The organism is Methylicorpusculum oleiharenae (genome assembly GCF_009828925.2).
Classification (GTDB): Bacteria; Pseudomonadota; Gammaproteobacteria; order Methylococcales; family Methylomonadaceae; genus Methylicorpusculum; species Methylicorpusculum oleiharenae.
Genome location: NZ_WUTY02000001.1, coordinates 4,669,906 through 4,785,248, shown reverse-complemented (window position 1 = coordinate 4,785,248; position 115,343 = coordinate 4,669,906). Strand labels below are relative to the sequence as shown.

Annotated in this window: 112 protein-coding genes, 7 pseudogenes and 1 riboswitch (2 of these 120 only partly in view); of the genes and pseudogenes, 75 read left to right on the top strand and 44 right to left on the bottom strand. The window is 49.7% G+C overall.

Annotated elements, in window-relative coordinates; translation table 11 throughout:
- A protein-coding gene (locus tag GO003_RS21315) for a helix-turn-helix transcriptional regulator (protein ID WP_159658442.1) crosses the window boundary here: on the bottom strand, positions 1 to 263 show its 5' portion. Its footprint begins 31 nt before the window's first position; the window shows 263 of its 294 coding nt (coding positions 1–263); its start codon is at positions 261 to 263; its stop codon lies off the left edge, out of view.
- 506 nt (positions 264 to 769) lie between these two features.
- On the opposite strand from GO003_RS21315, the gene GO003_RS21310 reads away from it, so the two are divergent.
- From GO003_RS21310 to GO003_RS21300, 3 genes are read left to right on the top strand one after another with little or no spacing between them, the layout of a single operon-like run.
- Complete coding sequence (locus tag GO003_RS21310) at positions 770 to 2,830, top strand: TonB-dependent receptor plug domain-containing protein (RefSeq protein ID WP_159658443.1); 2,061 nt, start codon at positions 770 to 772, stop codon at positions 2,828 to 2,830.
- Positions 2,827 to 4,170, top strand: a complete 1,344-nt coding sequence (locus tag GO003_RS21305; RefSeq protein ID WP_159658444.1) for a cytochrome P450 — start codon at positions 2,827 to 2,829, stop codon at positions 4,168 to 4,170. The genes GO003_RS21310 and GO003_RS21305 overlap by 4 nt, the downstream gene beginning before the upstream one ends.
- Before the next feature lie 2 nt (positions 4,171 to 4,172).
- Positions 4,173 to 5,096, top strand: a complete 924-nt coding sequence (locus tag GO003_RS21300; protein WP_159658445.1) for a response regulator — start codon at positions 4,173 to 4,175, stop codon at positions 5,094 to 5,096.
- On the opposite strand, the gene GO003_RS21295 is transcribed toward GO003_RS21300, so the two are convergent.
- Genes GO003_RS21295 through GO003_RS21285 form a run of 3 tightly spaced genes read right to left on the bottom strand, consistent with a single transcriptional unit; the run spans position 5,065 to position 8,379 of the window.
- Positions 5,065 to 6,576, bottom strand: coding sequence for a sensor histidine kinase (locus GO003_RS21295; RefSeq protein WP_159658446.1), 1,512 nt, complete (start codon positions 6,574 to 6,576; stop codon positions 5,065 to 5,067). The two genes, GO003_RS21300 and GO003_RS21295, sit on opposite strands and share 32 nt — an antisense overlap.
- Positions 6,577 to 6,578: 2 nt before the next feature.
- Complete coding sequence (locus GO003_RS21290) at positions 6,579 to 7,448, bottom strand: type 1 periplasmic-binding domain-containing protein (RefSeq protein WP_159658447.1); 870 nt, start codon at positions 7,446 to 7,448, stop codon at positions 6,579 to 6,581.
- A complete protein-coding gene (locus GO003_RS21285; RefSeq protein WP_159658448.1) occupies positions 7,438 to 8,379 on the bottom strand; it encodes a hypothetical protein in 942 nt (313 codons plus the stop codon). The genes GO003_RS21290 and GO003_RS21285 overlap by 11 nt, the downstream gene beginning before the upstream one ends.
- A 93-nt stretch (positions 8,380 to 8,472) precedes the next feature.
- Here GO003_RS21285 and GO003_RS21280 point away from each other — a divergent pair, with 93 nt between their 5' ends.
- From GO003_RS21280 to GO003_RS26290, 18 genes are all read left to right on the top strand, one after another.
- On the top strand, positions 8,473 to 9,306 hold the full coding sequence (locus tag GO003_RS21280; RefSeq protein ID WP_206444752.1) for a ParA family protein: 834 nt from the start codon (positions 8,473 to 8,475) through the stop codon (positions 9,304 to 9,306).
- Positions 9,303 to 10,790, top strand: coding sequence for a ParB family protein (locus tag GO003_RS21275; RefSeq protein WP_159658449.1), 1,488 nt, complete (start codon positions 9,303 to 9,305; stop codon positions 10,788 to 10,790). The genes GO003_RS21280 and GO003_RS21275 overlap by 4 nt, the downstream gene beginning before the upstream one ends.
- 13 nt (positions 10,791 to 10,803) lie before the next feature.
- Entirely contained in the window at positions 10,804 to 11,361 is a 558-nt protein-coding gene (locus tag GO003_RS21270) for a DUF2857 domain-containing protein (protein ID WP_159658450.1), read from the top strand.
- 38 nt (positions 11,362 to 11,399) lie between these two features.
- On the top strand, positions 11,400 to 12,758 hold the full coding sequence (locus GO003_RS21265) for an STY4528 family pathogenicity island replication protein (protein ID WP_159658451.1): 1,359 nt from the start codon (positions 11,400 to 11,402) through the stop codon (positions 12,756 to 12,758).
- A 48-nt stretch (positions 12,759 to 12,806) separates the two neighbouring features.
- The gene (locus tag GO003_RS21260; protein ID WP_159658452.1) at positions 12,807 to 13,163 is read left to right on the top strand and encodes a hypothetical protein; all 357 of its coding nucleotides are present in this window, start codon (positions 12,807 to 12,809) and stop codon (positions 13,161 to 13,163) included.
- A gap of 30 nt (positions 13,164 to 13,193) precedes the next feature.
- Positions 13,194 to 14,111, top strand: a complete 918-nt coding sequence (locus GO003_RS21255; RefSeq protein WP_159658453.1) for a PAT1 family protein — start codon at positions 13,194 to 13,196, stop codon at positions 14,109 to 14,111.
- Positions 14,108 to 14,938 (top strand): PFL_4669 family integrating conjugative element protein, encoded by an 831-nt coding sequence (locus GO003_RS21250; RefSeq protein WP_159658454.1) that lies wholly within the window; start codon positions 14,108 to 14,110, stop codon positions 14,936 to 14,938. Before GO003_RS21255 ends, GO003_RS21250 begins: the two co-directional genes overlap by 4 nt.
- On the top strand, positions 14,919 to 15,125 hold the full coding sequence (locus tag GO003_RS21245) for a hypothetical protein (RefSeq protein ID WP_159658455.1): 207 nt from the start codon (positions 14,919 to 14,921) through the stop codon (positions 15,123 to 15,125). Before GO003_RS21250 ends, GO003_RS21245 begins: the two co-directional genes overlap by 20 nt.
- Positions 15,126 to 15,249: 124 nt before the next feature.
- Entirely contained in the window at positions 15,250 to 15,666 is a 417-nt protein-coding gene (locus GO003_RS21240) for a hypothetical protein (RefSeq protein ID WP_159658456.1), read from the top strand.
- Between the two features lie 468 nt (positions 15,667 to 16,134).
- Entirely contained in the window at positions 16,135 to 16,659 is a 525-nt protein-coding gene (locus tag GO003_RS26470; protein WP_159658457.1) for a DNA topoisomerase family protein, read from the top strand.
- A gap of 243 nt (positions 16,660 to 16,902) precedes the next feature.
- Complete coding sequence (locus GO003_RS21230) at positions 16,903 to 17,385, top strand: STY4534 family ICE replication protein (RefSeq protein ID WP_159658458.1); 483 nt, start codon at positions 16,903 to 16,905, stop codon at positions 17,383 to 17,385.
- Positions 17,386 to 17,406: 21 nt separating this feature from the next.
- Positions 17,407 to 17,589 carry a hypothetical protein gene (locus GO003_RS21225; RefSeq protein WP_159658459.1) on the top strand — a complete coding sequence of 61 codons (183 nt, stop codon included), beginning with the start codon at positions 17,407 to 17,409 and terminating at the stop codon, positions 17,587 to 17,589.
- Between the two features lie 675 nt (positions 17,590 to 18,264).
- Positions 18,265 to 18,717 carry a hypothetical protein gene (locus GO003_RS21220; protein WP_159658460.1) on the top strand — a complete coding sequence of 151 codons (453 nt, stop codon included), beginning with the start codon at positions 18,265 to 18,267 and terminating at the stop codon, positions 18,715 to 18,717.
- A 156-nt stretch (positions 18,718 to 18,873) separates the two neighbouring features.
- Positions 18,874 to 19,347, top strand: coding sequence for a RadC family protein (radC, locus tag GO003_RS21215; protein ID WP_159658461.1), 474 nt, complete (start codon positions 18,874 to 18,876; stop codon positions 19,345 to 19,347).
- A gap of 94 nt (positions 19,348 to 19,441) precedes the next feature.
- Complete coding sequence (locus GO003_RS21210) at positions 19,442 to 20,260, top strand: DUF932 domain-containing protein (protein WP_159658462.1); 819 nt, start codon at positions 19,442 to 19,444, stop codon at positions 20,258 to 20,260.
- 83 nt (positions 20,261 to 20,343) lie between these two features.
- Positions 20,344 to 20,766, top strand: coding sequence for a DUF6876 family protein (locus tag GO003_RS21205; RefSeq protein WP_159658463.1), 423 nt, complete (start codon positions 20,344 to 20,346; stop codon positions 20,764 to 20,766).
- 25 nt (positions 20,767 to 20,791) lie between these two features.
- Entirely contained in the window at positions 20,792 to 20,980 is a 189-nt protein-coding gene (locus GO003_RS21200) for a DUF7706 family protein (protein WP_206444753.1), read from the top strand.
- 492 nt (positions 20,981 to 21,472) lie between these two features.
- On the top strand, positions 21,473 to 21,598 hold the full coding sequence (locus tag GO003_RS26290) for a hypothetical protein (RefSeq protein ID WP_269144436.1): 126 nt from the start codon (positions 21,473 to 21,475) through the stop codon (positions 21,596 to 21,598).
- A 452-nt stretch (positions 21,599 to 22,050) separates the two neighbouring features.
- Here GO003_RS26290 and GO003_RS21195 read toward each other — a convergent pair whose 3' ends face one another.
- On the bottom strand, positions 22,051 to 22,356 hold the full coding sequence (locus GO003_RS21195; RefSeq protein ID WP_159658464.1) for an integration host factor subunit beta: 306 nt from the start codon (positions 22,354 to 22,356) through the stop codon (positions 22,051 to 22,053).
- 504 nt (positions 22,357 to 22,860) lie between these two features.
- On the opposite strand from GO003_RS21195, the gene GO003_RS21190 reads away from it, so the two are divergent.
- Genes GO003_RS21190 through GO003_RS21180 form a run of 3 tightly spaced genes read left to right on the top strand, consistent with a single transcriptional unit; the run spans position 22,861 to position 26,085 of the window.
- Positions 22,861 to 24,102 carry a site-specific integrase gene (locus tag GO003_RS21190; protein ID WP_159657607.1) on the top strand — a complete coding sequence of 414 codons (1,242 nt, stop codon included), beginning with the start codon at positions 22,861 to 22,863 and terminating at the stop codon, positions 24,100 to 24,102.
- A complete protein-coding gene (locus GO003_RS21185; protein ID WP_159657609.1) occupies positions 24,099 to 25,076 on the top strand; it encodes a tyrosine-type recombinase/integrase in 978 nt (325 codons plus the stop codon). The genes GO003_RS21190 and GO003_RS21185 overlap by 4 nt, the downstream gene beginning before the upstream one ends.
- The gene (locus GO003_RS21180) at positions 25,069 to 26,085 is read left to right on the top strand and encodes a tyrosine-type recombinase/integrase (protein ID WP_231089133.1); all 1,017 of its coding nucleotides are present in this window, start codon (positions 25,069 to 25,071) and stop codon (positions 26,083 to 26,085) included. The genes GO003_RS21185 and GO003_RS21180 overlap by 8 nt, the downstream gene beginning before the upstream one ends.
- An 800-nt stretch (positions 26,086 to 26,885) precedes the next feature.
- Here GO003_RS21180 and GO003_RS21175 read toward each other — a convergent pair.
- Positions 26,886 to 27,632, bottom strand: coding sequence for a hypothetical protein (locus GO003_RS21175; RefSeq protein WP_159658045.1), 747 nt, complete (start codon positions 27,630 to 27,632; stop codon positions 26,886 to 26,888).
- Positions 27,633 to 27,900: 268 nt separating this feature from the next.
- Between GO003_RS21175 and GO003_RS26710 the strand changes: the two are divergent.
- The 4 genes and pseudogenes from GO003_RS26710 (at position 27,901) to GO003_RS26285 (ending at position 30,912) form a co-directional block, all read left to right on the top strand.
- Positions 27,901 to 28,730: pseudogene (locus GO003_RS26710) on the top strand (transposase).
- 166 nt (positions 28,731 to 28,896) lie between these two features.
- Complete coding sequence (locus GO003_RS21165; RefSeq protein ID WP_159658043.1) at positions 28,897 to 29,268, top strand: hypothetical protein; 372 nt, start codon at positions 28,897 to 28,899, stop codon at positions 29,266 to 29,268.
- Positions 29,265 to 30,374 carry a hypothetical protein gene (locus tag GO003_RS21160; protein ID WP_159658042.1) on the top strand — a complete coding sequence of 370 codons (1,110 nt, stop codon included), beginning with the start codon at positions 29,265 to 29,267 and terminating at the stop codon, positions 30,372 to 30,374. The genes GO003_RS21165 and GO003_RS21160 overlap by 4 nt, the downstream gene beginning before the upstream one ends.
- Positions 30,375 to 30,783: 409 nt before the next feature.
- Positions 30,784 to 30,912, top strand: coding sequence for a hypothetical protein (locus GO003_RS26285; protein ID WP_269144435.1), 129 nt, complete (start codon positions 30,784 to 30,786; stop codon positions 30,910 to 30,912).
- Positions 30,913 to 31,119: 207 nt separating this feature from the next.
- Here GO003_RS26285 and GO003_RS21155 read toward each other — a convergent pair whose 3' ends face one another.
- Positions 31,120 to 31,392: a hypothetical protein gene (locus tag GO003_RS21155; protein ID WP_159658041.1), complete on the bottom strand. Its 273-nt coding sequence runs from the start codon at positions 31,390 to 31,392 to the stop codon at positions 31,120 to 31,122.
- Positions 31,393 to 31,728: 336 nt separating this feature from the next.
- On the opposite strand from GO003_RS21155, the gene GO003_RS21150 reads away from it, so the two are divergent.
- The 5 genes from GO003_RS21150 (at position 31,729) to GO003_RS21130 (ending at position 38,623) form a co-directional block, all read left to right on the top strand.
- Entirely contained in the window at positions 31,729 to 32,331 is a 603-nt protein-coding gene (locus GO003_RS21150) for a DUF502 domain-containing protein (RefSeq protein ID WP_159658040.1), read from the top strand.
- Positions 32,332 to 32,419: 88 nt separating this feature from the next.
- Positions 32,420 to 32,878 carry a hypothetical protein gene (locus tag GO003_RS21145; RefSeq protein ID WP_159658039.1) on the top strand — a complete coding sequence of 153 codons (459 nt, stop codon included), beginning with the start codon at positions 32,420 to 32,422 and terminating at the stop codon, positions 32,876 to 32,878.
- 133 nt (positions 32,879 to 33,011) lie between these two features.
- Positions 33,012 to 36,815 (top strand): HAD-IC family P-type ATPase, encoded by a 3,804-nt coding sequence (locus GO003_RS21140; RefSeq protein ID WP_159658038.1) that lies wholly within the window; start codon positions 33,012 to 33,014, stop codon positions 36,813 to 36,815.
- Between the two features lie 247 nt (positions 36,816 to 37,062).
- Entirely contained in the window at positions 37,063 to 37,248 is a 186-nt protein-coding gene (locus GO003_RS21135) for a hypothetical protein (RefSeq protein WP_159658037.1), read from the top strand.
- Between the two features lie 46 nt (positions 37,249 to 37,294).
- Positions 37,295 to 38,623, top strand: coding sequence for a hemolysin family protein (locus GO003_RS21130; protein ID WP_159658036.1), 1,329 nt, complete (start codon positions 37,295 to 37,297; stop codon positions 38,621 to 38,623).
- Between the two features lie 315 nt (positions 38,624 to 38,938).
- Here GO003_RS21130 and GO003_RS26705 read toward each other — a convergent pair.
- Positions 38,939 to 39,040, bottom strand: a pseudogene (locus GO003_RS26705) (efflux RND transporter permease subunit); the annotation flags it as partial.
- 33 nt (positions 39,041 to 39,073) lie between these two features.
- On the opposite strand from GO003_RS26705, the pseudogene GO003_RS26785 reads away from it, so the two are divergent.
- Positions 39,074 to 39,288 (top strand): annotated as a pseudogene (locus GO003_RS26785) (IS982 family transposase); the annotation flags it as partial.
- A gap of 24 nt (positions 39,289 to 39,312) precedes the next feature.
- Here GO003_RS26785 and tatC read toward each other — a convergent pair.
- Genes tatC through hisI form a run of 5 tightly spaced genes read right to left on the bottom strand, consistent with a single transcriptional unit; the run spans position 39,313 to position 41,365 of the window.
- On the bottom strand, positions 39,313 to 40,086 hold the full coding sequence (tatC, locus tag GO003_RS21120; RefSeq protein ID WP_231089132.1) for a twin-arginine translocase subunit TatC: 774 nt from the start codon (positions 40,084 to 40,086) through the stop codon (positions 39,313 to 39,315).
- Positions 40,079 to 40,399 carry a Sec-independent protein translocase protein TatB gene (gene tatB / locus GO003_RS21115; RefSeq protein ID WP_159658645.1) on the bottom strand — a complete coding sequence of 107 codons (321 nt, stop codon included), beginning with the start codon at positions 40,397 to 40,399 and terminating at the stop codon, positions 40,079 to 40,081. The genes tatC and tatB overlap by 8 nt, the downstream gene beginning before the upstream one ends.
- Positions 40,400 to 40,407: 8 nt before the next feature.
- A complete protein-coding gene (gene tatA / locus GO003_RS21110; protein WP_159658646.1) occupies positions 40,408 to 40,626 on the bottom strand; it encodes a Sec-independent protein translocase subunit TatA in 219 nt (72 codons plus the stop codon).
- A 33-nt stretch (positions 40,627 to 40,659) separates the two neighbouring features.
- Complete coding sequence (locus tag GO003_RS21105) at positions 40,660 to 40,980, bottom strand: phosphoribosyl-ATP diphosphatase (protein WP_159658647.1); 321 nt, start codon at positions 40,978 to 40,980, stop codon at positions 40,660 to 40,662.
- A complete protein-coding gene (gene hisI, locus GO003_RS21100; RefSeq protein WP_159658648.1) occupies positions 40,973 to 41,365 on the bottom strand; it encodes a phosphoribosyl-AMP cyclohydrolase in 393 nt (130 codons plus the stop codon). Before hisI ends, GO003_RS21105 begins: the two co-directional genes overlap by 8 nt.
- A gap of 184 nt (positions 41,366 to 41,549) precedes the next feature.
- Here hisI and GO003_RS26700 point away from each other — a divergent pair.
- The 3 genes and pseudogenes from GO003_RS26700 to GO003_RS21090 form a co-directional block, all read left to right on the top strand.
- Positions 41,550 to 41,744: pseudogene (locus GO003_RS26700) on the top strand (transposase); the annotation flags it as partial.
- Positions 41,745 to 41,800: 56 nt separating this feature from the next.
- Positions 41,801 to 41,989, top strand: a pseudogene (locus tag GO003_RS21095) (transposase domain-containing protein); the annotation flags it as partial.
- Between the two features lie 722 nt (positions 41,990 to 42,711).
- Positions 42,712 to 43,743, top strand: a complete 1,032-nt coding sequence (locus tag GO003_RS21090; RefSeq protein WP_159658276.1) for an AI-2E family transporter — start codon at positions 42,712 to 42,714, stop codon at positions 43,741 to 43,743.
- Positions 43,744 to 43,884: 141 nt separating this feature from the next.
- Here the strand turns inward: GO003_RS21090 and GO003_RS21085 are convergent, their stop codons facing one another.
- The 5 genes from GO003_RS21085 to GO003_RS21065 form a co-directional block, all read right to left on the bottom strand.
- Positions 43,885 to 45,168, bottom strand: a complete 1,284-nt coding sequence (locus tag GO003_RS21085; RefSeq protein WP_231089131.1) for an IS1634 family transposase — start codon at positions 45,166 to 45,168, stop codon at positions 43,885 to 43,887.
- On the bottom strand, positions 45,086 to 45,826 hold the full coding sequence (locus GO003_RS21080; RefSeq protein WP_231089130.1) for a hypothetical protein: 741 nt from the start codon (positions 45,824 to 45,826) through the stop codon (positions 45,086 to 45,088). Before GO003_RS21080 ends, GO003_RS21085 begins: the two co-directional genes overlap by 83 nt.
- A gap of 157 nt (positions 45,827 to 45,983) precedes the next feature.
- Positions 45,984 to 47,411, bottom strand: coding sequence for an efflux transporter outer membrane subunit (locus GO003_RS21075; RefSeq protein WP_159658766.1), 1,428 nt, complete (start codon positions 47,409 to 47,411; stop codon positions 45,984 to 45,986).
- Between the two features lie 7 nt (positions 47,412 to 47,418).
- Positions 47,419 to 50,574 (bottom strand): efflux RND transporter permease subunit, encoded by a 3,156-nt coding sequence (locus GO003_RS21070; RefSeq protein WP_159658768.1) that lies wholly within the window; start codon positions 50,572 to 50,574, stop codon positions 47,419 to 47,421.
- 20 nt (positions 50,575 to 50,594) lie between these two features.
- Positions 50,595 to 51,704 carry an efflux RND transporter periplasmic adaptor subunit gene (locus GO003_RS21065; protein WP_159658767.1) on the bottom strand — a complete coding sequence of 370 codons (1,110 nt, stop codon included), beginning with the start codon at positions 51,702 to 51,704 and terminating at the stop codon, positions 50,595 to 50,597.
- Between the two features lie 825 nt (positions 51,705 to 52,529).
- Between GO003_RS21065 and tnpA (GO003_RS21060) the strand changes: the two are divergent.
- Positions 52,530 to 52,700: pseudogene (tnpA, locus tag GO003_RS21060) on the top strand (IS200/IS605 family transposase); the annotation flags it as partial.
- Here tnpA (GO003_RS21060) and GO003_RS21055 read toward each other — a convergent pair.
- On the bottom strand, positions 52,696 to 53,310 hold the full coding sequence (locus tag GO003_RS21055) for a hypothetical protein (RefSeq protein WP_164505742.1): 615 nt from the start codon (positions 53,308 to 53,310) through the stop codon (positions 52,696 to 52,698). The pseudogene tnpA (GO003_RS21060) and the gene GO003_RS21055 sit on opposite strands and share 5 nt — an antisense overlap.
- Positions 53,311 to 53,768: 458 nt before the next feature.
- Here GO003_RS21055 and tnpA (GO003_RS21050) point away from each other — a divergent pair.
- Positions 53,769 to 54,095 (top strand): annotated as a pseudogene (gene tnpA, locus GO003_RS21050) (IS200/IS605 family transposase); the annotation flags it as partial.
- Positions 54,096 to 54,473: 378 nt separating this feature from the next.
- Here the strand turns inward: tnpA (GO003_RS21050) and GO003_RS21045 are convergent.
- The 18 genes from GO003_RS21045 to GO003_RS20960 all read right to left on the bottom strand — a co-directional run bounded on the left by GO003_RS21045 (position 54,474) and on the right by GO003_RS20960 (position 69,518).
- Positions 54,474 to 54,881, bottom strand: a complete 408-nt coding sequence (locus GO003_RS21045; protein WP_159659112.1) for a hypothetical protein — start codon at positions 54,879 to 54,881, stop codon at positions 54,474 to 54,476.
- Between the two features lie 6 nt (positions 54,882 to 54,887).
- Positions 54,888 to 55,754 carry a flagellar biosynthesis protein FlhF gene (locus GO003_RS21040; RefSeq protein ID WP_231089128.1) on the bottom strand — a complete coding sequence of 289 codons (867 nt, stop codon included), beginning with the start codon at positions 55,752 to 55,754 and terminating at the stop codon, positions 54,888 to 54,890.
- Positions 55,755 to 55,947: 193 nt separating this feature from the next.
- Positions 55,948 to 56,403, bottom strand: coding sequence for a tellurite resistance TerB family protein (locus GO003_RS21035; RefSeq protein ID WP_159656082.1), 456 nt, complete (start codon positions 56,401 to 56,403; stop codon positions 55,948 to 55,950).
- A gap of 513 nt (positions 56,404 to 56,916) precedes the next feature.
- On the bottom strand, positions 56,917 to 58,119 hold the full coding sequence (locus tag GO003_RS21030; protein ID WP_159656080.1) for a TerD family protein: 1,203 nt from the start codon (positions 58,117 to 58,119) through the stop codon (positions 56,917 to 56,919).
- A gap of 28 nt (positions 58,120 to 58,147) precedes the next feature.
- Positions 58,148 to 59,110, bottom strand: a complete 963-nt coding sequence (locus GO003_RS21025) for an HpcH/HpaI aldolase/citrate lyase family protein (RefSeq protein ID WP_159656078.1) — start codon at positions 59,108 to 59,110, stop codon at positions 58,148 to 58,150.
- Positions 59,110 to 60,213, bottom strand: coding sequence for a cysteine protease StiP domain-containing protein (locus tag GO003_RS21020; protein WP_159656076.1), 1,104 nt, complete (start codon positions 60,211 to 60,213; stop codon positions 59,110 to 59,112). The genes GO003_RS21025 and GO003_RS21020 overlap by 1 nt, the downstream gene beginning before the upstream one ends.
- The gene (locus tag GO003_RS21015; protein ID WP_231089127.1) at positions 60,203 to 60,973 is read right to left on the bottom strand and encodes an HAD family hydrolase; all 771 of its coding nucleotides are present in this window, start codon (positions 60,971 to 60,973) and stop codon (positions 60,203 to 60,205) included. Before GO003_RS21015 ends, GO003_RS21020 begins: the two co-directional genes overlap by 11 nt.
- On the bottom strand, positions 60,939 to 62,162 hold the full coding sequence (locus GO003_RS21010; protein ID WP_159656072.1) for a phosphoribosyltransferase domain-containing protein: 1,224 nt from the start codon (positions 62,160 to 62,162) through the stop codon (positions 60,939 to 60,941). Before GO003_RS21010 ends, GO003_RS21015 begins: the two co-directional genes overlap by 35 nt.
- On the bottom strand, positions 62,159 to 63,190 hold the full coding sequence (locus tag GO003_RS21005) for an ATP-grasp domain-containing protein (RefSeq protein WP_159656070.1): 1,032 nt from the start codon (positions 63,188 to 63,190) through the stop codon (positions 62,159 to 62,161). The genes GO003_RS21010 and GO003_RS21005 overlap by 4 nt, the downstream gene beginning before the upstream one ends.
- A 10-nt stretch (positions 63,191 to 63,200) precedes the next feature.
- Positions 63,201 to 63,788, bottom strand: coding sequence for a TerD family protein (locus GO003_RS21000; protein WP_159656068.1), 588 nt, complete (start codon positions 63,786 to 63,788; stop codon positions 63,201 to 63,203).
- A gap of 24 nt (positions 63,789 to 63,812) precedes the next feature.
- A complete protein-coding gene (locus GO003_RS20995) occupies positions 63,813 to 65,084 on the bottom strand; it encodes a VWA domain-containing protein (RefSeq protein ID WP_159656066.1) in 1,272 nt (423 codons plus the stop codon).
- Positions 65,085 to 65,099: 15 nt separating this feature from the next.
- The gene (locus GO003_RS20990; protein ID WP_159656064.1) at positions 65,100 to 65,675 is read right to left on the bottom strand and encodes a TerD family protein; all 576 of its coding nucleotides are present in this window, start codon (positions 65,673 to 65,675) and stop codon (positions 65,100 to 65,102) included.
- Positions 65,676 to 65,709: 34 nt separating this feature from the next.
- On the bottom strand, positions 65,710 to 66,285 hold the full coding sequence (locus GO003_RS20985; RefSeq protein ID WP_159656062.1) for a TerD family protein: 576 nt from the start codon (positions 66,283 to 66,285) through the stop codon (positions 65,710 to 65,712).
- A 23-nt stretch (positions 66,286 to 66,308) separates the two neighbouring features.
- Positions 66,309 to 67,331, bottom strand: coding sequence for a DUF475 domain-containing protein (locus GO003_RS20980; protein WP_159656060.1), 1,023 nt, complete (start codon positions 67,329 to 67,331; stop codon positions 66,309 to 66,311).
- 16 nt (positions 67,332 to 67,347) lie between these two features.
- On the bottom strand, positions 67,348 to 67,842 hold the full coding sequence (locus GO003_RS20975; RefSeq protein ID WP_206444665.1) for a phosphatidylglycerophosphatase A family protein: 495 nt from the start codon (positions 67,840 to 67,842) through the stop codon (positions 67,348 to 67,350).
- Positions 67,832 to 68,170, bottom strand: a complete 339-nt coding sequence (locus GO003_RS20970) for a hypothetical protein (RefSeq protein WP_159656058.1) — start codon at positions 68,168 to 68,170, stop codon at positions 67,832 to 67,834. The genes GO003_RS20975 and GO003_RS20970 overlap by 11 nt, the downstream gene beginning before the upstream one ends.
- A 95-nt stretch (positions 68,171 to 68,265) precedes the next feature.
- Positions 68,266 to 69,204 carry an ISNCY family transposase gene (locus GO003_RS20965; protein WP_231089126.1) on the bottom strand — a complete coding sequence of 313 codons (939 nt, stop codon included), beginning with the start codon at positions 69,202 to 69,204 and terminating at the stop codon, positions 68,266 to 68,268.
- 173 nt (positions 69,205 to 69,377) lie between these two features.
- Positions 69,378 to 69,518 carry a hypothetical protein gene (locus GO003_RS20960; protein ID WP_231089125.1) on the bottom strand — a complete coding sequence of 47 codons (141 nt, stop codon included), beginning with the start codon at positions 69,516 to 69,518 and terminating at the stop codon, positions 69,378 to 69,380.
- 1,060 nt (positions 69,519 to 70,578) lie between these two features.
- Between GO003_RS20960 and pilL2 the strand changes: the two genes are divergently transcribed.
- The 4 genes from pilL2 to GO003_RS20940 are packed head-to-tail and all read left to right on the top strand — an operon-like array spanning position 70,579 to position 73,587.
- Positions 70,579 to 71,358, top strand: coding sequence for a PFGI-1 class ICE element type IV pilus protein PilL2 (gene pilL2 / locus GO003_RS20955; protein WP_206444664.1), 780 nt, complete (start codon positions 70,579 to 70,581; stop codon positions 71,356 to 71,358).
- Complete coding sequence (locus tag GO003_RS20950; protein WP_159656056.1) at positions 71,348 to 72,154, top strand: hypothetical protein; 807 nt, start codon at positions 71,348 to 71,350, stop codon at positions 72,152 to 72,154. Before pilL2 ends, GO003_RS20950 begins: the two co-directional genes overlap by 11 nt.
- A 52-nt stretch (positions 72,155 to 72,206) precedes the next feature.
- A complete protein-coding gene (locus tag GO003_RS20945) occupies positions 72,207 to 72,941 on the top strand; it encodes a TIGR03759 family integrating conjugative element protein (protein WP_159656055.1) in 735 nt (244 codons plus the stop codon).
- Positions 72,942 to 72,999: 58 nt separating this feature from the next.
- Positions 73,000 to 73,587 (top strand): transglycosylase SLT domain-containing protein, encoded by a 588-nt coding sequence (locus GO003_RS20940; protein ID WP_206444663.1) that lies wholly within the window; start codon positions 73,000 to 73,002, stop codon positions 73,585 to 73,587.
- Between the two features lie 110 nt (positions 73,588 to 73,697).
- Here GO003_RS20940 and GO003_RS20935 read toward each other — a convergent pair whose 3' ends face one another.
- On the bottom strand, positions 73,698 to 74,327 hold the full coding sequence (locus GO003_RS20935; RefSeq protein ID WP_231089124.1) for a DsbA family protein: 630 nt from the start codon (positions 74,325 to 74,327) through the stop codon (positions 73,698 to 73,700).
- Positions 74,328 to 74,486: 159 nt separating this feature from the next.
- Between GO003_RS20935 and GO003_RS20930 the strand changes: the two genes are divergently transcribed.
- The 8 genes from GO003_RS20930 (at position 74,487) to GO003_RS20895 (ending at position 85,865) form a co-directional block, all read left to right on the top strand.
- Positions 74,487 to 75,125: an excalibur calcium-binding domain-containing protein gene (locus tag GO003_RS20930; protein ID WP_159656054.1), complete on the top strand. Its 639-nt coding sequence runs from the start codon at positions 74,487 to 74,489 to the stop codon at positions 75,123 to 75,125.
- 47 nt (positions 75,126 to 75,172) lie between these two features.
- Entirely contained in the window at positions 75,173 to 75,478 is a 306-nt protein-coding gene (locus tag GO003_RS20925; RefSeq protein WP_159656053.1) for a hypothetical protein, read from the top strand.
- A 122-nt stretch (positions 75,479 to 75,600) separates the two neighbouring features.
- Positions 75,601 to 76,194: a winged helix-turn-helix domain-containing protein gene (locus GO003_RS20920; RefSeq protein WP_159656052.1), complete on the top strand. Its 594-nt coding sequence runs from the start codon at positions 75,601 to 75,603 to the stop codon at positions 76,192 to 76,194.
- Positions 76,195 to 76,459: 265 nt separating this feature from the next.
- Entirely contained in the window at positions 76,460 to 76,735 is a 276-nt protein-coding gene (locus GO003_RS20915) for an HU family DNA-binding protein (RefSeq protein ID WP_159656051.1), read from the top strand.
- Between the two features lie 183 nt (positions 76,736 to 76,918).
- The gene (locus GO003_RS20910; RefSeq protein WP_206444662.1) at positions 76,919 to 77,446 is read left to right on the top strand and encodes a PFL_4695 family integrating conjugative element protein; all 528 of its coding nucleotides are present in this window, start codon (positions 76,919 to 76,921) and stop codon (positions 77,444 to 77,446) included.
- A complete protein-coding gene (traD, locus tag GO003_RS20905) occupies positions 77,443 to 79,497 on the top strand; it encodes a type IV conjugative transfer system coupling protein TraD (protein WP_159656050.1) in 2,055 nt (684 codons plus the stop codon). The genes GO003_RS20910 and traD overlap by 4 nt, the downstream gene beginning before the upstream one ends.
- Positions 79,498 to 80,244 (top strand): TIGR03747 family integrating conjugative element membrane protein, encoded by a 747-nt coding sequence (locus GO003_RS20900; RefSeq protein ID WP_159656049.1) that lies wholly within the window; start codon positions 79,498 to 79,500, stop codon positions 80,242 to 80,244.
- A 404-nt stretch (positions 80,245 to 80,648) separates the two neighbouring features.
- Positions 80,649 to 85,865, top strand: coding sequence for a DUF4011 domain-containing protein (locus tag GO003_RS20895; RefSeq protein WP_159656048.1), 5,217 nt, complete (start codon positions 80,649 to 80,651; stop codon positions 85,863 to 85,865).
- Between the two features lie 33 nt (positions 85,866 to 85,898).
- Here GO003_RS20895 and GO003_RS20890 read toward each other — a convergent pair whose 3' ends face one another.
- From GO003_RS20890 to GO003_RS20875, 4 genes are all read right to left on the bottom strand, one after another.
- Positions 85,899 to 86,621, bottom strand: a complete 723-nt coding sequence (locus GO003_RS20890) for a transposase (protein WP_269144433.1) — start codon at positions 86,619 to 86,621, stop codon at positions 85,899 to 85,901.
- Positions 86,611 to 87,126 carry a helix-turn-helix domain-containing protein gene (locus GO003_RS20885; protein WP_231089123.1) on the bottom strand — a complete coding sequence of 172 codons (516 nt, stop codon included), beginning with the start codon at positions 87,124 to 87,126 and terminating at the stop codon, positions 86,611 to 86,613. The genes GO003_RS20890 and GO003_RS20885 overlap by 11 nt, the downstream gene beginning before the upstream one ends.
- A gap of 88 nt (positions 87,127 to 87,214) precedes the next feature.
- Positions 87,215 to 88,567 carry an ISNCY family transposase gene (locus GO003_RS20880; RefSeq protein ID WP_231089122.1) on the bottom strand — a complete coding sequence of 451 codons (1,353 nt, stop codon included), beginning with the start codon at positions 88,565 to 88,567 and terminating at the stop codon, positions 87,215 to 87,217.
- A 315-nt stretch (positions 88,568 to 88,882) separates the two neighbouring features.
- Positions 88,883 to 89,221 (bottom strand): hypothetical protein, encoded by a 339-nt coding sequence (locus tag GO003_RS20875; protein WP_159657746.1) that lies wholly within the window; start codon positions 89,219 to 89,221, stop codon positions 88,883 to 88,885.
- A 597-nt stretch (positions 89,222 to 89,818) separates the two neighbouring features.
- Between GO003_RS20875 and GO003_RS20870 the strand changes: the two genes are divergently transcribed.
- The 16 genes from GO003_RS20870 to GO003_RS20795 are packed head-to-tail and all read left to right on the top strand — an operon-like array spanning position 89,819 to position 103,354.
- Entirely contained in the window at positions 89,819 to 90,109 is a 291-nt protein-coding gene (locus GO003_RS20870) for an integrative conjugative element protein, RAQPRD family (RefSeq protein WP_206444710.1), read from the top strand.
- Positions 90,110 to 90,117: 8 nt separating this feature from the next.
- Complete coding sequence (locus tag GO003_RS20865; protein WP_159657750.1) at positions 90,118 to 90,351, top strand: TIGR03758 family integrating conjugative element protein; 234 nt, start codon at positions 90,118 to 90,120, stop codon at positions 90,349 to 90,351.
- 26 nt (positions 90,352 to 90,377) lie between these two features.
- Positions 90,378 to 90,737 carry a TIGR03745 family integrating conjugative element membrane protein gene (locus GO003_RS20860; RefSeq protein ID WP_159657752.1) on the top strand — a complete coding sequence of 120 codons (360 nt, stop codon included), beginning with the start codon at positions 90,378 to 90,380 and terminating at the stop codon, positions 90,735 to 90,737.
- 2 nt (positions 90,738 to 90,739) lie between these two features.
- Positions 90,740 to 91,111, top strand: coding sequence for a TIGR03750 family conjugal transfer protein (locus tag GO003_RS20855; RefSeq protein WP_159657754.1), 372 nt, complete (start codon positions 90,740 to 90,742; stop codon positions 91,109 to 91,111).
- Between the two features lie 5 nt (positions 91,112 to 91,116).
- Positions 91,117 to 91,785 (top strand): PFL_4703 family integrating conjugative element protein, encoded by a 669-nt coding sequence (locus tag GO003_RS20850; RefSeq protein ID WP_159657756.1) that lies wholly within the window; start codon positions 91,117 to 91,119, stop codon positions 91,783 to 91,785.
- Positions 91,769 to 92,611, top strand: coding sequence for a TIGR03749 family integrating conjugative element protein (locus GO003_RS20845; protein WP_159657758.1), 843 nt, complete (start codon positions 91,769 to 91,771; stop codon positions 92,609 to 92,611). The genes GO003_RS20850 and GO003_RS20845 overlap by 17 nt, the downstream gene beginning before the upstream one ends.
- 1 nt (position 92,612) lies before the next feature.
- The gene (locus GO003_RS20840; RefSeq protein WP_159657760.1) at positions 92,613 to 94,013 is read left to right on the top strand and encodes a TIGR03752 family integrating conjugative element protein; all 1,401 of its coding nucleotides are present in this window, start codon (positions 92,613 to 92,615) and stop codon (positions 94,011 to 94,013) included.
- Positions 93,997 to 94,488 (top strand): TIGR03751 family conjugal transfer lipoprotein, encoded by a 492-nt coding sequence (locus GO003_RS20835; RefSeq protein WP_159657762.1) that lies wholly within the window; start codon positions 93,997 to 93,999, stop codon positions 94,486 to 94,488. The genes GO003_RS20840 and GO003_RS20835 overlap by 17 nt, the downstream gene beginning before the upstream one ends.
- A complete protein-coding gene (locus GO003_RS20830) occupies positions 94,488 to 97,493 on the top strand; it encodes a conjugative transfer ATPase (protein ID WP_206444711.1) in 3,006 nt (1,001 codons plus the stop codon). Before GO003_RS20835 ends, GO003_RS20830 begins: the two co-directional genes overlap by 1 nt.
- Complete coding sequence (locus GO003_RS20825; RefSeq protein WP_231089228.1) at positions 97,432 to 97,806, top strand: TIGR03757 family integrating conjugative element protein; 375 nt, start codon at positions 97,432 to 97,434, stop codon at positions 97,804 to 97,806. Before GO003_RS20830 ends, GO003_RS20825 begins: the two co-directional genes overlap by 62 nt.
- Complete coding sequence (locus GO003_RS20820; protein ID WP_159657766.1) at positions 97,806 to 98,702, top strand: TraU family protein; 897 nt, start codon at positions 97,806 to 97,808, stop codon at positions 98,700 to 98,702. Before GO003_RS20825 ends, GO003_RS20820 begins: the two co-directional genes overlap by 1 nt.
- Positions 98,699 to 100,084 (top strand): integrating conjugative element protein, encoded by a 1,386-nt coding sequence (locus GO003_RS20815; protein WP_231089121.1) that lies wholly within the window; start codon positions 98,699 to 98,701, stop codon positions 100,082 to 100,084. The genes GO003_RS20820 and GO003_RS20815 overlap by 4 nt, the downstream gene beginning before the upstream one ends.
- Positions 100,081 to 100,473: a hypothetical protein gene (locus tag GO003_RS20810; RefSeq protein ID WP_159657770.1), complete on the top strand. Its 393-nt coding sequence runs from the start codon at positions 100,081 to 100,083 to the stop codon at positions 100,471 to 100,473. Before GO003_RS20815 ends, GO003_RS20810 begins: the two co-directional genes overlap by 4 nt.
- Entirely contained in the window at positions 100,470 to 101,990 is a 1,521-nt protein-coding gene (locus tag GO003_RS20805) for a conjugal transfer protein TraG N-terminal domain-containing protein (RefSeq protein WP_159657772.1), read from the top strand. The genes GO003_RS20810 and GO003_RS20805 overlap by 4 nt, the downstream gene beginning before the upstream one ends.
- Before the next feature lie 20 nt (positions 101,991 to 102,010).
- On the top strand, positions 102,011 to 102,466 hold the full coding sequence (locus GO003_RS20800; protein ID WP_159657774.1) for a hypothetical protein: 456 nt from the start codon (positions 102,011 to 102,013) through the stop codon (positions 102,464 to 102,466).
- 6 nt (positions 102,467 to 102,472) lie between these two features.
- On the top strand, positions 102,473 to 103,354 hold the full coding sequence (locus GO003_RS20795) for a TIGR03758 family integrating conjugative element protein (RefSeq protein WP_159657776.1): 882 nt from the start codon (positions 102,473 to 102,475) through the stop codon (positions 103,352 to 103,354).
- A 33-nt stretch (positions 103,355 to 103,387) separates the two neighbouring features.
- Here GO003_RS20795 and GO003_RS20790 read toward each other — a convergent pair whose 3' ends face one another.
- Entirely contained in the window at positions 103,388 to 104,017 is a 630-nt protein-coding gene (locus tag GO003_RS20790; protein ID WP_159657778.1) for a hypothetical protein, read from the bottom strand.
- Between the two features lie 600 nt (positions 104,018 to 104,617).
- The gene (locus GO003_RS20785; protein WP_231088875.1) at positions 104,618 to 105,166 is read right to left on the bottom strand and encodes an MFS transporter; all 549 of its coding nucleotides are present in this window, start codon (positions 105,164 to 105,166) and stop codon (positions 104,618 to 104,620) included.
- On the opposite strand from GO003_RS20785, the gene GO003_RS20780 reads away from it, so the two are divergent.
- The 8 genes from GO003_RS20780 to moeA all read left to right on the top strand — a co-directional run.
- Positions 105,086 to 105,817, top strand: coding sequence for a transposase (locus GO003_RS20780; RefSeq protein ID WP_231089120.1), 732 nt, complete (start codon positions 105,086 to 105,088; stop codon positions 105,815 to 105,817). The genes GO003_RS20785 and GO003_RS20780 overlap by 81 nt on opposite strands.
- A gap of 375 nt (positions 105,818 to 106,192) precedes the next feature.
- Positions 106,193 to 108,424 (top strand): molybdopterin-containing oxidoreductase family protein, encoded by a 2,232-nt coding sequence (locus GO003_RS20775; protein ID WP_159657131.1) that lies wholly within the window; start codon positions 106,193 to 106,195, stop codon positions 108,422 to 108,424.
- Between the two features lie 429 nt (positions 108,425 to 108,853).
- Positions 108,854 to 108,972, top strand: a riboswitch (molybdenum cofactor riboswitch).
- Positions 108,961 to 110,001, top strand: coding sequence for a GTP 3',8-cyclase MoaA (moaA, locus tag GO003_RS20770; RefSeq protein WP_159657129.1), 1,041 nt, complete (start codon positions 108,961 to 108,963; stop codon positions 109,999 to 110,001). (Overlaps the previous riboswitch by 12 nt.)
- The gene (locus GO003_RS20765; protein WP_159657127.1) at positions 109,998 to 110,180 is read left to right on the top strand and encodes a hypothetical protein; all 183 of its coding nucleotides are present in this window, start codon (positions 109,998 to 110,000) and stop codon (positions 110,178 to 110,180) included. The genes moaA and GO003_RS20765 overlap by 4 nt, the downstream gene beginning before the upstream one ends.
- A gap of 44 nt (positions 110,181 to 110,224) precedes the next feature.
- Positions 110,225 to 110,458, top strand: coding sequence for a MoaD/ThiS family protein (locus tag GO003_RS20760; protein WP_159657125.1), 234 nt, complete (start codon positions 110,225 to 110,227; stop codon positions 110,456 to 110,458).
- 16 nt (positions 110,459 to 110,474) lie between these two features.
- On the top strand, positions 110,475 to 112,040 hold the full coding sequence (gene moeB, locus GO003_RS20755; RefSeq protein WP_159657123.1) for a molybdopterin-synthase adenylyltransferase MoeB: 1,566 nt from the start codon (positions 110,475 to 110,477) through the stop codon (positions 112,038 to 112,040).
- Positions 112,041 to 112,149: 109 nt separating this feature from the next.
- A complete protein-coding gene (gene moaCB, locus GO003_RS20750; protein WP_159657121.1) occupies positions 112,150 to 113,082 on the top strand; it encodes a bifunctional molybdenum cofactor biosynthesis protein MoaC/MoaB in 933 nt (310 codons plus the stop codon).
- A gap of 1,073 nt (positions 113,083 to 114,155) precedes the next feature.
- Positions 114,156 to 115,343: the 5' portion of a molybdopterin molybdotransferase MoeA gene (gene moeA, locus GO003_RS20745; RefSeq protein WP_159657119.1), read on the top strand. Its footprint extends 105 nt past the window's final position; the window shows 1,188 of its 1,293 coding nt (coding positions 1–1,188); its start codon is at positions 114,156 to 114,158; its stop codon lies off the right edge, out of view.

The window sequence follows — 115,343 nt, the reverse complement described above, 5'->3', positions numbered from 1 at the left end:
TAGCTTTCAACTTGAGATTTTTTCCAGCGAAGTGGATTTTTTATGGCGGGTTCAGGTACATCCCCGCGTTTCCTCATTCGCCAGAAAGTAGTAGTTGATTTAACTTTCAGAGTTTCCATAAGCTCATTAGCGGTTAAAAAATAATCTGTCATAACGGTTCCCAACTTATCATTAAATGATAAAAATGTAAAAAACGACAATAGTCGATGCCTTGCTCCCAATCGAAAATTACGCACTTTACTTGGTTCGATTCTAGTCATCATGATGCAGGTGTATTCATGGCCAAAAGGAGTAAACTCATACAAAACAAAGATTGATGGAGCTGAAAGACCCCTATTAACGTCAGGTTAAACGCCTTGATGAACGTATAGGATCATTTTAAGTAAAGTCGGATTCATCATTTCAAACGTGTTCATTTCATTCCATAAATAACCGTTATTAAACCTTGGTGGGTTTTATAATGAAAAAGTGCTAATGGTCAGTAGACTATTTTATTAAAAGTCGCATGTTTTCCTTCAAAAATATGAAAGATAGCAACTTCTAGAGATCAATTTTCCATGTATAAATCCAGATAGGTCTGAAAACTTTGTCGGGTAAGCATCAATATTAAAAATTAATCTCTTTATCCTGATAAATTAGGCCCCTTATAAAATGTGGTAAGCAAATTTTAAGAAATGCGCGCTACATTTTATGACAAAAGAATTCCAGTGGAGTCAGATTACGATGTGTAACGTTACAGTTTAGAGAGCCACATTAACCAGAACTTAAAATGGCTAAACACCCATTTAATGTTTTATGGATGATGTTGATGATTAACTGGAGTGCCCGTTCAGACGATCTGGATGACTTTCGCTATGTCTATGGCGATGAGCAAACGGTGGGGATTGCAACCGGTTACAGTCGCCCCTTAGCCGAATCGCCGTCCGTGGTCACCGTTATCACAGCCGAAGACATTAAAAATATAGGGGCTGTTGCAATTGAAGACGTGCTGGAAACCATTCCGGGCTTTCATGTCTCCTCCGCTAATGGCTTTGTGCCTGCTTATGTGATTCGAGGCATTTTTTCGCCGCTGAGTTCACACGTTCTGATCATGCAGGATGGTATTCCCATCAACGACCCGGTTAACTCGGGAAAAGTATTCTCTTATACACATCTGCCCCAGAATATCTCAAAAATTGAAGTGATCCGAGGACCTGGCTCCGCCTTGTATGGTGCCGACGCTTTTGCCGGTGTGATCAATATCATCACCAAACGGGGTCAGGAAATAGACGGCGGAAGACTGGGGGCTCTAGCGGGCAGCTTTGACAGCTACGGTGGCTGGGCGCAATGGGGCAAAAAAATCGCCGATTTTGATCTGGCTTTTTCAGCCCAGGGGAGAACGATGCAGGGTCAACAGGAAACTGTAAGCGCCGATGCGCAGACGGCACTGGACCAGTTGTTCAATACGCGGGCATCGTTGGCGCCCGGCCCGATCAATGTCGCCCGGGAGGATATCGATGCAGGCTTGTCGGTGCGTTATAAAGACAATGTCAAACTTCATCTGCGCTATCAGGACTCAACCACCGCCAATGGCGTGGGGACTACCTTAGCGTTGGATCCTGACGGTCAGGTTCGGTATCAATCGTGGACGTCAGGACTCGATTTAAACCAGCGCTCGGGCGACTTTGAACATCAATTCAAGCTAAATTACTTTTTCTACGAAGCCAATATTCTCAACCATCATTTTCCTGCCGGTGCTTTTGGCGGAGCCTTCAACGATCCGGTCACTTCTCAAATCAATTATTTTTCCCATACCGTCGATGTTGCCCTTAAAAGCCTCTATGACGGTTTCAAACATCATCGGGTTTATGTGGGGGCAGGCTACAAATATGCGATCGCGAATGATCTGGATGAACGCCGGAATTTTTTGATCGCCCCGAATAACATCATCGTGCCGGCTGGGCCCTTGCTCAGCACCGATAGCCTCGGTGTCAAGGCCTTTGCCGATACCACTGACCGTCATATTGTGTTCGGTTTTGTTCAGGATGAATGGAATTTCACCAATGACTGGACGTTGACCACCGGAGTTCGCTTGGATCATTACTCGGATTTTGGTGCGACTGTTAACCCAAGAGGCAGCCTGGTTTGGCAGATCGATCCGTCCTTATCCGCCAAACTGATGTACGGGCGTGCCTTCAGAGCGCCCTCCTTTATTGAGTTAAGGAGTAATCAAGGCCTGCAATTACAAGGCAATCCAGACTTGAGCCCCGAGACCATCGATACTTTGGAGCTCTCTATTGCCAAAAAATGGAAATACGACGTGTCTACCGGGGTCAATTTATTTTGGTATGCCAGTGACGATTTGATATCTGAAACCACTGATCCGCTGCGGACCTTTGAAAATTCTGCCGGGGCCAACGGCTATGGCTTCGAACTGATCACCGCCTATCGTTTCAATGAGCAGCTCTCTTTTGACGTTAACTATACTTTTTTACAGCTTGATCCCAGAAGCGATAGCAACGACAGTTTTGTCGTCGGTGCGCCGCAACACGATATTTTTACCCAGATCAACTGGGCCTTTGTTAAAGACTGGCATGTCAATCTGAGTTCCGACTGGATTTTGGGACGACAACGCGCGACTTCTGACCGCCGGGCGGCAATTGATGATTATGTGCTGGTTAACCTGGCGTTAAGACGGGACAACCTTTTGGATGGTTTGGGATTGACCTTTAAAGTCAATAATCTGTTCGATGTCGAAGCCAGCCACCCGAGTATCAACGGCACGGCTGTCCCCTACGATTACCCGATAGCCGGCATAGCCTTTATGGGACAAGTGGAGATGAGTTTTTGAAGCCAAACGCGCCTCACCCGGCTGGGCAAGAAGCGCCGGGTCCTAAAGGTTGTCCGTTTGCCGGTTCTTTACCGGCATTGGCCTGGCATATTTTGAGATTTTTTGAAGCCATCACGGCAACCTATGGCGATATCGTCTTATTTAAACTGGGCCGTAAAAAAGTCTACCTGATCAGTCATCCAAACGATCTGGCGACGCTGTATGCCGAAGAAAGAAAGGGACACTTCAGCCGGGAGTTTTTTCATGAACCTTATCAGGCTTCATTTGGCAACGGGATTTTCAACAGCTACGGTGAAACCTGGAAAAAACAGCGCAGCATCCTGCAGCCGTATTTCCAGAAACGGGAAAGCGAAGCCTGGTTTCCGATCATCCACGCGGAAACGCAGCGCGTGCTTCAAGCGCTGGTAGACTCGCAGAGCAAGACTGTCCAGGTAGAACAGCTCACGCTGCCGTTAATTCAAGCCATCATGAGCCGGATCCTGTTTGGACAGCCGCTGGAGGATGACGATTCCCGGCAGGCGATAGCGGCCATTAATACCGTGAGTCAACATAACGTGGTGCGGTTGATCCGCGCCTTTATCTTTAATGGCGTCCTGAATCGCCTGCCAACGCCCGGCAATCGAAAATTTAACCAAGCGTTAGTGACCATAAATCAGGCGATGACTAACTTGAGACTTAAGGCCGAAGCGGCGGGTGATGACGCCTGCTTAATCTCAAAACTTGCGCCCCATTTCAATCCTCAGGAACTGCGAGATCATCTGTTTACTTTGTTTTTTGGCGGTCAGGACACCACCGTCAATGCCATCACCTTCACGTTGTATTATTTAGCTCAGCATCCGGCCATTCAACAGCGGGCCAGGGGCGAAATTCAGGGGGTTCTGGCGACAAGCGGTCAACTGACCTACGCCGACTTAAATCAGCTGCCCTTTATCGACAGCGTTATCAATGAATCGATGCGGCTCTCACCGCCGGCCTATGCTTCTTATCGCGATGTCGTCGGAGCTCAGCAGATGCGGGGCTTCAGTATCGATGATCAGGCCCTGCTGGTCTTCTCGCCTTACCTGACGCATCGTCATCAAGAGGTATGGCCGGATCCTGAACGGTTCGACCCGGAGCGGTTTATGAGCGGTACCGGCGTGGATAAATTTGCCTTCATGCCTTACGGGGGCGGGCAACGCATTTGTCTGGGCTTGCATCTGGCCCGGGTCGAGATCCTGACCGTGGTGGCCCTGTTTCTGAATCAGTTTCAATGGACGCTGCCGGCGAACTTTAAGGCAACGTTTATCCCGCACATGACCCTAAAAGCCCGCAAAGGCATCACGTTAACCTTGTTGGACTGAACATGAAACTCCTGGTGGCCTCTTGTTTTAACGACCTTTCAGACCGTATTGATGCCTGTTTGCGTGGCGCCGGACTTGTTGCCGAATTGACGCCGGTCCACTCGGCTGATGAGGTCTTGCAGGCGTTAGCGGGCGATCGGTATGACGGCCTGTGTTCGACTTATGCGTTGGATGATATCGATATTTGGCAGCTGTCGGTATTGGTTCAGTCGAACCGTTTTGCTGATTATACAGTGCCGGTCTATCTGATTCAGGAGGGCTATGAAACGGAGATTCCGCTGATCCTGGCCAATGACTATCATTTTAAAGTGTGTGCGGTGGAACAATTAGCGCAGGTGCTCTCAAGTCCCGCAAGCCCCAATGATTTCAAACCCACGTTGTTGATCATCGAAGACGAGCCGGATGCTGCGTCTATTGCCCTTAACACCTTGGCCGATCACTATCGCATCGACGTAGCCTATGACGGTCAGGTGGGTTATGAGCGCTGGCTGCAGCACAGGCACGACCTCATCCTGCTGGATCTGATGCTGCCCGGACTGTCGGGTGATGAGGTGCTCGCTAACATACTGGCGATCGACAGTGATCAGCCGGTTATCATCGTGACGGCTTTTGCCGGACTTGAAAACCATAAAAACCTGGTGCTCAACGGTGCCAGTGAGTTTCTGGGTAAGCCTTATCGCTTGACCGATTTACGCCGTCTGTGCCGAATCGTCTCTAACCGGGCGCGATTGGTTTCAGAAATTCATTACCGGGAAGATAAGTTCAAACAGCTGAATGCTCAGCTCTGGCTCCTGGATCACTGTCTGGCCACAAACGATCTGGTTCACAGTCGCGCGGTCATGCAACGTATCCAGGCCATGCTGCCGGCAGCGCCGCCCAGCGATGACGAACGGTTCACGCTGTTACAATCGGTAGCACCAGAGTAAACACGCTACCCTGGGTACTGCTTTCGACGCTCAACTTGCCTGATAGCAGGTCGGTATACAGTTTACAAATCGCCAAGCCCAGCCCTGTGCCGCCCACCGGTCGACTGAGACTCATATCGGCCTGCCAAAACGGTTCAAAGATTTTGGCTTGATCGCTTGCAGCAATGCCGCAACCGGTATCGCTGACTGTTATCAGTAAGTGGCCGGGCTGCATCGACCAAGCAATGTCAATAAACCCATCGCGGGTAAATTTATTGGCATTGCCGATCAGGTTCATCAGAATATGCATCAGTTTGTCTTGATCGGTTTCAATTTCCAGCGGAGCACCGTTTATCCGGATACGGTTACCGGTGTGTTCGGTGAGCGGTTCAATTCTATCAACGCATTGATGAATCACGTGGCGAAGCGCGAACCGGGTCATTTGAAGCTGGGCTTTGCCCGCTTCCAGGCGGGCATAATCAAGGATTTGATTGATCTGATGTTCGAGGTTTTTAGCGTTGTTCAGGCCCTTGGTCAAAAACTGTTTAAGTGCGGGATCGGCGCTTGCCTCGGTCGCTTCCAGAGCCAGTTGGGTATAGCCCATGACCGCGTGCAAAGGTGACTTCATTTCATGCGATACCATCGACATGATGTTGGATTTATAACGTGACGCCGACAAGGCGCCCTCCAAGGCTAATTGTAAAGCCGAAGTCCGCGTGGCGACCTTCAGTTCGAGTTCCTCTTCCTGAGCTTCAATTTGGTCGAGCATCTGGTTTAACCGGTGTTTCAACGCTTCGATGTCGCTTGGCCCTTCGAACGTGGCTCTGATCCCGCGTTTTCCCAGGCTGGTTTGTTTCATGACGCGGGCTAATTCCAGAAGGGCACGGGTCAAGGTATCGGAAAGGTGCCGAACTGAGACAAAGATGACCAGCTCAAAGACTATGACGCTGAGCACACTGAGCCAGAGGATTCGATCAATCATCCGGTTCAAGGGCTGTTTAGAGACCGCCAATTCAACAAAGCCAATAAAGGCGTGCGCATGCGTCGCCGATTGCTCGGCCTCCAAATAGTCCGCAGCAGCCGGTTTATAGTAGATGGGTGCATAAAGACACCAGGTGTTTGACAATTCGATCTTGAAGTCGCTGGTAAAGCGCCCCTGAGTAACAGGCTCATTGGCGGCTATGCCGGTGCAGGGATTCGCCTCTCCCGTTGTGGCTAAACGTTCACCGTTGCTCGAATAAATACCGGCCAGCTCAATGGCGCGCTCTTTTTTAAAATGCCGGGCAATTTCACTGGCTTTGTCGGGTGATGCCAGGGTGACACTGAATTTGGCAGAATTCGCAAAGGTCTGTGCGAAGGACTGCCAATAGTGCAGGGTGTATTCGCGGGTATAGGTTGAAACTGCCCAATAGATAGTGAGGATCATAATGGTCGAGGCCAGCGTGATAGCCAACAGCACTGTCAAGCTGAAACGCTGACGAAGATTTAATGTGCAAGCCATCGTTATTTGACCTGGAGTTGGATGCACCTCAAATCCTTAGGCGTAATGTCAATCCGCAAATGCGTGGCTACCGAAGTATTCACGGCTATCTGTATCTGCGTCAGACTTTCATAGCGTTGCGCTTTAGGGTTGGCAGCCAGGGTGCCAATTTGCCGGCCCATACCGGCATTGTCAGGATAAAAAACCATTAAAACCCCCTCTTTCAGATGGGCAAGGTTGGTGGATAACAAGATGATTCTTTTTTCCCACGCCAGCTGGACCAACTCGAACAGAATATCGCGGTCCAGTTGGCTGGGCAGCAGGATGGCGTCGGTTGTCGAAGCCTCATGGGCTAACAGTTGCCATAACGCTCGCGTATTGATCAGCGGATCTTCATGGTGCCGGGAAATCATCAAGGGCTGGCCGATTAAACTTTCCGGATGCACGAAAATACTTGATCGGGTGGGGGCGCCGAACACAAACACGCGCTTGATCGAAGGCAGCAGGGTCTTGAGCTCGCTCACTAAGACGCGGCTGTCGATGGCCAGGCTGACGCCCTCGAATTCCGAGGCATCAAACAATGTTCCGGCAACCAGCAACTGCTCGCGGTAACGGCTCTGCGCCACTTTCTCGGCAGGCATCCGGCCCAAGGCAATGATCTTGGTTGGTTGGATTGAATTGAGCGTTGCTTCGAGTTGGCTAACAGGCATGCTGTCATCAATCACCAAGGTGTCGCTCAGCGGCATGACGGTTTTGACGCCTTCGATAATGGCGGAGTAAACCTGTTGGATCGGGGCGTTGACTTTGGGGTGGAGGATAAGGGGGCGCTCGGTTTGAGCCAGGCAAATCGAGCTGAGCAGAGACAAAGCCAGAATCACTAAGCTATAAATCATTGGCCTCATGAATGCCCTTTTTTCGCTTCATTTCCCTGATGTAGGGCAAGTAGTCGATGAGTCTTAAGGTATTTTTAGTCCAGTATTTAGTGGAATCACGCCCCTGATTCCATAACAGCACGGCTTTCACCGTTTTACCGCACAGTTCCAGTTGCAGGCGGACCTGAGTTATGCGTTTGCCTTTATAGCTATCAAGCACGGAGAGCAGGGCTTCTAGTGGATCTAATAAGCCCTCATCGGAAACCTGGCCATCAAGATTATTCAATCGTCTGAAAAAGCCAATGTTGTCTTTATCCAGCGCCACCATCAAGAGGGCTGCGGCGAGAACGCCGGTGACGAAGATATCCGGCTTTAGATTAAGCCCATCCAGAGCCAAGAGTTCTTCTTGTAAGGCGCCGATCGCCTTTGTGATGTTGATATCCTGCTTTTCTCGTATCGAGCGCTTATCTTGTTGGGCTCTCGGTTTGCCGCGTAAGGCGATATTGAGGGCTTCGGTAATGAAGCCCTTATTTAAACGCTCCGAGCTTAAGTTGAGGCCTAATTCTTTATAAACGGCAACGACCATCTCATGGGGCGGTAAATTTTCAAGTTGTTCGGTGTACAGTCTTTTACTCAACGTGGCAAATTCATCAGGGGTTAGGGTGTAGACATCGGCCGCAATGAACAACGGCGGTTCAAGTGCGCCGGATGTCCACAGTTGCTTGCGCCGTCCACCATTCAATTTAATCAGCTGATCAGGTCCCAGTCGAATCAAGCTAACTGTGTTCAGGTAAGCGTTGAGAGCGCTGGATGCCTGAACGGCACGCCAATGAGCTTCGCTCGATGAATCTGTTTGAGCAAAGTAGTCAGGCTCCGTAATGGTTAACCACTGCTCATAAGGCAGGATTAATCGCTCAGGTGGCAACGCTGGGGCAGATTTTTCAGGTTTCATTCTCTCTATTTATTGTTTTTTTAAAAAATGTAATATATGATCATAATCAACTGTTATTAAATCATTTATTCATATTTATTTACACTAAATATTATGATTAAAATCACCATTGTCAGTACTAAAGGGGGCGTCGGTAAAACCACGCTAACGGCCAATATAGGCGGAATTTTAGCCGATTTCGGCTACCGTGTGCTGCTGATCGACGCCGATCCTCAACCGACTTTATCCAGCTACTACCCGCTGAAAGTCAGGGCTCAACACGGACTGACCCAGCTGATGATCAGTGCCTCGGCGGCTCAGGTCATCAGTCAAACCCGCATCGACAACCTCGATATTGTACTTTCCGATGACCCCCAGGGAAAACTGCGTGATTGGATCCGCGATACGGTCGATGGCCGGGTCCGGCTCAAATACAGTTTGACGCAGGTGGCGGCGCAATACGACTTTGTCCTGCTGGATACCCAAGGCGCAGTCGGGCCCTTGCAAGATGCCGCTGTCGCCGCTGCCGATTTCATGGTGTCACCCATTCCCCCGGAAATTTTATCGGCCCGCGAATTCGTGCGCGGTACCGTCGCCATGATTCAACGCCTGGAACCCATGGCCCGCTTAGGTGCCCCGATCGGACCGTTACGCGGCGTCATTTACCGCCAGGACCGGACCGTTGATGCCCGCCGCATAGCCGATGAATTACGCAAAGAAGCCTTTTTACCGAGCAAGGGCGCCATCACCATTTTGAACACCGTCATTCCCAATGCCGTCGCGTACCGGGAAGCCGCCACGCATAAAATGCCGGTGCACCGCTTTGACCGCAGCCGCAAAGGCCAGGCCCCCAGCGCCTTAGAGACCATGCAGGCGCTGGCCCAGGAACTGATTCCCCATTTACCGAACCTGGCGGCCTCGGCACTGGCGCACGAGGCCCGGCCATGACCACCCGCTTCAAACGGCCTGATCCGGACGATCTCAAAGCCTTATTGTTAGAAGGGCCGTTTAACACGGCTACCGAAGACCCAGGCCGCCTCGCGCCCTCAGAACCCGTCACGCCGGTGCAACTGGTGCTGACCTTAGCCCAAATCAAAGCCTATGACCATAACCCCAGACGGGAAAGAAATCCTGCCTACGACGCAATCAAAGCTTCGGTTCACGAACAGCGCGGCTTGAACAACCCCTTCACCGTGACGCGCCGTCCCGGGGAAACCCTGTTCATGGTTCAGGCCGGCGGCAATACCCGGCTGGCCATCCTCAAGGAACTCTTCGCCGAGACCGGCGATGCCGCTTTCAACAGCGTCCAGTGCCTGTATCGACCCTGGCAATCGGAAACCTCGCTTCTCACCGCCCACCTCATCGAAAACGAGCTGCGTGGCGAGATGACCCTGATTGACAAAGCCTATGCGCTCAGAGAGTTGCACCAGCAACTGGAAACAGAACACGAGATGAAGTTGACCCGCACGGCCTTCTGTCAACGCCTTAAAGCCATGGGTTACAGCCTATCCCGGCGGCAATTGATCCGTTTTGATTATGCCATGACACTGGACCAGCTGATCCCCCATACCCTCCGGAACGGCTTAGGCGCCACGGGCATCGATCAGATCAAAGCCACCGAAAAAGCCTACCAACGGCTCTGCCAGGATAAAACCCCGCAATTTGCCGCCTTGTTTGCCCATACCCTGGCCAGTTGTGATGACGAACCCTGGGACCTTGAGGTCGTGCGCCGGGAACTGGACAAGCAACTGGCACCGCTGCTCGACATCCCCGTCACACGGCTGCGTCAGACTATCGACGCGTCACTGTTCAACGCCCCCGATGACGAGGACTGGCCGGATGATCCCGGCCAACCGACAGCGACTGACCATCAAGCCTCAACGACACTGGACCAGAGCTCGGCGCACGCCAGCCCAACCGATCCGTGCCCCGCCAGTACCGATGTCGACACCGTCACGCCCCGTTATCCGGCAGAACCCGACACCCCAGCCGATATTCACGCCCTGTATGAGCGAACCTACGGGCTCGCCCACCGCATTGCCCGTTCGATTCACCTGGAACAGGTCGTGGTACCGGTCTCCCAAGGCCTGGGTTTTATCATCGAAAAACCGCAAGCCGCTTTCACCGCTCACGCCACCTGGGGGCTGTGGTGGTTATTGCTGGGCATCGCCGAACAAAGCGTCAGTCCCGAACGCGACCCCTTGTGGCAACACACGGACTTGTACCAGCTCCAGCAAGACCCCGAGGGCACGGCACTTCAGCAGTTAGTCGGACCGGCACCCAGTGTCTCCCATTATCCCCACGAAGTTCTGCAAAATAAAGCGATTGTTCCCGATCCGGTGTTCACGGATATCTGCCAACTCATCGAAACCTGCCGGCACATTCGTCAGCACTACCCCTCTACCCAGTTATGGCCCTCAGGCCCACCTTAACAGCGAGGTCACCATGAACTATCACGCCGAATTTGCCTTGCACACCTTGATGTTTGTATCGCGCATGGCCGCCGAAGGGGACTTTGACACGCCCCACCAACTGGGTCTGCGCACCGATCAAATCGAAAAAATCATGACCCTCAGCACCCAGGAAATCCATGAGATGGCCGCAACCACCAAAGCCCGCTATCTGCGCATCCTGTTTGATGCCGACGCCCTCGATACCGCCATGCAGGTCTGTGCGCAGCGGATCCGGCAGCGGCAATTGATCCTGCAACTGTTGACTGCAGGGGCCTCCTTACCGGTCATGCGCACCTTGTTCGGCTTCACCAGCGCCGACACCGCCCAATACCGCAAATACCTGAATCTTCCCAAAGCCGACGGCCGTCCGGCCCTGCCCACCGATGCCCAGCAAGTCAACATCTGGGAGCTTTGGAAAGCCACCGACTCCGAACCGCTCGGCATCGCCGAACGCCTGCTCTATGTCCATCACCACACCGGCATCAAAATCAGCGCCATCTGGCCGCTGATTCAGGACTGGTTTGCCGGCAACCTCGATGGCCACGCCTAGTCGGCAGCGCTTACCGTGACCCGCAAAGACCGGCAGCCATGACCCCGCCAACCGCAACGCCCATCTCCGCCGCGATCGTGCAGCTCGGCGAGCGGATTGCCCAGGCCCTGGGGCCCGAGACTACCGGTCCAGTTGCCCAGCGCGAAGCCCTGCTGTATATCGGCCACTGGCAAGATGCCATTCCTCGAGCCATTTGGAGCGATCCGGATCTGGAAGCCATCGATGTCCGCTGTTGGGGACTGATGCGCACCCAGACCCTGACCGGTTCCGCCGTGCTGCTGTCTTTGCACCGGTTATTACACAGCCACTTAGGGATCGCCAAGCCCACCGTTTCAAAAGTGTTGTATGTGCTGCGCTTAACCCGCTGGCTGTCCCTGTGTTCCGCGCTCCGCACGCCAACCGGCCAATTCAAAGGCCATGTCTATGCCGTTCATGATCACCGCCTCGCCCTGGCCGATGCCCTCTACCTGGACCCCGAGTACCTCGAATTCGTCAACCACCAACGCCGGCATCACCAAGCCCAAATCCGAACCCTGGCCCGGCAGATCTGGCAAGCGATCGACCGCCGGGAAGAACCACCCCCCTGTGCGGCGGTGAGTGACTTCTTTCAGCAAGTGAACGGCCAACGCCAGGTTCATTTTTTTAACGGACCCCACCGGGTTCAAATAGTTAACCTGGCTGATGACCGAGTTCAAAAAGTGAACTTGGCTAAAATCAACCAGGTTCAAAAAATGAACCTGGCTGAAACCGACCAGGTTCAAAAATTGAACCTGGCTAATCCAAAACAAGAACCAAAAGAAAAACCAAAAGAAAAACAATCACTTAGCGATGAAGTTCAAAAATTGAACCGCAGCACCTATATAACAACTACTACAAGTAGTAGTTGTAGTAGTAGTTTTTTAAATAAATTTAAAATAACTACTACTACGCCTGTTTCAGCTAACAGGGAAAAAAATTTAACCGATGCGGCCCGCGCACCGCTCAGCTATCCGCCCAGCTTCAATGCCAGCGAGCAAGCACTCGCCCAGCGCTACCTGAACCCGATCGACCCCGAGCTACACCAAGCCTTTCTCGATGAAACCGCCGCGCAAATAGACGCTAAACGCACGAGCCATCGACCGATTCGAAATCCGTTGGCGTATCTCAGCTGGTTATGTCAAGAACACGCCAAAGGCCACCCGGTGTTGACGAGTTTGAGTATTCGCTACCGGGACAACCGTGAACGCCAGCAACGCACAGAACAGCAGGTGCGCAACCATCAGCAAGAACTGGCCGCCCTGAGTGGGCGCAACGCTCCGGCTGAAAACCCGAATAAGCGCCACGACAAGCCACAGAAATCAACGAAACCCACCCAACAACTGCGGGAGGCACTGAACAATGCGCATTCAGACAACTAATCGTCCCCTGTGCGGGCTGCACACCCCTCTAAGCAGGAGTAATCAACTGTGCAGGCTGCACACCGCTCCGGCCAAGAGCAATCAACTGTGCGGGCTGCACACTTCTCGGGGCAAGAGCAATCTGCTGTGCAGGCTGCACACCGCTCGGGCCAAGAGCCATCAGCTGTGCAGGCTGCACACCGCTCGGGCCAAGAGCCATCAGCTGTGCAGGCTGCACACCGCTCGGGTCAAGAGCCATCAACTGTGCGGGCTGCACACCGCTCGGGGCAAGAGCCATCAGCTGTGCAGGCTGCACACTGCTCAGGGCAGGAGCCATCAACTGTGCAGGCTGCACACTGCTCAGGGCAAGAACAATCAACTGTGCTGGCTGCACACTGCTCGGGCCAAGAGCAATCAGCTGTGTAGGCTGCACAGCCTGAAACGCAGGAGAGAACAATGACGAAAATACCACTGTATCGGGTTCTGACTGCCATCGACCAGCATGGTGCCCAAATTCAACGCTGGACAATTGAGGGATTTGCTCCTGTGCGAGCTGCACACTGCTCGGGGCAATGGCAATCAACTGTGCTGGCTGCACACCGCTCCGGCCAAGAATTACCAACTGTGCGGGCTGCACACCGCTCCGGACAAGAGCCATCAGCTGTGCAGGCTGCACAACGCTCCGGACAAGAGCAATCTGCTGTGCAGGCTGCACACTTCTCGGGTCAAGAGCAATCTGCTGTGCAGGCTGCACACTTCTCAGGGCAGGAGCCATCAGCTGTGCAGGCCGCACACCCCTCGGGGCAGGAGCCATCAGCTGTGCAGGCTGCACACCGCTCCGGCCAAGAATTACCAACTGTGCGGGCTGCACACCGCTCCGGACAAGAGCAATCTGCTGTGCAGGCTGCACACTTCTCGGGTCAAGAGCAATCTGCTGTGCAGGCTGCACACCTCTCGGGGCAGGAGCCATCAGCTGTGCAGGCTGCACACTGCTCGGGTCAAGAGCAATCTGCTGTGCAGGCTGCACACCTCTCGGGGCAGGAGCAATCAGCTGTGCAGGCTGCACACTGCTCGGGTCAAGAGCAATCTGCTGTGCAGGCTGCACACCTCTCGGGGCAGGAGCAATCAGCTGTGCAGGCTGCACACTTCTCAGGTCAAGAGCAATCTGCTGTGCAGGCTGCACACCCCTCGGGGCAGGAGCAATCAACTGTGCAGGCTGCACACCGCTCCGGACAAGAGCCATCAACTGTGCAGGCTGCACACTTCTCAGGTCAAGAGCCATCAGCTGTGCGGGCAGCACACCGCTCCGGCCAAGAATTACAAACTGTGCGGGCTGCACACCCTGAAATTCAACTCAAGAGGATTAACGCATGAATGCTTTCTTTGACCCTGAGCCTCAACCCGCAAGGATTCAACCGGAGCGGACCTTCATCGAACAGCCGGGCGATCTGCGCAGTGAGACGCGGATGACGATACAAACCCGGCAAGCCCAAAAGCTAGTGGTTGGCCGCAAAAGCAGCGAGCATGTCGAAGCGATTATCGGTTTGCTGGATTTTGGTCGGCGCATGAAGTTGATTTGGTTATCCGCCGAAGCCGATGATCCTTTTGCCGACTGGTTTTTAGTCAAAATCGAGCAGTCGCTGGCTGACAGTCAAGCGCTGATCCAGGCCAAGACCACTTGGTTGACGACCCGCCTGGACGAAATCGAAGGCTTTGACATTCAGGTGGCCCAATCACTGCAGCCCTTGCAGGTGCCGATCTATTTTCAGAACCCGTTTGGTTACATGGGTGCCTATTTGATTGCCGATTATGATGCTTTGGCGCGCAGTGTCTTTACTGCCCGGCACATCGCCCTGATTGATCGCGCAGTGGCCGAACAGCTGTTGCAGGTGACCGGTAAAGCTATCCGTCGCACCTTCAATTTGGCCAGTCAATGGAAATTCACCGGTGTCATCCGCGACGATGTGCTGGCTCAAAATCCTAATGCGCTGCGAGCACAAGGGCTGTTGGGCGAATGTCCGGGGGCCATTGTCGCCAAAACCCAGCGGGCCAAGATCGCGCCGGTCATTAAAGCCAAGCCCAAGCCTTCTGCCGTGGTAGTCAGCAACACCAGCGGCCTTAGCGGCAGGGAAAATCCGGATGAAACGCAACGTGGAGAACCTGTCGCAACGGCCATCAGCAATGAGCTGTCTTCAGACTGAAGATCTGCGCGGGTTTGCCCCTGTGCGGGCTGCACACCCCTTCGGACAAGAGCAATCAGCTGTGCAGGCTGCACACTTCTCAGGGCAAGAGCAATCAGCTGTGCGGGCTGCACACCGCTCTGAGCAGGAGCAATCAACTGTGCAGGCTGCACACCCCCTGGTCGCGTTTAGCCATTTTGACCATTGATCCAGCCCGGCTGAATCCGGTGCGGGGTAGCTAACAGCACTTACAAAAGGTTTTAACCCTTTAAGGGTAAGGGGAAGCCTTTTGATGAGCTAGCCCTTTTTATTCCTTTTCGTTGACTTTCGCTATGGCCAGTGATTTCGAAAAACGTCTTCATGTCGTGTTACCGTTCAGCTCCCGGCAGGGGGTCTGGCGCAGAATTGCGGTACTTGAATCAGAAATGACCCAGGTGGTCAGGTTGATGAACGACTGTGCCGGGGCGTTCCGGCAGGTGCTGGCCGAACCTCGGGAGCTGTATCTGAACGTTCAACAGGTACGTTCGTTGACGGTGTATATCCGTTGGCGTCGGCGAGGCGTTCGCGGCCAGCAAGCTTATTGCTTACTCAACAGCCCGGCAGGTCAGGCCGTGTTGCTGCGTCAGGCTCCGGAACTTCAGCAGTGCTACCGGCAGTTCGATCACTGGGCTCTGGCGTTGAATCTGGCCCATTCACTGCGCTTGAATGAAATCAGGCGCTTGAAAAAATACCTCAAAGACCTGGGTTAAGCCAGGCATCGTGTCACTCAAAAACCGAGCACAACGGGATTAGGGTTTTCACTTCATATTGCCGCCAAAATCAGTACTGTATCGGCAACAGGGGAGCTGTGCCATTCTTGCCGGCTGTTTCAGTTAGGCGACCCCGGCCCATTATGTGAGCAGGTCTTTCATGACAGCACGTTGTTTATGCGAAAAACCCAGCCAGGCAAACGCTATCGTACGTGTTTTGGGCGCCTGGCTCCGCCAAGACAGTTCGTTTAGCGGCGTTCAGGTCTTCGTGATCGGCTGTTTTGGCCATTGGCTGGGCTTGGCGGTACCGGACGCTGAGGGCCGCTGTTTCAGTCAAGCCGAGGCCCCGATTGCGGCAGACCAGAACCGGACTCAGACTGCAGCTGTTTCGAACATCGCCCCGATCAGGGTCCTTGTTTCACCGTTCTTACTGTTCTCGGTAGCGAGGTTCCGGCAGGCGGTCTACTTGTGCGGCTATGGCTTGGTTACGCAAATGGGCGTGGCAGGCTCGATGCGCTGTGGGAGTCCGGCCCAGACCCTGCGACAACGGGCGTCAGGATACAGATCCTGGACGCGAATGCCCAAGGCCGCGGCGAGGCCGATCAGTTTGTTAAAATCCAGGGCGGCAGCGTGTCGCAGTTAACGGCTCAGGTGAAACAGCAACAGCAACAGCAACAGCCTGCCGAGTTTGACGGGCTGAGCGGCCAGATGCAGGTTAACTGTCCCCGCTGTCAGTATCCGCTGGTCCGGCGCAAGAACCAATACGGTTATTTTTGGGGCTGCCGCAATTATCCGGACTGTCAGGTGATTGTCCACGATGAGCACGGCAAACCCGGAACGCTTCGCCAGCCTGCACAAGCCACCGGCGAGGCCTGTCCGGAATGCGGTCAGGGGCAACGGGTCGAGCGCATCGTACGCAAAGGCCAACGCCGCGGGCAAACCTTTATCGGCTGCAGCCGGTTTCCGGCCTGTGCTTACACCGAATATCATTGAGTCTGACCGGAAGGAGATAACAGCAGACTGGCGTGGCCCCAGCGGGATGACCTTAAGCGATGAACTCAGGTTTACACCGTGCTCACTGCGTTTTCAGTGAGACCTTTCGCTACCGCGCATCTGTCCACCGGTAGCCGGTTCCTGCGGGAATCGCGCAGATGTTAGACCCATCGGGAAACCCTGTTTCCCCTTGGGCGACAGGGCGTTATTCCGGTTTTTTTCTTTCCAACCTGGAGAAGCCTTATGTCGACAGCCACTCAAACCCACTACTTTGATCTTCATATTCACGGCATCGGTTATGTCAACCGCATTCGCGAAGTGAGCGTCAAGCGCGGTGATAACTTTTGGGCGTGTGATATCGCCGCCTTACACGGTGCGGAAGCTGCGGTGCAATACACCCGCTTCGATTGCCGGGTCAGCGGATCGGAAGCCGAAAAGCTGATCAAACGCATGCAAAAAGCCGGTCAAGACGATAAAAAGATCCTGATCGGTTTTAAACTCGGCGATCTGTACACCGATACCTTTACCTACGAATCCGGAGCCAAACAGGGCGAAACCGGCGTCAGCCTGAAAGCCCGGCTGCTGTTTATCCACTGGATCAAGGTCGACGGTGTCACCGTGTATACTGCCCCGTCCAAAGCCGAAGCCGGCAACGAGGGCCCGGCCGCACCCCAGACCACCGATCATACCGCGCCGGATCACAGCGCCCAGGCCGCCCCGGCTTAAGCCTGCCGTGAGGTCAACGCGATGGATGCCCCGGTCATGATCCGTACCCGGTTTGGCGACAAAACCGATCAGGACGGCTTTTTTAACGCTGCGCTTGCAACCTTAATTCAGCAACCTGAGTGGTGTGCCGCCGTCTTGATGCCAGATGACGTCTATGCCGGCCCGTTTTGTTACACCGCCCTGGAACGGGCGATTCCCTTTTAACCCAGCGCTACCGGCGCCCGCCAACCCTCAGGGATGAAGGTTGCGGTTTGCGGTAGCGCTCCCTGACCTGTAGCCGTGCTCTTTTCGCAGAAGGTCTTACCGGTTTGTATCGGCAGGACCTTCTGGGAAAACGCGCATCAATGCGTTGCTTCCTGACCCCACCGACTGCCATCGTCGGTATGTGATGGAACCTTTTGTGCGGTAGACCGTGCCCACTGAATAGGCGCTGAGAACACTCGATAATCCAGTCAGACCGCCGTGAGTTCAGGTTAAACAACGGGAAACCAGGCTCATGCAGTTACAGAGTGGCCGGTCGATCATTTCGACCTGAGTAAGGCATGAGCGCCTGTCATGTGACAGACCGCCATGGCAATTGACCTTGTTTTACCACCCCAACGGTGTACAGGCCGACTTGAGATCGCCTGTACACCCGGTTTTTTCCGAAGGGCTTGCCCAAGAGGGCAGGGCAGTGGGAAAAAACCGTTACCCACACTCAAGGCTTTACCCGTGCTCACTGCGTTTCAGTGAGACCTTTAGTAACCGCGCGTCTGCCATGCCGGTTGCCGATTCCTGTGGGAATTGCCGCAGACACTTTTTTTCAACCCCATCGGGAACGCATTTCCCGGTCTGCGGGGAACGGCGTTCTTCGATTTTAAATCTGAATTGGAGATGCTTATGAACGGCCATCAATTGACTGATTCTGAACCCTGTTTGGTGTGGGATACGGGAGCACTGGCTCAACAGCAGGCCCACCTGCTAGTTGAAATAGGCGCTGCGGCCGATGTCGATCAAGGCTTTGCCAAAGGCTGTGAAGACCCTGATCTTATCGCCTATGAATGGGCTGCGTTAACCGAACAGTTAACCGTGCTCCTCAATACGCTCAATCCCTCAGGCTATTGGCATGCCGAAGTGACTCACTTCGGATGGCGCAGCCGCAACGGTTTTAAGGACTTTGAGGCCGACACTGGTGCCCGGTTTTTGGCCAACATCCTGCCCGCTACCGACTGCACCTTCAAGGTCTTCGTCACTGAAGACGGCACTGTCCGCCTGCAGAACTTTCACCACGATGCGCCAACCGGCAACGAGTGGTATACGGTCAAGCCGGCTCAGCCCTGGCTAGACCTCTAAATCAAGCCATCCGGTCGACATCTGATCGGTCTTGGAAACCGGCTTATCTGGATTGCTTCAGTGTGAGCCATTTTAACCACCCAACCGGGGCAACACAGTCCTCGCGTTGCGGACGTGCGGTGTGCTTCGGTGTCATTCAATCCCGGGAGAACCCCCATGTTATACATTCAAGAAAGCAACGGTGCTTACCGTAAAGCCACAGAAGCCGATGTACTCGGTGCTGCCACCGCGCTGTTCAAACGCCATTTTTGCACCGGCAACCCCCTGACCGAACCGGCCAAGGCGGCGGAATACCTTAAATTGCAATTGGCACAATACGAACATGAAGTCTTTGTCTGCGTGTTTTTAAATAGCCAACACCAAGTGCTGGCGGTGGATGAACTGTTCCGGGGCACGATTGACGGCGCCTCTGTCTATCCACGGGAAGTCATCAAAGCGGTATTGCAGCACAATGCCGCCGCCATGATCGTGGCCCATAATCATCCGTCCGGCAAGGCAGAACCCAGCCAGGCCGATAGAACCATTACCGACAAATTGAAAAACGCCCTGGCGTTGATCGATGTCAAATTACTCGATCACTTCATTATCGGTGAATCGGTGTATTCCTTTGCTGAAAACGGCTTGTTGTAACCGGGTTTAACCCCGAACACCGCTGTTATTTTTTAACCCCCTGGGCATCCGGTCCCAGTGGGGCGGTAATGCCCAGGTTGACTGGAGACTACCCATGTTAGCTTCACGCTTTACCAACGGTCAGCTGCTGCGTTCACACCTGCCTTTGACCGATGAACAATTACGTACGGTCGTTCCTTCGATTTATGCCGATACTGCCCATGAATCGCGGTCCGACCGCTATGCCCATATCCCGACCCGTGTGGTCTTGACGGCCCTTCGAAAAGAAGGCTTTCAGCCGTTCATGGCGACCCAGGCCCTGGTGCGGGATGATTCCCGTCAGGGCTTTGCCAAACACATGCTCCGGCTGCGCCATGCCAGTCAAATTGAAGCAGACGATGCCGCCAATGAAATCATCTTACTGAATTCACATGACGGCTCCAGTTCCTATCAAATGCTGGCCGGCTGTTTCCGGTATGTGTGCCAAAACGGCATGGTCTGTGGCGATCAATACCACGATATCCGCGTCCGGCACTGCGGTCAGGTGGTGGACAATGTCATTGAGGGCGCTTATCAGGTGCTCGCTAACTTTGACCGGATCAGCGCTGCCAAAGCCGACATGTCGGCATTGCGCTTATCCGAGGCTGAACAACAGGCCTTTGCCCACGCCGCCTTGCCCTTACGCTTCAGTGAAACCGATGCGAAACCAACCGAGCAGGCGGTACTGAGACGCAGACGCTCGGCCGATGCCGGTGATGATTTATGGACCACCTTCAACGTGGTTCAGGAAAATCTGCTCAAAGGCGGTCTTCCGCGGCTCAATCAGCAGGGCAAAGTCACCCGCACCCGCCAGATCAATGGCATTGACGGCGATGTGCGGCTGAATAAAGCGCTGTGGACCCTGGCTGAAGCCATGCAAGCCTTGAAAGCGTAGTGTCATCAACCCAACCGGGGCACACCGATCCCTGGTTTCGGGGAAACGTGTGTTCCCGCCTTTTCCAACCGTGGAGCAACACCATGACAGAAGCCAACCCTGAACAACCTGGCCAACCCGAACGGGATGCCGCGGCATCCCGTTCATCATTAAACCAATTCACCGGTACCGAGCGCTGGTACCGGCATCCTTTCAATCCCACGCTGCTGTATACCGATGGCGTCAAGTACCTGGCCGAACATGGCGGCAAACAAGGCGCCTATTGGCTGCTCGATACTGTCGCGCTGGAAATAGCCCCGTTCCTGGCAGTCCAGCAACAGGCCTTTGGGGCACTGTCATTGACGGTCAACCCCGATAAAACGGCGGTCATCACCGTCACGGACGGCAATGACGTGACGCTCGCCAGCTTCGAGCTCTTCTATACCGATCTGCACCCAGGGGACTGGCGTTTATTCCTGATCGAAGAGGGGGAGCACCGGATCCTGTTATTACCCAGTGAATATTAACTGCTCAGTCAAAGGAGGCCATTTTATGATGACGGTGACCCTGACTTTAGAACTCAACGATCAAGACGCCTGGGCGCTGGCACAGCTGGTTAAAAGGCTGGGCTGGCAGGCCCTCAGCGATCATGCAGTCAACTCGGACGAAGCCGAACGCATGAGAAACGCGATAGCGGGTTTACAATCCGCATTGTCACAGAAGGGGTATTCACCTCGCTAACACCCGGCCCCGTAAGGGGCCATTTTTAATGGCATAGTTCGCGGAAGTCGTGACAGGACAGCAACCTCGTCATTCCGGCAGGGAATACCGGAGCCGTTAGACCGCGTAAGCGAAGCGAATCCAGGCCACACGGCGGTGACAGGCCAACGCTAGCCAGGGCTTCCAGACTCAGACAAGCTGTCCGGCGTCAATTAGCATGTGCGGGGTGATAACTATCCTGACACAGAGGGCTATTAACGCAACCAAGAGCCTTTTGATGCCGATCAAGCACAGACTGCGTGGCGAGTGTCAAAAGCCGAAAACGTCCAGTCATTCCTGCCCCAGTTACCGTCACTCCTGCAATTCAGTAAACGCTCGAAAACAAATGTTCATATTTACCGATCTTACCTTACCAGTCCCACCTGATCCTGCTACTTTTGTGTGAATTTCAGGGTGCGGTCCGTCAGACTCTGTTATCTTATTTGTCTGTGCCAGCCCTTGACCAAGGAGACGATGATGAAACCCGCCGCACTCATGCTTTTGATTCTGGTGATCCTTTGGGGCTGTGAAAATACCAAGGGACAAAATCGACATGATCCCAATCATCATGAATCAAGCGGACAAATTAATCGCGACTAAATGACCGCGAAAAACAAGCTGATCAATGACTCACAGAGATAAGTGTTGGTGGGTTAGGCTGATTGAGCTAAAGTTGATGAGTAGCGTGAACCGGAAGATTGATAAAACGGATATTCGAGGGTAACGATTTTAATCGGTTTGATAGACTGCCAACGAAATAAAACTGACATTTGAAACTATTCAAAAGCAACCATTGGCCATGGGCGTATTTTTGTTTTTGATCGTCGGCGGTCGACCCAAAACCGACAAAAAATAAGCGTGGCTGGCGATGGCTTCCAGCCGATAATCCGCGCGCGTGGTCGGTTGGGAAATCGGTGAGCGGCGCTTTAATTACTAATGGCTCATGCCGATGCTGGTTGGCGGTGATCGGGAGTAATGAAAATAATGTAAGACAGCACGACAAATGAGCAGTGAACGCATTCGGGTCGGATTAGTTGTCCAAATAAAGCAGTTCATTCCTTGATGTCGCATTGAGCGCGCGCTGCATCCACGCGGTCTCTCAATTCCTTGCCGGGTTTGAAATGAATAACTACTTTAGCCGGTAAATTAATCCTTTCACCCGATTTAGGGTTTCGGGCAAGTCGGGCAGTCCGATGATGCAGATCAAAACTACCAAAACCCCTGATTTCGATGCGTTGGCCCTGGACTAATGCATCTACCATCTGGGCCAGCATGCAATTGATGGCCAAATCTACATCTTTTATCGAAAGTTCAGCTAATTTCTCATTGAGCGCATTTACCAGTTCTGACTTAATCACTGTTTAACTCCCTTGGTCATAACCTGCTGATTTTATCAGTTTACAGAACCGTCGTTTGCAGTAAATTGGTCTTTCTTGAAGTGATTTGCTGGCAGGCGAAACTGAATCATACCTCGCCGGGTTAACGTTTCGAGGAACAGTTTTCCCTCTGGAAATAGGGTCGTCTGATAAGGAAGACTGGGAAATTGATCAGTTGATCAAACAATCGAAGAAGTTCTAAAGTTCACCCACAGTTTCAAATATAAACCGATGGATATAAATGCTTTGACACCGTTAAACACTGCTCTTGATATTACTTAAAAGCAGTCACTGGCACTAAGCAAAATTTTGTTATCTGGTCGTCGGCAAACGACCCCTATGTATAGTACCCAACTATGTATAGCTCCAAATGGCTATAGTCTGCAAGGCACGATGTCAGCGATATTGAACGCTATCTCTGCCATTAGCTTGACATAGTTTTACCTGTCTCCTGTAGTGGAATCTCACCCACCTCAGGAGATTCGAATGAAATCTGATCACCATACAAGCAATTGGCTGTTTGACAGCCAATTGGCACCCTTCGTTGATGCATTTATGCTGCACCTGTTTGATTGCCGCTATGCATCCCACACCATTGATAATTACCTTGCCGGACTGACGCATTTTGCTCAGTGGATCACCGAAAGCCATATTGATGTCAAAACCATCGATGAAAAGCTAATCCAACATTTTCTAAATGACCACCTGCCAAGCTGTTGCTGCGAGCAGCCGGCATTTTCTTATGCCAAAGATTTACATGCGGCGCTGGGACATTTGCTGAAAATCCTGCGTGCCAATGCCATCATCGGCGATCCATCGATAGGCCAAACGCCCGTAGACGAGGAACTTCGACGATTCGATGGTCACATGAGCCATGTGCGCGGACTCGCTGCCACAACACGTAAGCAGTATCTTGGTATCGTTCGCTGTCTGCTATTGGCGCAGTTTGCCGATCGAGAAGTGGTGATTGCCGAGATCAAACCGAACCAGATTCAGCAGTTCATAGCCAGCCAAAGCACGCGATGTTCCGTGGCGGCCAGTATCGGTGCATCGGTTTCGGCATTACGCGGCTATTTTCGCTATCGCGCCACCCTGGGCGATGCAGTTCATCATCTGATCGGCGTCACCAGTTTTCCGGCCAACTGGCAACAAGCCTCGCTACCGAAAACGCTGACCAAGCACGAAGTAGAATGCTTGCTAAGCGCACTTACGCAGGATAGCCTGGCGGCGCTTCGAACGGCGGCCATCGTGCATTGCGCATTGGATCTGGGCCTGCGCAGTAGCGAGGTCGCTTATCTTAGCCTGGATGACATCGATTGGTCGGCGGCGACGATTACTCTACATGGCACCAAGGGACGGCGTGAAGATGTCATGCCCTTACCAGCGGCCACCGGTCAAGCGATTGCCGATTACCTGACGTATGAACGACCACCCACCAGTAACCGTGCGGTGTTCGTTCGTAACATAGCGCCACGCGATCAGCCTATCGGCCCTGATTTGATCCGGAAGTCGATCCGCCAGGCTTATGCGCGAGCGGGCTTGCCCTACACGCGGTCTCATTTGCTGAGGCATACCATGGCCAGCAGACTCCTGGAGAGTGGTAGCTCCCTCAAAGAAGTGGCGGATGTCTTGCGGCATCGCTCGCTCAATACCACACTGGTTTATGCCAAACTCGACAGCCAGAACCTGGCAACGGTCGCCTTGCCTTGGCCTGGGAGTGCATCATGAATATACCTATTACGATGACAACCCATGCCGAAAATTACTTGCGTGAACGGCGTCGACTAGGTTTTGGCTTGCGCTCGCCTGGCTACTCAATCATCAGTTTTGCTCATTATATTGATGCTTTGAACACCCAAGAACCACTAACCGTCGAGCTGATGGCAGACTGGGCACGGCAAGACCAGGGTCATAGCGATGATCCTGCCACATGGGCCAGGCGACTGAAGAATCTGCGTTCCTTTTGCCGCTACCTACAACAATTTGAACCGCGCACCGAGGTACCTGATGACAGCATCTTTGGCCGAGTCGGCCAGCGCTTGGCTCCGCATATTTATACTGAGCAGGAGATCATCGATTTGCTGGCCGCCGCGCATAACCTGGATTCCTTTATTCAAGGCTTGCGGGGTGCTACCTACGAGACATTGTTCGGGTTACTCGCGTCGACGGGGCTGCGAATTTCCGAAGCCTTGCATTTACTGGATTCTGATGTCGACTTAAAGACTGGCATGCTTGCCATACGGCAAACCAAGTTTGCCAAATCGCGCTATGTACCGCTTCATCCCAGTACGGTAGAGGCGCTTAAACAGTATCGGTCGCAACGCGACATCCATATCCCTGTCACGGACGATACGCCATTTTTTATCAGTACGCGGGGACGACTCCTCGGGCATAAACTGGATTCTCGGCAGGTTCATCGGGTGTTTATCCAATTACGTGAGCAATTGGGCTGGATCAATCGCGGTGCCCATCATGGTCCGCGCATTCACGACTTGCGCCATACGTTTGTTGTTCGCCGCATACTGCTATGGCAGGCACAAGGCATGGATGTCGACCGACAGATGCTGGCTTTATCCACTTATGTCGGGCATGCCATGGTCACCAATACTTACTGGTATATGACGGGTATTCCCGAGCTGATGGCCGTGGCAGCCAATCGGTTTGAAGCCTTTGCGCAGTTACCGGAGGTGTGTCATGACTGAAGCCACAGCACCCCATCCAGTCTCCTTCTCGGCTTTGGTCCAGCAGTTTTTTACCGAATATCTGGTCAATCAACGCGCCATGAGTCCGCGCACGATTGCCTCGTATCGGGATGCCATGCTGCTATTCCTGGATTTCACCCAGCATCGCCTGGGGAAAATGCCAACGGCAGTGAAATTGGCCGATATTACCCCGGATTTGATCCTGGCCTTCCTGGACCACTTGGAACTGCAACGCCACAACACCGTGCGTAGCCGGAACTTGAGGCTGACAGCCTTACGCGCATTTTTGAAATTCGCCGCCCGACGCGACGTATCGTCATTTTTCGTAATTGAACAGGCGCTGGGTATCCCCATGAAACGGTTCGAACGACCCATGCTGGGTTTTCTGAGCCGCGAGGAGATGTTAGCCATATTGGGCCAACCCGGTGAAACCTGGACATCCCAGCGCGACCATCTATTACTGACCTTACTTTACAACACCGGCGCTCGGGTTTCCGAAATCATTGGTATCAAAGTCGGCGATGTCGTCATGGGCGAATCGGCTTGTGTCCACTTGCGTGGTAAGGGACGCAAGCAACGCTCGACACCTTTATGGAAAAGCACGGTCCAGGAAATCAGAGCTTGGTTGAAACGTAATCCAGCATTAGATGCTGATGCCGCGTTACTGCCGAATCGAGATGGTCAGCCGATGACTCGTTGCAATGTTACCCAGCGACTCAATATTGCAGTCGAGCTTGCCGCCCAGACGATGAGTAGTCTGTCCAAGCGAAAGATATCGCCTCACACCATCCGTCACACGACAGCTATGCATCTGCTACAGTCTGGCGTGGCGTTTAACGTGATTGCCTTATGGCTGGGACATGAAAGCACCACCACTACCCATCGGTATGTAGAGGCCGACTTGGCGATGAAGAACAAGGCCTTGGCCAGACTTCAGTCGCCAGGGGAGCCAAGCTACCGTTACCAACCGGATGATGATGCACTGTTGCAGTTTCTTCAAGCACTATAATTATGTAAAGCACGCTGTCAGTCATCTCTGACAATGCGCGGGTTGCCAGTCGAAATAGATCACTTCTATACATAGTTGGGTACTATACATAGGGGTCGCTATGGATAGCTATCCATAGCGACCCATTTTTGCCACTCGCGCTTCTCCAAACCGGTCAGTCAGTCAAATCCAGATTCTACGGAGTGGAGGTCTCCAAAGCAGCCATTGGCGACCTCACCCAATTGACCAGGAAGAGACAGCCACAAGATTGCAGTGGACGGATGGTTATATTTTGAGAGCGGTCATTCAGAGACCGACAGTGATCGGCAAGCTTTGCCGTATATTAGCGGGGATTGCCCTTATAAGTTGAATGTAAGAAGCCTAAAGATGGTTGTTAAAAGGACTACTGAATTGGTCTCTGCTACGCTCAGCAACATCCCTGTTGCAAATTCATCCCAAAACACAAAAGATTGGCAGGTTGATCTTTGGGGAGTCTCTATTTTTGCGAAAGCTTGTTTTGGGCATCCCAGCCCAATCAAGCGGCAAAAATTACGCGACCACTGATGCCTCCGGCGGCCCCGATTCGTCCGCGTCGCCTCGTTTCGACCCAACAAGGGGTCGAAACATTGGCTCTCGCATGACTTAACGCCGTTTCGCGATACCTTGCAGGTTTTCTCCGCAAGCTACGAAAACCCGCCCGGCGCTACGGCTATCGGGGAATAAAAATCTTCACTTCGCTAAAGCTCCGTTTCCAAGATTTTCAGCGGAAGAGAAACCAATGAACCCTATCTAACCCTTCCCCAGTTCCAAAAAAAGAAGCCTTAAACTGATCTCATTTGTTTAAGACGCGCACCCGCAAGACCAATCATCGCAGTTGCAAAAAATACCAATGCAGGTGGAACAGGTACGACTGTTCTTGTAAATGAACAGCTTGAATTGTTGTCCTCGCATGCACTAAACGATTGTTCAAAAGATAGCGTCAGATTGACAAATTCTTCTGATTCTTCATCGTACAAGCTGGCTTCAAAATAATGCGTCAATCCAAAACCAAAGCTAAACAATTCGTAAGTTCCCGGTGCTGCGCTCCCGTTGGTGGGTGTTGCCGTACCTAGAAGGAAAACATGGGTATCTCCTGGGTTAATTGTTGTTCCCGTATCAGCAGCACTGAAGATAAAACTATTGCCTTGTTCGATTGTGTATTCACCGGGAGAGCAGGCATTTGTAAAAGTATCACTGCACGTCCTAAATGCAAAGTCTGAAGTATACGAGTAATTCAGGTCGTCGATGTCGAAGACCACCCCATTGAATTGCTGGTAAGGTAAACTCGCACTGAAGAATTCGTTGTAAGTCAAGGTCGCAGGCAATAGTGATGCAGCAGGTTTGTTGGTTCTAGATAATTCCAACGGTTCGGAGAAGGGATCCAGTTCGAAAGTGCCATAGATATCAATGGCCTCAAATGGTGATACATCGCCACTGGGTTGGGTGTAATAAAAGTTGTATAAGATTTCGGCCTCTACGCTATAAGGGCTGAATAGAAGAAGTATCGGAATTAGCTTGGAAATTTTCATGGGTAATGCCTCATAGGTCGGTGGTTTACAGTGGAAGAAAATAGGATGTCGTTAGCGCCATCGGTATAGTTTTTTCTCATACTAAAGCATACTCTATGCCCATTACTTTATTTTCAATTATTTCAAAGGTATAACGATATAATTATTTAATTTTTTACTGGAATAAAGTAGGTGATGTTAAAAAAACTGACACTTTAAATCGTATTATGATGATCAATACCTTCGCCAAACGGTAAGCATGATTCTTTGCGGATAGGACAAAACTTAGATGCCTAGAAATGTAGAATACAGAAACCTTAAATCACAGTATCACCCACCTAATCCAATCATGGACGAAATAATCACAACACTTAGCAGCCTGAGCTCATCGCTGGCACCTCGGACGTTCAAGCAGCTAACCCTGATCATTGAAGCCGTGTTGGCGATGACCGGGCGAGTCACCCAGCTGGGCATATCCCGCTGGACGGAAAAAGGTGGGAGTTATCGAACGGTGCAACGTTTTTTTAAAGAAAAGATAGACTGGCCACGGTTGCGTTGGCAACTGGTAAAGCCACACGCACTGGAAACGAAAGGAACCTGGTTGCTCATCGGTGACGAAGTCATGGTGACCAAATCTGGGAAAGAAACGTATGGGCTGGGGATTTTTTTTCATCTATTTACAACAAGGCGCTCCCTGGCCTGTGCTTTTTAAACCTGTCATTGCTCCACGTTGAAACGCGAGCCGCTTATCCTTTAATCACCGAGCAGTTGGTGCGCAGTGACGTTCAAAAAAGTGCACCCAAAGCGGTCAAGACGAAAGGACAGGCCGTCGGCAGGCCCAAAGGCAGTCTTAACAAAAACAGAAAGGCGGTGGCATTGTCGCCTTTCCAGACGCAGTTGCAGAACTGCATCCGTTCAGCTTTGACCCTGATAGGCCTGGACTTGGCCATCGTCTACTTCGTGTATGATGGTGCCTTGGGTAACAATGCCAGTCTGCAAGCGGTTAACGAAGCAGGACTGCATCTTATTTCTAAGCTACGCCATGATTCAAAGCTCTATTTCCCCAATGCAGGGCTTATTCAGGCAAGGGCAAGCCCCGTAAATAGGGCGAAAAACTAACCGTGGAAACGCTGACGGCTGACTCTCTAACACTAGAAACTGTGGAAAAAACATCCGCACCCGTGTTTACCACGTGCAGGCTTGGCATAAAAACTTTCCCGAATTGCTGAATGTCGCCATCATCGTAAAAGTCAACCTGAACACCGGGCGAACCGCAAAGGTGTTGTTGTTTAGTGATGACCTGACACTAGCCAGTGAAAAGTTGATTGATTATTACGCCTTGCGTTTTCAAATCGAGTTTAACTTTCGAGACGCCAAACAATACTGGGGACTCGAAGATTTTATGAATATCAAAGCAACGCAAGTCAACAATGCCGCTAACTTTGCCCTCTTTATGGTGACCTTTTCGCAGCTATTATCAGCCAAACTCGAGGGCGTAAACAGGAGCAGTATGCTGGACTTAAAAACTATCTTAAGGGCGCGAAAATACACGCGGCGCATTATTAATTCGCTCGGCAAAAATGCGGATGAGTTTTATATTGACAATAGGATTTTCCAAGCCGCAGAAATTGGTCGAATTCATGCGAAAGCAGCATGATTTTTGGCGAAGGTATTGAGCCGCATTTGCTCATTTTTGGGTTTACAGGATTCAGCTTGAATCGTCCCCGGCAATATAGTTTAATGAACTTGATGCATTCCTTTTTTCTGAGCAGGAGGTATGTCGTGATCGAAAAAACTGGTTTAACGAAATTTACGCGCGCACTCTGCTTGAGTGCGGTGTTGCCATTTGTAGCGCCTGAGGTTTCGGCAGCGCTAATCGCAACTATCGATGGCTATGTTGGGGCCAATTATTCTTATCGCCCTTACCTATCGCCAATTTTATCGGGTGGGGACACGGTGCCTTTCAATCAACCGCTCACGAACAATGCTTCCAGTAGCTTCGCTTACGCGACACCCTTCGGTGCTGCCGCCGATGTCGTTGCCCGCGTGGGCGATGGTTGGATGCGTTTCGGCGCCGTGGGCAGCAGTGCCACCTTTGCAGTACCTGCGCGGGACGAGGCGGGCGGCCATGCGTTTTTTGGGATGCGTGCCAATGTACTCGACACCATTGTCATCAATAACCCCTCATTGACCGGAACGATCGGTTTCGCAGACCTCGGTTTTCTGGCAGAAGGCGTTCTTTCGGCTGGGCGTGATGCCCCCGCCAATAATAATTCCAGAGCGCTCGGGTCGGCTGATATCTCAATCACTCTTTTCGCAATCAACACGGTGACACAGAATTTTCGGCTTGATGCCGAGAACAGAGGATTTCAACAAGATATCCCGGCGGTGGGTCTCCAGAACGAACTAATGGGAGGCGAGCTGAGCTTCGTTTTTGGCACGCCCTTCAACTATTCCGTGGTCCTTGAAACTTACGGATCGGCAACTTCAAGTTCGGTGGGCGGACTGACCACACCGGGATTGCCGGCGGCAACTTCCTTCGTGAGCGATTTTCGCAACACGATCACCTGGGCAGGTGTCAGCAGCCTGCGTGACGCAGCAGGCAACCCTGTCACCGATTTTACTGCCTTTTCGGGAACTGGCGCCGATTTCCGTAATGCGATTGTGCCGACAAGTCCTATACCCTTGCCCGGAGGTTTCCTGCTATTCGGGTCTGCGCTCACGGTAATGTATGCGGGTCGCTTCAAAGCTTATAAAGTGTAAGAAAAGTTTAAATCAGCTCTTGAAAAAATGGGATCAGCGAGCAGGTCATCGTTGCGGCTGGACAATGTTGCAAATTTTAGCGGGTGAGATCCGCCTGGGGAACTGCTAGACTCAAGCCGGGTATCGTACCTTGCAGTTAAGATGGCAAATTAATTGATGCGTAGGTATGAAAACAGCCCGCTTAGCTCCGAATAGCGCTAGTGGCATCGGAGGAAGTTGGCTTCAAAATGTGCGATTACGCAAGTCGCTAACTGCACCTACATTTTGACAGGCAAATTATTTGCCTTTTCCTGTCACAGCAAATTAAAACTTATCTGTCAGCTGTGGGTCGATTGAACTCGGTAACGAATGGCTGTTTTCAGGAATCGGAATTCAATGACAGCTTTCCGGCGATGAATCTGAAGAGCGGATGGTCGCCAGCGACCCTAACCAGCCGGACGCAGTTCTCCAAACCGGACAGTCAGCCAAATCCAGAAACTGCGAACTGGAAGTCTCCAAAGCAGCCATTGGCGACCTCACCCTATCGGCCAATTATTGACAGTCACAACCGTCCGCTTTACGGCAAGCAATTTTGCGACGTTGAACTCATCCGTGTCCCAAATGCACTCATTGATGCATCAGCCTTAAATGGCAGAAGTGGAATACAGACCTGCCTTTCAAATTTACTGTAGGATTTTAATCCCAAAGCTGTGGAATTTTATAATATCTTTTTTAATCAATACTTTAGTAAGCTATTATGAACTTCTCAATACCGAAAGCCTTTAAAACGTGTATCGGAGGCTTGATAGGACGGGCGAATCACTCGTTCTTCGTAGATGACGAGCTGCTGCGTCTTATTCCGCTTCCTTGAGCCCGACCGCTTGGTCTGGTCCTCGCCAGTTCCCAACGACTGCTTGCCATAGGTTGCTTGCGCTATACCACTCGGCTTGAAATTGGGACGCACTTTTTCGCCCTTCAAAATCGCTATTTTGTCTTTCAAGCCACCGAGTTCTTCGTCCTTTTGCTGGATCGTTTCCAAACTTATAGGGAATTTAATGGGTTTGCCGCGGTTTACCGAAATCCCATCGATAATTCCTTTATCCCAAGTATAATGACAGTCTGTTTTTGAACTTATTGGGAAACTTCAGTCGTAAATTATCCCTTTCTAATCAAGATGGAACTCGTTTATGTTCCAGCCATGGAATGGCTATTTCTTTCCGCCCATCGGCCCAACATATAACTATTGACCGTCTGAGCGATTTTTATTTTTTTCGTAACCGGATCGTTGAATTTATTTGCCGGCGCTTGCTTTTAAGGAGTCGCACTTGATGTGATGCCTGTAACCCTAGCCAAGAAAAACTATTGGAGCTTATCGATGTCCGAACTTTTAAAATCCGTCAAACTCTCGCTCAATCACTTCCTGGTGGGAGCATTCGCAATCCTGCCCGTCTATATCGTCGTGCAGATCTTCGTCTGGCTGGTCAGCTTTGTGCTGCAGTCCGTTTTCGATGTCAGGGAATGGATGGGGCATTATTGGATTACCGCCGCTGTGTTCATTGCCGTCTATGCACTGCTGGTGTATATCGGACGCGAGTTGGCGAAATACCGGCAGTCCCTGATCATATCCCTGTTTGACATGCTCATCGAGCGGGTACCGTTCCTGAGCGGCGTTTATCGGGTCAGCAAGAAGGTGATCGACATGTTTCGCGGCCAAGGCGGGAATCCGGTGCGGGAAGTGGTCTACGTGGAATACCCCAAAGACGGCGTGTGGGTACCAGCCTATGTAACCAACCGGGAGGACGACCGCTATGTGCTCTATATTCCTACCTCGCCGAATCCCACCAATGGCTTCACGGTGATCATCCATGAATCCAAGGTGATTAAATCGGAATTGAATTTTGAGGAAGTCACCAGCTTTATGATCAGCGTAGGTTCCGATTTTCCCAAATCACACGAAGCGCGGAACCTGCCCCGGTAAAGAACCCAACGGCAAATCGCGATGGTCGTTATCCAAGTAAATGCCAAAAGCAGGTGCTTCGCCTACCAGTGATTGCGAGGAAAATTTCATGAACAAAATTGAACTGATTAGAACAGAGTTGATTGCTTACGCAAGAACCCTGTATCACTTTTTGGGCGGTATCACAGTTGGCCTCGTGCTGGGCATCCCCACTTTGTTCCTGTTTGGCGATACGCTGTTATCGTTGCTCGGACATGGTTTCATAGCGCTGGGACATGCTTTGCATATACTGTACGAGCTTTTTGAATCAATAGCCGAACATTTCTTTGAGTGGGCCTTCCATCTGTCTAAAAGAACGTCGGAAATTATCTTTTTCTGGAGCAGCCTAGCCATCGCCATTGGCTTAATGGTGTATCTCATGCGCATGGCGAAAATTGTTTCGCAACGGGCATACTCCACCGTTCAGGAACGGCGATTGGCGCTGGCCGAATCATCTAAAATCGTCGTCTGGATTCGGATTGCTCTTATCACCAGCTCGCTGAGCGCGACCCTTTTACTCTTCACCTGAATGGCCATGACTTTCATCTAGACCTGCTTGCAGTTTATTTTTGGTGGCTTATCTTAGATGAAGACCTGAAAGATTCGGGTATAGAGCATAAGCCTGTTTTAATCTCAATTTGATACTTTTTAGGTCGTAGTGAATGAATGATTTTTTAAGTAGAAACCCGATACGATCCTTGATTCCCGGCATTTTATTATCCGCTCTTTTATTGCTGGGCTTTATGGTGTTGCGTGAATTCTTGCTAACACTGGCATGGGCATTGATCATAACCTATGTCATGTGGCCACCTTACCAGTGGTTGAGGCATTTACTCAAAGACAAAGCCACCCTCAGTGCAGCAGTGATGACGACCCTTATTGCGACGGTGATCTCTTTGTCAGCCTTTTGGCTTGCTGCCATGCTACAAGAAGAAATCAAAATCGCTTATCAAACCTTAGCGGATAACTTAACTCAAGAAGCATATCAACTCCCCGACTTTATTCGGCGCATTCCCTGGCTGGGCTCTACTGCACAGGAATGGATCGCCCGGTTGACCAGTGACCGGGCAGAGCTGGCGACACAACTTGCAGACTGGGTAAAACAGGGGATGGGCGGATTTGCCCGATTCCTTGGTGGTATTGGGCAAAACGTTTTAAAACTGGGTGTTATCCTGGTTACGGTGTTCTTCTGTTTTCGCGATGGTAAAGAAATAACCAGGCAGTTGCATCAAGGACTGGTTCGATTTCTAGGAAAATATCAGGATGTATATCTACAAGCTGCCGGCAACACAACGCGTGCCGTCGTTTACGGCCTGGTGCTTGCGGCACTGGCACAGGGGGTAATAGCCGGGATTGGTTACTTTGTAGCAGGTGTCAAGGCACCCGTGCTGTTTGGAGCAATTACCGCGCTATTGGCGCTGGTTCCTATGGGTGCCACATTGGTGTGGATGCCCATTGGCATCATGTTGGTGCTTATGGATCAGTTTTGGCAGGGGGTAGGGCTATTGCTTTGGGGCTTTCTGGTAGTTAGCACGGTAGATAATGTAATTCGTCCAATAGTTATCAGTGGCGCTAGCCAAGTGCCCTTTCTTGTAGTGATGTTCGGTGTTTTGGGTGGACTCACGACCTTCGGCGGGATAGGCCTCTTTTTGGGCCCCGTGATTCTGGCTGTATTGCTGTCTGTTTGGCAGGCATGGCTGAAACAGCAAGGACAGGACAAAGAAGCACCCGGACTGGACGATAGCGCCCATGTGCCTACTGAAACAACCAGCCCCCAAATACCTGACCAAAACTGGCATGCATTATCCACAGAAGCCGTGCTCAGCACCCTTGACGCCGATGAAAACCAAGGCCTGACGGATGACGAGATCGTGCGTCGACGCGCTTTGTACGGTTCGAACCGCTTGCCTGAAAGCAAGCCACGATCGGCGTTTATGCGTTTCATCGTGCAATTTCATAATCTACTGCTCTATGTGTTAATCGGCACCGCAAGCATTACTGCGATACTGGGACACTGGACGGATACCGGTGTAATTTTGGCGGTGGTCATGCTGAATGCCGTGTTCGGCTTTATTCAGGAAGGCAAAGCCGAAAATGCACTGTGGGCAATACGGCAGATGCTGTCAGCACATGCCATGGTGCAGCGTGATGGACGGCGTATAACCGTACCCGCCGAAGAACTGGTGCCCGGCGATATCGTGCTGCTGCAACCGGGCGATAAAGTGCCTGCGGATATGAGGCTGCTAAAAGTCAAAAACCTGCAAATTCAAGAGGCAGTGCTGACCGGTGAATCAGTGCCGGTTGAAAAAAGCGCCGAAGCGGTTGCCTGCGATGCCGTATTGAGCGATCGGCTTGGCATGGCCTATTCCGGAACGCTGGTCACCACAGGTCAGGCATCAGGACTTGTGGTGGCGACCGGTGCTCAAACCGAAATCGGACATATCAGCACGCTGGTGTCGCAAGTACACACATTGACGACACCGTTGTTGCGGCAAATGGCGGTCTTTGCCCGCTGGGTTACCGCGGCGGTGTTGCTGCTGTCGATATTCATGTTTATGTTTGGTGTATGGGTGCGTGATTTCAGTGCGATGGACATGTTCATGATTGTCGTGGGGATGGCTGTCGCAGCCATCCCTGAAGGATTACCGGCTATTCTTTCGGTGACGCTGGCAATCGGCGTGCAGCGTCTAGCGACCCGCAAGGCGATTATTAGGCGCTTGCCGGCGGTGGAAACACTGGGCTCGGTCAGCGTGATTTGCACTGACAAAACCGGCACCCTGACGCGCAACGAGATGACGGTACGGTCGCTGGTGACGGCCGACCAAGTGCTTGAGGTTACGGGCACGGGCTACGATCCGCATGGCGATTTTCTGCACGATGGCTTGGGGGTAGCGGTCGAGTCGACCTCCATACCACAACAGGTATTGCGGGCAGGCCTGTTCTGTAATGATGCAGCGCTTGAGCAAGGGGAGGAAGGATGGCGCATTCACGGCGATCCGATGGAGGCGGCATTGCTGATTGCCGCCATGAAGGCTGGACTGAATGCGGACGAGGAAGGCAGAAATTACCCCCGTACCGACCTGATTCCTTTCGATTCCGAGCACAGGTTCATGGCAACGATGCACCACAGCCATACGGGTGAGGCGCTTATTTTTGTTAAGGGTGCGCCGGAACGTCTCCTGGAGATGTGCGTGCAGCAGCGCGCCGCAGCTGGCGACCAGGCAATCAACCGCCATTACTGGCAAAAGCAGATCGAATTGCTGGCTCGGCAAGGGCAACGGGTTTTGGCAGTGGCCTGTAAACCCGCGCCCAGTCATAACCAGGAGCTGAATTTCGAAGACTTGAATGATGGTCTGGTGTTGCTCGGGCTGTTTGGCCTGATTGATCCCCCACGCACCGAGGCTATCGCGGCGATCAAGGAATGCCAAAGCGCCGGTATTCGGGTCAAGATGATCACCGGCGATCATGCGCTTACAGCTTGCAGCATCGCCGCCCAGTTGAATCTGGTCAATTCGTCGGAAGTCATCACCGGTCACGAAATGGAGCTGATGAATGATGATGAATTACGTGGCCGGGTTCAGGAGACGGATGTCTACGCACGGGTCAGCCCGGAACATAAACTGCGTCTGGTCAGACTGCTGCAAACGGACGGCGTTTGTGTGGCGATGACCGGCGATGGCGTGAATGATGCGCCTGCGCTAAGACGCGCCGACATCGGCATCGCCATGGGTCATAAAGGCACCGAAGCCGCCAAGGAAGCTTCAGTGATGGTGATTACCGATGACAACTTCGCCACCATCGTCCATGCCGTAAAGGAAGGCCGCGCAGTTTATGAGAACCTGAAAAAGGCCGTGGCGTTTCTGCTACCGGTCAACGGCGGTGAATCCATCAGTATCATCGTTGCCATCTTGTTGGGCTATACTTTGCCGATCACGCCCTTACAGATCCTTTGGGTCAATATGGTGAGTTCGATAGCTCTGGCCATGACGCTCGCATTCGAACCCGGCGAACCGGACAGCATGACACATCCACCGCGACCTGCGAACGAGCCTATTCTTTCAGGGTTTCTGGTTTGGCGCATACTATTGGTAACCGCATTGTTTGCAGCCGGTATATTTGGTATTTTCAAATTGAGCCTGTATCAGGGTTCTACGCTGGAGGAAGCGCGCACCTATGCCGTCAATACGCTGGTGACGATGGAGGTTTTTTACCTGTTCAGCGTGCGCTATCAGCGTGTTTCATCCTTAAGTTTCAAACGCCTGTTCAATTCACCGGCGGTACTGATTGGCGTCACTGCGGTCATCATCCTGCAACTGGTGTTTACCTATGCGCCGTTTATGGAGGCATTTTTTGACAGCCGCCCGGTGGATTTAGTGCATGGCATGGAGATTATCGCCATCGGTGTTGGCATGTTTGGTATTTTGGAACTTGAAAAACTGTTTCGGAGAAAAGTCCTGGTAAAGTAAATATTGCTTCAAGAAGAAGGCGTAGTAGGTACATCTGTTTAAAAACTTAGGTGGTTATGCTCCACTGCACCCTGATACACGTTAGGGACTGGGACTCCCGCATAAGCGCCGCCTTGGAGAAAAAAACGAGCTCTTCTGTGTCAGTGAGCCGTTCCAGCCGTATTGCCCGCACAGCAATCCCATCACACCACCCCATGAGATCGATCCTACCTCCGCCATTTTAAGCAGTGTGGCCAGCGGAAGCGGCATGAACCGGCGTTGGCGTTTCGTCATCAATCAACGCGGGGCCTTAGCATTGTTTGGCAGGGCCTTGCCCGCCGAAGCAGATAAAGCCGAGTTTGAGCCAGAAGCGGAAGGCTGTGCAATTTTACGCCGACCCAATGTCCGTATGGGCAGCTATGTGTATACTACCCTTAATTTTGCCACTCCTTAATTTGATCGACGACGTCAATATTACTTTCCATTAAAGCTTAAGTGTTATGAATAATCTTTTTCTGATCTTTACCGCGCTGTTGCTGGTCGCGCTCAATGGCTTTTTTGTGGCGGCAGAGTTCGGTCTGGTCAAACTGCGAAAAACGCGCATCAACGCGATTGTTAAAACGAAAGGTTGGCGTGGACGCATTTTGGGAAAGGTGCACGCAAAACTTGATGCTTATTTATCGGCATGCCAGCTGGGCATTACACTCGCTTCGCTCGGTTTAGGCTGGATTGGCGAGCCTGCGTTTGCGAGCCTGCTGGAATCTCTGTTCGATAAGCTCGGCGTCACCTCACCGGAGCTGATACACGGCATATCATTTGCTTTCGCCTTTACCATCATTTCGTTTCTGCACATTGTCGTCGGCGAGCTTGCACCGAAATCTCTGGCAATTCGTAATCCTGAAAAAATCGGCTTATTGAGCGCCGGGCCGCTCTACGGATTTTATTGGCTGATGTATCCAGTGATCTGGTTGCTCAACTCCAGCGCCAATTTGGTATTACGCCTGTTGGGTTTGGATAATGTTCATGGTCATGATGCGCATTACTCGGCTGATGAACTTAAACTTATTTTACGCAGCAACTTCCCAGACGACCGCTTTACGCGCGATGAATGGAACATTCTGGCGAAAACGTTAGACTTCAGCGAACTCGAAGTGTCCGACCTGATGCGCCCGATCCATGAGATCACTGCATTGCACCGCAACGAGTCATTGCAAAAAAATCTGCAAAGGGTGTCTGAAAAACGCTTTAGCCGTTATCCCTATTTCGACACTAACGGCATCGATGTGTTAGGAGTAATTCATTTGAAAGATTTGTTTTTCGCCCAGCAGGAGGGCCAAACGCTTGAGGATTTGACTGACTACTTGCGGCCTATCCAATACATAGCGCCGCACAGACCGGCAATGGAACTATTCCGTCACTTCCGCATGGGAACATCGCATTTCGCTATTATTGGACAAAAAGGCCAAAAACCGCAAGGCTTCATCACGCTAGATAATTTGTTAAGTGCGATGGTCGGTGAGATCCGCGACGAGTTCCGACAAAACAAAAATGACTGGACCAGGCTTAATAACGGCACACTTATGGGCAAGGGCAGTCTGCCGATATTTTCGCTGGAACGGATTCTGGGAATCGATGTCGAGAATGAAGAGCTTAAATTGGAAGATGAGGTATCGATTGGTGGTCTCATCATGGCCAAGCTGCGCGACATTCCGATCGAAGGCCAAAAGATTGAATTCAGGCAGTTCGATGTTGTGATCAGAAAAATGAATGGACCTCGCATCGTTTTTGTCCAGATTTACCCCAATGAAATAACTGATGTTATGCAGTAATTTAACCATTGGATGCTAATAAATACAGAGCTCTAAAGTTTCTCAGGCTTTATATGCGATCGCAAATTTGGGGCCTGCGGACCATTTGACCTATAGCCTGGGTTTTCGTTTATCTATGAGCCGCCGTCGGCCTATAATCAACACAAATTCATTATTCTTGGTGCGAAAAACTCTGGCAGTTTAAATCTCATAAAAAATTACACTGTCAAAACGGGCTATTTTTGAGAAGGTGAAAACAAGCTGAAAGACTTGTTGGATACGGTATTCAACAAATTTCTATGAAACTTTAGGTCTTTTGTTTATTGGTACCCATTGTTCCATCTTGGCATGCACGACTTCAGTAACCACAATAGCATTGTCCACGACAATGCCAATGGTCAGTACCAACGCAAACAGGGTGATGAGGTTGATTGAAAACGCAGACCGGATGCGCAATTGATCGAAGCCGTCCAAGGACTCAGCGTGTTACCCCCGTTAAAAAAGACCAAGGGCAAGGTCGTTTAGAACCTTCGGATCAATGGTTGTCCACTTCCATATCGCGCATTCGTCAACCGATCGCATCCTTATTTGGGTGGCTTGAAGAAAAAACCGGCATTGAGTGTGCTTCTAAAGTGCGTTCTCATAATTTACTTATGGTTCACATCTTCATCCACATTGAAGAATAGATGTGAAGTGGATGGGCTAAATGATTACTCATCTTCCCCTGTCGTGATTTGCAAACTGTTATCATGTTTACGTACGAATAAACGCGAGAACAATAAGCCTATTTCAAACAACATCCACATTGGAATAGCCAATAAGGTCTGTGATATTGCATCGGGTGGTGTCAGCAACATCCCGATAATAAAAGCCCCAACAATCACATAAGGACGCTTTTCGGCTAAATCAGCCGGCGATGTCAAACCTGTCCAAACCAGAACTATGGTGAATATCGGCACTTCAAAGCAAATGCCGAAAGCAAAAAACAGGGTTAGCACAAAATCCAGGTATTTACTGATATCCGTCATTACCGCAACCCCTTCCGGTGCTGCGGCCGTTAAAAACCCGAAAATCAACGGAAAAACGACGAAATAGGCAAAAGCCACGCCCAAGTAAAACAGAAATGTGCTCGCAACAAGCAGCGGCAGGATCATTTTCCGTTCGTTCTTATACAGCCCCGGCGCCACAAAAGCCCAGAATTGATACAGAATAATAGGCACTGCTATGAATACCGAAAGAACCAACGCAAGCTTAAACGGAGTGAAAAAAGGGGATGCGACATCAATCGCAATCATCGTGCTATTTTCTGGCAAATGCTTTAACAGCGGTCCGGCCAGATAACTGTATATCTGATTTGCATAGGTCGCTAAACCCAGAAACACAACCAGAACAGAAAGAACGACTTTTAAAATCCGATTTCGTAGCTCGATTAAATGCGAGATGAAAGGCAGTTCTTCTTGATGATCAAAAGTATGTTTACTCATCGACAGGCTTTGTTTTTCCGCTCAATTGTTTGGGAACGGAATCAATTGATTCTTTCAGGTTTTGGGAAGCCTGTTTGACTTCTGAAATAGTTTCGTTCAGATCTTCAAGTGACGCATGTTCCCGCAAGGTTTGCCGAATCTCTTCAGCCTGTAATTCTTCTTTGATTTCAGCCTTGACAGCCGCGACCATACTGCGTGTTTTACCCAGCCAGTAGCCTGCAATCCGCGCAGCCTTGGGGAGTCGTTCAGGCCCAATCACTAGCAGACTGACCAAACCCACCATGCAAATTTCCCAAAAACCAACGTCAAACATAATGTTGTCTAAACTTTTTTGTCATCTTTTGATTCGACATGACTGACGATATCGTCTTCGTCATCTTTATCCGGCAGGTTTTTTCCAGCCTCTCCATCTTTCATGGCTGAACGAAAACCCTTGATGGCGCCGCCCAGATCTGAACCGATATTGCGCAGTCTTTTTGTGCCGAACAACACAATGACGATAACTAAAACTATGAGTAATTGAGTAACACTGATGCCCATTTTGACTCCGAATTGGCTTATGCCGAAATGATGTTAATTTTTTTTGCGTTTTGCTTTTTCCTCTAATCCGGATAAACCAAAGCGCCGCTGTAATTCTTGCAGGACCTGCTCCGGCCCCAGACCTTGTTGAGCCAGCAACACCATGCAATGGAACCACAAGTCTGCTGTTTCATAAATAATTTGCTCTTTATCACCGTTTTTAGCGGCAATAACCGTTTCTGTAGCCTCTTCACCAATTTTTTTTAAAATACTGTCCAAACCTTTTGCATAGAGGCTGGCAACATAAGATTTTTCTTCCGTCGCCTGTTTGCGCTGTTCCAGTATATCGGCTAATTGTTGCAAAACATCATTCATGATTGTATATCGCTTTAGGGTCTTTTAGTACCGGATCAACAGCCTGCCATTGACCATCGACCAGTTTTCTGTAAAAACAGCTGTGCCGCCCGGTATGACAGGCGATACCGTCGTGCTGATCAACGGCTAATAAAATAACATCTTCATCACAGTCCAGGTAAAGTGAAATGACTTTCTGTCTGTGCCCGGATTCTTCGCCTTTGCGCCAAAGCCGGTTTCTTGACCGGGACCAATAGACCGCATAGCCTTCCTCGACCGTCAATGCCAGCGACTCACGATTCATCCAGGCAAACATTAACACTTTTCCGGTATCGGCCTGCTGGGCGATGACCGGTATCAGACCTTCGCTGGTCCAGCGTATTTCATCCAACCAATCGCCTGTCACTATAAACGCACCTCAATGCCGCGTGATGCCATATGTTGCTTGGCTTCAAGCACACTGCGATCAATGGGGGTCAGACCCCCGATTGATTTAAGGTTTTTAGCGTCGTAGGAGGCCTATTTTTTCGACCAAAGAGCAGGCCATGGCACGTTTACCCAGATTTGTTATCCCCAACTAACCACAACATGTGATTCTTCGAGGTAATAATCGCGCAGAAACTTTCTGCGCTGATGCTGATTACAATTTCTATCTTGAAAAGTTGAAATTGGCCTGTGACAAGCATGGATGCTCTGTTCATGCTTATGTGTTAATGACTAACCATGAGCATCTGCTCATTACCCCACATCACGAACAGAGCCTGGGCAAAGCCATGCAAATGCTGGGGCGTTACTATTTGCAATACTACAATTATTTTTGTTATGCAAAGCTTTGCATAATCGAAAAAACTGGCTGTTCGCGGGATCCGAGCGTGCCGGTCAACGGGCCGCTGACATCCAAACCCTGCTCGGCACCGCCAAACTCAATGGCCTTGATCCCGCCGCTTGGTTAAATGAAACCCTGGTAAAACTACCCATCTGGCCCAACAGCCGGATCGACGAACTGTTGCCGTTCAGCCGCTTGAATTAAACCATGTCAAGTCGAGCACGAATAGGTGGCTCGGATGGACGCTTACGTTTTTTCTATAATTTTTGGCTTTGTTTTACTCTATTTTGGGTATCCAAACTTTTGGCTGTTAATGGGTTTGCCGAAGTTTACAGAAAGCCCATCGATAATCACTTCAGCCCAAGCATAATGAAAGTCTCGTTTTGAAATTATTGGGAAACTTCTGTCGTAAATTATTCCTAACTAATTTAGTTTGCATATAACTTGAATCCAAGGTTTGAGATAATACTGCGCGGCATTTTTATGATAATATTGAACCTAATTATTTCAATGAATCTCCGATTAACCCCTTATTTCATGGCATTTTGAGTCAGTACGGGTCATAGGTCCCGTAGTGTAGGTGATGTTTTTTCTGGACGCAGTGGTGTCGATGTTGACAGTGTCGTCAAGGTGCTCTTGACGTGCAGCCTGACACGAAGCCAAAAATTGAGGTCACACCCACCGCTTATCCGTTTGGAATAACCCCATTCGTTACTGTCACACGGCCGTTTGCTATATCAGGCACGTCACTATTAGGTACTGACTCTGCAGTTTGCTAAACAGCGTAATAATCTGTTGACGTCCGTCCAAAACCGACCAGCAATATTGCCTTGACAGAATAAATCCGTCCAGTTTGAAGAGCTGGCATTCTTGCTCGGCTAAACATGCGTTTTTGAAGTTAATGCAACAGAACCTCCCTGAATGTGATGGAAAAATCGAACTCAGAATTTTGGATGAAAGTGAAGCTTATCCTCGTTGGGATATTCTCGATAGCTGCGCTTCTTCTTTTTTACTACTCACTTTCAATTGTCATAGTGTCGCTGATTGGAATCGGGATTGGAGTACTAATTGCGCCAATCCTTTCGTTTGCAAGACGCAAGTTTAAGATACCCAGAGCCCTGAGTGCTCTTCTTTGTTTTGTCGTGATTGCTGTTATTATTGGCGGAGCAAGCTTCGGGATTTGGTACTTGGTCTCGGACCAAGTAGAGAGCCTTTCCAAGCGCGCACCAGAAATTTCAGCGAATCTAAACAGTCGATTTTCGTCACTTTTCATGAGATATCCCTGGCTTCAGGCTCAGCTTGAAGCTCTGAATGTCGGCGCCACTGCACAAGGCCTTGTCTCACATTTTTTTAAGGGCCTACAAACCAGCTTCACCGCAATAGGCGGACTTCTATTTGCTTTGATCATAAGTCTGTACACAGCAGTGTCCTTGAATGATTATTTCGCGGCGGTTCTTCGTGCCTTTCCTCATAATCATCAAATGAAAGTGGCCTCTGTCCTCAGGCGATGCGCCACAACCCTGAGACTCTGGTTTCGCGCACAGATGATCGACATGCTCATCTTGGGGTTCATGACAGGCATTGGTTTATGGATTACGGGGGTCGATTATTGGGCCGTATGGGGTCTTCTCACAGCAGTATTTGGGATCATTCCGTACCTTGGAACCCTGATCGTTGTCGGTTGCGCATCAATTATTACGTTGGCATCTGAGCCTTCACTTGTGCTGTGGGTTATTGCCGTTTTTGTTGTGGTCCAACAGATCGAAGGCAACATCATTCTTCCGATGTTGATGAAAGGCCAAGTTGAACTTCCTGAAGTGCCGCTTTTGATCTTCATTTTGCTTATGGGATCGTGGCTTGGAATTATGGGAGTTTTCCTTGCTCCTCCATTCTTTGCTACCATGAGAGTTCTATATGTCGAGCTTTATCTTCCCCGCGTTGGGGAAGAGAACAGATGAAATGCGCTCATTGCTTTTGATTGTTTGGGCAAGTTGTCTTGTGTGATAATCTCAATTGTATTTCACATAGAGCCGTTGTTATTTAACCTAACTTCGTCACCTAAAAACACAATTTCCTGCTATTTCAATCAGTTAAAAATTTTATCCGCTGTCAGTTGGCACTACGGATTTTTTGCAGCTCACGCTGGTTTTACGTTTGCCTAGCGGATCGGCTTTGATGCCTAACGCGGCGAAGATTTCTTGTTGCTGAACTTCGGCGCGTGTCGTGGTGCGCAGATAGATGAGGGTCTGTGCGTCGGTGGGCAAAATGAGCGTGACCCGTTGTTGAGTGGACATAAGGGTGCGAATGCTGTCCCAGCTCAAATGGATGCCCTTAAGCTTTAATTGATGGCGCAGGGTGTGCACCAAGTGATAGGCCAGTAGGGTAATGAAGAGGTGCCCGGTGACGCGGTCTTCTTTCTGGTGATACACGGGGCGCAAGCCCAGCTCGGTTTTCAGGCTTCTAAAGGTGGCTTCGATCTCGGTGAGCATGACGTAGGTGGTCCACAACTGTTCTTCCGACCAGTTCGGCATGTTGCTGCGCAGACAATACACCCCGCATTGGCGGTCTTTTTCAGCGCTAGGTGCTTGACGCTGCCAGGCGATGGCAACGGCGTTTTTGTGCGCGGCGTCCGGAGTCACGTCAATCTGATAGTCTTGGGCCACGCGGCTGTTTTTTTCGCGTAGGCGGCCGATGCGTTCCAGGATTTTGACATAGTTTTTCACCGTGCCTTTTTGACTCAAGCCGGCTTGCAATTGAGTCAGTGCGGCTTCCAGGCGTTCATGGAAGCGGTTGCGGATGGCGTGCTCCTTTTTGGCCTTCTGTTCGGAGTAGCAATAGAGGCGGATTTCGCCGCTGTCCGCATCGAGGTCCCTGTAAACCCGGACCTGGCTACGGCCTGTGTCGCGAATCAACAGCGCGCTGTCCTGTTCGCGCGGGTCTTTAACCTGACGCTCACGGCTGACCACGATATAGCGATAAGCGTGCTTGACTAACCAGGCGATATTGTCGGCACTGGCAATGCCGGCATCCAGGATAATGACGGGCTTAGGCGTCGCTAACGGGTTTTTGCCTTGCAGGCCTTCCAGCAGGGTTTTCAGGGTGGCCGGTTCGCTGGCATTGCCAGGAAAGACTTGGCTACCGAGCGGAAAGCCATCGCCATCCAGCACCAAGCCCAGTGTCACCAAGGGGCAATCACTGCGTTTTTCTTTGGAACGCCCAAACTGGGCTTTCGGATTGCCGGCGCACTGGCCTTCGAAGTAGGTGTTGGTCAAATCGTACAGAACGATACACCGGTTCAGATCAAACAGTGTTTGCTCCTGATCCGCCAAAAAGCCTTCCAATGCGCTCTGGTGCTTGAGCAGTTGGTCGCTTACCTTGTACAACCGGGTCAGGCTGGTGCTGCCAAAGTCGTGATCCAGTAACTCCCCCCAGCGCGCTGCAAGACTGTAACCACTGATGCGTGTGTGATTCGCTGCCCGGTGACACCATGCGGCCGATTATGCTGCCCAAGACGGCTGCACGATCGACACCATTAAACCCCAGCGCGGTCAGCTTCTGCTCCATTTGCAATTGATCGACCGCATGCAAGGCCAAGGTTTCCGCGCCGATGCTGCGGCTTTCAACCGCATCCACGCGGTTGATGTCCACGCGCTGATAATCCGCTGCCAAAGGCTCAACCGGCTGCGCCAGTTTATGCACGATTAAACGGCTGTATCGTTGGGCAGCGGTTTCCAGTAATACGCTGATCTCATTCGCCAGGGCAAACACTTCGACTTGCTGCGCTTGCGCGTCTTGTAGCAGTTGTTCTATTCGGGCCGTCAACAACGGCCAATGCTGAGACTCAAGGGCAAAGTCTTTGCCGAGATTCAGCAAGGTGCGCTGTTTGACCTGCTGCCCTTCACGCACCGATTCAACCAGTCGGTAGGTAAAGTAGGCTTCGCCATCATCCAGGGTTTTTGTTTTAGTTTTTCGAATATACATGCCGATAGCGTGCGGCAACCGGTGCAGAAAATCAACACCAAGCGTAAAAAATAATGGCACTACATTAGATTGACAAAATTGGCCATTGATTTTAAAGGACTTTTTTTCAAAAAATCGCCAGAAAACAAAATATCAATGACTTAGAGAGGTTTGAGTGACGAAGTTAGGTTAAGGTAATTACTCGTTTTACCGAACCCAAATCTGCAGTTGGCAGCTCTTACTTCCAGCCGCCCCCCAAGGCCTTGTAAATAGTGATAGTCGCCATTCGTTGCCGTTTGATGACATTAATTAATTCAAGATTAGATTGCAAAGCACTTTGTTGTGCAATGAGCACCTCTAAATAGCTGGCCCTGGCTGCTTTGTAAAGCGCGTTGGATGCTTCGACCGATTCTGTCAATGCTTCGCTTTGCTGCTTCTTTAGCGTGCTGATTATTTTCAGACTCTTAATGCTGGAAAGTTGGTTGGCTACCTCGACATAGGCATTCAGAATGGTTTTCTGATAATGATACATGGCCGTCAACTGATTGGCTTGCGCGGTATTGAAAGCGGCTTCCAATGATTTCATATTGATAATGGGCGCAACCAGATTACCGGCTAAGGAATAAGCCAATGACGCGGGTGAAGTAAATAAAAATTCAGGATTGAAGGCCTGAAAGCCCAAACTGGCCGTGATATTGAAGTTCGGATAAAAGGCTGCCTTGGCTGCCTTTAAGTCAAATTTGCTGGCCTCGACCTGAAATTCCGCTTCACGAATATCAGGCCGATTGGTTAATAATTGAGATGGAATCCCTGATAAAGTGACTTGCGGACCGGCTTCGAAAAAAACGGATTTCGCTCGTTCAATTGGCTGAGGATAACGCCCCAACAAGAAGTTGATCTGATTTTCAGCTTCACTGATTTGTTGCAGTACCTGATCTTCCAGCACTTGCGTTTCCAGTAATTGGGCGAGGAATTGCTGTACGGCTAATTCATTGGCTCGGCCAGCTTCTTTCTGCAGTTTGATGATCTCCAGAGCTTCCTGCTGTTTTCTGATGGTCTGTTGGACAATATCCAGTTCATTATCCAAGGCCAACAGTTCGTTGTAGTAAATAGCGACATCGGCCACCAGATTGGAAATGACGAAATTGGTACCTTCAATGCTGGATAAGTAGTTTGAAACGGCCGCTTTGCGCTGGTTTTCCAACTTGCCCCAAACATCGATCTCCCAAGATGACTGTAGACCCAGGTAGATGTCAGTCAAATTTTCGGGAACGAGTTGGCCAGGCCTGATTTCAGTCGTCGCATTACCGGCACCGTCCATGGTGTAAAGCCCAAACTTACGCACGCCACCGCCGACATTCAAACTGACTTGGGGCAACATGGCCGCATTAGCCAATTTTACGCTGGAGCGTGATGATTCAATGCGTTGCAAGGCTATTTGCAGATCATGATTATTGCCGATGGCCGTATCGATCAACTTTAACAACAGCGTATCGCTGAAGTATTGCCGCCAGTCAATGTTGGCAATGCTCGTGGTATACGACTTACCTTGAAAACTTACAGGTATTGGCTGTTCAGGGATAGCCAGATCGGTATTGAGTGAACAACCACTGAAAGCGAATGAAAATAAAGGAATGGCAACACTGCAATAAATTTTACGTTTCATTGGGTGATCAAATAGTCTCAGTAAAGGGGGCTTCTTCTTTTTTGCCTCGACGATGATATTTTTCGGCAATGTTGGCAAATACTACGTATAAGCCCGGAATCACAATGACCCCGAATAGGGTTCCAAAAATCATACCCCCGGCTGCTGCGGAGCCAATGGTGTTGTTGCCGATTTCGCCGGCACCGGAGGAAAACATCAGAGGAATCAAGCCGGCAATAAAGGCAAATGAAGTCATTAAAATAGGCCGTAAACGTAATGCTGCACCTTCAATAGCTGCCTCTAATGGTGTCTTTCCCAGTCTGTGCTGCAAGGTGGCAAACTCAATGATCAAAATGGCATTTTTCCCCAGAATGCCTATTAACATGATCATGGCAATTTGTGCATAGATGTTGTTTTCCAGGCCCATCACCCAAAGCATGAATAAAGCACCAAAGATCCCGATGGGCAAAGACAGAATGACGGGCATGGGTAATAGAAAGCTTTCGTATTGCGCGGCCAGGAGCAGATAAACGAATACCAGACATATCACGAAAATGTAAATAGCCTGATTACCCGTTTGTGCCTGATCTCTGGATGATCCCGCCCAGTCGTAACCAAAGCCTTTCGGTAGTTTTTGTGCCGCCACGGCTTTGATCGCCGCGATGGCCTCACCACTGCTATAGCCTTCTGCGGGTTGGCCATTGATCATCGCCGACGTGTACATGTTGTAGCGCGTTACCTGCTCCGGGCCGTAGACTTTTTCGACGTGCAGAAAGGCGGAAAACGGCACCATCTTGCCGGCCTCATTTTTAATATACAACTTCATCAAATCATCCGGTTCCGCACGATATTCAGGCAGTGCCTGCACCATGACTTTGTACATCTGACCAAAACGGATGAAATTGGTCGCATATTCGCTGCCAATCAGGGTTTGCAAGGTGCTCATGGCATTGTCGGCCGTGACGCCTTTTTGAGCGGCCTTATCGCCATCGATGTGCAGGACAAATTGCGGAAAACGAGTGTTGAAAGTCGTAAAGGCATTGACGATTTCAGGGCGTTTGTTGAGTTCTTCAACAAATGCGTCAGCTACTTTCTGCAATTGTTCGAGACTGCCACTGGTTTTATCCAGTAAGCGCATTTCAAAGCCACTGGAGTTACCGTAGCCTGGCACCGGAGGCGGCGTAAAAAATTCGATGCCGGCATCTTTGATGTGTCGAGTTTTTTCTTCCAGAGTGCTGATAACGTCTTTATCGGAAACGGATCTTTGTTCCCAATTTTTAAGACTGATCAGATTCATACCGTACACCGCACCGGTACCATCGGAAAGCACACTGAAGCCGGCTAGACTTGAAACCGAATTCACACCATCGACAGCGGATGCAATTTTTTGCACCTCATTCACGACTTTTTCAGTCCGTTCCAGTGTGGCCCCGGAAGGTGTGGTGATATTGGCGTAAATGGTGCCTTGATCCTCTTGAGGAATAAAGCCCGAAGGCACATTGATACCTATCAGTCCGGCCCCCGCCGAAAAAGCCAGCAATAGACCAAAAGTGATGACCCTGCGATTGGCTATCGCACTGATCAGCTTCTTGTAGTTCGCGGCAAGTCCGTCATACCAGTGATTAAATCCGGCAAACAGTTTCTGCAAGCCGGATTTTTTTTGGTGTTCATCGTGATGGCTATTTTTAAGAAACAAGGCGCAAAGTGCCGGTGTCAGGGTTAACGCGGTAATGCCGGACAAAACAATCGAAAACGCCATGGTCAAGGAAAACTGCCGGTAAAATATCCCGGTAGGGCCCTCCATAAAAGACACAGGTAAAAAAACCGCCGACATCACCAGCGTAATCGCAATAATCGCCCCGCTGATTTCGCGCATGGCTTGCTCCGTAGCTTTCATAGGTCCGACACGGGAGTGTTCCATCTTGGCATGCACGGCTTCAATAACCACAATAGCATTGTCAACGACAATGCCAATCGCCAGTACCAACGCAAACAGGGTGATGAGATTGAGTGAAAAACCCATCAGATTCATGAAGAAAAAGGTTCCGACTAGCGATACCGGGACCGCTAAAATGGGGATGATGGTGGAGCGCACATCCTGTAAGAAAATAAAGACCACCAAGGCGACTAATACGAACGCTTCCACCAGCGTTTTAATCACCTCATGGATGGACGCATCCAGAAACTCGGATACGTCATAACTCAAACTGTAATCCATACCCGGTGGAAACGAGTTGGCTTTGATTTCCGCCATGGTCGCTTTGATGTTGCTGATCACTTCCTTAGCATTACTGCCGGGCCGCTGTTTCAACATGATAGCGGCGGAAGGTTGGCCGTTTTCCTTGGAAAGTACATCGTAATCTTGCGAATCGAAAGCCACTTCCGCTACGTCTTTCAGCCGTAACATCTCGCCGTCATCCTTAGCGCTCAGGACCATGTTTTCGTAAGCTTCCTGGGTATTATGCTTGCCGGTGTATTTCAAAATGTATTGCAGGGACTGTCCATCACGGCCAGAACTTTCACCTATTTTGCCTGGTGCGGCCTCGACGTTATGAGCCCTCAATTTTTCAATGACCTCAGTAGGCGAGATGTTGTACATCAGCAATTTGTCAGGCTTTAGCCAAATACGCATCGCATATTCCCTCGCTCCCATGATATCAGCGAAACCGACGCCTTCGATCCTTTTAAGCTCCCGCAACACATTGATGTCGGTAAAGTTGTAGAGAAATTTTTCATCCAGCGTGGGGTCATTACTGAGAATATTGACGTACAGCAACATACTGTTTTGCACTTTCTCGACAATGACCCCTGATTTGATCGCTTCTTCAGGCAATTCATCCAATACCGATGCCACACGGTTTTGTACGTTGACGGAGGCGACTTCTGGATCGGTACCGGCTTTAAAAATAATCTGGATAACACTGACGCCATCATTTCCAGACACGGACGACATATAGGCCATCCCAGGTACGCCGTTGATAGCGCGTTCAAGTGGCGTGACCACTGCTTTGACGCAGGCTTCAGCATTAGCGCCGATAAACTTGGTCGTCACGTTGACTTCGGGAGGAGCAATATCGGGAAACTGGGTAACGGGCAGTTGGAATAATGACAACAACCCCATCAAGGTGATTAAAATGGATATGACGATAGATAATACGGGGCGATGAATAAATTTGGCAGTCATCATGATGCTTTCTTACTCCTTCATTTGCGGCTACTGGATGACATGACCTGAGCTAAATCGACTGACTTAGAATGTATTTTTTCTCCATCTTTTAAAATCTCGACACCTTCGTAAACGATTTGCTCCTCTTTCGATAATCCCGATTCGATCACATAAAAATCCGGAAAGCGCATTTTTGGAACAATATTCCTTTGTTGTAGAACACCCTCTTGATTGACGACATAGACATAAAGCTTGTCCTGAATTTCAAAAGTCGATTTTTGAGGAATTAACAAAGCATTCTTGAGACGTTTATTAACCACGACTTTGCCATTGGAGCCGTGTTTTAACAGCGCATCGGGATTAGGGAATCGGGCTCTGAAGGCAATATTGCCGGTAGCATGATCGAACTCGCTTTCGATCATTTCTATTTTTCCGGCATGAGGGTAAAGGGCTTGATTGGCCAGTTTCAAACTAACTTTATCGGCTTGTTTATTGTTAGCCGACACATAATTGAGGTAGTCGATTTCGGAGAGATTGAAATAAGCAAAGACCTCCCGATTGTCGGAAATCGAGGTCAACATGTCGCCGTCAGCGATCAGGCTGCCGACTTTGTTGGGAATCCGATTGACGAAACCGTTGAACGGGGCTTTGATGTGGGCGAAGGAGAGATTCAAGGCAACCTGTTCTTGGTTGGCTGCCGCTTCTTCCCTGTCGGCCCTCAGTGCCTCTACCTTGGCTTTAGCCACTTCAAGCTCAACTTCCGCAACGATATTATTTTCCAGGAGCCGTTTGACATTTCTCAACTCGACTTCCGCCGCCTTTAAATCGGCCTGGGCGCTTTTATGCGCGGCATTGGCTTTTTGCAGTTCCTTTTCGAATTCCATGTAACTCAGGGTAAACAGCAGTTGCCCTTCCTTGACGGCCTGGCCTTCATCGATATGAATTTTTTCGATGTGGCCTTTAATTCGGCTCCTGATTTCGACATATTTCACCGACTGAATTTCGGCCACATACTCGCTATCGTAGCTGGTGTCTTTAACGATGGGATTGATAACCTCATGGGTGTCGATTGTCTCGGGCTTTTTTTCCGGGTTGCAGGCAGCTCCGACTAAACAGAGTGATAGCAATAGAAATTTACTGATTTTCATAATGCGAAATTTTGCTGATTGGCTTGTGGTTTGCCGCTTAAAAGGGCTTGAACGGTCGTCGACGAATGATCAGTGGGGTCTTCCGGTTCATGTCTTTTACATAACCGGGCGCCGGTAATAGGCTGTAGACTGGATAAACTTGTTATATAGAGGGGTTTAGACGACGACATGAAAAAATGGCTTTCGTTTTCATCATAAACTAATCGACATTATTCAGTGTCAACCTTACAACAGCCTTTCAATTGTTTGACTCAGTAATTTGTGCTGAATAAAGGCGATAGACTCGGGGGTTAACAGGTCACGTCTATTCCTTTCAGGCAGGCCAAAATCAGACATTAACAAGTCGGAGGATTGGGCACTGTTCGCATAAGCTCCCATCTCAGCGACTGTAAGATCGAATCCCCAGTCGGTAAGGACATGAGAAAGCATCTATAAGGCATCTTCTTCGCCCCGTAGTCTTCTCATTGAAAGAGCCTTTTATAGTTTGTAGGTTCATGGAGGCTTGCTTGGATAGTGTGTTAAGGTTTACTTGAATTCAATGGCTCGGTGCCGAGTTGCCAGCGTGTTTTATTGGGTAGATACAGTTGAACCCTTGCTGCCGTGTAACGTGTCTTTCGATTGTTTCTTCAGGCAATAGCTTGTTTTAACGTTCGTAACCCGTAGTGATTTTAATTTTTAATTCCCAGCCTGCATTTTTTTGATCAACGAGGCGGTTAACGAAATGGATATAGCGATTATTTTGGTATTAATTATCCATCAGAAGGTTTAAACCACCGGCTTTAGCCGGTCAGCTTTAGCTGCGATAATGTGGCCAAGGAGGTGGCAATGGACTATAGATATGGCAGCCATACGGTTTACCAAATTGAGTATCATTTTGTTTGGGTAACGAAGTATCGTTATCAAGTGCTGAAGGGTGAAATAGCCGAACGAGTGAGAGACTTGGTGCGGCAGACGTGCGAAACCTTTGAGATACGGATCATCAAAGGTGTTGTTACACTTTGCAAATATTTTGAAATTCGCAATAAGGGCAATGTTTGTTTAAAACAACAGGAGGTAAGTTGCTCTTTTGTGTTAGCCATCCTTGAAGTAAATTAATGCTGGGTAGGCATTTTTTTATATTCTCAGATAATTTGACTGTTATGTTCCTACCATCTACTAAAACGACATGTCCAGTGGCTGGCAAGTAATTCAGGAACTTTGATAGTGTATATCCAATGAATGAAAGTTCGATTTTATCCTCTTGTTGAATCTTATTTTTACTAGAAAAAATAATGGGTTCATAGCGTAAAACATCAAGTGGCAATTTATTCGGCACCTTAATTAGCGTAGTGTTTCTTACGGACAAGAAATCAACGGACAAATTAACGCTGGTAAGTATGTCAACTCCTTTCGAGATCGCTAAAGTAGAAAATGATTCAACTACTGATTGATTTAAGATTGAGTGAAAATAATTCTGGCGGGTAACGCTACTTAATGTAACCTGCATATATTCGTAGGCATTCGGGGAACTCAAACCAGGAGAAAATATCAGCAAATAGGCTTTTCGAATACACAAGCTGAGTGCGCGTATCGCACTTTCTGAAACCTGTAAGTCGTTTTTAACCATCTTCTAAATCTTCGAGTTGATGAACGGTATTGGGTTTTTAATTTCCCACAGTTTAGTTCTAACATCCTAATTTTTGAGGCAAAATAATTATGTTAATCAGCCCCTAATATTTACAAAAAAAGCGACTAAATTTGAAAGTTATTGGTGTCTAATTGTATTTCAAATACCATATGGTTTACAAAATTGACACAATGAACGATTAAAGTGGTGGCGAATTCAACCCATAAATGCAACACCCAGCAAATTATCGGTATCAAGTCCCGCCATTTTACAAAACACCTCCCAAGGTGTTTTGTAGTTTAAGGTTTTTCTAGGTCTATGGTTAAGCCCCGTCTATGCCGGGGGACTCTCAAAGGTTTGACCTATAAGGCGGTCGCAACGATGCTCTTATCTCGACCAAAACGAAAATGAGAGAATATCAAAGTTTGAGTCATAGCAAGTGGGATTGCAAATAACCTGTGGTGTTTATTCCAAAGCGCAGGCGCAAAGCCTTGTTTGGTGGGTTGCGGCAGCATTTGGGAAAGTTATTTCATGAGTTGGCTCGGCAAAAAGGCTGTGAGATAGTAGAGGGTCATTTGATGGTAGATCATGTGCACATGTGCATCAGCATTCCTCCGAAATATGCGGTATCCAACGTAGTCGGTTACATCAAAGGCAAAAGTGCGATTTCAATAGCCCGGAACTTCAGGGGCAAGACCAAGAATTTCACAGGTGAAAATTTCTGGGCGCGGGGTTATTTCGTATCAACAGTTGGCCTTGATGAAGAAATGGTGAGGAATTACATCCACGTGAAGAAGTCGGGGAGTCGCTATTTTTGCGAAAGCTTGTTTTGGGCATCCCAGCCCAATCAAGCAGCAAAAATTACGCGACCACTGATGCCTCCGGCGGCCCCGATTCGTCCGCGTCGCCTCGTTTCGACCCAACAAGGGGTCGAAACATTGGCTCTCACATGACTTAACGCCGTTTCGCGATGCCTTGCAGGTTTTCTCCGCAAGCTACGAAAACCCGCCCGGCGCTACGGCTATCGGGGGCTAAAAATCTTCACTTCGCTGGCGCTCCGTTTCCAAGATTTTCAGCGAACGTTAAGAGCAACTGACGCTTTTTGGGCAAGCAAATCCGCCTTTAGGCGGTTCATGAACAAGTCCCTTTGAGGGCATAGGTATCTACACATCTTTTCCTAAAAATTGCTGAGCGGTTGCCTTCAAACTATCCAGTTCTTCTTGAGAGTAGGCCTCCATGATTTCAAGCATGGAGAGGAAGACCCACAGCCCCGACAATAGTGCTGGATTCGTAAACTCCTTTTTGTGGCGCATTTGCCTGCCGCTGAGCTTGATCAGAAATAGTCTTAATTCAGCCGCTTCCTTGCTTTTGTCGGCGGCTATGGCCCAAACCGTAACACAGGCCATGCTAGCCACCAAGAGGCGTTTGGCAATGGCCAGGGCTGATTCCTGTTGCCACGATTCGAGGTGGTGACCTGCCGACTTGACCAGTTTGAAGAAACACTCGATTTGCCAGCGCCAGTAGTACCCTAGCGCAATAGTCGAAGCATCGACATCTTTTACATTGGTCAATAGCAGTTATTCCGCCAACACCTCACCTTCGTCGGACAAGACGCGACTGACCACCAGCCTTGCCGCTACAGGAATGCCAGGCACAGCCGGCTTTTTGCTTTTCTTCTGACTCGGTTTGGCGGGACGGGTTAGCGTCACATCGGTTTCAGCCACCCACTGCCAATAAGTCTGACCCTGATAACGGACTTCCCGAGTCTTGCTGAACGCCAGCTCTTGCGCCACGGTTTTACAAGCCATGGGCTTAGCCTGATAGTCCACTTTGGGATTATCCTTGACGCGTACCAGCCAGTGGCTACCCGTCGCTTCCCAGCGGCGGAGATGGCCGATGGAATCGCCTTCTCGATCAATCAGGTGGACTAATGGCTTGGCAAAACCTTGTCCGTCCAAAAACTGAATGCAATCGCTGACTTCATCCAAATGGTTTTGGACGATGGGTTGAGGGTTGGCTTCCTGATGGGTCGCAAAACTCCCTTCGCTGCTAACCAGTCGCTGCGCTACCGGCGCCAAGGGCTGTCCCGTTTGGTCGCTAATAATGAGGCTGGTTTGCAGATCGTAGCCGATGTCGATGTCATGGGTGATCGCGTAAGTGTCCGGTTTGTTGGCATGTTTGTAACTCAATCGGGACCCGTCATGGACGCATAAAGCGAAGTTCATGCAATGAGCCAAGATGCCTTGGTGCGCTGCGACCGTGAGCGGTTCTTGGAGCTTCGATAGACTGACCGATTCGTTTTGGTAGAAGCGCCACGCCGCTTGAGTGCTGGCAAAGCTGCTGATTTTGTCAGGCAACGCTTTTAATCCAGCACTCAGGCGTTCACTTGAATTCATGTGTTCACTCACCAGGCGCTGGTAGCGGTCGTTTAGGCGTGAGTCCACGCCGGATAGGCTTTTTTAAAATCATGCGGCATCATGCCAAAATTTACGATAAGTTGTGTAGATACTTATGCTTTGAGGGGCTAACAGATATAAGCCCCCGGCTTTGCCGGGGGTGATTTAACTATTTAATCACTCAAAATGAATTGCACTTGTTAGTTGAATCCCCGATCAAATATTGGAAAATAGTTTTCGTTCAGTCCAACCCAAATTCAGCAGGGTCTAAAGAGAGTTCTTTTGCTATTCGCAGTGCCATTTTTTTTTCATGCTCGTCAAAGTCTCCATCGGAGCCAGCTATCGATATCACCATACGAATAATCAACCTTGATGCCGCAACATTGCTTTCCATTTTTTTCAAGGCTTCGAAGGCTTTAGCCTCCCCAATATCCTTATCGAATTGCAATTGATTAACGAAAGTTTGAAATGCATTTACTACGTCTATTGTTGTAAAAATCGATAGTGCGTCATGATTTTCAATAAATTTAATCATTTTTTGTTTCTCATCAGGAGAAATAACACCATCAGCCATCGCAATCAAAGCGGAACCTGCCATCGTGGCATTTAAAAAGTCTTTGTTTTTGAATTTAAGAGCCTCGGTTTTAAGTTCCGACGCCTTATTTTTAACCGAGTTAAGAAAGCTTTCAAAGCTCATGAATTTCTCCTAATAAAGTTAATGAATGAAAAATAAGAGTGTATAACGCACAACTTATAGAAAAATGACAGAAAATGCAGCGAGACGTGCTCGTCAAGGAATGCCGTAATTCATTGACTTGACGACAGAATCTGACCACCAGATTGGCGAAGAAACTGATTTTATCAGGAACAAAAACCTGACTAACTGTCGACTTCCTCGCCATGCACATCCCTTACTTAAAATAATTTACGAATTCTCAGCAAAATGGAGTCAGTACTTCTAAATTGTCAGATTCTCATAGATCTTCGTTAATCCGTCAGGGTTCCCGGAATAAACTCCCCTTGGCTTGATCGACGCTTGCCATCCGTGGCACTAGATGTCCGCTTCCGGGCGAGTATGACGGCGTATTCTTAAACCTGACAAACAGAAGTAAAGATAAATGATTTATAGATACAATGTCAGGATCAAAAAATGAACCTTGTTTGTCAATTCCTAAATAGTCTTTTTGTAATTATCGTCCTTTGAACCTATTTATTTACTGCCTCTGGAGTAATTCAATCCCCATCCGTAAGCACGATCCATGGATTGATGGTCCTTGAAATATTCGACCAGTTTAGTGATTGAGACCCTGTTATCAACATTTTCAAGCATAGCGATCGCACACATGGTCTGATCGTTGCGATGACTATCCAACCTGACTTCAATATCCGATTGGTCGTTGCATTTCAATAGGATTTTAGCGTCTACATGGGACCAGTTTGGAATCCCTTCATAAATAAAAGTAAACACCAATATCCTTCTGAACAAGTGCCAGTAATCGCCATTAATAATCAGGTTTTCACCTGTGATGGAGGTGCCGCTGCGATCGTCTTGATCAAGTTCAATATAAGGAGGGCGGTGCAAATTGCCGAAACTGTTGCCTAAAGCCTGAATTCCGCCAATAGAACCCTCTTGAAATTCAAAGAGGCAGCCCAAATCCAGATCGATACCTCCCCCCTGGGATCGAGAAAAGAATCCTGTCGACTTTATCGGTTTTGAATTCCAATTAAGATTGATTTGAAGTTTTCCTAATTGCCCTTGCGGTTTTTTATCTAATGAAATTGATTGGCCCTTTTTCTCGAGCGTAATTTTGCTCAGATTGATAGGCTTGGTTGGCGGTGTTGCTGGCAATGGATCCGGCTCAGAACTCCTGGCCTCTCCTTCACCGACAACAACGCCATAATGTTTCGCCAAGGGTTCCAGACCGCCGACAAACCCCGAACCTACAGCCCGGAACTTCCATGTATTTTGATGTCGGTACATTTCAGAAAAAATTAAGGCCGTCTCTGAAAATGTCGAAGTATCCAAAACAAAAGCGGCGATCTCCATTCCTGTTAAAAAATCCTTAACCAAAACGGTGATTTTTTTCAGGTCTTTAAAGGACTGATTTTTTTCATTGCCTTGAAAAATTGTGGATGTAAACACAATTTTTTTAACCGAAGGGGACACGCGGCTTAAATGCAATGTCAATTTATGACTATTGCAATCAAGCTCGATGCCCTGATCCAATCTCGCGGGTTGGTTAAAGAAGATAAAATCGTTATCGGAACTCACTTTATCTTGTTCATTCAATAAAAAAGCGCTGGTATCCAGGGCTAAAGCGGAAGGAACATAATCCGGAATAATGGATATGTGCAGATCCTGATGCTCCAATACAAAGTTTTGACCGGCAATAAGGTTTTTGCATGAGATCATGGTGATCGTTCCTAATATATCATAAGGGTTAGGCCATTGATGAAACAGAATGAACGGCATTCATGACTCTGATCGTATCGTCCTGTCCGTAAACATCATATCGAGTCAGAATCTGGCGCGCCCAATTTGAATGTGTTGAAATTTCGCACATTGCTTCATGCATCTTAAATACTGCCGGACCCTGTCCATCTAATATGCTCAACGCCTCCTTATAATCCAGCCCGGATACGGCATAGCGATTTTCAATCAATGGAATCTGTGAAGGATGGATCGCCGTTTTTCCTATGAGACCATGCGCCAAATCCAATCCAATCTCGCGATTCAATGTGTCTCGATCGGCCAGATATTCAAATACAGGGGCCGAAAGTGAAAATCCAAGTGGCCTGAAAGTAATGACCAGTTGAGAGATTACAGTGGCAATAGGAGTCTCGTACAACGTGACCCCACGCGGTCGACGAAGGCCGATTAAATTCAACAAATCATTGCCTCCAATCCTAAGCAGTAGGATGCGCGACCTGATCGGATCTTCAGCCAGCGATAAGGCAAGTTCTCGCATTGCCGACGGAATAAACACATCGGCCGATTCCAGTGTAGGCATTATTAAAAACCGGGTATTTCTTAATTCCTTCAGATAAGACTCGCGGTTGTGATTGTCAAATTTAGGCAGGACAAAACCGTCGATATTTTCTATGCCGGGCAAATCAAGTATATGCTTCAGTACCTGAGGATTCCTAACGCGAATAAACCGGTAACGGGTGTCGATAATCTGAATGAACGGCAAAAATTTCCTAAGCTGTTCAAGCGATTTGTTGACATCCTTTTCAGTAATGGCGTCCTCCGTACAAATGATCATCGACCTAATGAAGGGAATTTTTTCAGCATTAGCTATTTTCAACAAATCAGGATGCAGCGCAGGTACATACAAAGGTGCACCTAATTGCCAGCCGGAATAATTTTCCGACTCAGGTTGTTGATTGGTTCGTAATGTCATTAATGCTCCTTGATTAACGCGGTAGCTCGGTAAGGCAGATTGGGATAATAATGGATTTCGAGTTTTTTATGTTCCGCCAGATAGATAAGGTGCCTGACTGCGTCATCACTGCGTTCCCTGATCAATAATATATCCGCTTCCCGTCTCAGTAAAACGCGAGTGGATTCACCTATTCCCGGTTTGATCAGGTTGGGATTAACAATGTTATAACACTCGCGAATCCAGGCCAGATAATAGTTTGATGTTTGCCGTAACTTTTGTTTATGCAATGCTTCATCAGATTCAGAATGCTCAATAAACAAAGGTTCTGATGCCATGATGTCTTTGACTTTGATCATAATTGAATCAACAAATTTGCTGGAAAGGTCGGCATCCTGATAGTCCTTGTAATAAAAGCAGCCATGAAAATCATTCTCGGATAGCTGATTTTTGTCAATGACGGAACGACTGACCAGCCCTGATACCGTAGAATTGAGAATGCTAGAGGGAATTAAATAATCTTCCCAAGATGCAGAGATGTAAGCGCTTCCGCAAAGATCGGCCAATACATAAAGCTCCGGTCTGATCTTAATCCGATGGTGTTCGGCGAATTCAGCCAAGCTGACTTCCAGTTGCTTTGCAATAACACCTTTTCCTGTCCAGCCATCCACAAAAACCAACGATTCCGGGTCATGTTGTTCCAGAATATGCAGCAACGCATTGGTATCAATGCCGATATCACGAATTATCGAGATTGAATAATGCTCAACATCAACGCCGGTTTGCTGCTCAAACACGCGCTTCAGTAGCACACCGACGGGGGTTCCTGCGCGGGCCAGTGACACCAGCGTTATGCTGTGAGGACGAGTCGCCAGTATTTTTCCGGCTAAGGCTATGACATGCCGGGCCATTAATGCCTGGTTATCAGTCAATGCCTGTTTATACAGAGACAAGTATTCCTCGGTGGGCAGCTTTTCATGCGTTAACATTTCTGAATAGTGTTTTTGTCCGCTTTGAATCAGGGTTTCTTTGATCGATACCGGGGTATTGTCAACCTGAATGGGTTTAAGCAGAAAACGAACATCTCCGGCACGATAGCTCCCGGAAAAATAGTCACACTTCATCTAAAAGAACTCCCAGTTGCGTATTTTTTGGAATAATAGCGTAGTCGCAAAGCGCCATAAATGAGGCATCGGTTATACTGTCGCCAATGCCAATCGTAAAAGTCGATTCGAATAAATCGGCATATCGTGACATTAAAAAATTCACCGCATTGGCTTTGCCAACGACTTTCGGAATGATTGCCAGATTATTGCCATTGAAATGGCAATAAAGCCTGCCGGATGCTACAGACTCATGCTTTGCGATGGTGGAACGCAGCAAAGACAGCAAGGCATTTTCATCCGCGTCAGCGTGCTTGATCACGCCGTACCAGGTGCGGCCAAAATCCTCTATTAACCGAGGTCTAAATCCCGATCCGTTACCGGTTAGCCCATCCAGTTGCTCCCAAAGGTCTAGTAATTCGTCATGATAAGAAGGCAATACATCCGCCATATAAGTGTGCCATTCCAGATCGAGTTTGTGTTTCTTATCGAGAATTACGGCGCCATGATTTAGGACAACCTCATTGTTAAACGGCAGATCCACTCGGGAAAATGCATCGAAGTTTCTTGCGGTAACAGGAATAACCTGACCTGTCTCTGACAGCCATTGCCACAATCGCTCCTGTTTTGGCGTGGCATAAGAGATTGTTGAGCCGTCTTTAAGATAGGCTCTTGGCTGAAGCGTTGATCCTATGCTATCAGAAGACAAGTTCCCACACTTTCTCAGCGTTTGAAAAAACGTGTCGTCAAGGTCTGCAAAAATCAAGTTTTGCACAGTCATTATCCTGATAAGAAAATTTTGCGCTAATGCCATTCAGCTTCCGGATAACGCCGATGAAATCGAGATCGTCAGCATTTGCTTCCGGCGTCAACGGCGTTTCGTGGCAAAAAATAATCAAACGATAGGCATCCGGGTTGATGTTGTACAGAAAATTATGGATGCCGTCCTGGTAATTGTCGGTAAACCGTATTCTTGAACCGATGTCACCTTCTACATTGATCGGGGAACGTGTGGTTGCCTGGACGATCACGGGATAGCCCTTACACTCCAGTGAACGTCCCAATAAATAAGCAGGCGGATTACACTCGCCGGTACCCAATACGAGAATCGGACGGTTGCCGGGATCTTCCGGCAAGTATTGCTTTAAGGAGGAAAGACTCGCGTCTGAAAAAATGACGGGACGATCTATGCCCGTTCGGCCAGGCCAGGCCAATATTGTTCGCTTACATTTGCCGTTGCCGATGACATTGATAGTATCATCGCGATTGTGCTCATAATCGGAATCAACAGCATCAAATTCCCAGCGGCCTTCTAACAATGAAATCCATTGCACGCTAATTTCGGAGGAAACTTCTACCTTCTGACGATGTTCAGGTGAAGCAAAGTTAACCAAACTGACGATGATGACTTTTTCCAGGTTTGGATTAACAGTTCTATAAGCGTCTATTAACCTTGAAAACGTCGCCCCGGTGCTGATTTCATCATCCACCAACACCAGTTGTCCGGCATTTAAAAAAATATGCCTATGGCTTTCTTTTTGAGGACAATATAGAAAAAAATCCGTCGCGTGGCTATGCGCTTCGATAAATTCCAGCCGTTCATACCCTGACAAGTGATAGCGGGTGGTTTGCATAAATAGTGCGTCGTCGACACCGAATGAACAGGCCGATTCGTACACACCGTAACCCAGGCCGGTAGCTGTTTCCGCCATACCTATCCACAGCGAAGGTCCGTCAAATTGAGTGCTGTCAAAAAGACGCTTTGCCAAAGCCCGGTATGACCATGCCATGGTTTTGGGCTTGACCGGATAATGTTTACCCAGCACCTTGCTGATAAACAGAAAGCCGCGCTGGCTGTTGATGCGCGATGAAAAGCCGATCAGTCGCTTCAAGGGAATGTGACCGGAATCGGTTGAAAGTCGCAAATGTCCGGTACGCAGCTTTACCGTCAATGATGAACCTACATTCATAAGGCTTCCAATGTTACCGGAGTATTTATTTCGGAAACATAGCGCCCAAAGTTAATATCCATGATTTGAGTTTCTTTTATCTGCTCGTTACTTAACACGGTTTGCAGCGCAATTTTCGCAAGATTAACACCCGATAAGCACGCCATTCCTACGCCGCCGGAAGGCCTTGCGTTGATCTCCAAAAGACGAGGGCCGAAGATGCCCTCTTTAAACTGGATATTAAACAGCCCGTTTAAGCGATAATGCCGGGTTAAGCGTTGAACCATAGCGGCAATGTCAGGATTATCATCAATGATTTGCCCCAGGCCTGCGGATAATGGCTTTTTACGCTGTACTGCGCACCAGAGTTTACCGTTTGTCGCCACACAATCTACACTCCATTCATGTCCTGGCAAATATTCCATAACCAATAAGGTCTCGAATTGAGGTGTTCGCTCCATTCCAAAGCGCAACTCACTCAAGGCGATTTGATGCTCAATTCCTTTTAGTAAATGGGTAATACTGGATCGGCTTTCGTCGATAATACGAAAACCTAAACCAAATACGGACACGGCCGGCTTTACGCATAATTTAGGATGTTTAATGCGTAACGAGTTGAAAGCCTGATCAAACTCGCTCAAGGAATTTACGGCTACCGCATCAGGGGGTAGAGCTATTTCCCGCCCAAGTACTGCATAAAAAGCGGCTTTATCATTGAGCAAAGCCAGTACGGCAGGTTCTGCAACTAGAAGAATGCGGACATTATCTGCCAGAAATCGATCCTGATTTTGGGCAATAATAGCCGCGGCTTTGCCTGGCCAAAACCAGTCAATCCGGTGTTGCCGGCAAAAACGAAGCGCCCACTCAAGGTATTGTTCATCGCTTAAATCGTCAGGCTCTATATAGCTCTCATCAGCCACTGCCATGCCTGGCGCATGACGGTGGATATGGGAAATAATCAGGGTGATATTTTTTTCGTAATCGGCTTGTCGAAGATTTCTGAGAACGGAATGGATAGAGGAAAAGGTTTTATTAAACCAAATACGCATGCACCAGACCTTAAAGAAAAGGGGTAATTAGCGGAACCAATTGTTCAATGGATCGGCCATTAACCGACTCGCCGATCGCATGCATTTTCCATTCGTTATTATGACGATAAACTTTTGCCATGATTTGCGCTGTATGAGCGCCTTGATTGCTTAATGTGTACCGGGCGATTTCCTGCTGGTTTGCCGCATTTACGATTCGGCAATAGGCGTTATCAACCGCATCAAAAGACTGGCCAGTGAACGAACTGACGGTAAAAACCAGGGAGGTGACATTGGCAGGTATGCTGGACAGATCAACGATGATTTGTTCATCATCGCCATCTCCGTCGCCGGTTAAATTATCGCCTGTGTGCCGGATACTGCCGTCGCGGCTTTTTAACTGCTTAAACCACACAGTATCGATGACTTTATTAGCTTCACCGAACAGTACACAGGAGGCATCCAGATCGATTGGACCGCCGCCGCCACCAAATAAACCGCCAAGCATGCCGCCTTTTTTCGCAGCATCCCAACCCAGACCCATGATAACTTTGGACAAGGCTTGCCCTGACTCTTTATCAAGAGAAATTTTCTGACCTTTTGTTAATGAAATTGCCATAGTGTATTCCTATCAGTTGTAATGTTAATTGATGATGCCTTGGCTTTTAGCGTCGGCAATCCAGGCTGGAAATTCCTGAAGGAGTCTATCGTAAAGCTGTTGTTCGGACACACTATCAAGATCGTCCAAAGCAAAAAAGCCGCAGTTATCCACGATTCGTCCTGGCATTGTGTCCAGCTTTTCCAATATGCCGTAATTGCGCCCGCCTATACCGATAAACTGCCAAAAAATCGGTTTCGATGCGGCTTCGACCAGCAGTTTTTTAATTTTGGCGTTCTGATCAACGCCACCGTCACTGATAAAAATAATCAATACTGGAGAATGGGTGCCCTCGTAGTAATCTAAAACGGCTCTAATCACTTCTGGTTCGTTGTTGTAAGACAAAAGGCCCCATTTCCGCCAGCCGCCATTTATCGTATCGATGTAATCGCCGTAATTTATAAGCGTCGCGGGCGGTAAGGCCAAAGACTTCGTGGAAAAAGCCCAAACATCCAGTTCGCCGTCATCATCAAAATGAACCGCTAAAGGCAACATCCGGTTGATAACTTCCTGGACACGCCCTTGCATGAATTGCCGGGTCATTGACCCTGACGTGTCAAGCACTAATCCTACACGCGCTACCAGGTTGGACAGTTGTTTTTTCTCAAGCGATATCGTCGCCTTTTTGGACAAATCAACCAATTTGGGAGCGTCCTTGGCAATTTTCTTTTCAAGCGACAATTTGATGGATTGAGGGGCATCGGAAGCTGATATGTCGGGTTGTCCGGCTACTTCACCTCCAAAATGCTTTACTAAAGCGTCCAACCCTCCATCGAAACCTTGTCCGACTGCGCAAAATCGCCATTCGCCATCCTTTCGATACAACTCGCCCAACATCAAGGCTTTTTCGTTTTTAAAATCCTTCCCTTCAAAAGCAAATTCTGCGACTTCCTTGCTTGCAACAAAAAATTTGAGATGGCCGGACTTCATCGCGTTCATCGTTTCAGTACCGTCTATTGCTGCGGTGATAACCAACCTGTCAATGCTTGCCGGTAATGAACTTAACTTGAAATTGAAGCCGTTGACTCGGTTTCCCAATAGGGATATTGAAACAGACCCGCAAGGAGATTCCGCCTGATTGAAAAACGTCATATAGCGATCGTCGGATAACCGCTGCTCCACGTCAACGCCAAAACATGAAAAATCGACTTCAGAAATCAAACCGTCAATAGCGGTCCGTATTTGGAAGAACTCGTTTTGTTGATATTCAGGAGCCAGTTGGGTCAACGGCAATCTTTGGCCTTTGCGGATCTGCATGGGTTTCTCTGGAAATTAGACGTTTACACCGAAAGATGACGCTAATGGCCCAAGTCCACCCGCAAAACCCTGGCCTACCGCTTTAAATTTCCAGTCAGCGCCATTACGGTAAATTTCCCCGAAAATCATCGCTGTTTCTACTGAGGCATCTTCGCTCAAGTCATAGCGAGCTATTTCAGTTCCGTTTTCTTCATTGACGATCCTGATATAAGCTTTTGAAACTTGGCCAAAATTTTGATTTCGGGTACCGGCATCATGAATCGTGACGCAAAACACTACTTTATCGATATCGGTAGGTACTTTAGTTAATTCAACTTTAATGGCTTCATCATCGCCTTCGCCTTCGCCTGTCAGGTTATCGCCTTGATGATTCACCGCGCCATCGCCAACCGATTTATTGTTATAAAAGCAAAAATCGTTATCCGACCTTACTTTGCCGTCTAATTTGACCAAAAAGCAACTGGCATCCAAATCAAATGCCGCTCCATCGGTTGCACGGGCATCCCATCCCAATCCTATTACTATTTTATTAAGCCCTGGGGCTTCTTTGCTTAAATTTACATTGCCGCCTTTAGCGAGTGATACGGGCATAATGAACTCCTTACTTTAGTTGAGAAAGTTATTTTTATAATTGGATGCCATGCTGCAAAGCCAGGGTTCTTAATCCGCCAGAGTAACCTTGGCCAACCGCTTTGAATTTCCATTCAGTATTGTGACGGTAAATTTCACCGAAAATCATGGCTGTTTCTATAGAGGCGTCTTCACTTAAATCATAGCGCGTAACCTCGATATTGGTGTCCATATTGACCAGACGAATCGCGGCATTATGGACTTGGCCAAAGTTCTGACCTTTTGATTCTGCATCATGTATCGTGACAACTACCACGATTTTGCTGATTTCCTGAGGTACTTTATCGAGCATAACCTTGACGACTTCATCGTCGCCATCCCCGGCTCCGGTTCGATTGTCGCCCGTGTGCTCAACAGAGCCGCAGGAGGATTTGAGCTGATTGTAAAATATAAAGTCGTGATCCCCACGCACTTTGTTATCACTTTTGACCAAGAATACGCTGGCATCCAGATCAAAATCAGAACCATCAGTGGATCTCGCGTCCCAACTTAAGCCAACATGAATATTTTTCAGTTGAGGATCGGTTTTAGTTAAACTGATGTTTCCGCCTTTGCTTAATGAAATAGCCATTTTGAGTCTCCTGTTGTGAATGGTTACGAAAGTCCTTCGATATTTTTTTGCTTATAACGAATCGAGGAAAAAAGGGACAAGATAATTAATGCGGCCCCGATTAAGCCTGTGAATGTCTCGGGAATGGGGGTGTGAGTGGTAATTAGCATTATTACGGCTAAAATGCCGATCGCGTAATGGGCGCCGTGCTCTAAAAAAACATACTCATCCAATGTGCCTTGGTTGACCAGAAAAACGGTTAGAGATCTGACAAACATCGCGCCTATGCCCAAGCCAATCATAATGATGACAATATCGCGGGTAATAGCAAAAGCACCAATAACGCCATCGAAAGAGAAAGAAGCGTCCAGTAATTCCAGGTACAAAAAGGCCATCATTCCGCCTTTTTTCATGATGTCACCTGAAGGTATATCCTCTTCCTCCGATTCGACCTGAAAAAAACGATCCAGGCTACTGACGACTCCATAAAGAAATATTCCTAAAACACCTCCAAACAAAACATCCTGCTGATCAATTTTTTCAACAAGCTCGTAAGTGATGAGCAAAAACAGCATTGCCAAGGTGGTAGCGACTGCGTCTATTTTGCCGATTGCTTGTATTTTTTGTTCCAGACGGCCCAACCAATAAATATCCCTAGCCTCATCGAACAGGAAGGAAAATGCGACCAACAACAAAAAAGTACCGCCAAACGAGGCAATGAAGGGGTGTGCATCATGGAGATGTTTTGAGTATAACTCCGGTTCATTTATTGCCATGCCGGTCACGCTAAACAAGCTCAGGTCAGTAGCGAAAGCGACAATAAGAATGGGAAATAACAGCCGCATACCAAACACTGCGACCACAATACCCCAGGTCAAGAAGCGATGTTGCCAGAGTGGTGTCATTCGCTTTAAAACCGAAGCATTTACGACGGCGTTATCGAAAGATAAGCTAACCTCCAACACTCCAAGCACAAGCGCCAAAATGACGGCCTGAATACCACCAAAAAGAAAAGCTGCGACTACGCAAAATAATGTGAAGAAAATGGATAAATTAAAATGACGCATTTGAATATCCTGAGTTTCAGAATGAAAATAGTTGTTGATAGACGGTAAGACATAAAAGTGCGTAAAGAGCAGCTAAAAGGTCATCGAACATGACCCCGAATCCGTTTTTTAACTTTTGATCAAAAAAGAGAATTGGCCAGGGTTTGAGAATATCGAAAATCCTGAAAAATAAAAACGCCAGTACAAATGTGGTGAGCGAATAGGGTATCGAAAACAGAATAATGAGCATCGCCACAATTTCGTCCCAGACAATGCCCGGGTGATCACAAACTCCTGAGAATTTTCCAGCCTTGTCGCAGATAGAGATCCCCGCCAGAAAAAACACCAGCATGATAACGGGTATCAGAGGAGAGGGTATTGTTGCATCAAGCAACCAAAATAGAGGGAACGCAACCAAAGTGCCAACTGTTCCAGGCGCCTTAGGACTTAAACCTGAACCGAAACCAAAGGCGAGAAAGTAATTTATGTCTGAACAAATTGAGCCAAAATCAATCTTTTTGTTATTTATCAAAATGTGAGCCTATGGGCAAAGCCGCTCTGTGAGCTAGTCTGAGGAATGATTTATTAGAAATTTTAGCCACATTGCATTTTTTATTTTTAATTTTCAATTTATAGCCTTGTTTTTCAAATTTGCCAATTTCTGGCGACTTCCCAGCAATTGTCATACTTGAAATAAGGTGCATAGGATGTATACAACTTCTCAACCACACCTCAATAAATGCGGTGAATATTTGAAATTCAAGAGCGGTTTTCCAACTTAAAGCGGCTTCGTGGCATAGAATTCTAACATGCGGTCGATTTTTCCATAGCTTTAACATAACAGCTGCAGCAATTCTCATCTTAAAACCCTATCCTGAGTCAGGATTTGTGCCATTGAGTCCTTTAAGCATAAACTGCATTAAATGATCCCAGTCATCGAATGGAAGATACTGCATTAAAGCGCGAAGATGTTCAAACAAGTCCGCCGTGAGGGTAGCAAGCCGCGCACGGCACGGTAATAAGCATCGACCCAATCCAGCGTGGTATGAAGCAAATAGGCAAGTAGCACCCGTGTGGCCATCAAATTCGCTAAATGGTGTTGGCCGTGACCGAAGTTATGGTCGAAATGATAACCGTGGTTCTTGAGCACGTTATTGTTTTCGTTTTCAATTTTCCAACGGCATCGGCCTGAAGCGGCGATGTCGATGACCGTCTCATCGTCGATGGCATGGGTCGTCACCCAGGCATTGCGGTAGAGCTGTTTGCCGTTTTCGTCGGTTTCCGTCAATTCGCACCAATTAAGCATCAAGGTGTCGTCGCTGTTACGGAGCGGCAAGTGATGCATGTAACGGTAATGCTCGGTGATGTGCCGTTTACCGTTCCAGCGTTTGCGTTCCACGACCCGCACCTGGTCGGTACGTTCAAAATCGGCGAGCCAATCGTATAACGCGGAATGGGAATCCGGTTTGCAGACCAGCAGGAGATGAAAGCCCTGCTCGATGGCCCTTTGGCAAAAGTCGTGATGACAATACAAATCGTCGCCGAGTAAGGTGGCACGCCACGGTGCATACCGTGCGCCCCAGGCATCCAGCCACCGCTTGGCCGCGGCCAGTTCGCAGTCTTGCTTGTCCTGACCGTCTTGCGGCTGGACAAACTCGGGTGGCAAGGGCACCACCTGGGGCTGCCCCGGCGCCACGATGACCGGCGTCACGGCGGTATGGCGATGCAAGGTTTTGCCGTTCTTCATCGTTTGCCGAGTGCACTGTGGGCAGGCGATTTTCTCCGAGGCAAAAAAGTCAGTGCCATCCAGTGCGATGAGCAGTGTGTTGACGGTACGGCGGAAAGAATCTAAATAACCGTTTTGATGGAGCCCCTCGCTAATGTCCGCGAACACCGGATAGACCTGCTGCGGCGGGATCCGGTCGAGAAGGGTCCGGACTTGATTCATACTGGGAATTGAGTGCACGCCAAACAGCGATTGCGCATTATTTTTCCCATGCGCACCTGGTAATCTAAAAACGAGGGACTTTGAGTAAAAAATACGGAAAATGCGCTTAACGCGGCATCTTAAACGGCATATTTCAGGTTGTTGCTGGTGGCGGTTTTTCGGCTGTCCGGCAGTGTGCTAAATGCGGCGCGGGTTTTGTCAATCAATGAGCGCGCTGTAAAGGGTGCCGGTTTCGTTGAGGGATGAAAGGGACTGGCCATAAGCTTCCGTGCGGGTTGTAAAAATTAAACAAGCTATGTTAATGGCCAATGAAACTGAGCCAAAAATGGTTAACAATTTTGAGCCACTTTTCTAGACTATTTTACAAATAAATCTGACAGAGTCCCGAAGTTTTTCAGGGAACATCGTGAAGGAGCCCGTCAAGGGTTATGCAAGCAAGCATCTATAGCTACTACTATGACCGGCTGGTATCGACTCAACTGCTGTCACTTACTCAGATAGCGCGGTGGGTCACATTTGACAGGAGTGGCGCAGTGATAATGTCAATTTGCTCGCCTAAATCCAGACGCTCAATTGGGTGTCGGGAGCATTAAATAGTAGAAATTAGATAGTGACCTCGACCGGCGGGTTTTGGCCGTTTTGAGCCATTTTTAATTGTTCTTTTCAGTGTCAGCTTTAAAACGGCATTCGGCGACGGCGTCATGATTGGCCCGATTCTTTTGGGCGCGGTTAAACCCATTCACATGTTCACGCCTCTGTGGATCGTCAATATGTCCGCGCACGGTCATGGACGCCAATGTGTAAGGCCTAAGGACGATCGAGTTGGGCTGAACAAGCCCAATGCGGAATTACCGCGCGAGCAAGGGTTACGAGCCGGCCTCGATCAAACCAACTCCCTGTTGGGACAGGCTCTCAGGTCCAATCCATAATCAGTTGTAGCCAACAGGGGCGGTTCGACCAAGGTCAGTACTGTATTAGGTACCAAAGTTTCCAACACCATTCGCTCGTTTCGCCTACGCCGGCTTTCCTCTCAAACGCAAATTCCGGTAGGGGGTTCAGCTGTTTCAGATTCATTCGGCTGCGTTTGATCGATATGCGCATCCATCCGCATCCGGCCCGTCGTGACCTGCAGAAATTGGCCGTTTGCGACGCGGATCAATGACTGCTCTAAACCCCCATCCCTGGCTGAGCGTTATAGGTATCCGGTTATTTTTAAACGGTAGTGCTCGATGCTGAGTAACAACAGCGCCCTATTCAGCGCTTGCAACGGGAAAGGCTCACGGCAAAAGGCTTAAAGCAAAGGGAAAAAGGTAAAAAAAGGTGCAAAGGGAAGGCGGCCTTAACGGGAAAGGGCTTATCCCTAAAAGGCTTATCTACTGGTTAAAAGGCGGGGCCGATAGATCAAAACCCTCGCAAAAGCAGACAGGGTTTTACCTGTATCTTTACCGGCCAACCCGGCAGACTTCTCTCACACATGACGGAGATTCAAGGTCCAGTCCTGGGCGCTCCCGAGTCATTGCGAGTGTAACCATGAAGCCAAACCTTTGCCATTCTGCCACCTTGATAGTGCAGCCAACCGTACTGGCAGTGCTAGTCGGCTGCGCCTACCAACAACCCCCGCACGCCCGCAGCAGCAAACCGGATCCCTCCTCGATCAGCAGTTTAGAGGCGATCAGTGGCGGACCAGCCGCTGCCCTGCGTCTGGCTATTTATCAAAACAGCGCCAAGAGCCGACCCGCGTCCAGCGTGCAAACCGGGCGTTACAGTGCCTTGATCGCAGGCCCGACGGATCCGCAGCGTCATCCTTTGCACGTCATCATCGAGGTGACGATTCCGGAGGAACACAGCACCGTCGAACAAGCCCTTCGCTACCTGTTAAGACGCAGTGGTTATAGCTTAGAGGCTGTGCTACGACCCGATGTCGCCCGACTGCTGGCCAAACCGCTGCCGGAGGTGCATCGCAAATTGGGCCCGATAGCTTTGCAAGACGCGCTGACCGTGCTGGTGACGCCTTACTTTTTGGTCAGCGAAGACCCAATCAACCGGCTGATCCGCTTCGTGCCCATTGATACAGCCGGGGAGGGCCGTGATGATGCCTGAGCCGCAACCCTCGCGGCCAAACCAGGCAGCCCAAGCCGGGCAATTTAAGCCCCTGCCACACTGGCTCTTGCTCGGCGGTATCGTCTTGAGTGTGCTGGTAATGAGCCTGCTCGGCGGGTTATTGTCTGGCAGGCTTCATAAGCCCGCACCTGATGCTCAGGTTGCCGTTGAAACCCCGGTTGCCGCAGCCCACCCTAAACAAGCTGGTCAGCCACTTGCTGCACCGAACAAAACCGCGGCCACGCCAGCGCCTGAAGCAGGGGATAAACCGGTTGCGGCCAGCAGCCCAAACTCGGATCCGCTGGTCGTAGCCGCAGCCGCCGCAGCTCCAGAGCCAACGGCCATGCTGACTCAGGACATCTCCGCGCTCAAAGCCGCGCTGGCCGATCAGCTCAGGCACCAACAGGAGGGGCACAGCCAACAAGCAACTCAACTCGCCGCCTTGCAGCAGCAACTGACGGCCCAGGCCAGCCAGCTTGCCCAGCTCGACCGCCTTTTAAATGAGACCGCCGCCAAAGCCAAACCGCACACCCCGCCGAAACCTAAAGCCTCCGGCATTCGGAAAGAACCGGCCACAGTCGCGGTTCCCTTCCAATTGGTCAGTATCGATCAATGGGGCGAGACCCACGTAGCGGTCCTGCGCCAGGGCGGGCAACTGCATGAAAAAACCACCGGACAGACCCTTCAGGACTGGCAGCTCATCGCCATTAACCCGGTTGAGCAGACGCTGAGCGTCAAATCGCCGGCCGGCTTCCTGCACACCCTGGCCATCAGCACCCACCTGAATAGCCATTAGACCCTATACCATGCTAAGCCATCAGCACCCAGCAACCGTCTTCGCCGTCGTCATGACCATTATGGCCGGAGACCTGCAACCGGCCCTGGCAGCGGATTCCCAGGACCAGGTCCTGACTTATAAAGACTCCCAAGCCCAAGCCCTTGATGAAGCCTCGCAGCGCCGGCAACAGTGGTCACTCACCGAGGAACAATGGACGCGTTATCAAACTCTGATGCAAGGCCTTCGTGGCAGCATCAGTCCGGCCACGATTTCACCGATCGAAGTGCTGGGCACGCATGCGGAAACCGAGCAGGAACGCCGTTACTATGCGGAACTCTGGGCGCGAATGCGCCATGAGGATGCCGAGCGCATTCTCGCGTTTCAGCAGGCTTATGATGAAGCCTTTCAAAAACTGTACCCCCATGAAACGCTGATCGACAGAGCCCGCCTGCCGCGCCCGGCAGCTAACGATCAGACGATTGCCGAGGGCGATCGGCTCCTGGTCTTTCTGCAACTCAACCACTGCCCGGCCTGTGACAACCTGGTACAGCGCATCGTCCATCAGGCCGCGCTTAAATACCATCAGCTGGATCTGTATTTTGTCGATACCCAGCCCCAACGCGATGAGGGCTTGATAAAACAGTGGGCGCACCAGCAAAACTTAAATCCCCAGCGCTTAACAGCCGGCACTCTCACCCTGAACCACGATCTGGGAACCTATTTCAAAGTAACCCGTCAGCGGCTCGGGCCGATGCCGCAGGTCTTTAAACTTCATGGTCAGACACTGGAAGCGCTGCGCTTATAGTCCCTGCTCACGGTGCTGTGTCATAACAGACCCGACTGAGCGGCGCGAGAACCCATCGATGAACCCAACTGCCTTGCTCCGCTGGGTCGGCCGCAGCCTACCCATAGTGTGTTGTGTCTGGCTTCAGCCCGGCACTGCCCATGAGGCCATACCGGCCAGTTATCAACGCATCGCCGCTGAACACCACCTGCCGCCGGCGGTGCTATACAGTGTTGCGGTGACCGAGAGCGGTCAAACACTGCCTAACGGCCAAGTCCGGCCCTGGCCCTGGACCCTGAATGTAGCCGGCCTGCCGAAACGCTATCCGACCCGCTTAGCGGCCTGGCAGGGACTGACGGCCTATTTAAAACAAGGCATCGATTTGATCGATATTGGCCTCATGCAAGTCAACTGGCGCTATCACCGGCAGCAACTGGGCTCGCCCTGGCAAGCCCTGGAACCGTTCAACAATACCCGCACCGGTGCCAAGATCCTTCAAAGTCACTATCAACAGACCGGCACCTGGCCCAGCGCCATCGGCCGCTATCATTCACCCGGCTCAAAGCCCGCCCAACGGCAACGGGCCAAACAGTACGCCCAACGGGTAATCAAACAGCTGGCCCGTGTTCAGGGCGGGCATCAGGCCCTTGGCTCAGAAGGCTATTAACCATACCGTTGTCCCAGGTATTGATCAACCGGTCAAGATAGTTGTCGCCAACCGGACAGGATAATTGTCGCCGAAGATCCGCAAGCCAAATCAAATTACAAAGAGACCGGTTAGCCTGGATTGAGCAGACCGGCAATTTGCTCCAGCATCGTTTGATGGGTGGAATAATCAACGGTAATCGCCGACTGCTGACCCTCATGCAGTAAGCGTAACGACGGATAAGCCGTTACGCCCATATTCCGTGACGTTTGAATGTCATGCTGTAAAGCCTGCTCAATCTCGGGACTCCGTAAAGCTCGGCCAAACGCAACCGTATCCAGGTCAACTTCCGCAGCGCATTGTTCAAGCGTGTCAAGCAGCGATGGATTTCGAGCCTGTTGGTAATAGGCTGATTGAATGGCCCGTAACAGCTGTGTTTCACAGTCAGGGCCTTGTTCTCTGGCGGCCAATAAGGCCCGGCAGGCCGGATAGGTGGAACGGATCGGCGTGGTCGCGGTCCAGAAGTCAAAATTGAACCGCACTCCGGGCACCGTTGTTTCAATATGCCGCCAGGTTTGCTGAATGGCCTGCTGCATCTCAAGTGGCATCGGTGTTGTGGTGTCCGGCGCCAGGCCGCCCAGCACATAATGAAACCCTATCACCGGCGGTAAATCCCGTTGCAACGCCTGCAAGCTCGTGCTGAACGCATAGCACCAACTGCACATCGGGTCATGGATATACAACAATCGCGGTTCCGGCATGGCTTTACTCATCAGTGGTCGTTAACAGGACAGGGCCTCATTGTAACCAGACCATAGACTTTACGCCCGGTAAAAAGCCGGAAAAAGCCCGCAAGTTGCACTAAGCTAAATCAACCGATCAAGACCTGAACCGTTACACTGAACGACATGAATCAAAACATGAGTACGCAACAAGGGAAACTGGCGCGCTGGATTGAGGCGAGGGGCTTTGGCTTCATTAAACCTGAAACCGGTCAGGGCGAACTGTTTATTCATATTAGCGCCTTTAAAAACCGGGGCCGACAACCTGTGGTTGGCGATGTCATTTTCTATCACGTCAGTGTTGATCGTGACGGTAAAACCCGTGCCATCAATGCCCGGATAGCGGGTGTCAAAGAAGACACAATAAGCCCAGACGCCTGGTCATTGCTGCCATTAGACAAAGACTTACCCAACCCACGTAAAGTCCCTGAAAACCAAGCCTCTTCAAACAAGGCCAACTTGCCATCGCAATGGCCTCAGGTGCAACGACCCCCCAAAAGTTTCAATAGCCAGCCTGTTATCCTCCTGATAGCGGTGACAATTGGCATAGCCGCGTGGATTAAAGTCCAGGGTTTGACTCAACAGACAGCGCCTCAAGCCGTTACAGCCAGCCTGCCGACATTACAGACACGAGCACCTCGGTTTCAATGTCAGGGTAAAGAGTGGTGTTCAGAGATGGCATCCTGTGAAGAAGCCACTTTCTATTTGGAGAACTGCCCCAACACCAAAATGGATGGGGACAACGATGGCATCCCGTGCGAACGTCAGTGGTGTTGATGAGTGCCGCTGACCGTGTTAACGCTCTTCCAACCCGAGGAACAACGATGAAACTGGCCATTCTGTTAAACCTGCTGTTATTAGCCACCGCCGCTCACGCCCAAGAGCCGGCGCAAGCCGATTATTGTCACGATGCCACCATTAATAATGATTGGCGCAAACACATTGCTGCGTATCCGCAGGATCCGATCATTTTAAAACTGGCGGGCCTGCGCGAAGGGTTGTGCCTGATGATCGAGCGAGGTCAGATCACCCAAGAGCAGGGCATCAACATCTGGGAAGATGAACGGCAACGCAGCCTGGTCGACAGAAACAAAGAACAAGCCCTGCACATGCCCAACTATACGCTGTAGTGATTAACCTCAGTGGCTACACAACAGCAGCGCATCGCCAGCATTCCACGATCATCCTCAATTGGCTGGTACTTTGATTTCGAATCTCGCGTAAAATCACCCTGTTGCCAGGGAGAAACGTGATGTCTGACGTGTTGATAGTTATTTTTGTCCTCTATATTATTTATCTCATTATGAAAAAACCAAAATCCACCCCCGAAACAGCTGTCCCTAAAAAACCCAGCCCCGCTCAGAAACCCCCTGAAAAGATTCAAACCGAGCAGGTCGAAACAAAGAATGAAGTGCCCGCTGCGCCCGAAGTGACGCCAGCTAAAGCGGCGCCTAAAAAGTCCAGCCCCGCTCAGAAACTCCCTAAAAAGGTTCAAGCTGCAGAGGCCAAAGCTACCATTGAAGTGCCTTCTGTTGCCAAAGTGACGCCAGCTAAAGCGGCACCTAAAAAACCCAATGTCCTGCAGAAAGCACCCAAGACGGCTGAAGATCTGCTTGTCGAGCCGGTAGCGACGTCGGACATCACCGTAAAAGACCGTATCGGCCTGACTGCAGGCCTTATTTGGCAATACCTCGCAGACCATGGCGCTACCCCGGTAGCCAAATTGATGCGGGAGCTTCCGGAAGAAGAAAAAATCATTCACCGCAGTATCGGCTGGTTAGCGCAGGAAGGTAAAATAACCCTGGACATCGTTGACCGGGCCGAGACTATCGCGCTGAAAGACTAACGGTATTTCAGGCTGGCGAAGGTGCCGGGCAAGGGGCTCGGTCATCCATGGCTTCTGGACCCCGGCCATCCGTGCCGGGGCGACAGCTACGATTAACGCGAACAGGGCCTTCGAAACACGACTCCCTAGCCCAAAATCCTGGTAAGGACAGGCTTCAGCGCCCCCAGGTTGCCAAGAAAAATTAACCTCAGGACGTGAAGATTTTTTATTTCTCTACTATAAATAACGCGCACCCTCTTTTCATTAACACTCAGGAACCTCTTCTATGAATAAAGCCGACTTAATCGATGCCATCGCTCAGCACGCCCAATTAACCAAAGCCGATTCAAGCCGGGCGCTGGACGGTTTACTCCACACCATCGAAACCGCTTTAAAAGCCGGCGATTCAGTCGCTTTGGTCGGTTTTGGCACGTTTGCCGTCAAGGCCCGCGCCGAGCGCACCGGACGCAATCCCCAAAGCGGAGAAGCCATCACTATTGCGGCCGCCAACATTCCAGGCTTCAAACCCGGAAAAAACCTGAAAGACGCGGTTAACCCTTAAACGCTGCGGGGCTGAGGCCATCGGCCCCGGTTTTTGTTTCGTGTTTTCACAGCTTTTAGAGCCTGCGCCGCCTGCGTTTAACACGCCTTGCCTTTCTAATACTCCTGGCAAACCTTCACTCGATAAAACCCTGGCCTTTGAAAACAGGGTTTTGAGTTCGCTTTAAGCGGGCCATGATCCACAATGCGGACGTTTCTCAGCGAACGCAGTGAATCAACCATGCCCAATCGATCCCTCGCCTTGAGTCTGCTCGTCTTGCTTGTGCCGATGCTCAGTGTCGGCGCACCGGTGGTCATTTATGACAGCGGCCGCACCACACGGTTGCCGGATCAGCCGGACACCGTCCACGTGCAAACGCCGGTGACAGCGGATTTTGCGGTGCATCTCGAGCCGTTACCGGTCACCAGTCCCAAGCTGTCACCGGGTAAAGTCGAGGCCCGCAGCCTCGACCGGCGCTATCTGGAGCGGCCGGTCTTCATGGTCGGCGCGGATCCGTTGTCGCTGCGCTGGTTGGCGGTGCATCAAGCCGCGCTGAAACGCCATCAGGCCCTCGGTCTTGCCGTCAACGTCGCCACCGCCGCGCAATTACAGCAACTGCAACAAGCCGCCGGCGGTCTGGCCATTTACCCGGTGGCCGGGGATGCGCTGGCCCGGCAACTGGACCTGGCTCATTACCCGGTGCTGATCACCGGGTCCCGGATCGAACAATGACGACGCAGTATCCGCTGGAAGCCTTGTTGCGGCCGCCGGTGGAGCTCTGGTCAGCTGCCTGCGCCTTCAGTTGCGCGCTGATTGCGGGCCTGGCACCCTGGGCCATGATGATGACGCCCTCGGTCGCCTATGCCACCGCGGCCTTATTGACAGGGTTTGGCCTGAGCCGCACACGGGACGCGTGGAGAGTCTTGCGTTACCAGCGCAACATGCGCAAACTGACGCGCTATGACATCACCGCCCGCGCGATCCCGGTCAGCCGGCAGCGCTTGTTTCTGGGTAAAGGCTTCCTCTGGCAGCAACAACACAGCCAGCGCTTACGCGACACACTCAATCCTCGAGTCAGACACTACATCGAACCTTCAGCCCTGTATCAGTTAGCCCGGCGTCTGGAAATCCGTTGGGAACACACGCCGGTCTTGAACGGCTTGGCCAAACTGCTCCACCGGTCAGCCTGGTGGAATCCGGTGGCGCCTTTACCGCCGGTCGGCGGGAAAGCGGCGATTCATGCCGTGGAATGGCGCGAACAGACCGTGACCATGGATGTGCGGGAACGGGTCGGCCATATGCTGGTGTTAGGCACCACCCGGGTCGGCAAAACCCGGCTGGCCGAACTCCTGATCACCCAGGATATCGCCCGCGGCGATACCGTCATCGTCTTCGATCCCAAAGGCGATGCCGAACTGATGAAACGCGTGGTGGCGGAGGCCAAACGCGCCGGCCGCAGCAAAGCCCTCTATATTTTCCATCTGGGTTATCCGGAGATCTCCTGCCGTTATAACGCCATCGGCAATTTCTCCCGGATCACTGAAGTCGCTACCCGCCTGACCAATCCCTTGCCCAGCGAAGGCAACTCGGCGGCGTTTCGGGAATTTGCCTGGCGCTTTACCAACATGATTGCCGTGGCCCTGGTCAAAATGGGCAAACGCCCCGACTATCAATTGATCACCCGGTATATCACCCACATCGAACCGCTGTTGACCGACTACTACCGGCACTGGCTGCCCGAGGTGGCACCGCCTGATTGGGAACAGCAGGTGCAACGCATGGCCGCCACCATCAACGAACGCGACTTGCCCTTTGCCCTCAAAGGCCGCTCGCCGGAAGTCATTGCCCTGGTGCGCTATGTCAAAGAGCAAGGCTTTTACGACGCCGTCGCCGACGGCCTGCGCTCGGCTTTTGAATACGACAAAACCTACTTCGATAAAATTGTGGCCTCCTTACTGCCGCTGATGGAAAAACTGATCACCGGTAAAACCGCCGCCTTGATCTCCCCGGACTACACCGACCTGACCGATACCCGGCCCATCATCGACTGGCGGCAGATCATCCGCCGCCAAGGAATTGTCTATGTGGGTCTGGATGCCTTATCGGACATGGCTGTTGCTGCCGCCGTCGGCAATTCGATGTTTGCCGATCTGGTCTCGGTGTCCGGGGAAATCTACAAGCACGGCACCGACCGCGGCCTGCCCGATGCCGAAAAAACCCAGACACTGCCGACCATTTCCCTGCATGCCGATGAATTCAACGAACTGATCGGTGATGAGTTTATCCCCTTGCTGAACAAAGCCGGGGGCTCCGGCTTTCAAGTCACCGCCTATACCCAAACCTGGTCCGATGTCGAAGCCCGGATCGGCAACAAAGCCAAAGCCGGGCAGGTGGCCGGCAACTTCAATACCCTGATCATGCTTCGGGTCAAGGAACTGGCCACCGCCGAAATGCTCACCACGCAACTCGATACCTGCAACATCAGCACCATCATGGAAGTCTCCGGCGTCAACGATTCCGCCGATCCTCATTCCCCCATCGATTTTACCTCGCAAAACCAGGATAGGATCTCGGTGACCGAGATGCCGATGATAGCCCCGGCCACCGTCATGGCCTTACCCAAAGGTCAGGCCTTTGCCTTGCTGGAAGGTGGTCAACTCTGGAAAATCCGCATGCCCTTGCCTACCAAAACCAATGATACGTTGCTGCCCAACACCCTGAAGGAAGTCGCCGAGGAAATGAACCGTCGCTATATGACCAGCGACCACTGGTGGGCTGTCTGAGTGGCAGCGCCGCGTCAAACTCAACCGGCCGCGCAACCAACCGCAGAGCCGGGGCTGTTCGCGGCAACCCTGACGCGAGCGCTGCAAGCCGTCATCTTTCTGCTGATGACCTTGTGCTTCTCGATACTGCTGGAATGGCTGGGCATGGCCACGGGCTTTTGGCAGGCGCCTGGCAGTCAACACAGTGAGCGTATGCTGGAAGAGGAACTGCGTGTTCTGAATGACGATTTTCAACGCAGCGTCATCGTAGCCCGACCGGCCGACTTTGCCCGGCGCTTTGCCGATCAATGCTATGACCTGACCTTCCATAAAACCGGACTGCAAGCCGCCGTGATCTGGCTGGCAACGCCCACCGCCGGGGTCAACGACCAACCCTTCAGACGCCGCTTACACGCGGCCTATCAACAGGTTCACGCCTATATCGAAGCGGCCATCAACGTCATCCGTATCTTTGCCGTGCGTCTGGCGGTTTTGACCCTGGCCCTGCCGGCCTTTATCCTGCTCGCCTTGCTGGGCCTAACCGACGGTCTGGTGCAACGCGACATCCGGCGCTGGAGCGGCGGCCGGGAAAGCGCGTTTGTCTACCACTGGGCCAAAAAAATCATCTATCCCGCCCTGATCACCCCCTGGATCCTCTATCTGGCCATTCCCGACAGCATCCACCCCAACCTGATCGTTCTGCCGTTTGCCGTGTTATTTGCTGTCTCGGTCAGAGTCATGGCTTCGACGTTTAAGAAGTATTTGTAGCGGGGTAGGGGCGATGATTTTCGCCGTCAAACGCTCAGATTACCGAAATGAAGGCTAACAATAAAACCAAGGCGACATTCGCAGCAATGCCTTGCCGCCCGTTGGGGACCGATCGAATAACCGCAGTACCATTTCATGTTGAAACATTCCCAAATTTCAAAGAAGGTATGAAGAAAGCAGATGAGACGGGGATTGGACATTTAATAAATTGCTAATGCTATTGGGGTCTATTATTCTACTATCGGTTGACCGAATAATAGAACTTCGCCCAATAATGCTTGATTGCAAGGCTTGACGCCGTCGATTTCGGCAAACTGTATACCCGTGGCAATCATCGTTACCAAGCAGATTCTTGAATCTGATTTTAAAAAAATGTACTTCAGAAAAAAATATGGATATTCATCATGCAAGATAAAAAGATAGCGATCATTACCTCTGTTATTCCTAAGCTTAACCTAGCTTTTCAGCAAAATTCTTTGCCACTAATTACAGAAATCGAATTAAGGAATAGTAGCCAGCAAAATTTTCGTGATCTTGAATTGGTTTTAACTAGTTCGCCCTGTTTTCTTATTGAGCGAACTTGGTTTATCGATAAGCTTGCAGCTGATACCCAAGTCATTTTAGAGGATATCAGAGTTGAGCTAAATGCCGATTTTTTGCGAGCCGTACACGAATCTTTACTGGGTGAAATGACGTTCACTCTAAGATCAGGCGTAGAACTTCTTGATGTAAAAACAAAAAAAATTGAATTATTAGCTAAAGATGAGTGGGTGGGCACGAGGATATTGCCGGAAATTCTGGCGGCTTTTGTGCAACCTAATGATAAAGCCGTGCAAGCCATTTTACGCGATGCATCGAAGATGCTTGAAGTCAGTGGTCAGTTAGCTTCGATTGAAGGTTATCAATCCAAAAATCCACGACGCGTGGCTAATATTGTCAGTGCTCTATGGAGTGCCGTGTGCAAGTTGGATCTTAGCTATACAACTCCACCCGCTAGTTTTGAAGAAGAAGGGCAACGGGTGCGCTTACCTTCAAAAATAGTAGAAACCCGTCTGGCAACGTGTTTGGATACGTCGTTATTATTTGCATCTTGCCTTGAGCAATCAGGTTTAAATGCGTTGGTTATCTTTACTAAAGGTCATGCCTTTACGGGTTGCTGGTTGAGTGATGACGACCTTTCATCTGCGGTGATTTATGACGCTCAAGCTTTGCGTAAACGCTGTCAATTAAATGAATTGATTGTATTTGAAACCACTCTTTGTACTAATAAACCACCGGCTAAATTTAGTTTGGCCAAACAAGAAGCTGAAGACAAGTTAAATAATGATGCGGAATTTGTTCTGGCGATTGATATTAAGCGCGCTAGATCCGCTCGTATTAAACCATTGTCTGATATAGAGTTAGCTGGCGGGTATCAGGCAAATATTGTCGTTGATGAAATTGAATTGCCTGTTGAAATTATCACCGACATTCCTGAGCAAAGTATTGATGCTAATAATGCCCCGGAGACCATTTTTGATACGCCAGAAGCACGCATAGAAAACTGGAAGCGTCAGTTGCTGGATTTAACTATGCGTAATCGCTTATTAAACTTTACCAGTCGTACCAGAGCAATTGAAATCAATTGCCTCGATATAGCCAGTCTTGAAGATATGCTGGCTGACAATCATAAATTTAAGATTATATCGATTGATACCTTAAACGTTGACACTGATCCGCGCTCGGAGCATTTGCATTTGCAACAACATCAGGAAAATTTGCTTTCTGAAAAATTGCAGCGGCACTTAACCAGAAAAGAGTTGATTGCAAACTCGGATAGTAAAAAACTCACTACAGATTTGTTGGAACTTTACCGCTCAGCGAAGGAGTCAGTTCAGGAAAGTGGTGTCAATATTCTTTATATTGCTTTAGGATTTTTAGAGTGGACTAACGGTAAAGATGCACAGCGAATTTATAGAGCTCCACTGATTTTAATTCCAATTGAAATTACACGTAAAAGTGTGAACTCAGGTTTTCAGTTGCAAGCCCATGAGGATGAGCCGCGATTTAATCCCACCTTGTTGGAAATGCTAAAACAAAATTTTGCACTTGAAATTCCTGAGTTAGAAGGCAATCTGCCGACCGATGAGCATGGTTTAGATGTTAAGAAAATCTTAAATATTCTGCGTATAAAGATAAAAGAGATTGTTGGTTGGGAGGTTGAAGAGAGCGTGGTTGTTTCCACCTTTTCATTTGCGAAATATTTGATGTGGAACGATTTATGTGAACGTGTCGATGCCTTAAAAGAAAGTGCGGTAGTTAAACATTTGATTGAAAGCCCCCGAGACATGTATACCGGAACGGGTATCGAATTTCCAGATCCTAGACATCTCGATGCTTCCCGACACCCCAGAGATACGTTTATCCCTTTACTAGCCGATAGCTCGCAAATTGCTGCTGTATATGCAGCAGAAGCAGGTAAGGATTTTGTTTTAATCGGGCCGCCCGGTACCGGTAAAAGTCAGACCATTGCTAATATGATTTCTCAGTTATTAGCGACTGGGAAAACTGTATTATTTGTTTCGGAAAAAACTGCGGCTCTGGAAGTTGTTTATCGCCGCTTGTACCAGGTTGGTTTAGGCGAGCATTGTCTTGAATTACACTCTGCAAAAGCCAAAAAGTCAGATGTTATTGCGCAACTAGGTAAGGCTTGGGGCGCTGTTGATATTTCAGGACAGAATTGGGAAAAAGACGCAGAACGCTTAGCGCAAGTCAGAAGCGATTTGAATAAATATGTGGATCGCTTACATCATCGTTATCCAAATGGACTGACGCCACATCAAGCGATGGGCGTGGTCATCAAGTACAGTGATGTGCCGGCGGTGAAATTGCACTGGCACAGTCCGGCCGAGCATTCCTTAGAGACGTTTGAAGCACTGCATGACATTACTAACCGTATTGACGCCAATAGTATTGAGTTAACAGGCATCGGTTTGGATGTTTTTTCACAAATTACGACTGGCGAATGGTCGCCGACTTGGCAAAGTGAAGTCTTAGGTTTAGCAGGTGGTGCGCAGCAAGTAATTAAAGCACTGGAATTTGCATCTAATGAGTATGCACAGCACTTAGGATTAAATTTAACCTTTAACCAATTGTCTCAATTGGTTGCATTACAAAAACTAGCGGTGCTGTTACCAGATGCTTTTGCTGAAAATTACGGTTTTGGTTTTTTGCCACAAGCGCCAGTGCAGCGTAAAGAACTACTGGAATTGTCTGACTTGGTTGAACAGTTTCATAGCCGAATGAAGGGCGTCAAAAACCATTTTAGACGCGCTGCATTGGACTGTGATCTGGAAGATCTTAAAGATAAGTGGCTGGAATCTCAAGAGAAATGGTTTTTAGCCAAGTGGCTGGGAAAACGCTCGGTCAAAAAAGCATTAGGAAAAAATATAGGTAAAAAAATTCATCCTGAACACATGTCGGATGATTTCGATGTTTTAATTGAGGCCAAGAATTTTCAAGGAAAAATTCTTAAATATCAACATCTGTCATCTGTTGTTGGTAAATATTGGGAAGGCGTAGATTCGGATACCGTATGGATTAGAACGGCATGTGACTGGATGGATGGTGTGTTAAGTGCTTTGGCAAATGTGAGTACAAATGCTGGACAAATGGCTGCTAATAAGCAGCATATCTCACTGTTAGTGATAGATCAAAATGAATTACTAGAGCGCAATGCGACTATCGGTGCTAAAGGCACAGCCTTTATAGAGCAGTTTAGTCACTATCAACAACATGCAGAACAATTGGCTACCGTTATCGGCTCTCAAGCAGGGGATGTTTTTAAAGCTACAGGGGAGAATGATTTCTTCCAACGGGTTATTGAGCAATGTGATGCCTGGTTAGCACACAAAAATAAACTGTTTTATTGGTGTGCTTGGCGAAAAGTGAGACAGGATGCTATTTCCGCTGGCTTAGCCCCTTTAATTGAAGGTATTGAACAAGGGTATACTGATGGTTTATCCGCAAAAGAATTGTTATTGGTTAATTATTCACGTTGGTGGGTTAATTCGGTTATTGATTATGACGAGGTGTTGAGAAACTTTATTCCGGCTGAACATCGTCAAAAAATCGAAATATACCATCAGTTAGATACTGATTTTATGCAGCTTACTCAGGAATATGTCAGGGCCCTGTTAGCTAGCAATATCCCTAAAGCACAAGACATCGAAAAAGGATCTGAGTGGGGTGTGTTAGCGCGTGAGATTCAAAAGAAAACACGCCACATGCCGTTGCGGCAATTAATGAGTCAGATGCCGGAGGTGATTACCAAATTGACCCCTTGTGTGATGATGAGTCCCATGAGTATTGCGCAATATCTTCCTGCAAATAGTAAGTCGTTTGATGTGGTTATATTCGACGAAGCTAGTCAGATTACTGTATCTGATGCAATTGGTGCAGTTGCAAGAGCTAAACAGGCTATTGTGGTCGGTGATCCAAAGCAGCTTTCACCCAGCTCCTTCTTTGCTAAGAAATCAGGCAATGATGAATACTCCGATGATTTTGAAGAGGATATGGAATCTATTTTAGATGAATGCTTAGCCGCAAACATTCCTTGTATAAATCTAAATTGGCATTACCGCTCACGCTGTGAATCGTTAATTACCTTTTCTAATCATAAATACTATGGTGGTAAGCTAGTTACCTTTCCGAATAATGATGCTCGCGGCATGTCAGTGCATTATCACGCAGTTGATTCTATCTATAAGGAAGGCCAAAATCGCATCAATCGAGGTGAGGCGGAAGCGATTGTCGAGGATATTGTTACCAAATTACGTCAATCTGGCTTTAATAAATCAATTGGCATTGTGACCTTTAATATGGATCAACAAAAATTGATAAGTGATTTATTTGAAGTAGCACGTAGTCAATACCCGGAAATAGAACCGCACTTTGCTGAAGACAAATTTGATTCTGTATTTGTTAAAAATTTAGAAAGCGTTCAAGGAGATGAGCGTGATTTAATTTATTTTTCTATCACCTTCGGTAAAGATGCTGCCGGTAAGTTGAGTATGAATTTTGGCCCAATGAATCAAGCCGGTGGCACGCGTAGATTAAATGTTGCGGTAACCAGAGCCAAAGAAGAAATGCATGTGTTTGCTTCATTAAAACCGGAACAAATCGATTTATCGCGTACCGCTGCCGAAGGTATCAGGGATTTAAAACATTTTCTTGAATATGCTCAACGTGGTGTTTCCGCATTGACTGAAGCAGTTGGTGCCCCAGGTGGCTTTTTTGACTCACCATTTGAACAAGCCGTAGCTGAAAGGCTGCATGCAAAAGGCTGGGTAACGCATTCTCAAGTGGGTGTATCTGGATTCAGAATTGATCTTGGTGTGATTAATCCTGATGCGCCTGGTCTGTATCTGAGTGCTGTTGAGTGTGACGGCGCTAGTTATCATAGTTCTGCTACTGCCAGAGATCGTGACTTTTTAAGAGAGCAGGTATTAAGATGCTTGGGTTGGAAGGTAATTCGTATCTGGTCAACAGATTGGTGGATTGATCCCCAGTCAGCTTTAGAACATGTCGATGAGCAATTACATAAGCTGTTGGCAGAGTATCGAGCAAAATCTTTGCCTTAACTAGTACCCAGCTTCCGAAATACATTCGATAATCTAAACAAGCAGAGGTTTGCCAATATAAGTCCATCGAAACGGTTTTGCTAAAGTCACATTAAAAAACTCAATGAATGACAGAATGCGTGCATTTAAAACTTCCTTTGATGGAAAACTCCCACGTTTTAGTAACCGACGGCTCAGGATACCGAACCAGATTTCTATCTGATTAAGCCATGAACAATGTTTGGGCGTATACACAAAACGGATACGATGATCAGAGCATTGTAAAAAGTCTGCGCGGGAAGCCATATTCTCTAAAATACCGGATTTGCCTTTCTCGCCTAATGCGTCTTTTATGCCGCAGAGCTCCGCCACGCATGCCACCAACGAGGCCGACTTATGGGTATTGAGCTGGTCGGCGACAAACACCCATTTTGCATCGGGATCGGTTGCTACCGTTGCCCGGATGTGAGCCACAAAGTCGTCTTCTGTCCGGGTGTCGCCAAGAGTGGGACAGATGACTTTACCGGTAGCCACTTCAAAATTAGCTATCAGGGTTTGTGTGCCATGCCGCGTGTATTCAAACTCATGCAACTCCAGTTTCCCTTTGGACATCGCATGGTCGGGATGTATCCGTTCCAGTGCCTGAATGCCCGTCTTTTCATCAACACTAATCACATGCACGCCCGACTCATGAAGCTCCTGTGCTTGGTGATAAAGTTTACACACCGCTCTCACGTCTTGCCGAAAGTCCGCTTCATTATCGACCTTATGATTCAACCAATATTTGATCCGATGGGGTTTTAAATTCCCCTGATTTTAAAAAACGCCCGACACTGCTGGCTGATATGTTGGCGACAATACCCCGATTGATCACTGTTCGCGCGAGCTCTGGTTGCGTCCAGTGACTGAGATGTTCCGGGGGCGTTTCACAGGCAACCGCCAACAATTGGCAAATCTGTTCTGCCGTGAATGTACCGGGGCTACCTGGGCGCGGTCTGTCCGCCAGCACTTGACCGACCGCTTCTCGTAACTGCTTGGGTTTATTCTTAAATTTTTCCAATTCAGCGGTGTTATCAACCCAGCGTTTTCGCCAAAAACCAACCGTCTCTTCGCATAACCCCAAGTCTTGGCTGATGGTTTTGTTATAGCTCCCTGTGCTTGCCGACAACACTATCTCAGCTCGTTGCACCAAGCTATGGGGAGCTTCGCGACTCCGAGCGATTGTTTGTAAAATGTCTTGTAACTCAATATTCAGTTTCAGTGGGGATAAAGGCCGTGCCATTTGCTCTAATATTATCAATTTAAAACAATATATTATCTAACATATTTCAAGTTGTTTATACTAGTCCAGCAATTCTCATTTTAAAACCCTATCCGGAGTCAGGAATTGTGCCGTTAAGTCCTTTAAGCATAAACTGCATTAAATGATCCCAGTCATCGAATGGAAGATACTGCATTAAAGCACGAAGATGTTCAAAAAAAGTTCGCCGTGAGGGTAGCAAGCCGCGCACGGCACGGAAATAGGAATCGACCCAATCCAGCGTGGTATGAAGCAAATAGGCGAGTAGCACTAGGGTGGCCATCAAATTCGCTAAATGGTGTTGACCGTGACCGAAGTTATGGTCGAAATGATAACCGTGGTTCTTGAGCACGTTATTGTTTTCGTTTTCAATTTTCCAACGGCACCGGCCTGAAGCGGCGATGTCGATGACCGTCTCATCGTCGATGGCATGGGTCGTCACCCAGGCATTGCGGTAGAGCTGTTTGCCGTTTTCGTCGGTTTCCGTCAATTCGCACCAATTGAGCATCAAGGTGTCGTCGCTGTTACGTAGCGGCAAGTGATGCATGTAACGATAATGCTCGGTGATGTGCCGTTTACCGTTCCAGCGTTTGCGTTCCCCGACTTGCACCTGCCCGGTACGGTCAAAATCGGCGAGCCAGTCGTATAACGTGGAATGGGAATCCGGTTTGCAAACCAGCAGGAGATGAAAGCCCTGCTCGATGGCCCTTTGGCAAAAATCTTGATGACAATACAGATCGTCGCCGAGTAAGGTGGCACGCCACGGTGCATACCGTGCGCCCCAGGCATCCAGCCACCGCTTGGCCGCGGCCAGTTCGCAGTCTTGCTTTTCCTGGCCGTCTTGCGGCTGGACAAACTCTGGCGGCAAGGGCACCACCTGGGTTTGCCCCGGCGCCACGATGACCGGCGTCACGGCGGTATGGCGATGCAAGGTTTTGCCGCTCTTCATCGTTTGCCGAGTGCACTGTGGGCAGGCGATTTTCTCCGAGGCAAAAAAGTCAGTGCCATCCAGTGCAATGAGCAGGGTGTTGCCGGTACGCCGGAAAGGATCTAAATAACCGTTTTGATGGAGCCCCTCGCTAATGTCCGCGAATACCGGATAGACCTGCTGCGGCGGGATTGGGTCGAGAATGGTCCGGACTTGATTCATACTGGGAATTGAGTGCACGCCAAACAGCGATTGCGCATTATTTTTCCCATAGGTTTTTTGCATGCGCACCTGATAATCTAAAAACGAGGGACTTTGAGTAAAAAATACGGAAAATGCGCTTAACGCGGCATCTTCAACGGCATATTTCAGGTTGTTGCTGGTGGCGGTTTTTCGGCTGTCCGGCAGCGTGCTAAATGCGGTGCGGGTTTTGTCAATCAATGAGCGCGCTGTAAAGGGTACCGGTTTCGTTGAGGTATGAAAGGGACTGGCCATAAGCTTCCGTGCAGGTTACAAAAATAAACATTATACAAGCTAAGGTTTTAAATTGAGAATTGCTGATACTAGTCGCTTATCTGTTTTTTTGAATTAAAGTTGATTTTATCATGTGATCGGTGCGATTTTTTGAGAACCGCATTTAGCGCATTTGCCGGGTGGGGTCGTTCTTTTTGAACGCCACGAGTATTTGCATTTATAACAATACATACTTCCATTCCATGTTGGAGGCTGATAGCCTTTAGGAGGTGTAATGGTTAGCTTTAACGCCTGTTCAATTTGAATTTTTTCAGATTCTTTTCTTCTTAGTTCCGCCTAAACAAATTTATTAGGGTCAGATTGCAAATCACGATACATATTATCTAATATTTCACGAGATCGCGGCACAAGTTCGCTACTAGGAAAACATCGAAATCCATCAGTATTTAATTTATCTAAAATAATAGACAAAGGTACTCCTAAAACTTTAGCGTATTGATAAACAGTTTGGGGTGATGGCAGCGTTATTCGGCATAACTCCTCTTCATTAGCCGCTTGATTATTTTTCGAATAAGATATTTGGAGTGGATGTTTCGGTTTATCAGTCCGCGGATTCAATAACAAATCGTCCAAATGATCAAACGATTTTATAAACTTCGAAATTAAATCCCACATATATCTCAGATATAAACTAGTAGTACGGAGAAGGCTAATTTCTTTATTATATACAAGAAGTGCTACGTCTTCCCCTATTTAATCTCCAAGTAATTCAGGGATGCTGGTTGTAAAGTCGACCCCAGCAAAGGAGTCACCCATTAGCCTGCCCTAGTCAATAAGCCAAAACAACCCATCAAGCAAATTTGGGTTTTTTCGAATTCACTGCCTTTAAGACCAATCTCTTCAACCGGTTATTAAACCGCTGGATTTCGTGGGCGCGAGGTCCGAGAGTGTGGGTAAGTTGTGGTCAGCAGGAACGCTGTCCATGACTTATCCACACGGCTCTGCTCGGACCGGTCCGCAGGACGCGTCCACAAATCCATCGGTTACTCTGTGTGTCAGGCCCCTGTGTCAGACTGGTTATCGCATTTAAAACTTTATAGCTTGAAAAAATGCAGACTCGTTGTAAGGAGAAAGCCTTAGTCGAGGCCAACCGGACTGATGGTCACCAACAGGCAGCTAACCCTCACCTGTTGAGTTAGGGTTTTCAATAGGCTTTTGCTGGCCGGTCATCAACAATAGCCCTCATCTTTTCTCGTTCAGGTATTCATGCCGATGCGCTGTAAAAATGGGATCTTGCTGCTGTTGCTTTGTGTGCCCTTGTCGGTCCTGGCCGATGCCGATGGCGAGCGGGCTGCCTTGGCCAGGCTCATCCATGAACTGGACGGCCTGGAACCGCTGGTTGCCGCCGCCCAGGCGCAAGCGGATCAAGACGGCCGGGTGCACTTTCAGTACGACTGGCTCCTGCTGGATATCGAACGGATCAAACTGGGTATTCAGGAACATCTGACATCCCCCCGTCAGGCACGCCGTATTCAGCCGCTGCAAGGCGATTACCGGCGTTGACTTTAACCATGACGGATGCCCAAGTCTCAGCCTTTTCGCAGTCAACCGGTGGTGTGGCACCCGGGCATCTGGTTTTGGTGATTGCCGGGGTACTGGCGGTCATTTATCTGATCTGGCTCGCCTGGCTCGCTCATGCGCACTTTTACGCCTGGCAAACCGGTCAAGGGGTTTTTTATGACCTGCTGTTGGCGGTCATGCGCGGCGCCGTGGTGGCTTTGTTACTCGGTTATTTACTCCGTTAATGCGTTTTTTATCAGAGGACCTCCTTATGTTGAAGCGATTGCAACTCACACTCTATCCCAAACTGCTGGCCGCCGCGACCGGTCTGCTGCTGTTCAGTGACCAGTTGGTTGCTGCCTTACCGACCGCGGTCGCACCCAGCAATGCCCCCAAAGCCGGCGACTGGCTGACCTTGATCAAAGGCTATGCCAAAGATGCCGGATTGGTCATCGGCCTGGTGCTGGCCGTGGTCGCTTTCCTGTGGATTGCCTGGATCAGCATCTCTAAATTCAATGAAGCCCGCACCGGCAAAGCCGAATGGGGTGAAGTCGGGTTGACCGCTGTGGTCGCAGCCGGCGTGATGATCTTTATCAGTTACCTGCTCACTGAAGCCTCCAACGTCATTTAAACATGGACCAGCCCACCGAGCTCTTGGCCGACCGGCTCAATCAGGAGCCGGTCATCTTCCGCGGCAGCACGCAATCGGAGTTAGGCTTGATTTTACTGCTGGCCACGCTGTTCTGGTTGCCGACCGGCTTAGTCGTCGCCGCCTGTTTTGGCGTCGTGGCCATGGGGCTGGGACTGGCCATGCTGGGTGTACTCCTGACCATCGTCGTGGGTTCGACACTGTTTCAACGCATCAAACGCGGCCGGCCTGATCATTATTATCAGCATCGGCTGATCATCTGGCTCCAGCACCGGGGTCTGCGTTCCAGTCAGTTGATCGTGCGCGGCGGCCGCTGGGATCTGGGCCGAACCCAACCGCCCCGGCTGGGCCGCTGAGACTTATGCGCTACCAAGATGTGAACAGCCGGCTCACCGCTCATATCACCAGCTTACGTGCGGTCATCGCCGGGCTGATGATCATGATCGGGCTGCTGGGCTATGCCTGGCATGCCGCCCGCACCGCTATTCGCATCCATATTCCGCCTGATCTGCGCTCCGGCGCCGTGGTCAAAGCCGATGACCTGGCACCGGCCCATGTCTATGCCTTTGCCGCCTATATCTTCCAGCAGCTCAATCACTGGGATAGCAACGGTGAGAGCGATTACGGCCAACAGATTTTCCGCATGGCGGCCTATTTGACCCCGGATTTTCGCGAATACCTGAGCAACGACCTCGCCCTCCGCGGCCAACGCGGCGAGCTCTCCGGTCGGGTGCGCTCGATTCAACCGGTCGCCGGGCGCGGCTATGAAGAACGCCGGGTGACGGTCATCGATCCGCAAACCTGGCAGGTCTGGCTGGATTTGAGCATACAGGAAACGGTAAGAGGCATGGACGTCAAACAGGTCCGGATTCGCTATCCGCTGACGGTGGTGCGCTACGACGTCGATCCGGAACTCAATCCCTGGGGTTTGGCATTGAGCGGCTTCGGTGCCGAGGGGCCCCAACGCATCGACATGAACGAAGAAACCGAGATTTCGCGCGCGAGAGGTGGTCATGAAACAGGTCCTTAATCAGCAGTCAACCGGCATCCCGGGAATCGGCTCACTCCTGTCCCTGTGCCTGGCCTTCAGTCATGGTGCTTGGGCCGATGAAGCGGTCGAACGGCTGTTTTGGGACAAAGTACCGCTACGCATCACCTTACCGGTAGACCGCGAACGCCGGGTAAGCTTTCCCGGTGAGGTCCGGGTCGGCATCCCGCCGCAACTGGCCAGTCAATTACGCACCCAAAGCAATGCCGGCACCGTCTATTGGTTAGCCCACGCCCCGTTCGAGACCCAGCGTATCGAAGTCCGCGATCTGGCCGGGCAGGGCAGTGTGCTGATCGATCTGAGTGCCCAAAACGATCCGGATTTACCTGCGCCTCCGCTGGAAATCCAATTCCGGCAGCAACCGGCCGACAGCGAGGCGGACCCAAGCACGGGATCCGACGCGCAACAGTTGTCCCGACGCGCTTCTGCAAAGAACTCCGCCCGGGTACCGGGCCTGGTGACCTTGACCCGGTTTGCTGCCCAGCAGCTCTATGCCCCAGCGCGCTTATTGAAAACCGCGCCGGGTATCCACCGGGTTTCGGTCAGCCTCAAGCCGATAAGCCATTTGCTGAAAGGTGCAGCGATCACTGCAACGCCCATCGCCGGCTGGCAGAGCGGGCGGTGGTATGTGACTGCGGTGGCGCTCAACAACACCAGTGCCCAGTTTATCGCACTGGATCCCCGACACCTGCGCGGCCAGTGGCGGGCCGCAACCTTTCAACACAGCCGCCTGCATCCGGCCGGCAGCGAGGCCGATACCACCGCCGTCTATCTGATCTCAGACCGGCCGTTTCACGAGGCGCTGTGAGATGGGTGCAAATCGGCTGGTTCCGATGCTTGCCGGTATCATTATGTTGATCCTGGTCGTGGTCACCGTTAAAACCTTCAGGCAAAGCCCGGCAGACGTTCACCTGGCTACCGTGCCGGTGGCCGGCAGTCCCGATGTGGATTCCCCGGCCGATACGATACGGACCTTGACGGCCGAAGTTGCGGCCATCAAGAGCGAAAGCGAAAAACTGCAGATGCAGAATGACGCCTTGCTCAAACAGCGCGATGAAATCGAAACCCGGGTCAAAGCCGATTTACAGACCCAACTGGCCCAAGATACCCAGCAACAGGCAGCGAATGCGGTCAGCCAACTGGCGCAGCAAGTCGATGTTTTCAAAAACCGGTTGGATGAACTGAGTGCCGCCCAAAACCGGCCCTCGCCCGAAACCGGCAGCGACATTCCGATCGGTTTCGGCATCGAGAGTAACGATACGCTCAAGCCACCCGATGCCGCTTTGCTCTGGATCGAACCTTTAGGTACCGGCCGCAACGCGCCCGCCGTGAGCCCGGCGCCGGCCCAAGCCGCGCAGTCGTTACTCCATGACGGCCAAACTGCTGCCGGCACCGCCGAACAGTACCTCACTGAAACCGCAAACGGGCTGACCGAAGCCGACCGGCCGGTCTATACCGTCCCCCGCAATGCCACCTTGATCGGTGCCACGGGCATGACGGCCCTGATCGGCAGAATCCCGATCAAAGGCGCGATTGAAGATCCATTTCCGTTCAAAGTCATCGTCGGCCGTGACAACCTGGCCGCCAACGGCATCGAAATGCCGGGACTCGATGGCGTCATCTTCAGTGGCAAGGCCTCCGGCGACTGGACCTTAGCCTGTGTGCGCGGGCAGGTTCACGCCGTGACTTACGTGTTTGCCGACGGCACCATCCGAACCTTAGCCTCTGATGACAACAGCCTGGGCCAGAACAACCAACAACCGGTAGGCACCCCGTCCGACAATCAAACCCGCGCCCTGGGCTGGATCTCCGACCGGCGGGGTATTCCCTGTGTCACCGGCACCCGGATCAGCAATGCCGCCAGCTATTTGTCTGGCCGCATCTTAGCCGCAGCCGCCGAAGCGGCGGCCGGCGCCTTCAGTCAAAGTCAGGTCACCAACACTGTCTCGGCGGCACAAGGGGTGGCGACTTCAGTCATCACCGGCGATGCGGCTCAGTTCGCCGGCGGTCAGGCCTTGGCCGGCGGCGCTTCGGAAGTCAGTGACTATTTACGCGAACGGGCGGCGCAAGCATTTGATGTGGTCTATGTCGATACCGGCTCGGAACTGGCCATCCACATCGATGTGGCACTGCCGATCGATTATGAACCGAAGGGGCGCAAAACCCACTATGACGTGGCTGATAACGAGGTGGATGATGAGTTGGATTAAGATGATCAGCAAGACCCATAAAAAAAGAAGCACACTAACCAACACAAGCTTACCGTTCGGTTTAATCGGGGCTGTCCTTCTGCCTATCGGGCTTATGACCGGTTGTGCAACCGGCGATAAAGAACGCATTCTGCCACAGGCGGGACCGACCATGAAAGAAGTCTATCAACGGCATTTTTCCGGCGGTGATTTGAAGTCTTCATCCATTCTCACCCATTCAATCAAGCCTTACCGTCCTACAGAACAGGACGCTGAATTCAACGCACAACCGACCACCCCCCAGACTTACAGCGATGAGATGAAGAACGACCTACAGACCGTCTTTCCGCGCTTAAAAAATCCGACCTTGGTGCTCTATGTCTTTGCCCATCTGAGCCCGGTTGAAAAGCATCCGGTGCCCGGCTATGCAACCGCCTTCAGTTTTTATCAGAGCATCGAGTTCGCATTGCCGGGCGAGCCGGAGGCCGGCTACTGATGGCTGCTTTTCGACGCTTTTTGAGCAGGTCTCAGCGTGAGGCAGTGCCTTATCAACGCAGGAGTACCGACCATCCGCCGACCCAGCAGCGCCTGCGCCAAGCGTATGAACGGCCGTGCTCGTTTACCAATCTGTTACCCTGGCTGGAATACGATTCGTCCTCGCAGTGTTTTTTACTGGATGATGGCGTCAGTGTCGGCGCGTTATTCAAGATTATGACCGTGAGTTCGGAAGCCCGCACGGAGGACTTTTTAAGCGAACTGCGCGATAAGCTGCACAGCGCCCTGATCTCGCTGCCCGAAGAAGTTGACCATCCCTGGATCGTGCAGTGGTATGTTCAGGATGAGCCGAATCTGAGTTATCTCAGCGAGGCGATCCGCCGTTATGCCCAGCCACGGGCACGAGGCAGTGCCTTGAGCGAGGCGTACTTTACGGTTTTATCCCGGCATCTGGCCGCCATCTCGCGCAGCGGCGGCCTGTTTGAAGACAAGCTGGTGACCGGCGGTCCCTGGCGCGGCCAAACCCGGACAGTGCGCGCGACCCTGTACCGGCGGCGCCCCTTCAGTCAGCTGGCCTATGATTATGATCACCCGTCACCCGAAGCGGAACTCAACGAGGTGGCCGGCAAATTCACCACTGCCTTGGCGACGGCCGGGATTCCCGCTATCCGCTGCGGCGGACAGGCGCTCTATGACTGGCTGTTTCGCTGGTTCAACCCCAAGCCTCCGACCGGCACTACCGACACCTTGTTGAGCCAGGCACCTTATCCCGGTGATCAGGATAGGCCTTTCGGCCATGATTTTAGCGAGTCGCTGATGCTCGGCATGCCGCATTCCGATGCCCAACGCGGCCTGTGGTGGTTTGACGGCCTGCCGCATCAGGTCATCAGCGTCCAGGCTTTGCGCAAAATGCCGCCGATCGGTTTGTTCGGTGCCGAGCGGCAGGTCGGCGAACACCGCTTTGCCCTGTTCGACCGGCTGCCCGAACACACCGTGCTGGCCATGACAATCACCATCAAAGCCCAGGATGCGGTGCGCAAGCATTTGGCCCAGGTGCAGCGCGGCGCGGTCGGTGATTACCCGGAAGCGCAACTGGCCGCCCGTGATGCCGGCCAGGCCCAGATGGAAATCGCCAAGAACAACAAACTGTATCCGGTCCAACTGGCCTTTTATGTGCGCGGCGACGATGAACCCAGTTTGCATCGCCGCAGCAATCAAGTCACTTCCTTATTACTGGCCAACGGCCTGCATCCGATCCGTGCCCAAGACGACTTGCTGGCCCTGGACAGTTACCTGCGCAACCTGCCGATGGCGTACAGTGCCGAACACGATCAGCGCGAAGCGAGGCGTTCCCGCTTACTGTTCTCCCAACAGGCCGCCAATCTGGCACCGGTCTATGGCCGCGCCACCGGTACCGGGCATCCGGGCATCGTGTTTTTCAACCGCGGCGCCGAACCGTTACTGTTTGATCCTTTACACAGTGACGACCGGAAGAAGAACGGTCATGCCCTGATCATCGGCCCGACCGGGGCCGGTAAATCGGCCACCCTGGTGTACTTGCTGCTGCACATGATGGCCCTCTACCGGCCCCGGGTGTTTATCATCGAAGTGGGGAACTCCTTTGGCTTGCTGGGACAGTACCTGCACGCCCACGGCGTCAGCCTCAATCAGGTGACCTTGGCACCTAATGCCGACGTCAGTCTGCCGCCGTTCAGTGACGCCTTGAAACTGCTCGATGATCCGTTGCGTAAAGGGGAAGGCTTTCGCTTTCAGGACGAAACGGATCTGCTGGATGACTGGACGGTAGGCGCTGATGAGACACATCCGGCGAGTGACAGCACTGATGCGGAAGAAGAACTTGATAACGCCGATGAGAACCGGGATTTGCTCGGTGAAATGGAAATCGCGGCGCGGATCATGATCACCGGCGGCGATAAACGCGAAGACGACCGGATGACCCGGGCCGATCGGCTGATGATCCGCAATGCCCTGTTACTGGCCGCGCAAACGGTGTTCGAGGCCGGCGGCGACCAAGTGTTGACCGAGGATGTGGCGCAAGCGCTGCGCCGCTTACCCGGCTTATCGGAACGGCGCCAGGAGCGGGCCGTGGAGATGGCCGATGGCATGAGCCTGTTTTGTAACGGTCTGGCCGGACACTTTTTTAACCGGCCCGGCAGCCGCTGGCCCGCTGTCGATGTCACGATTGTCGATATGGGCATACTGGCCCGGGAAGGGTATGAAGATCAGTTGACAGTGGCCTATATCGGCTTGATGAATCACATCCATGACCGGGTCGAGCGCCAGCAGAACGATGCCCGGCCGACCCTGGTGATCACCGATGAAGGCCATATCATCACCACCAATCCATTGTTGTCGCCGTATGTCATCAAGATCGTCAAAATGTGGCGCAAACTGGGCGCCTGGTTCTGGATCGCCACGCAAAACCTCGAAGATTTCCCCAATGCCAGTAAACGCATGCTCAACATGCTGGAATGGTGGCTGTGTCTGGTCATGCCCAAAGAAGAAGTTGAGCAGATTGCCCGTTTCAAGGAGCTCAGTGCCGAACAAAAAGCCCTGTTGCTGGCGACCCGAAAATCCCCCAAGCAGTATACCGAAGGCGTCGTGCTTACCGATGAACGGGCCTTGCTGTTCAGGAACGTGCCGCCGCCGTTGGCTTTGGCTCTGGCCATGACCGAGAAGATGAAAAAGCCCGGCGCCATCAGATCATGCAGGAACGCGGATGTTCGGAACTGGAGGCGGTCAGCGTCATGGCTGAAGAACTCAGCCGCAAGCGCGAGGAGGGGGTTGGGCCATGATCACACCGCGTCATTCAAAAGCAGCTCCAGTTCGCATGCAAAGACTGATGGGGATCTTGATTGTAATCGGGTCGTTGCCTATCAATGCTCAGACGCCGCAACTGATTCAAGACAAACCCCTTATCGAAGTGCTCCACAGCGATGCCGAGGTCATCACCGGAAGCGAAAGCCTGCTGCAACAGGGTTATGAGGTCAGACGCTACAACCTGGATGCCCCCCAGACAGTGCTCGCCCGGATCAGTCAACACTTACCGGCCCATCAGGCAGCGGCCCAACAGGCGTTGGAACAGCAACTCCAAGCCCGCGGCCCTCAGTCCCTGCATCAGCAGTTGTTGACCGCTTATCAAGGCCTGTCGCTGGCCACCCAATACCGGCTCGACCGTTACCCTGCCATCGTCTTTGAGCAGGGCAAGGCCGTGGTGTATGGAGTGACCGATCTGAACCAGGCGCTGCTGCGGTATCGGCAGTGGCAAAAAACCCGTCAGCCTGACGGAGCCCAGTGATGAAGCGCGCCCCATTCAAACAGCGAATAGTCAGGGTGAGCTTGAGCTTGAGTCTGCTGGTAAGTGCCTCGGTGTTGGCCGATGACTGTGTTCAACTGCGTGTCGTCGGGGTCTGTATCTGGATAATCTGTACATCGTTCGGGTGTGATATCGAAGTCACGCCTAAAATCGGTCATTTCAATCCGGATGTGCTGGTGCAGATAACCCATCCACAAGGCACAGCCCGGGTTGAAGACCCTCAGCGCCAAGCGATCCCGCACCGCAATCACACCACGCTGATTCAACAAGATGCCGTGGCGGTCGGTCATCCGCTGACCGGGCGCATCTATTGTCCGTCCAACACCCGCGCCGGGTCGCCGTATTTTGTCTCAACAGCCGATCAACCGGCCTGGCGCTGGGGCGGTCTCGATGCCTTGAATCCGGCCGCCTGGGTGCCGGGGCAGCGGGACATTGGCCGCTGGCCGCTCAACAGTTGGGGGGCGGTGTATCCCCGCACCGGCTGGACCCTGCAGGCAGAAGCGCCGAAAGCGGCGGCCGTGATCGCGCAACGGGTCGGCGACATCATTACCCGCCAAGGCGAGCCGCATCAGTACCGCAGCATCTTGGGCAAGAGGCGGTTTATCAACAATAAAAAAATAACCTGGTCACCCGGCAGTCTGCTTGAAAACACCAACAAGCAAGGCTGGTGGCAGCCCACGTCCCCCAAGCTGGAGCAGTGCCTGCTGTTCGGCCGCAATGACCGGGACGATCCCAGCGGGTGGGGCGGGGGACGGGTCGCGGAGGACGGCAACTACCGCCATGCCTTATGGCGGCCGTATACCTGTTGCCAAATCAGGAAGGGCGCGTTGATCGTCATCGATTTTATGGCCTATCCCAGTCCTGAGGTGAAAAATTGAACTCGCTCATAACCCCAACGGTATGCCGACTCCTGGTAATAACCACGTTACCGTTGGTGATCAACCTGAATGCTCAAGCCTTGGCCGCGCCTTTGGCGAACAGCGACAACAGTGATTTTTATTATGAAATCGGCGGTGCCCGGTCGATTTCGGTGCCGGCCAACACCCAGGTCAATACCCATACCGTCACCGGCGCCCTGGAATATGGCCTGGGTTACAGCTGCGGTAATTTTGATCCGACCCTGGGCCTGACCAATCTCCTCAATAACCTGAAAGGGGCCGGTAATGGTTTGCTCAACGGCGCAACCCAGGCCGTATCCTGTGCCATCGGGGGCCTGCCGGCCTTAATCTTACAGCGTATCGACCCGGGGCTTTACGATTTGTTTCAAAATGCCGTGATCCGGGCGGAAGCATCGGTCGCGCTGGCCAATAGAACCTGTGAAGACTATGAACAAGCCATCCGCCAAGGCCAAAATCCCTATGCCGGCTGGACGGATTTGTCGAAAATCATCGACTGGAAGGTCCAGATGGGGAAAAGCGGCTTCGGCAGTGCCCGAGTCGATGTGGTTCAGGCCAAGGAAAACGTGCAACAGGCCAACGGTGAAAACGGCATTCCCTGGATTGGCGGCAACAAAGCCGGGGGCGTCAAACAAGCCCCGATCCAGGTGACCCAGGACGGTGTGCTGGCCGGATATAACCTGACGTTGAACCGCAAGGCCGATGACACCGCAAAGCCCAGCACCGGCAAAGGCAGTGCGCCCCGACTGGTCCAGGTGTTTCCAGAGCCCGGCAAGGCCTCGGCATGGGCCGTCGAGGTCTTGGGCGATGTGCATATTCGCACCCACGACAATCATCCGGTGGAAACCATCCCCGGGCACGGCTTGTTGCCCACTGTTGAAAATGACATGGCGGTCATCCACCAGGACTTGACCCGTCTGGTGGCCGGAACCACCCCCGCCACCCTGGCCAATCTTGAAAAAGTCTCCAGCGATGCCGTGTTGATCAACCGCGATGTCATTACCGCGCTGAAGACCCTGAAACCTTCCGAGCAAGCGGTGGCGATCAGTAAACTGGCTTCGGAAGCGGCGATGACCCGCACGGTGGAAAAAGCCATGCTGATCCGGCGTCTGTTATTGACCGCCAGCCGCGAACCCAATCTCAGTGCCACCCAGGCCACGGGGGTGCTACAAGAAGCCATTAGTCAATTGGACCGGGAGATCAGTAATGTGCTGTTCGAACGGCAAATCCATAACGAACTGGCCTCCAAAACAGCCGCGCTGATCTTGCACCTGCAACAGCAACATCACCAGCGGGGACGGACCGTGCAAGGGCCGGCCGGAGCGGATGAGGCCATTATTGACGGGGGAGGTATCACGCCATGAGAAATCGCCTTGATGATGACTGCAAAAATCGCAGACAGCGCCTGTTCGTTCAGACGGTTCTGTTCGTTACACTGGGTATTACCGGGCTGATTTTAGGCCTGGCCCCTGCGTATTCTTCGTTGAGGGGATTGAATCAACTCATCCATAACGCCAGAGATTGGCTGCTGCTTTGGCGGCTGACATTATTGATGCTGCTGATCGGCGGTTGGCCCTACCTGGTTTCGTTCTATGCCGAACGGGCAGGGCTGACTGCCGATCAGCGCAGCAGCCTTCAAGCCTACCGATGGCGCCTTGCGCTCTGGCTGTTAGCCTTGGAACTGATAGCCTGTCAGGCCCTGTTAACGCACTTTGCCGAAACGGTGATGACGCTGAAGGCAGGTTTTGCATGAGTGTCTCCTCCTATCTGGAAATCTACCTCAGCCAGTTTGGCTGGTCGCTGTACGGTCTGTTCTGGGATATCCTGGTTCAGACCGGTCTGGCCTATCTGCCGTTTATCGCCCTGCTGCTGCGCACCATCGCCGAGCCCATCAAAAGCCAGGAAGCCAAAGATGCGTCCAGCACTTCGCTACGCCGGATTGAAATCGAACTGTTCGCGATGTTTACCGTCATCGTGCTGGCGGTGCAACCGACGTTGACCCTTCAGCATACCGGACTCAGTTACACCAAGGCCTGTACGAGTGGCCAAACGGTCAGCGGCGGGAACACTGGCACCACCTATGACAGCACGTTTAGCCATGCGGCATTGGGTGGCGTCAGTGCCAAAATCCCCCTGTGGTGGTACGGCGTACTGGCCTTAAGCGGCGGCATCAATGCGGCAGCGATTGTCGGTATCCCCTGCAGTGCCGATATCCGGCTCACGTCGTTTAAAATTAGCAACGCCCGCATTCAGGATCCTCAGCTGAGGCAGCAAGCCCGGTTGTTTTTTAACGACTGTTATACCCCGGCGATGGCCGGGCTTCTGGATAATCCCCAGACCCTGCCCAACAACCCCGCTCAGGAGGATCTGTATTGGTTGGGTTCAACCTACCTGCTGAACGGGGCCTATCAGAGCCTGCGCGCCAGCACCAACGTCACCGGCTTTAGTTACGACAAAAACCGGGATCTGGAATACAACCCGGCCGTCTATCTGCCCAAAGACGGCAAGCCGACTTGTGCCCAATGGTGGACCGGGCAGGGCCATATCCATAAAATCGGGCTGCGCGATGCCCTGGTCGGCCAAATTGAAACTTCACACTTGACCGACTTTAAAACCACAGTGGCCAGTTTAGCCGGCAAGCCCCAGCAGGATGTTGAAGAGATCGCGCTGAAAACGCTGATTGCGCGCGAGGCGGGTTACTTTAATGGCCTGCGCGATCTCAATAGTTATAACGATCCGGGCCTGACCACCAGCGCCCAATCGATCGCCGCAACCTTTGGCGGACTGTTGGAAGCCCTGTCCTTTTACCCGGTACTGTACATGATAAAAGCGGCCGCACCGATCGTCCAGGCCGTGATCCTGATGCTGATCTATCTGCTGATGCCGTTCTATTTACTGTTTTCAGCCTACGACCTCAGCAAGGTGGTGTTCATGTCCATACTCGTCTTCTCGGTCAAGTTCTGGACCGTCTTGTGGGCGGTTGCCCACTGGCTGGATACTCATTTAATGAATGCCATTCAGCCCACCTGGTTTCAACTGCAGGATGCGGTCAGTCAAAACAACCTGGTGGTGGCTATGGTCGTTGATTTTGTGATTGCCGGGTTGTTTGTCGTCCTGCCGTTGTTCTGGTCAGGGGTGCTGGGTTGGGCGGGGCATCGGGTGGGGAGTGAAATCATAAGCAGTGTCAATAGAATGAGAGATTATGCCGGTGCTGCAGGAAAGACAGGTGGGGCTGCAGCTGAAAAAGCGGCCACCAAGCTCATCAAATAAGCATTAACAAAAGAGCGACTATGCATCTTAACACACTGTCATTTAGCTTCATTTTACTGGTTATAGGGCTTTCTATTGCCAGGGCAGAACCCCGTGATTCGGCGTTGGAAGATGTATTGAAACAACAACTGGATACCCGAGAAGAAGCCCAGATTCAACAGAGCATGCCAGTGGAATTAGACGCCAGTAAACCCGGTTTAGAACAGGCGGTGTTGTGGACGATCATCGGGCCGACCTATTGGCGGAATCAGTTAAGCATTGTGTCAAAACAGCAGAATCACTGGCAGCTTCTGGCCACTAGCCCGGTTGCCGGCATGGTGGACGGGTTTGGACCCGCGCAACCGAATGGAACGCTCCCGGTTGAAACGAAAGTTCAGGGTCCAAACGATCCTTTATGCTGTCCAACGCAGACCAAAGTGCTTTACTTTCGTTATCAGGCGGGGCAGTTACAAGCATTAACCTACGGCTCAGAATAAAGCGTTATGAAAAAGGCCAGGCAACTGATCATGGGCTTGTTCATCTCAGGGGTGGTGTGGGCGGCTTCTGAATACAGCGATTACTTGGCGGCGCTCAGTGCCAGAGAATCCAGCAACAATCCCGGCAGCGTCAATCGCTACGGTTTTTTGGGCAGTTATCAGATGGGGGAGAGCGCCTTGATTGATGCCGGTTATTACCAAAAAGATCACACGCCGAATACCAATGACTGGACAGGCATCTGGACCGGGAAGAACGGGATTAACAGCAAAGCCGACTTTTTAGCCAACGCGGCAGGGCAAACCCAAGCGATCAATGATTACAACAGCAAGCAGTGGGGTTTTATACGAAATTTAGGGCTGGACCGTTATCTGGGCCAAACGGTAGCCGGTATCGTCATGACCGAATCGGGTTTATTGGCCGGCGCTCACCTGGTCGGGGTCGGAGGGCTTAAAACGTTTTTAACATCCAACGGTGTTCAAGTTCCCCGTGATGCCAATAACACCGCCATTACCCAGTACATCACGGCGTTCAATGGTTATAATCTGGCAGCAATTACCGGCAATGTCACCGCCGGAGGCAGTGCCGGTTCCGTCAGTACGGGGGGTAATGGGGGCGCTGGCGTTCAACCTCCAGGTACCGCTGCCGGAAAACCGTTGATAACATCTTCGGCTGCATTCACAAACGGTGCAGGCGGCGTCAGCTATCAAAAACTTAAAACTGCGATACAGTCGATTATCGCAACCCTACTGTTTTTATGGACCGCCTATGTGGTCTGGGGCCAATTCAAATTGTGGGGTGAAAACAGTATCTCGATCATGGCGATGCAGTCCAATATCATTCGAGCCACTGCGGTAATGATGCTGTTATTATTTGTTTTTATGTCATAGATTTCACATCAATGTGGCTATGCCTCAATTCAGTCAATAGAGACCACCTTCTTGATAACCGTCATCCCATTTACCCGTGGCATAGTTGTAAGCAGAACCTCCCCACTTCGCTTCAAAATCATGGTCAATTTCATCAAGTAACCCCAAACGTCCAGCCAAGAAAATCCCAATTACATAAACAGCGCCACTGATCCATTCTTCTAGTTGTGGGAAGAAAAGTACTGCCAGTAGTAGGCCTGCAACCCACCAGAAAATGGGTTTATTCCTAATCAATTGCTTCGCTTGGTTCAAAATGACGCGAATTAATCGGTTGACCATCATTTTGACTTGAATAGGCCGGGTTAAACCGAAACCCAGTAAAGCCGGCATCAACAGCATAGCGGCAGCCATTATCGCCAGGCAACCGGCAACGCCAAAATAAACAACCCATTTGACGCTGCACTCTGCAAAAAAAATCAATCCTATCGACATCGGGAAGGTCGCCACTGCGCCAAACAATGTCAGCCACTTGCCAGTCAGGTTCAAACCGACCAACGTTTTATCCATTAGGAAGGAAGTGCCGGTATTGTGTTGAATTTTGCTCAGCACGGTGTTCAGTCGATAGACTGCAATAAGGAGGCAGAGGGATGAAACGATAGCGATGATCAGTAAAAAGGATTCCATAAGACCCTCCTGTTTTGTAGATACATACAGGTGTTTATGTATTTGATAATGCTGGTTGCCGCGGTTGTTTAATTTGTAAGCACTTCACTTGTGCCGGCAAAGTCCGGACATAACAGCAGCTCATAACACCATTACCCAGCAAGCTAAAATACCCCCAAAGCAGCCACTGGTAAAGTGAAAAATTGAGGTTTCTGGTTATCCGGTATCGGCCAAAACCGGACCGTCGGGGTCGGTGTCCAATATCGATAGTTTAGGCAACCTGTGATCCATTTGACTGTCCGGTATTCGGCGAGCAAATTGACTTAATCACTGAGTCATTAGGGCCAAAATGAGATGTACATGGACTGGTTTTTTCAAAGACGAAAGTGAGACATAAAGCGGCCGTCTAAAATTAAAGAAATCAAGTCAAAAAAACAACTCGATGTAAAAATCGATAACCGGTAGGTCGTTTTTGGTGATAGCAAAACGACAATTTTCTTCAAAGCCATTCGGCCTGTTTTTCATTAACGAGATGCGAATAAAGAGCATTTTTATATCTCCTGTTTTAGTTTTGAAGCAGTTTAACTGCGAAAATAATACTAGCCGGCAATAAATTTAACTTCATTCCCGTATTTTCATAACAAGCCCGGTGGCCGCTAAGGCAAAAAGACCAGAGATCATAAAGGTCAAGGTGTAATTCCCGAACAAGCCATGCAAATAGCCAGCTCCGTAACTGGCTAAAGCCGCGCCGAGCTGATGGGCAAAACAGATCCAGCCGAAAACGATTCCGACATTTTGCTTGCCGAATAGATCCGCCGTGAGCGCAGAGGTTGCCGGAACCGTCGACAACCAATTCAGACCGTAAACCATGGAAAAAGCCATCAGTTGCCCGGTCGATTCAACATAAGGCAACAGGATTAATGAAACGCCCCGCAGTGCGTAATAAATCGCCATTGGCCATCGCTTACCAAAGCGATCACATAGCCAACCGGAAAAAATGGTGCCTGCAATATCGGTCGCGCCCATTATGCCTAATGACACGGCCATCGTCATTTCTGAAAAACCATGTTCGATGCCGTGAGAAATCAAATGTGTCTGAAACAGGCCAGAGGTGGTAAAACCGCAGATACCAAAGCTGAAAGCCAGCAACCAGAACTGAGGACTGATCATTGCCAAACGCATCGGGCTCAGGTCAGGCGAAAGCCGGGCGTCATAAACATCCTACTGCGGGCAGTATGGATAGCCAAAGCGTTAAAATCACTGCCTTGGCCGGTATCAAAGGGTACGGATGCGGCCAAATGCATCCAAGGTCGTAAACGCCATATTCTGGTGGATACCATGGGTCTGTTGCTGGTGGTCGTCGTGACCGCTGCGAATGTGCCGGAACGAGAAGGGGCGAAATTAATCCTGGCGTCACTGACGGGCAGCTGCAAAAAACTGCGGCGCATTTGGGTCGATGGTGGCTACCGTGGCCAAGAATATAGCGCGTGGATAGCGAAGCGTTTTCGTATTGCCTGGGCCGTTGTTCTTCGATCCGATAAGGCTAAAGGCTTCGAATTGTTACCACGTCGTTGGGTCGTAGAGCGAACCTTTGCATGGCTTTATCGCTACCACCGGTTGAGTAAGGATTATGAAGTCAGTATTCAAACCAGTCGAGCCTTTGAGCATATTGCCATGATTAATTTGATGCTCAATTTACACGCACTTAGTCACTTTCGTGATTACAAAATACTGATTAAGCAATCCAATGGGACACCTAAGCCAATCTCAGCGAAAGAGTGGTGTATTAAATGGGTTGCAGATGTCTTTTTTCCAACTTAGAAAAACCCATGCTCCAATAAAATAAAAATAACAGCTCTGTTTCACCTCATCTAATAAATAGCCTTAGCCTATTAGTACATAGATAATCAGTATTTTACAAGCTGATATTCCCCCTATAATATTTCTGCAAAAGATACGCTATGTTCAATAAATGCTAAAAGGTATATTAAGTTTTCTACCGTTGTGTTTAACGATGGATCGTAATTATATACATAGTTTTGTCCTATATAACTATAGGTAAGCAGTATCTAAGTAGCCAGCATGTCTAGTTTTATGTTGATACATCCGTTTAATCGCCACAGCGAAATAGCGGCATTAACTAAGTCTGGTTGAAGATGATTGTTAATTAGTAAAAATGATTTATAGAGGCTAAAAATGAGCAAAGAAACGAAATGGGCCATCTGTAGTACCTGCGATATCAATTGCGGAGTTCTTGTCACCGTTGAAGACGGTCTGGTGAAATCGATCAAAAAAAATCCGGATCACCCCCTCACGCCGAATTCGATCTGCGTCAAGGGAGCCAACGCAAATAAGTACATTACCCACCCCGACCGATTAACGCATGCGCTGAAAAGAGTCGGTGAGCGCGGCGCGGGTCAGTGGGAAAAAATTAGTACGAAGCAAGCTTTAGATGAGATCGCCGATAAGATGAAGCAATTGATATCCGAAGACGGGCCGGAAACTATCGGCAGCACCTATGGCTGGAGCTCTAACGCAGGTGCGGCCTCACGAAGATTTATGAACCTACTGGGGAGTCCGAACTGGACTTGGACGGGATACGTGTGTTTAGCCAATTCCACGGTACCCAGTAAAGTGACATACGGTTTGATGCAGTTTCCAGACTTTGAGAATACCAAATGCATCGTGCTTTTAGGTCACGCTCCGGGTCCGCAGAGATGGGTAGCTGAGTACTTGTGGATTAAGGGTGCCCTGGATAAGGGTGCAAAGCTGATTGTCACAGATCCACGCCGTAATAGCTACAGTGATCAAGCTGACATCTTTCTGCAGGTTAAGCCCGCTACGGATAGTGCCTATTTACTGGCCTGGATTAATGTAATCATCGAAGAAGAACTGTATGACAAAGAATTTGTAGAAAAATGGACAGTTGGTTTTGAACAACTCGCTGAACGAGTGAAGGAATACACTCCGGTGTGGGCGTCACAAATCACCGGGGCACCGGCGGATAAGATTCGAGAGTCTGCCCGCATGTATGCCACTACGGGTCCGGCGGTAATCCCATGGGGAGCAGTACCGGATCACCACGCCAATAGCACACAGACCTTACGGGCAATAACCATATTGAGGGCCATCACAGGCAACCTCGATGTACCCGGCGGCGAATTGTTGATGGGGTACCATCCAGAAATTTCATCGGATGATGAATTCGAACTCAATGAGAAGTTATCGCCTGAACAACGCAAGAAGCTACTCGGTGTAGATCGCTTTAAACTCTTGAGTTGGGAAACACTCGAAAAAACCGGTCCAGCAATGGAAAAGGTTTGGGGTAAAAAATATTCAAACCAGATATCCGGCGGCGCGATGGCGCATCCTGCGAGCATGTGGGAGGCGATGAAAACTGGCAAGCCTTACCGCTTGAGGGCACTTATATCGCAATGCAATAACACCTTAATCAGTTATCCCAACACCACACACGTTTATGAAGGGTTGATGAACCTAGATTTGTTAGTGGTCATGGACCTTATTAAGTCGCCCACGGCCCAAATCGCTGATTATATTCTGCCGGCTACCCATTGGCTTGAAAGACCGAATCTGTTTAATTACTGGGATTGGATTCCCGTCTACCAGGGCGGACAACAATCGGTCCAGGCACCGGAAGAATGTCTGCATGACTGGATGTTATGGCGTGAGCTTGGCGTCCGTCTGGGACAAGAAAAGTATTGGCCAGCAAGCATGGAAGATAGTTACGATGAAAGGTTAAAGCCTGCGGGTTTAACATGGGAAAAATTATCAACCCAGGATCGGGCTTCCGCGCCAGAAATGATTTTCAAGAAGTACGAACAAACTGGCTTTGGCACACCTAGCGGGAAAGTTGAACTCTATTCAAGCATTTTCGAAGAGCTTGGCTATGATCCGTTGCCAAGCTGGATTGAACCACCAGAAAGCTACGCGAGGAAGCCGGAGTTAGCCAAGGAGTACCCGTTGACCTTTTTCACCGGGATGCGTGAGAATTATTGGTTTCACAGTTTTGGCCTCGGCCGTTCTACAGAAGTGCTGCGGAGCCGTGAGCCGGATCCTCGCATGCAAATCCATCCGGATACAGCCTACGATTTAGACCTGTCGGATGGAGATTGGGCATGGGTTGAAAATACCACTGGAAAGAAAATCAAACTCAGGTCTTGGCTCTGTAACGATACCCAACCTAGTGTAATCAGGGTTCCTCATGGTTGGTGGTATCCAGAAACAACAGGAAGTGAAGAACCTGGGGCGGCGTTATCGAGCCTTTGGAAATCCGCGGATTCCGTACTCACTCAAGACTCCGACGAATACTGCGATAAGGAACAAGGCAACTTCCAACTCAGAGGGCTAGCTTGCAAGGTCTATAAAGTGGAGGATGGAACCGAAGGAACAAGCTATTCGGTGGCTTAAACCTTTGTAGTACGCACATAACAATACGGCTTGGTAGTTTGAATAGCGATTAGATCAGGTAAGGAGTCTTTCATTTGGATTTAAAATCGATAGACTCCTTACCACAACCATTCTAAATCGTTTTTCCTGCCTTGAAGAGTATCGAGTCGATAAGCTGTAAAAGCGTCAACTCTTTCAAAGATTGCGCGGAATTATTGCTCGTCCTTAATCATAAATATGAGCTCGTGCGTAGAAGTTCTTTCACTAATTGATCCGACTACAGCCGGATAAATCAGCCTTTTCGGCTGCTTATGTAATACGTTAACGGAAAATGTGTGTAAAACCCAAAGAGCCAAAATCCTAATGAAAAGAAATACTGCATATGCTAATGATTTTTTGATCTTTATTAAAATTAAAAATCAGTAAAAACGTTTTGTATATTTAGCGCACTATTTAAATTAACTTCGAGCTTGCAGACCTAAATATGATTATTGGGTTCATGGTCGATAGAGTTTTGCAGGAAACAGCAAAGCTTTCCGTACTTGGAAAGGAGTAAAATGAGCGTGGATTATTTACATACTACACACCAAAGAAATTCAACAGCTTCCCATCTGATTGATCCCCAGGGGCGTCATTTAAATTATCTTCGGCTTGCTGTTACCGACCGTTGCAATTTCCGTTGTACTTATTGTATGCCAAAGGAGGGAATTGATCTTAAAGCACGTGATGATATTCTGCGTTTTCAGGAAATGGAACACCTGCTTGGACTATTTCTGGATTTAGGTGTAACCAAAGTGCGCATTACCGGTGGTGAGCCTTTTGTGCGTAAAGGCCTGCCTGATTTTTTAATCAGAATAAATCAATATGAAAAACTGGAAACAATCAATTTAACAACGAATGCCTATTTTTTAGAAGATACTATTCCATTGTTTCAAAAAATAAAATCAGGCAGTATTAACATCAGTCTTGATTCGTTAAAGCGAGACGTTTTTTATAAAATTACCCGACGTGATGATTTTGAACGGGTGTGGAATAGCATAGATAAAATTCTGCTAACGGATCTGAACGTTAAATTGAACATGGTGGTTCTCAAAGGCGTCAATGACAATGAAATTGTTGACTTTGCTATGTTGGCCAAAAGTAATAAAGTTGAAGTCCGCTTTATTGAACAAATGCCTTTTAACGGCGGGCACTTTTCAAACGATACACTTTCTGCAGAAGAAATCATCAAAACTTTGCAGAATTCTTTTCCTGAAATAATCGAACATCTTAAAATGTGTTCAACTGCCCGGATTTTTGAAATCCCTGGATTTAGGGGAAAAGTCGGCATCATCGCCGGTCATTCCAGAACATTCTGTTCAACATGCAGCCGTTTAAGGCTCACTCCCGACGGCACATTCAAAACCTGTCTCTATGATCATGGCGACGTAAATTTAAAAGACATGCTGCGCTCAGGGAAAAGTGATCAGGAAATAAAAACGGCAATTAGAGATGCCGTGGCCAAAAGGGCAAAAGACGGATTTGAATCGGAACAGCGTACGCAGCAAATAATTCATTTTTCAAAAAATCATCTTTCAATGGCACAGATAGGTGGATGATGAAAAAACCTAAAAATAGATTTGGATTTTCGGAATGGTCTTGCTCCATTGGTGATTTGAGAAAACAATTACCGCTGGCAGTTGCACGTGCTGTTGGTTTCGTCTTTCGCCACACGAAACCTGACGATCGCACTGGTAGCCGGATTGATATAAGAGTAATAGCTATAAATTTTATTTAAACAGAGAAACATAAACCGTTTCCATTCAAACGTAAGGAAAAACTATGCAGGTTAATGTGATTTTTTTTGGTGTTCTGAGTGATGTGGTGGGGAAGAACATGTTGACGATTCAAGACACAGTCAATATGAATGACTTGAAAAGCAAATTAATCACAAATTATCCGGATTTAAAAGACTATACGTATAGAATGGCTGTAAATCAGCAAATGGTTGAAGACAATTATCTTCTTTTTGATAACGATTCGGTCGCAGTTTTGCCTCCCTTTGCTGGGGGCTGATTTTTTAAAGGCAACCATGAACCTAAATAAAGAGGAAATTCAGTATTATCACCGCCATTTGATTTTACCTCAGATTGGCAAAACAGGACAACAGGCTTTAAAAAAAGCAAAAGTACTGGTTATCGGTGCAGGCGGATTGGGCTGCCCTACTTTAATGTATCTATCTGGAGCCGGTGTCGGTAGGATTGGTATAGTAGATCCCGATAAAGTTGCGGTTTCTAATTTGCATCGTCAGGTGTTGTATGGCTTTTCACAGGTTGGAAAATTCAAAGCCGAAGCTGCGGTAAATCGTTTAAAGGATCTCAATCCCAATATTTTTTTAAAGGCATACACTCAAAGATTGTCTCCGGAAAACGCTTTCGATTTGATTTCCCAATATGATGTCGTTGTTGATGCTACAGACAACTTTCCAACCCGTTATTTGATTAACGATTTTTGTGTTTACCTGAATAAGCCTTTTGTTTCAGGATCAATAGACCGCTTTCAGGGACAGTTGAGTGTATTAAATTTTACAGATAATCAAGGCAATAAATGCCCAACTTATCGCTGCCTGTATCCCAAACCCCCGGCACCCGAAACAGCACCAGATTGTGCGCAAAATGGTGTCATTGGCGTTCTTCCTGGAATTATCGGTAATTTGCAGGCAAACGAAGTTATAAAAATGATCTGCGGAGTAGGCGAAGTTTTATCAGGAAAAGTTTTGATGTTCGATGCTTTGAACAATCAAATGATGCTGTTTTCCATTCAACGAAACGAACAGGCCGTGCAGCAGGCTTTGCAAAATGCCCCGGATTTTGAGTCATTTAATTATGAAAGCTTTTGCAGTTCAAGTCAGCAAAAAATAAATGAAATCAGCGCTGTTGATCTGCACAAAAAATTACAAAACAACGAAAAATTACAATTGATTGATGTTCGTTCGATACCCGAATTCCAAGTGGAATTGCCGAATGCTATTCGCATCCCGCTAAATAATTTGCAGACTAATATTCATAATATATTGAAAAACGATAGCCAGGTTGTTTTTTATTGTGACCACGGAATCAACAGCACACGGGCAATTAGAATGCTGCCAAATCATCAAAATCTTAAAAATGTATTTAATCTTACAGGCGGTTTGGTAGCCTGGTTGAAAGAGGAAAAAAATAGAACCATGAGCGCTAGAAATTATTTTATCCAGGGAGCTATCGATCCGGTTTTTATCGGTGAGCAGATAGCAAAACATAGCTCTAAACATGACATAGGCGCCCATTCTATTTTTCTCGGTCAGGTACGTGCTGATGAAAAAGTAGGCAAACATGTGGCCGGAATTGAATACTCGGCTTATGAAGACATGGCCAATCAAGCGTTTTCAAAAATTCGTGAAGAGGCTTTTGAACAATGGTCGTTAAATTGTCTGCACATATACCATAGTACCGGATTGGTAAAAACCGGAGAAGTATCTCTTTTTGTTTTTTGCTCTTCCGGGCATCGTAAAGAAAGTATTAAAGCGATGGAACAGATTGTTGAATGTGTTAAACACAAAGTTCCCATCTGGAAAAAAGAAATCATGGAAGATAAATCTGTGCACTGGGTTCAGGAATAGCTTGTAAGAACTTTTTTATCGGAAAATGCAAGTTCAGTTAAAAATGTAATTTTTCTGGTAATTTATTCAATTAAATGCAAAAACAAAATAAGTAGTTTAAAAATACAAAATGATTGATATTAGTCCAAAATTCAGCACATTAAGATATGCGAAAGCCGAAGGAATTTTAACGGCTAATTCGGAAACAATAAAACGGGTGGCTGAAAAAACTGTTCCCAAAGGAGATGTTTTACAGGTTGCACGGGCAGCAGGCATAGCCGCTGCGAAAAATGCTGCTGCCTGGATCGTCTTTTGTCATACTCTTCCGTTGGATTGGGTGGGTATAAATTTTGATATCGGCAAAGACACCATAAAAATTTCAGCGGAAGTTAAAGCAATCTGGAAAACCGGTGTTGAAATGGAAGCTATGGCTGCAGTCACGGGCGCGCTGTTAAACGTCTATGATATGCTTAAACCGTTAGATGAAAACATCTCTTTTTCCGATGTAAAACTGGTTAAGAAAAAGGGAGGCAAAAGCAGTTTTAAAGAATATTTTGCCGAACCATTAAAATCGGCTGTTCTTGTTATTTCTGATTCAACATATGCCGGAAACCGCGAAGATAAATCTGGAAAAATCATCAAACTATTTTTGGAAGATAAATACCTCTCGGTTCCGGTCTATGAAATTTTACCCGATGATTCAGACCAAATATCAAATCGCTTGCGGCAACTAGTAGATGAACATTTTGATCTGATTATTACAACCGGTGGAACGGGTTTTGGCCCTAGAGACATAACTCCGGAAGCAACGGCCAAAGTCATCGAAAAAGAAGCACCCGGTCTGGCAGAGACTATACGCCGCCATGGTAAAGAACGCACACCATATGCAATGTTGTCACGCGAACTGGCTGGCATACGCGACAAAACATTAATCATTAATTTACCAGGAAGTTCCAAAGGTGCGCAGGAAAGTATGGAAGCACTTTTCCCTGGACTTTTGCATGCTTTCCCTATGCTGTGGGGTGGCGGACATGATGAAGAAAAACGCTGGGTAAAAAAATGATATCCCAAAATCAAGCTATTGAAATAATCAAGGAAATATACCTGATAGAAAAGCAGGCTTTATTTCAACATTTGATTCTTTTAGCTATGTTCTTTCCGAAAAGATGCTAGCAACAATCTCTTCGACCCGTTATACAAATATTGCTTTGAATGGCTTTGCAGTCTCCTTGGAGGATGGCGAAAAACCGTCGTGTTACCTATTGCCAGAGAAACAGCGCAGATTTTCCGGTTGGAGAAAAAAATAGTGCTCCATTCTTGCTTACCGAATCAGCAATGGTTCGATTGTTCTTGAAGAGTTGGCTTCGGTTGTGCCTAAGGAATCTAAAACTTAGGTTCTGAAGGAGATCTACTGCATTCGCAGTGACTTCGGAGGTATAACAAAATTGTCGAGTTTATGTGCCTTTTGGGCACATCAATTAAATAGATATAACAAGACCCTGCTTTGAAAAAAATACGTTAAACAGGGGTGACGGTTAGCTCCATCAGCAACTATGCAACTGGCAATTTTTACCGGCCATATAAACTTTGCCCCCTCAAGCGGTGATGGCTGAAATTGATTGCTAATGGTTGCACTGGTGGAGCTAACTGTCCATCCTGTTTGTTGATATAAATGCTATTAAATAGAGTAAGCAGCTTACAGACCTTCATCATCAATAATACCCATACATTTGATGCGCGTGTATTGGGTTTGGGTGCTTGTTGCCCAGGCGTTTTCTTACCTCCAAAAGGAGTACGTTAATTTCGACTCTTTCGCTACGTAGCGAAAAGGTGATGAGGGTCTTTTTTAACACATGCGTCAATAGCAAAATGCCGAAAATTAATCAGTAGTAGGACAACTCACTTGTGTTGCGATTTAAAAAAAACACAAACTATTAACAATAACCAACGTAAGCAGAGTGTTGAAGTGTTGGGTGGACGTTGGCTTTATCAACGCTATCGAGGTCATCTTATCCATTCTTTTCAGGCTATGGTAGTAACTTAAGCAAAAGGTAATATGATAAATCATATCAGCAATATGGACCAAATCAGAAGTGTATCGGCAACAGTGAATGAACATGGTAGTTTCGGGGTGTTATGCCTAATAAGATAGATAGCGTAAGACTTCATCTAAGCAAACCAAGTTGCGCTGACGAGCATGATCCAACAGCAATAACTGTTGATGTTGCGCAGCAATTTATAATAGATTGCATAAAACCATTGGCTATTACGAAGCAAGAACGGTTGTCTTTGCGACAGGCCATTGATCGTGTGTTGGCTGAAGATATTATTGCTGAAATGAATGTTCCTCCTTATGACAATTCGGCGATGGATGGGTTTGCCCTGTGTGCCAATGATATACCTCGGAATGGGACAGTCACATTAAAAGTAGTTGGGAATAGTTTTGCCGGTCATCCATTTCTTGGGAGATGCACAAGTGGCGAGTGTGTCCGCATAATGACAGGAGCAGTGATTCCTGCCAGTTGCAATACGGTGATCCCGCAGGAGCATGTCGAAATGCTCGGCGCAGCAAGTATTAGAATTGATGGCCGTACTAGGCTAGTAGAAAATATTCGATTCGTTGGTGAGGATATTCGATTAGGACAAACAGTGTTGACATGTGGTCGACGGTTAACGTCGGCAGATTTAGGGTTGTTGTCTTCCTTAGGCATCAATAATGTTGCTGTAATGCCGCGCTTGCGGATAGCCTTTTTTTCCACAGGTGATGAATTGCAGCCAATTGGAGAAGCCTTACAGCTTGGACAGATATACGATAGTAATCGAAATGTAATGTTTGGGATGTTGAGCCGCTTGCATTGCAATATAACTGATTTAGGCGTGATTGGTGACGACCAAATACAACTACACAATATATTGCAAGTAGCTGCGAAAAACCATGATGTCATTATTAGTAGCGGCGGAGTTTCGGTCGGAGAGGCCGATTATATACGTCAAGTGTTGAACGAATTAGGCGAAATTGTTTTTTGGAAGGTGGCAATTAAGCCAGGACGACCATTAACTTTTGGCCGTCTAGAACAAGCATTGTTTTTCGGTTTGCCAGGTAACCCAGTGGCGATGATGGTAAGTTTTAACCAGTTTGTGCATCCGGCACTACAGCATTTAAGTGGCGAAGTCGTTCGTCCGCCTTTAATTTTACAAGCGATGAACAGTTTGCTTTTAACAAAACGAGCGGGAAGAGTAGAGTATCAGCGCGGCATTTTGAGTCAGGCGTCTGATGGCGGGTTGACAGTATGCAAGACCGGTGAGCAAGGTTCTGGTATTTTA

What these genes read in the sequence shown, in the direction of transcription:
- GO003_RS21130 (WP_159658036.1), top strand. Translation starts at nt 37,295, where the DNA reads ATGAATAATCTTTTTCTGATCTTTACCGCGCTGTTGCTGGTCGCGCTC.
- GO003_RS20790 (WP_159657778.1), bottom strand. Translation starts at nt 104,017, where the DNA reads ATGGAATCCTTTTTACTGATCATCGCTATCGTTTCATCCCTCTGCCTC.
- GO003_RS21205 (WP_159658463.1), top strand. Translation starts at nt 20,344, where the DNA reads ATGACAGAAGCCAACCCTGAACAACCTGGCCAACCCGAACGGGATGCC.
- tatA (WP_159658646.1), bottom strand. Translation starts at nt 40,626, where the DNA reads ATGGGCATCAGTGTTACTCAATTACTCATAGTTTTAGTTATCGTCATT.
- GO003_RS21190 (WP_159657607.1), top strand. Translation starts at nt 22,861, where the DNA reads ATGAAATCTGATCACCATACAAGCAATTGGCTGTTTGACAGCCAATTG.
- GO003_RS20775 (WP_159657131.1), top strand. Translation starts at nt 106,193, where the DNA reads ATGAGCAAAGAAACGAAATGGGCCATCTGTAGTACCTGCGATATCAAT.
- GO003_RS21255 (WP_159658453.1), top strand. Translation starts at nt 13,194, where the DNA reads ATGACGAAAATACCACTGTATCGGGTTCTGACTGCCATCGACCAGCAT.
- GO003_RS20785 (WP_231088875.1), bottom strand. Translation starts at nt 105,166, where the DNA reads ATGATCAGTCCTCAGTTCTGGTTGCTGGCTTTCAGCTTTGGTATCTGC.
- GO003_RS20800 (WP_159657774.1), top strand. Translation starts at nt 102,011, where the DNA reads ATGCATCTTAACACACTGTCATTTAGCTTCATTTTACTGGTTATAGGG.
- GO003_RS21015 (WP_231089127.1), bottom strand. Translation starts at nt 60,973, where the DNA reads ATGACTGTGCAAAACTTGATTTTTGCAGACCTTGACGACACGTTTTTT.
- radC (WP_159658461.1), top strand. Translation starts at nt 18,874, where the DNA reads ATGTTATACATTCAAGAAAGCAACGGTGCTTACCGTAAAGCCACAGAA.
- GO003_RS21075 (WP_159658766.1), bottom strand. Translation starts at nt 47,411, where the DNA reads ATGAAACGTAAAATTTATTGCAGTGTTGCCATTCCTTTATTTTCATTC.
- GO003_RS20940 (WP_206444663.1), top strand. Translation starts at nt 73,000, where the DNA reads ATGAACCCAACTGCCTTGCTCCGCTGGGTCGGCCGCAGCCTACCCATA.
- GO003_RS20950 (WP_159656056.1), top strand. Translation starts at nt 71,348, where the DNA reads ATGATGCCTGAGCCGCAACCCTCGCGGCCAAACCAGGCAGCCCAAGCC.
- GO003_RS20865 (WP_159657750.1), top strand. Translation starts at nt 90,118, where the DNA reads ATGACGGATGCCCAAGTCTCAGCCTTTTCGCAGTCAACCGGTGGTGTG.
- GO003_RS21250 (WP_159658454.1), top strand. Translation starts at nt 14,108, where the DNA reads ATGAATGCTTTCTTTGACCCTGAGCCTCAACCCGCAAGGATTCAACCG.
- GO003_RS20855 (WP_159657754.1), top strand. Translation starts at nt 90,740, where the DNA reads ATGGACCAGCCCACCGAGCTCTTGGCCGACCGGCTCAATCAGGAGCCG.
- GO003_RS21135 (WP_159658037.1), top strand. Translation starts at nt 37,063, where the DNA reads ATGAACCGGCGTTGGCGTTTCGTCATCAATCAACGCGGGGCCTTAGCA.
- GO003_RS20840 (WP_159657760.1), top strand. Translation starts at nt 92,613, where the DNA reads ATGGGTGCAAATCGGCTGGTTCCGATGCTTGCCGGTATCATTATGTTG.
- GO003_RS20960 (WP_231089125.1), bottom strand. Translation starts at nt 69,518, where the DNA reads ATGGCCAGTCCCTTTCATCCCTCAACGAAACCGGCACCCTTTACAGCG.
- GO003_RS20795 (WP_159657776.1), top strand. Translation starts at nt 102,473, where the DNA reads ATGAAAAAGGCCAGGCAACTGATCATGGGCTTGTTCATCTCAGGGGTG.
- GO003_RS21185 (WP_159657609.1), top strand. Translation starts at nt 24,099, where the DNA reads ATGAATATACCTATTACGATGACAACCCATGCCGAAAATTACTTGCGT.
- GO003_RS21275 (WP_159658449.1), top strand. Translation starts at nt 9,303, where the DNA reads ATGACCACCCGCTTCAAACGGCCTGATCCGGACGATCTCAAAGCCTTA.
- GO003_RS21280 (WP_206444752.1), top strand. Translation starts at nt 8,473, where the DNA reads ATGATTAAAATCACCATTGTCAGTACTAAAGGGGGCGTCGGTAAAACC.
- GO003_RS20860 (WP_159657752.1), top strand. Translation starts at nt 90,378, where the DNA reads ATGTTGAAGCGATTGCAACTCACACTCTATCCCAAACTGCTGGCCGCC.
- moaA (WP_159657129.1), top strand. Translation starts at nt 108,961, where the DNA reads ATGAGCGTGGATTATTTACATACTACACACCAAAGAAATTCAACAGCT.
- GO003_RS20920 (WP_159656052.1), top strand. Translation starts at nt 75,601, where the DNA reads ATGTCTGACGTGTTGATAGTTATTTTTGTCCTCTATATTATTTATCTC.
- GO003_RS20980 (WP_159656060.1), bottom strand. Translation starts at nt 67,331, where the DNA reads ATGCGTCATTTTAATTTATCCATTTTCTTCACATTATTTTGCGTAGTC.
- GO003_RS21030 (WP_159656080.1), bottom strand. Translation starts at nt 58,119, where the DNA reads ATGATCTCATGCAAAAACCTTATTGCCGGTCAAAACTTTGTATTGGAG.
- GO003_RS20935 (WP_231089124.1), bottom strand. Translation starts at nt 74,327, where the DNA reads ATGCCGGAACCGCGATTGTTGTATATCCATGACCCGATGTGCAGTTGG.
- GO003_RS21160 (WP_159658042.1), top strand. Translation starts at nt 29,265, where the DNA reads ATGATTTTTGGCGAAGGTATTGAGCCGCATTTGCTCATTTTTGGGTTT.
- tatC (WP_231089132.1), bottom strand. Translation starts at nt 40,086, where the DNA reads ATGAGTAAACATACTTTTGATCATCAAGAAGAACTGCCTTTCATCTCG.
- GO003_RS21175 (WP_159658045.1), bottom strand. Translation starts at nt 27,632, where the DNA reads ATGAAAATTTCCAAGCTAATTCCGATACTTCTTCTATTCAGCCCTTAT.
- GO003_RS21220 (WP_159658460.1), top strand. Translation starts at nt 18,265, where the DNA reads ATGAACGGCCATCAATTGACTGATTCTGAACCCTGTTTGGTGTGGGAT.
- GO003_RS20985 (WP_159656062.1), bottom strand. Translation starts at nt 66,285, where the DNA reads ATGGCTATTTCATTAAGCAAAGGCGGAAACATCAGTTTAACTAAAACC.
- GO003_RS21090 (WP_159658276.1), top strand. Translation starts at nt 42,712, where the DNA reads ATGGAAAAATCGAACTCAGAATTTTGGATGAAAGTGAAGCTTATCCTC.
- GO003_RS20870 (WP_206444710.1), top strand. Translation starts at nt 89,819, where the DNA reads ATGCGCTGTAAAAATGGGATCTTGCTGCTGTTGCTTTGTGTGCCCTTG.
- GO003_RS20875 (WP_159657746.1), bottom strand. Translation starts at nt 89,221, where the DNA reads ATGTGGGATTTAATTTCGAAGTTTATAAAATCGTTTGATCATTTGGAC.
- GO003_RS21010 (WP_159656072.1), bottom strand. Translation starts at nt 62,162, where the DNA reads ATGAATGTAGGTTCATCATTGACGGTAAAGCTGCGTACCGGACATTTG.
- GO003_RS21000 (WP_159656068.1), bottom strand. Translation starts at nt 63,788, where the DNA reads ATGGCAATTTCATTAACAAAAGGTCAGAAAATTTCTCTTGATAAAGAG.
- GO003_RS21150 (WP_159658040.1), top strand. Translation starts at nt 31,729, where the DNA reads ATGTCCGAACTTTTAAAATCCGTCAAACTCTCGCTCAATCACTTCCTG.
- GO003_RS21290 (WP_159658447.1), bottom strand. Translation starts at nt 7,448, where the DNA reads ATGATTTATAGCTTAGTGATTCTGGCTTTGTCTCTGCTCAGCTCGATT.
- GO003_RS20915 (WP_159656051.1), top strand. Translation starts at nt 76,460, where the DNA reads ATGAATAAAGCCGACTTAATCGATGCCATCGCTCAGCACGCCCAATTA.
- GO003_RS26290 (WP_269144436.1), top strand. Translation starts at nt 21,473, where the DNA reads ATGATGAAACCCGCCGCACTCATGCTTTTGATTCTGGTGATCCTTTGG.
- GO003_RS21265 (WP_159658451.1), top strand. Translation starts at nt 11,400, where the DNA reads ATGACCCCGCCAACCGCAACGCCCATCTCCGCCGCGATCGTGCAGCTC.
- GO003_RS20780 (WP_231089120.1), top strand. Translation starts at nt 105,086, where the DNA reads ATGTGTCTGAAACAGGCCAGAGGTGGTAAAACCGCAGATACCAAAGCT.
- GO003_RS20820 (WP_159657766.1), top strand. Translation starts at nt 97,806, where the DNA reads ATGAAGCGCGCCCCATTCAAACAGCGAATAGTCAGGGTGAGCTTGAGC.
- GO003_RS20885 (WP_231089123.1), bottom strand. Translation starts at nt 87,126, where the DNA reads ATGGCACGGCCTTTATCCCCACTGAAACTGAATATTGAGTTACAAGAC.
- GO003_RS20910 (WP_206444662.1), top strand. Translation starts at nt 76,919, where the DNA reads ATGCGGACGTTTCTCAGCGAACGCAGTGAATCAACCATGCCCAATCGA.
- GO003_RS20880 (WP_231089122.1), bottom strand. Translation starts at nt 88,567, where the DNA reads ATGGCCAGTCCCTTTCATACCTCAACGAAACCGGTACCCTTTACAGCG.
- moeB (WP_159657123.1), top strand. Translation starts at nt 110,475, where the DNA reads ATGAACCTAAATAAAGAGGAAATTCAGTATTATCACCGCCATTTGATT.
- GO003_RS20990 (WP_159656064.1), bottom strand. Translation starts at nt 65,675, where the DNA reads ATGCCCGTATCACTCGCTAAAGGCGGCAATGTAAATTTAAGCAAAGAA.
- GO003_RS21025 (WP_159656078.1), bottom strand. Translation starts at nt 59,110, where the DNA reads ATGACATTACGAACCAATCAACAACCTGAGTCGGAAAATTATTCCGGC.
- GO003_RS20760 (WP_159657125.1), top strand. Translation starts at nt 110,225, where the DNA reads ATGCAGGTTAATGTGATTTTTTTTGGTGTTCTGAGTGATGTGGTGGGG.
- GO003_RS21240 (WP_159658456.1), top strand. Translation starts at nt 15,250, where the DNA reads ATGGCCAGTGATTTCGAAAAACGTCTTCATGTCGTGTTACCGTTCAGC.
- GO003_RS21210 (WP_159658462.1), top strand. Translation starts at nt 19,442, where the DNA reads ATGTTAGCTTCACGCTTTACCAACGGTCAGCTGCTGCGTTCACACCTG.
- GO003_RS20830 (WP_206444711.1), top strand. Translation starts at nt 94,488, where the DNA reads ATGGCTGCTTTTCGACGCTTTTTGAGCAGGTCTCAGCGTGAGGCAGTG.
- GO003_RS21065 (WP_159658767.1), bottom strand. Translation starts at nt 51,704, where the DNA reads ATGAAAATCAGTAAATTTCTATTGCTATCACTCTGTTTAGTCGGAGCT.
- GO003_RS20895 (WP_159656048.1), top strand. Translation starts at nt 80,649, where the DNA reads ATGCAAGATAAAAAGATAGCGATCATTACCTCTGTTATTCCTAAGCTT.
- tatB (WP_159658645.1), bottom strand. Translation starts at nt 40,399, where the DNA reads ATGTTTGACGTTGGTTTTTGGGAAATTTGCATGGTGGGTTTGGTCAGT.
- GO003_RS21020 (WP_159656076.1), bottom strand. Translation starts at nt 60,213, where the DNA reads ATGAAGTGTGACTATTTTTCCGGGAGCTATCGTGCCGGAGATGTTCGT.
- GO003_RS21285 (WP_159658448.1), bottom strand. Translation starts at nt 8,379, where the DNA reads ATGAAACCTGAAAAATCTGCCCCAGCGTTGCCACCTGAGCGATTAATC.
- GO003_RS20765 (WP_159657127.1), top strand. Translation starts at nt 109,998, where the DNA reads ATGATGAAAAAACCTAAAAATAGATTTGGATTTTCGGAATGGTCTTGC.
- GO003_RS21300 (WP_159658445.1), top strand. Translation starts at nt 4,173, where the DNA reads ATGAAACTCCTGGTGGCCTCTTGTTTTAACGACCTTTCAGACCGTATT.
- GO003_RS21225 (WP_159658459.1), top strand. Translation starts at nt 17,407, where the DNA reads ATGGATGCCCCGGTCATGATCCGTACCCGGTTTGGCGACAAAACCGAT.
- GO003_RS21105 (WP_159658647.1), bottom strand. Translation starts at nt 40,980, where the DNA reads ATGAATGATGTTTTGCAACAATTAGCCGATATACTGGAACAGCGCAAA.
- GO003_RS20805 (WP_159657772.1), top strand. Translation starts at nt 100,470, where the DNA reads ATGAGTGTCTCCTCCTATCTGGAAATCTACCTCAGCCAGTTTGGCTGG.
- GO003_RS21055 (WP_164505742.1), bottom strand. Translation starts at nt 53,310, where the DNA reads ATGGTTAAAAACGACTTACAGGTTTCAGAAAGTGCGATACGCGCACTC.
- GO003_RS20925 (WP_159656053.1), top strand. Translation starts at nt 75,173, where the DNA reads ATGAAACTGGCCATTCTGTTAAACCTGCTGTTATTAGCCACCGCCGCT.
- GO003_RS21140 (WP_159658038.1), top strand. Translation starts at nt 33,012, where the DNA reads ATGAATGATTTTTTAAGTAGAAACCCGATACGATCCTTGATTCCCGGC.
- GO003_RS21180 (WP_231089133.1), top strand. Translation starts at nt 25,069, where the DNA reads ATGACTGAAGCCACAGCACCCCATCCAGTCTCCTTCTCGGCTTTGGTC.
- GO003_RS20970 (WP_159656058.1), bottom strand. Translation starts at nt 68,170, where the DNA reads ATGAGAATTGCTGCAGCTGTTATGTTAAAGCTATGGAAAAATCGACCG.
- GO003_RS21310 (WP_159658443.1), top strand. Translation starts at nt 770, where the DNA reads ATGGCTAAACACCCATTTAATGTTTTATGGATGATGTTGATGATTAAC.
- GO003_RS21070 (WP_159658768.1), bottom strand. Translation starts at nt 50,574, where the DNA reads ATGACTGCCAAATTTATTCATCGCCCCGTATTATCTATCGTCATATCC.
- GO003_RS20995 (WP_159656066.1), bottom strand. Translation starts at nt 65,084, where the DNA reads ATGCAGATCCGCAAAGGCCAAAGATTGCCGTTGACCCAACTGGCTCCT.
- GO003_RS21035 (WP_159656082.1), bottom strand. Translation starts at nt 56,403, where the DNA reads ATGAGCTTTGAAAGCTTTCTTAACTCGGTTAAAAATAAGGCGTCGGAA.
- traD (WP_159656050.1), top strand. Translation starts at nt 77,443, where the DNA reads ATGACGACGCAGTATCCGCTGGAAGCCTTGTTGCGGCCGCCGGTGGAG.
- GO003_RS20810 (WP_159657770.1), top strand. Translation starts at nt 100,081, where the DNA reads ATGAGAAATCGCCTTGATGATGACTGCAAAAATCGCAGACAGCGCCTG.
- GO003_RS21270 (WP_159658450.1), top strand. Translation starts at nt 10,804, where the DNA reads ATGAACTATCACGCCGAATTTGCCTTGCACACCTTGATGTTTGTATCG.
- GO003_RS21295 (WP_159658446.1), bottom strand. Translation starts at nt 6,576, where the DNA reads ATGGCTTGCACATTAAATCTTCGTCAGCGTTTCAGCTTGACAGTGCTG.
- GO003_RS20835 (WP_159657762.1), top strand. Translation starts at nt 93,997, where the DNA reads ATGATGAGTTGGATTAAGATGATCAGCAAGACCCATAAAAAAAGAAGC.
- GO003_RS26285 (WP_269144435.1), top strand. Translation starts at nt 30,784, where the DNA reads ATGGTCGCCAGCGACCCTAACCAGCCGGACGCAGTTCTCCAAACCGGA.
- GO003_RS21200 (WP_206444753.1), top strand. Translation starts at nt 20,792, where the DNA reads ATGATGACGGTGACCCTGACTTTAGAACTCAACGATCAAGACGCCTGG.
- GO003_RS21005 (WP_159656070.1), bottom strand. Translation starts at nt 63,190, where the DNA reads ATGCGTATTTGGTTTAATAAAACCTTTTCCTCTATCCATTCCGTTCTC.
- GO003_RS20945 (WP_159656055.1), top strand. Translation starts at nt 72,207, where the DNA reads ATGACCATTATGGCCGGAGACCTGCAACCGGCCCTGGCAGCGGATTCC.
- moaCB (WP_159657121.1), top strand. Translation starts at nt 112,150, where the DNA reads ATGATTGATATTAGTCCAAAATTCAGCACATTAAGATATGCGAAAGCC.
- GO003_RS21145 (WP_159658039.1), top strand. Translation starts at nt 32,420, where the DNA reads ATGAACAAAATTGAACTGATTAGAACAGAGTTGATTGCTTACGCAAGA.
- GO003_RS20845 (WP_159657758.1), top strand. Translation starts at nt 91,769, where the DNA reads ATGAAACAGGTCCTTAATCAGCAGTCAACCGGCATCCCGGGAATCGGC.
- GO003_RS21230 (WP_159658458.1), top strand. Translation starts at nt 16,903, where the DNA reads ATGTCGACAGCCACTCAAACCCACTACTTTGATCTTCATATTCACGGC.
- GO003_RS20930 (WP_159656054.1), top strand. Translation starts at nt 74,487, where the DNA reads ATGAGTACGCAACAAGGGAAACTGGCGCGCTGGATTGAGGCGAGGGGC.
- GO003_RS20850 (WP_159657756.1), top strand. Translation starts at nt 91,117, where the DNA reads ATGCGCTACCAAGATGTGAACAGCCGGCTCACCGCTCATATCACCAGC.
- GO003_RS21245 (WP_159658455.1), top strand. Translation starts at nt 14,919, where the DNA reads ATGAGCTGTCTTCAGACTGAAGATCTGCGCGGGTTTGCCCCTGTGCGG.